This is a genomic window from Micromonospora sp. DT15 (assembly GCF_049841475.1).
Taxonomy (GTDB): Bacteria; Actinomycetota; Actinomycetes; order Mycobacteriales; family Micromonosporaceae; genus Micromonospora.
The window spans coordinates 233,754-347,189 of the sequence record NZ_JBNCKJ010000005.1; the positions used below are offsets into that span (position 1 = coordinate 233,754).

The window sequence follows — 113,436 nt, forward strand, 5'->3', positions numbered from 1 at the left end:
GACCCGCTGCTGTCGGAGCGTGATCTTGGCCTTGTCGAGCTCACTCTTGAGCGCCGTCGCGCCCTCCTGGCCGTAGTCGTCGTCGCTGACCAGCATCCCCACCTTGCGGATGTTGTTGCGGCGCAGTTCGGTGGTCAGTGCGGCGGCGCTGTCCGGGGCGTTGGGGCCCAGCTTGAACACGTAGCGCCGTTCAGCGGCCGGCGCGGCGATCGCGCCGGAAGCGGCTAGCGCAATGGTGGGAATCCGCTTCTCGTTGATGGTCCCGACGGCTCCGACCGCGCATTCGTTGCAGCCGCCCATGATGATGGCGCTGACCTTCGAATCGCTGCTGAAGTCGACGATGTTGCGAAGTGACTCGGCCGAGTCGGAACGGTTGTCCTTCACCTTCAGGTCGATCCTCCGGCCGTTCAGTGCTCCGGAGGCGTTCAACTGATCGACCTTGAGTTCGAGGGCGCGCTGGTATGTCCGGCCAACTGTGGCGGCGGCGCCGGACAGTTCGAGATCGGCGGCGATCACGATCGGACTCGTGTCCTTCTCCGCCTCACCAAACTGGCAGCCGGTGAGCGTGGTGGCCACTACGGCCGATGCGAGCGCCGCGATGGTCGCGGAGCGGATGGGGCTCAACTCAGTCCTCCAGGTGCGGGCGCGGGCGCTGCCCGGTCACCGCCGCTAATCCGTCCTCAGTGGAGGACGGGATCTCCTCTGCCGTACGGTGTGCGCGAAGCCTGCAAAACCTTGCCAATGGCCGGCGCTGTGGTCAAGCGCGGACCCCGGCAGCATTTTCGGGACGGCCATCCCACATGCTGGGGTAACGCAATGTTTGCAAAAGCTCACTTTGCATGCACGCGTGACCACTCTGGAGTTACATGCCCTGTTCAGGGGCTTGCGGAAATGAAGGTATCAGTTGCCCGGATCACGGGATGCGCTCCGTCCGACCGTTTCCTACCTCACTGCGGCTTCCCAAACACGATCATCTCTGATGAAATCGCGGCCGTGCCGCGCGTGGTCCCCTCCGCTTACGGCATGGCTCGGCGGCTCAGGCGGGGAAGAAACGACGGAGGCGATGTCGTGAGCACCGGACCGACGACCCTGCCCGCGCTCGGCGATAGCGGTCGGCCTGCGCGCCGACGGATGCCGAGACTGCGTGACGCCCGGATCCGGTCCAAGTTGGCGTTGATTCTGGTCGTCCCGGTGGCGGCGGTGATCGCGCTGGCCACGGTCCGCCTGATCTCCGTCGGCGAGGGCGCGTTCGACGCCACCCAAGCCCGGTCACTGACGGCCCTCTCCGTCGACGTCAGCGCCCTCACCCAGGACCTCCAGTCCGAACGGATGGCGGCGGCCGCCTACCTCGCCGCTCCGCAGCAGCCGGCTGACGCGTACAACCTGCGGGTCCGCCAGACGCAGCAGCGGGTGGACGAGTACCGCGCCGAGCGGGGCCGGATCGGCGACGTGCCGGCCGCCCTGCGGGACCGGCTGGCCGCCATCGACGACCACCTGGCCACCTTGGACGGCACCCGTCAGGAGGTGTTGGACCGCCGGCAGATGGCAGTCGCCGAGGCGGTGCTCCGCTACGGAGTCATCCTCACCGACCTGGTCTCGTACGGTGACGGTCTGGCCCAGCTGCCCGGCTCGGAGAGCCTGGCGGACAGCCGCCGCGCGGTCGCCGCCTTCGCCCGCGCCAAGGCCTCCGTCGCCGAGGAAGAGGCCGTCGCCTTCACCGCGCTGACGGCCGGCCAGCTCGACTCGGAGCAGTTCTCCTCCTTCGTGGCAACGTTGACCGGTCAGCAGGAGGCCCTGGTCGCCTTCTCGCTGGCCGCCGACCCGGTGCAGCGCGCCCTGGTCGACAGCACCGTGTCCGGCGACGCCGTCGGCCTGGCCGACCGGGTGGCCACCGACATCACCCGCTCGGTCGGGCAGCGCTCACTGGTCACCGCCCAGGACGCCACCGCGGCGATCGGCGCCGTGAACGACCTGATGCGCTGGGCTGAGGTCCAACTGCAGGACCGACTGCTCCAGCAGGCCGACCAGGCCCGCTCGGACGTCATCCGGCAGGCAGTGGTCGAGTCGATCCTGGTGCTGTTGACCCTGATCATCGCCGTGTCGCTGGCCGTGGTGCTGGCCCGCTCGCTCAACCACTCGCTGCGCCGACTGCGCGAGGGCGCGCTTTCGGTGGCCAACCACGACCTGCCCGACGCCGTGCAGCGGTTGCAGAACATGGGCAGCGTGGGTGACGGCGGGGTGGACGAGATCGTCCGCCAGGTCCGGGACCCGATCCAGTTGAACAGCCGCGACGAGGTCGGTCAGGTGGCGCTGGCCTTCAACGTCGTACACCGGGAGGCGGTGCGGGTCGCCGCCGAGCAGGCGGCACTGCGTACCAGCGTCTCGGCGATGTTCCTCAACCTGGCCCGCCGCAGTCAGACCCTGGTCGACCGGATGATCGGCGAGCTGGACGCGATCGAGCGCGGCGAGGAGGACCCGAAGCGGCTCGCGCAGCTCTTCGAACTGGACCACCTGGCCACTCGAATGCGCCGCAACGACGAGAACCTGCTCGTCCTGGCCGGTGCCGACTCCGCCGCACCGCGTCACGACGACGCGCTGGTGGTGGACGTGCTGCGCGCCGCCCAGTCCGAGGTCGAGCTCTACAACCGCATCGAGTTCGGCACCGTGGACACCGACATCTCGGTGGCCGCGCACGCGGTGAACGACGTGGTACGCCTCGTCGCCGAGCTGCTCGACAACGCCACCCGGTTCTCACCGCCGAACACCACTGTGGTCGCCGACGGTCGCCGGATCCGTGACTACGTGCTGATCCAGATCGAGGACCGCGGGCTCGGCCTCACCGACGACCAGCTCGACTCGCTCAACCGGCGGCTCGCCGCCCCGCCGAGCGTGGACGTCGCCGCGTTCCGACTGATGGGTCTGGCCGTGGTGAGCCGGCTCGCCTCCCGCTACGGCATCCGGGTGGAGTTGCGCCGTAACGTCGAGGGCGGCACCGTCGCCCAGGTGACGTTGCCCGCCGCCACCGTGGTGCTGCCCAGCAACAGGGGCCGCGAGCAGGTGCTTACCCGGCCGCGTCAGCCGATGGCAGTGGAGCAGGCCCCGCTCTCCTCGGCCGGCCACGCCGAGCAGTTCGCCGGTGCTGCCACGACGGCGGCGACGCTGCCCGACCAGTGGCGGACCAGCTCGCCGGCGCCCGCCCAGTGGCAGTCGCCGCTGGATTCGCGGGACACCACCCCGGCCGTGCAGGCCGGTGGCTACACCGGTCCGCGCTCGACGATGCCGCCGGCACCCGCGGCCCCGGCACCCGCCGCCCCGGCACCCGCCGCCCCGCTGCCGCCGGCCCGGCCGGCCTACAGCAGCGGTGCGGGCGCCTCGCTGGGCAGCCCGACAGTGGCGTACCCGACGGTCGACCCACTGCCTCGGCGTGGCTCCGCCCCGGACACCGCGGATGGGCGTGGCGCCCAGGGCCTCCCGGTCGGGCCGGTCGCCGGGCCGGGCGCGGTGGCACCGCCAGCCGTTCCGTCGGTGCCCGCCGCGCCGGTCAGCACCCGGCCGGACTTCCCGGCCGAGGCTCCGATCTTCCGGGAGATGGAGGCGGTCTGGTTCCGGTCGCACGGCGACGACGCCACCGCGATCTTCACCCGGCCCAACTTCGACGAGCCGCCCGCGCCCGCCACCACCGCAACGGCCGACACCGGCCTGCGCACCGGCAACGGCGGCCAGCCGAGCGCCGCGACGGTGCCGGCCGCGTCGCCGGCCCGACCGAAACTGCCGACCCGTACCCCGGGCGGCACCGACGGCACAGCCAGCCTGGGCGACGGCCCCGGCGCCACAATGGACGGCTTCGCGGCGCGACCGTCGGCGCCGCCGACGTACGCCCCGCCCCCGGCCGCCCCGACGGCTCCGCCCGCGCCCGCCCCCGACCCGGCAGCATGGCGTACGGCGGCCGACGAGGGCTGGTCCCGGGCCAGCCGGGCTGCCGAGCCGGCTCCCGCCGGCACCACCCGCTCCGGCTTGCCCAAGCGGGTGCCGCAGCAACAGCTCGTGCCGGGTGGCATCGAACCGAAGAGCGGCCGGGACCGCAGCCGGCGGACCCCGGACGAAGTACGTGGTCTGCTGTCGGCCTACCACCGCGGTGTGCAGCGCGGTCGGACGGCCGGAACGGACCTGAACAGCACCTCGACCAAGGAGAGCCGATGAACAGGCCAGCTGCCATGCAGGACATGGGTTGGCTGCTCACCAACTTCGCCGACAGCGTGGCGGGCATCGCCCACGTGGTGGCGGTGTCCGCAGACGGGCTGTTGCTCGCGTCCTCCCGGGATCTGCCGGGGGACCGGGCCGACCAGCTCGCCGCGATCACCTCCGGGGTGGTGAGCCTGACCGAGGGCGCGGCCCGGATGTTCAGCGCGGGCGGGGTGTTGCAGACAGTCATCGAGATGGACAGCGGGTATCTCTTCCTGATGTCGATCAGCGACGGGTCCTCGATGGCCGTGCTGGCCGCGCGCAGCTGCGACGTGGGCCAGGTGGGCTACGAGATGGCGCTGCTGGTCGAGCGGGTGGGTGCCGCGCTGGTGCCGCTGCCGCGCGACGCGGTGCGCTCTTAGCACCGGAAGGCGGCGCTCGTTCCGAGCGCCGGACCAGGGACGAGAGGCGGCACAGTCCGGCTCAGCAGGGGACGAGGAGGTGATCGGGAATGGACCAACGACGCGCTGACCCGCGTGGCGCGCTGGTGCGTCCGTACGCGGTCACCCGTGGTCGTACCGAGCCCCGGCAGGACATCGCCCTCGAGGCCGTCCTGACCGCCTCTCCGACCCAGGTCGCCGAGTCCCGCTTCGCCGGGCACGACAAGCACCGCATCGCCACGGTCTGTGAGGGCCGAGCACAGTCGCTGGCGGAGATCGCCGCGTATACCCGGATGCCGCTGGGCGTCGCCCGGGTGTTGGTCGCCGACATGGTGGCCGAGAGCCTGCTGACGTTACACACTGCTGCTCCCGCCGAGGGGTTCGAGGAGCGGATGGAACTGCTTGGAAGGGTGCTAAGTGGACTTCGCAGGCTATGACCCCGCAGGGGGGCGGCCGGGCCGGGGAATCGTCTCCGCGAAGATCGTCGTCGCGGGCGGATTCGGCGTCGGTAAGACGACACTGGTCGGGGCGATCTCCGAGATCACACCGCTGACCACCGAGGCGTTGATGACAGCGGCGGGTGTCGGCATCGACGACCCGTCCAAGGTGCCGGGCAAGGAGACCACAACGGTCGCCATGGACTTCGGCCGGATCACAATGGCCCAGGACCTGATCCTGTACCTCTTCGGTACACCGGGTCAGACTCGGTTCTGGTTCATGTGGGACGAGATCATCCGTGGGGCGGTGGGTGCCGCCGTGCTGGTGGACACCCGCCGGATCACCGACGCCTTCGCCCCGCTGGACTACTTCGAGAACCGCAACCTGCCGTACGTGGTGGCGCTGAACAAGTTCGACGGCGCACCGCAGTACGAGGCCGAGGAGGTCCGCGAAGCGCTGGCCATCTCGCCGCAGGTGCCGCTGGTGATGACCGACGCCCGGCAGCGGGACTCGGTCAAGCAGGTGCTGGTGACGGTGGTCGAGCACGCCATGCTCCGGCTCCAGTCCGAGCACGGGCGGGGCTTCCCGACGCCGGTGGGCTGAAACGTCGCGTCACGGCCGGCACGCTACGGGCCGGCCGTGACGTGTTCAGGGCGTGTGGCAGTGCCCTCGGCCCGACCGGGGACTCCGCACGTCCTAGTCGACCCGCAGCCGGTAGCCGCGCTTCACCACTGTCTGCACCACGCGGGGCGCGCGCAGCCCGGCCCGGAGCCGGGCGACGGCCATCTCGACGGCGTGCTCGTCCGCGCCCCGGGGCAGGGTCCTCAGCAACGCCGTGCGGGACAACACCCGACCCGGGGTCTGGGCCAGGGCCCGCAGCACCGCCATCGGCGCGGGCGCGAGCGGCCGCAGCTCGCCGTCGATCACCGCGGCGTGCCCGCGCAACGTGAGCAGGTGCCCGCCGGCCTTGAACGTCACGGTCCGGCGGGGCAGCTCGTCGACGATGGTCCGCACCAGTGCGCCCAACCGGGCCCGGCCCGGCGCGCTCACCGGCACCCCGTGCCGCAGCAGCGGCTCGGCGGTCACCGCCCCGACGCAGCTGGCCAGCACGTCGCCGCGCAACGCCGACAGCACCGCGTCGGTACGGTCGCCGGCGGCCCGCAGCAACGCCTCGGCCGCCGGTGCCGAGGTGAACGTCACCGCGTCCACCAGCCGACCGGCGATCAGGTCGATCAGCCGGTGCAGCGGCGCCGGATCGGTCGGCGGCGCCCAGCGGTAGACCGGCACCTCGATGACAGTGGCGCCCGCCGCCTCCAGCGCGAGCGTGCACTCGGGCTGCCGCTCGCCGTGCAGCTGCATGGCGATGACCTGCCCGGCGACGCCACGCCGGCGCAGGTGCTCGACCACCTCGTCGCAGCTCTCCGAGGCGGGTGACCACTGGTCGTGCAGCCCGGCCGCCCGGATCGCGCCGCGTGCCTTCGGGCCGCGCGCCACCACGTACGAGCTGGCCAGCACGGAGCGCAGTGGCTCGGCCAGCCCCCAGCCCTCGGCCGCCTCCAACCAGCCGCGCATGCCGATGCCGGTGTTGGCCATCAGGATGTCCGGTGGTTGGTCGAGGCAGGCGCGGGTCGCCTCGCGCAGCTCGGTGTCGTCGGACAGCGGCACTATCCGCAGCGCCGGGGCGAGCACCACCCGGGCGCCCCGTCGTTCGAGCAGCGCGGCCAACTCGTCGCGCCGCCGGTCGGCGGTCACCCCGATGGTGAAGCCCGCCAGTTCTTCGCGCATCAACCCTCCTGTCGCAGCCGCACCTCGACCAGCCCGTCGCGGCACCGTGCGTCGTGCCGAGCCACCGCCACCCCGGGCAGGTCGAGGCAGTCCCCGCTGCGCAGGTCGTACACCTGCTTGTGCAGCGGTGACGCGACGGTCGGCACTCCGCCGCGACTGCCGACGATGCCCCGGGACAGCACGTACGCGCCGGAGACCGGATCGCGGTTGTCGATCGCGAACAGCTCGTCGGCGGTCCGGAAAAGAGCGATCTGCACCCCGTCGACCAGGGCGGCGACGCCCCGGTCCGGTTCCAACCGGTCGAGCAGGCAGACGGTGGTCCAGGTCAGCGTGAGTGTCTGGGTCATCGCCGTACCTCCGGTAGGCCGAGGGTGACCGGTTGCCGACGGTGACCATTGGTCGCCTCGGATCCGGTCGGAGACTGGTCGCGTACGGGAACCGGCTGGCCGCGTTCCCGGATGAAGGTGATCGACGGGTCGGGTACGTCGGGGGCGTTGACGAAGGAGGTGTAGCGGCGCAGCCGATCCGGGTCGTCCAGGACGTCGCGCCACTCGTCGGAGTACGACGAGACGTGTCGGGCCATCGCCGCGTCGAGGTCCTCGCAGAGCCCGAGCGAGTCGTCCACGATCACCGAGCGCAGGTGGTCCAGGCCACCGTCCATCGCCTCGATCCAGCCGGCGGTGCGTTGCAGCCGGTCGGCGGTGCGGATGTAGTAGATGAGGAACCTGTCGATCAGCCTGATCAGGGCGTCAGTGGTCAGGTCGGTGGCGAACAGGTCGGCGTGCCGGGGTCGGAAACCGCCGTTGCCGCCGACGTAGAGATTCCAGCCGGTCTCGGTGGCGATGATGCCGAAGTCCTTGCTGCGCGCCTCCGCGCACTCCCGAGCGCAACCGGAGACCGCCGACTTCAGCTTGTGCGGAGCACGCAGCCCGCGATAGCGCAGCTCCAGCGCGACGGCCAGCCCCACCGAGTCCTGCACCCCGTACCGGCACCAGGTCTCGCCCACGCACGACTTCACAGTGCGCAGCGCCTTGCCGTACGCGTGCCCGGACTCGAAGCCGGCGTCGACCAGCCGCCGCCAGATCTGCGGCAGCTGCTCGACCCGCGCCCCGAACAGGTCGATCCGCTGCCCGCCGGTGATCTTCGTGTAGAGCTGGAAGTCCCGGGCGACCTCGCCGATCACGATCAGCTTCTCCGGGGTGATCTCGCCGCCCGGTATCCGGGGCACCACCGAGTAGCTGCCGTCGCGTTGCAGGTTGGCCAGGAAGTGGTCGTTGGTGTCCTGCAACGACGCCTGTTCGCCGTCGAGCACGTGCCCGCTGCCCAGCGAGGCGAGGATGGACGCCACCACCGGCTTGCAGATGTCGCAGCCGCGGCCCCGACCGTGCTCGGCGACCAGCCGGGAGAAGGTGCGGATGCCGCGGACGCGGACGATCTCGAACAGCTCCCGCCGGCTGACGTCGAAGTGCTCGCAGAGCGCGCTGGACTGCGCCACCCCGGCCGCGTCCAGGAGCTGCTTCAGCATCGGCACGCAGGAGCCGCAGCTGGTGCCGGCCCGGGTGCACGCCTTCAACGCCGGTACGTCCGCGCAACCGTCGGCGATGGCGGCGTCCACGTCGCCCCGGGTCACCGCGTTGCAGGAGCAGACCTGCGAGGCGGCGGGCAGCGCCCCGGCGTCCGCGCCGCCGCCGTCCGGGGCGAGCAGCGCCAACGGCGCGGCCGGCAGCGGGCCGCCCACGCTGGCCCGCAGCGTCGGGTACGCGCTGGCGTCACCCACCAGCACCCCGCCGAGCAGTGTGTGCGCGTCGTCGGAGAGGACGAGCTTCGCGTAGACCCGGGTGGCCGGGTCGGTGAACGTGACGTCCAGGCAGCCCTCGGTCGCGCCGTGGGCGTCGCCGAACGAGGCCACGTCGACCCCGAGCAGCTTGAGCTTGGTGGCGGTGTCCGCGCCGGGGAAGGTCGCCGCGCCGCCGACCAGCCGATCGGCCACCACCTCGGCCGTCGCATACCCCGGCGCGACCAGACCGTGGCAGGTGCCGTCGACCGCCGCGCACTCTCCGACGGCCCAGATCCGCTCGTCGGCGGTACGACAGGTCTCGTCGACAAGCACCCCGCCGCGCGGGCCCAGCGGCAGACCGGCGTCCCGGGCCAACTGGTCCCGGGGCCGGATGCCGGCGGCCACCACCACCAGCTCGGCGTCGAGGGCGGTGCCGTCGGACAGTTCCAGGGCCGCGACGCCGCCGTCCGGGCCGGGCCGGATCGCTGTGGTCGCCACCCCGAGATGGGTCCGTACGCCCAGGTCGTCGACGTAGCGGCGGAGCATCGCGCCGCCGGCCTGGTCCACCTGCACCGGCATCAGCCGGGGCGCGAACTCGACCACGTCGGTGCTCAGGCCGAGCAGCCGCAGGGCATTGGCGGCCTCCAGGCCGAGCAGCCCACCACCGATGACCGCGCCGACCCGTCGACCCCGCGCGTACGCCCGAATCGCCGTCAGGTCGTCCAGGGTCCGGTAGACGAAGACCCCGGGCAGCTCCGTGCCGGCCACCGGCGGCACGAACGCGTACGACCCGGTGGCGAGCACCAGCGCGTCGTAGCGGTATTCGCCGACGGCGGTGGTCACCACCTGGCGGTCCCGGTCGACGGCGGTGGCCGGCTCGCCGAGGCGCAGCCGCACCCCGTCGTGTGGGGTGTGCAGGTTGAGCTCGCTCTCACTGACCCCGTCGAAGTACGCCGAGAGCCGCACCCGGTCGTACGCCGGGCGTCCCTCCTCGGCCAGCACCGTCACCCGCCAGTCGCCCTGTGGGTCACGGGCGCGCAGCGCGTCCACGAAACGCTGCCCGACCATGCCGTTGCCGATGACGATCAGTTCGCCGCCGCTCATCGCGTCACCTCCACCGATTCCGCCTGGCTCAGCCAGTCGACGATGCCGCTCACCGCGTCCCGGCATCCGCCGCACCCGGTGCCGGCCCGGGTCGCGGCCACCACCGCATCGACGGTCCGGGCGCCGGAGCGCCAGCTTCTGACCAGTGCGCCCTTGCTCACCGTGTTGCACTGACAGACCGTGGCCGCGTCCGGCATCAGCGCCGGTGAGGCGGCCGGCGTCGCGCCGACCGTGCCGAGTGCCCGGCCGAGCAGCAGCGCCCGGCGGTCACTCGGCACCGGCTGGGCGCGGTCGAAGAGTTGGATCACCGTGCCGACCGCCGGGTTGTCGCCGAGCAGGATCGCGCCGATCAGCCGCTCGTCCCGGATCCGCAACCGGGCGTAGGTGCCCCGGGTCGGGTCGGCGAACGTCAACTCCTCGCCCGGTCCGCCACTGGCCGCGTCACCCATCGAGGCCAGGTCGATCCCGGCGGCCTTCAGCCGGGTCACCACCGGCCGGGGCCGGTACCGGGCCAGTGGGTCCGTGCCGCTCAGCACGTCCGCGAGCACCTGGGCCTGGGCCCAGGCGGGCGCGACCAGCCCGGTGAGCACGCCGTCGTGCTCGGCGCAGTCGCCGATCGCCGAGATGGACCGGTCGCTGGTGCGCAGCCGGTCGTCCACCACCACGCCGCGCCGCACGTTCAGGCCGGCGGCCTGCGCGAGTGTGGTGTCCGGGCGTACGCCACAGGAGAGCACCAGCAGGTCGGCGCGGAGCGTCCGGCCGTCGGCGAGGTCGAGGCGGACGCCGCTGGCGTCCGCGACCACGCCGGTCGCCGAAACCCCCAGTTGGACGGTGACGCCGAAACCGGCGAGCGTGCCCGCGAGCACCGCCCCGGCGGTAGGGTCCAGTTGCCGTTCCATCAGGTGTTCTCGCGGGTGCACGACAGTGGTGGCCAGCCCTCTGGTGGCCAGCCCTCGGGCCGCTTCCAGGCCGAGCAACCCGCCGCCGAGCACCAGCGCGCTGCGGGCGCCGTCCGCCGCGGCGAGGATCCGCCGGCAGTCGTCCAGGGTCCGGAAGGGCACCACCCGCTCCGGCAGGTTCGCCGGGTCGAGGCCGGGCAGTGGCGGCACCACCGCACGGGCGCCGGTGGCGAGCACCAGGTGGTCGTATCCGATGCGTTCGCCGTCGTCGGTGCGGACCTCCCGGGCGGACCTGTCGACGGCGGTCACCGGTACGCCGCTGCGCAGGTCGACGCCGTGCCCGGCGGCTTCGGTCAGCTCCACGTCCGGCTCGTCGATCCGGCCGGCCAGCAGGGTGGAGAGCAGGATCCGGTTGTACGCGCGGTGCGGCTCGGCCCCGAGCACTGTGACCTTCCGGTCTCCCTCCCGGGCGTGCAGCTCACCGGCGAGGCGTGCGCCCGCCATCCCGTTGCCGACGATGACCACCCGCGCGGTCATGCCTTCTCCACCCGGACCGCGCAGATCTTGAACTCGGGCATCCCGGAGATCGGGTCCACCGCGTCGTTCGTCACCGAGTTGGCGCGTCCCGCCCCCGCGTAGTGGAACGGGGCGAACACGGTGTCGGGTCGGATCCCGGCGCTGAGCCGGGCCGGCGCGCGGAACTCACCCCGTCGTGAGGTGACCCGCACCGGGTCGCCGTCGTCGATGCCCAGCCGGGTGGCCAGGTCGGGGTGCAGTTCGACGAACGCCTCCGGGGCGGCGCGGCGGAGCGCCGCAACCCGTCGGGTCTGGGTGCCCGACTGGTACTGCGCCAGCACCCGACCGGTGGTGAAGTGCAGCGGGTACGTGGCGCAGACCTCCTCGGCGGCCGGCCGATGGTCGACGGGGTGGAAGCGGGCCCGGCCGTCCGGGGTGGCGAACCTCTTGGCGAAGAGTCGGGGCGTGTCCTGCCCTTCTTCGGTCGGGCAGGGCCAGTAGACCCCGTCGTCGGCGTCGATCCGGTCCCAGCTGATGCCGGCGTAGTCGGCGGCCCCGCCGGCGGAGGCGCGGCGCAGCTCGGCGAAGACGACAGCCGGGTCGGCCGGGAACCGAGCCGCCGCCACGGCTTCCGGTCGCGTCTCGGCGGCTGCCAGCCGCACCGCCAGGTCGGAGATGATGGCGAGGTCGGTGCGGACGCCCGGCGGGGGCGGCCGTAGCGCGCGCCGACGTAGCACCCGACCTTCCAGGTTGGTCATGGTGCCGTCCTCCTCGGCCCACTGCGCGGTGGGCAGCACCACGTCCGCCAGCGCGGCCGTCTCGGAGAGCAGAAGGTCCGCGACGACAAGCAGGTCGAGGTCGCGCAGCCGGCCCTCGATGCGGGCCGCCCGGGGTGCCGAGACCACCGGGTTCGACCCGAACACCAGCAACGCGCGCGGGCCACCAGGGGTGCCGAGCGAGTCGAGCAGTTTGTAGGCGGGCACTCCCGGGCCGGGCAGTTCGTCGGCCCGCACGCCCCAGACCCCGGCCACGTGCTCGCGGGCCGCCGGGTCGTCGATCCGCCGGTAGCCGGGGAGCTGGTCAGCCTTCTGCCCGTGCTCCCGCCCGCCCTGGCCGTTGCCCTGGCCGGTGAGGCAGCCGTACCCCGAACCGTCGCGGCCGGGCAGACCGAGGGCGAGAGCGAGATTGACGTACGCGGTGACGGTGTCCACCCCCTTGGCGTGCTGCTCGGCGCCGCGCGCAGTCAGGATGATCACGCGACCGCCGGTGCCCAGCGCTCGGGCGGTCGCCTCCAGGTCGGCCACCGGCACCCCGGAGAGCTGTTCCGCGCGGGCCGGCCACCAGGCGGCGACGCCTCGGCGGACCGCGTCGAATCCGGTGGTGCGGTCGGCCACGTAGGCCCGGTCGACCCAACCTTCGGTGAGAGCGATGTGCAGCAGCGCGTTGGCCACCGCGAGGTCGGTGCCGGGCAGCGGTTGCAGGTGCAGGTCTGCCTGGCGGGCGGTGGCGGTGACCCGGGGGTCGACGACGATCAGTTTCCCGCCGTTGCGGCGCTGCTCGGTGAGCCAGCGCACCAGCGGCGGCATGGTCTCCGCCGGGTTCGCTCCGACCAGCAGCAGGGTGTCGGCCCGACCCAGGTCGGCGAGGGGGAACGGCAGCCCGCGGTCGATGCCGAAGGCCCGCATCCCGGCGGCCGCCGCCGAGGACATGCAGAACCGTCCGTTGTAGTCGATGTGCCTGGTGCGCAGCCCGATCCGGGCGAACTTCCCCAAGGCGTACGCCTTCTCGTTGGTCAGGCCACCACCGCCGAAGACGGCGACCGCGTCCCGGCCGGCGTCGTTTTGAACGGCGCGGATGCCGGCGACCACCCGGTCGAGTGCGGTGTCCCAGCTCGCCGGGTGCAGTTCGCCGGTGGCCGCGTCGCGCACCAGCGGAGTGGTCAGCCGATCCGGGTGATCGAGTAGTTCGGCGGCGGTCCACCCCTTCTGGCAGAGCCCGCCCCGGTTGGTGGGGAACTGGCGCGGGTGGACCGTCACACCGGTGTCGTCAGCGCGCAGTGTCATCCCGCACTGCAGTGCGCAGTACGGGCAGTGCGTCGCCACTTCCCGGGGCGTCAGCCCCGGTGGAGTCGCCGACCGTGCACCGTCTGTCATGTCGGGAAAGCGTGCCGCCGGGCGGTTTCCGGTCCGGGTCCCTTCTGTTTCGGTCCTGTCAAGTGGGGCTCACACCGCACAGGGGCAGCGAGCGCGTTGGAGGGTGCGGGTCGGAGGGTGCGAGTCGGAGCCTGTGGAGCTGAATCGCTGACGACATCGGCGGTCGATTCGTTTGCGACATCAGCTCCACAGCGACAGCGCACCTCACCCCGCGGAGCCGTCAACGCAGGTCGGCGCGGTGTGGTCGCCGGGTCACTGGCAGCCAGCCCAGGAACCGGGCGTGAAGTGCTCGTGGGTCCGGGCGAACGCCCAGGGAGTACAGGTCGTCGAACGCGTCTTGCATGTTCGCTGCCAGGTAGAGCGCCAGGGCGATCGAGTGACCGTAGAACTCGGTCGTGAGGTGAAGCTGAGCCGGCGCACACGGCCAGGCAGCCGCGCAGTTACGGCAGAGCCACGCCGGGCGCATCGGCTGGTGCGGGCGAGGTCGGCGGCTCATCCGACCCTCACCGGACCGCGCCTGACGGGCGTGCGGGTGGTCGGGCGACGGGTCGGCGGGGCGGGCGAGCCCGGCCAGATCAGGCCCGCGGACATCACGAACAGCGACCGGCGCGCGACCGCGTCACCATTCGCGGCCAGCTCGTAACCGTCGATCCACAGCCACCCGTCGTACGTCGGCCAGTCGAGAACGCGAATCACGCGGACGAAGATCGGACGCGAGAACTGCACACTCGCGGCGCGGGTCAGGTGCAGGACCTCACCCGTGTGCGGCTTCCGCCGTGTGGGCCTCGGCGTGGGTCTCCGATCCGGCGGCTCGTCCAGCACGATGCTCTCCCCTTGGTCGTCACTGTGGGAAGGGGCCGCCCCGTGGTGCTCACCCGTCGAGATCTTGGACAGTTTCCGTCACGTCATGACGGAAACTGTCCAAGATCTGCGGCAGGCCGAGGGGCGGCCCCACACGAACGCGCCCGCCGGGTCTCAGGTCCCTACCAGCCGCGCCGTCTGCCGGTTACATTGCCGAGAGCGATGGGATCAGTACACGACGTAGCTCTATTCCCAGGGACGTTCGGGATGTTCCTCTTGGAGGCAGGATGAACCATGCACTTCAAGTGGCCATGGCCGAAGCTGGCGAGACAGCCGAAAGCCTGGCAGCTCAGACTGGCGTTGATCCGAAAACGGCAGCGCGGTGGATAAGCCCGGGACGCGTGCCGCAGCCCCGTCGGCGCGCGAAGTTGGCCGCGCTCCTCGGAAGGGACGTTGGGGACCTCTGGCCGGATGTCCTCAAACGGCGCGAGCCGCAATGGCTGCGCGAGTGGGTTGACTGGGAACGCGAAGCCCTCGCGATTCGTTGGTTCGAGCACACCTGGGTGCCCGGCCTTTTGCAGACGGACGCGTACGCGCGGGCGACACTGGCAGGCGAAGCGTTGACGCTGGGCGAAGTTGACGACGTGGTCGCCTCCCGCATCGATCGACAGGCCGTCCTTCGCCGTGAACGTCCACCCCTTCTGGTCGCAGTCGTCCACGAACTGGTCCTGTATCAATCGGCGTATGGCGACCGATCATTGATGCGTGAGCAGGTCGCACACCTTGCGCAGTGCGCGGCACTGCCCGCCGTGCAGGTGCTCGTGGTGCCGCAGGACGTCGGGATGTATCCGGGCCTTGGCGGGGGGTTCATCGTGGCCGAGTTGCCCGACGGCGGCCAGGTCGCACATATCGACAGCCAGGTGCGGGCGCAGATCCTTAATGGAGCTGCGGACGTTGCTACGCTCAATCGCAGGTGGGAACGCATCAGAAGCGAAGCTCTTTCCCGTCAACAGTCCCTCGACCTGATCAGGAAAGCAGCAGAATCATGGACCTGACCGGCGCGCAGTGGCGTAAGAGCACGAAGAGCGGAAACAACGGAGGCTCGTGCGTCGAGGTTGCTGACAACCTTCCCGGCGTCGTCCTCGTCCGCGATACCAAAGACCGCGATGGCGGGATGTTGACCTTCGGACCGGCGGCGTGGACCGGTTTCCTGCACCTGGCGAAGGCCATCGGCCCCGTCGGCTGACCAACGCAGCACCAACTGCCCCCGGCGTCCTGGACATCACGGAACCGGGGGCCATTCGTGTGTCCAGGATGAGGTCCGCTCACCCCCGCGGTGCTTATAATGTGGGAAAATCGTCTCGCATGATGGGAGACCGCGATGAGCGTGACGGACGTCTTCGACGCCGTGGCCGGCACGTACGACGAGGCGCGCAGGCGGCTGGTGCCGTGCTTCGACAGCTTCTACGGCACCGCCGTCCAGGTGGCCGCGCCGCCGTTGCGGGCCGCGCTCGCCGCCGGGCGTACCCCCCAGGTTCTGGACCTGGGCGCGGGCACCGGCCTGCTCTCGTTGCTGCTCGCCGCGGCGGTGCCCGGAGTCCGGCTGACCCTGGTGGACGGAGCGCCGGCGATGCTCGCCCGCGCCACCGACCAGTTGGACGCACGGTCCGTGCCACACCGAACGGTCCACGCCGACCTGGCCGACGAACTGCCGCCGGCCCGGTACGACGCGGTGGTCAGCGCGCTGGCGATCCACCACCTGGACGACGCCGGCAAGCGCGCGCTCTACCGGCGGGCCGCCGCCGCGTTGGCACCGGGTGGGGTGTTCGTCAACGCCGAGCAGGTGGCCGGCCCGACGCCGGAACTGGACCGGCGCTACGACGAGGTGTGGATGCAACGGATCACCGAGCTGGGTGCGTCCCCCGACGAGATCGCTGCTTCCCGGGAGCGGATGCGCCACGACCGCCCGGCGACAGTGGCCGACCAGTGTCGGTGGCTCGCCGAGGCGGGCCTGGTCGACGTCGACTGCTACTTCAAGGAGTGGCGCTTCGCGGTGTTCGGCGGCCGGGCCGGGTGAGCCCGGCGGAATGTGCGTTTCGCCGCCCGGGGACGAGCCGGTGAGCGCGGGGATGACTGTCGGTCATACCTCTGGGTAATCTGCTCGGCATGACTGCCAAGGTGACTCTCTCGTTCACGGACGAGACCATCGAGGAGGCGCGGCGGTTCGCCAAGCGCGAAGGGCTGTCGCTCTCCGCATGGATGGACCAGGCCGCCCGGGAGAAGGCGCTGCGCGAGGTCTTCACCGCGCACGCCGCCGCCGTGGGCCGCGCCAGCCTGGATCTGGAGTCTGCCGCGCTCGCCGACGCCCGCGAGGTCGGCATGGTCAACGACCTGTTCTCCGGCGGACGGCCGCGTGCTGCGTAGGGGTGAGATCTGGCGCATCGAAGGCGCCCGGGAACGCCTCGGCCTCGTGATCAGCTCGGACGTCTACAACTCCACCGACGTGCCCATCGTGATCGTGGTCGAGGTGGTCGAGGAATCACTCCTGCGGGACTCGCCGCTCGCCGTGTCGATGGGCCGGTACGTGGTGATGCCCGACCGGATCTCCTCGCCCATGAAGAAGTGGTTCACCGCGTGCGTGGACGTCGCCGACACCGACACCATGCTCCGGGTCGGTCGGGCGCTGCGCATCCTCCAACAGCTCTGATCGGAAGGGCAGCCCTGCGCACGCCGCCCCCGGTGGCGTGCTCACCATCGCCGCCGGCCCGTGGTGCGATCCCCGTTTCCGGCCCGACCCGCGACGGGCACTGCCAGGTAACCGGCCGTTCCTAGCGTTTCTGCTCGTCACACCGACGAGGAGGAGCCGCCGTGAGCACGCTCACCAGCACCGTAGTCACCGCCGAGCCGCCCGCCGTCACCGGTCGTCGGCAGCCGCTGCACGACTGGCGCCCCGAGGACCCGGACTTCTGGCAGGCCACCGGCGCGCCGATCGCCCGGCGCAACCTCTGGGTCTCCATCTTCGCGGAGCACGTCGGCTTCTCGGTGTGGAGTCTCTGGTCGGTCACGGTGCTCTTCCTCGGCCCCGCGTACGGCATCGATCCGGCCGGGAAATTCCTGCTCACCGCCGTGCCGGCCGCCCTGGGCGCGGTGCTGCGGCTGCCGTACACGCTGGCGGTGGCCCGCTTCGGCGGACGACGCTGGACGATCATCAGCGCACTGCTGTTGCTGGTGCCCGCGGTCCCGATGACGGTGCTGCTGGAACCCGGCGTGTCTTACACCACCCTGATGGTGCTCGCCTGCCTCACCGGGGTCGGCGGGGGCAACTTCGCCTCCTCGATGGCGAACATCAACCTGTTCTACCCACAGCGGCTCAAGGGGCGGGCGCTCGGGCTCAACGCCGGTGGCGGCAACCTGGGCGTACCCGCCGTGCAGCTCGTCGGCCTGGCCGTCCTCGCCACCGCTGGTGCCGCGTACCCCCGGTTGGTGCCGGCGGTCTACCTGCCGCTGATCGTGCTGGCCGCGCTGGCGGCGGCCCGCTGGTTGGACACCGTGCCCGGGGCGCGCAACGAGCCGGGCGCGTTGCGGGAGGCGGCCCGCGACCCGCACACGTGGGTGATGTCGCTGCTCTACATCGGCACCTTCGGCTCGTTCATCGGCTTCGGTTTCGCCTTCGGGCAGGTGCTCCAGCTCCAGTTCGCCGAGCGGTTCCCGACCCCGGTCGACGCCGCCTGGCTGACGTTCCTGGGCCCGCTGGTCGGCTCGCTGATCCGGCCGCTGGGTGGGCACCTCGCCGACCGGTTGGGCGGGGCACGGGTGACCTTCTGGAACTTCGTGGCGATGGCGGCCGGCGCGAGCACAGTGCTGTACGCGGCCCGGGAGCGTTCGTTCGGGCTCTACCTCGCGGGGTTCCTCGCCCTCTTCGTCTTCTCCGGCGTCGGCAACGGCTCCACGTACAAGATGATTCCGGCGATCTTCCGGGCCCGGTCGGCGGACTCGGTGGCCACGGGTCAGCGTGATCCGGAGGCCGCCGCGCGGTGGGCGCGGCGGATGACCGGCGCGTTGATCGGCATCGCGGGTGCGATCGGCGCCTTCGGCGGGGTGCTGGTCAACATCGCGTTCCGCCAGTCGTTCCTCAGCTCGGGCAATGCCGACGCCGCCTACCTGGCCTTCATCAGCTGGTACGCGTTGTGCTTCGCGGTCACCTGGGTGGTCTACCGCCGTCCGAGGGCCGGTCGACTCACCAACGTGTGAGCTGAGACACCCTCGGCGCGTCGCCGCGCGGGACCGCACCCCCGTTTTGACCTGCGGACCGGGCGCCGGGTATCGTTGCCTGCTGTTGTACGACATCCAGAGGCGTGCCCCTTCAGGTACGCTTGGTCGTTCGTGCGCGCTGGTCCGGCCTGCTAGATCTGGTCACCTCGGCGCGCGACCCCAGACCGACGACGAGACAAGGTAGACCTGTGCGTACGTACAGCCCGAAGCCGGGTGAGATCGAGCGTCAGTGGCACGTCATCGACGCCTCTGATGTCGTGCTGGGCCGCCTGGCCACCCACGCCGCCACGTTGCTGCGTGGTAAGCACAAGCCGACTTTCGCGCCGCACGTCGACACGGGCGACTTTGTCGTCATCGTGAACGCGGGCAAGGTTGCGTTGACCGGCAACAAGCGCCAGACCAAGGTCGCTTACCGCCACTCCGGTTACCCGGGTGGTCTGAAGCAGATCGGCTACGACGAGCTGCTGACCAAGCGTCCCGAGCGGGCCATCGAGCTGGCTGTGAAGGGGATGCTCCCGCACAACAAGCTCGGCCGTCAGCTGATCAAGAAGCTGAAGGTCTACGCCGGTGCCGAGCACCCGCACCTCGCGCAGCAGCCGGTGCCGTTCGAGATCAAGCAGATCGCGCAGTGAGCGCGGGCGAAGGAAGCAGCATGACCGACATCATCGAGACCGAGGTCGCCCCGGAAGCCCCCGAGGCCACCGAGGCGCCGGCGCCCGTCGCCCGCGCGCCTCGTGGTGACCGGCCGATCCAGACCGTGGGCCGCCGCAAGGAGGCCATCGTCCGGGTCCGCATCGTCCCGGGCACCGGCAAGATCACCTGCAACGGCCAGGACCTCGAGGCCTACTTCCCGAGCAAGGTGCACCAGCAGCTCATCAAGGACCCGCTGGTCACCGCCGAGAAGCTCGAGCAGTTCGACGTGATCGCCAACCTGCGTGGCGGCGGCACCACCGGCCAGGCCGGTGCGCTCCGGCTGGGCATCGCCCGCGCGTTGATCATCAACGAGCCGGACGACCGCCCGGCCCTCAAGAAGGCCGGCTTCCTCACCCGTGACGCCCGGGTCAAGGAGAGCAAGAAGTACGGCCTCAAGAAGGCCCGTAAGGCTCCCCAGTACTCGAAGCGCTGATCTTTCCCAGCGCGTTGTACTTCTGACGGACGGCCGGTCCGCCTCCCCCTTGTCGGGGGGAGGTGGGTCGGCCGTTCCGCTTTCTCCTCACTGGCAGTGCACTTTCGGAGGTTGGCGGGTATGGGTCGGTTGTTCGGCACGGACGGCGTACGCGGGCGGGCGAACGCGGATCTCACCCCGGAATTGGCGCTGGCGCTCGCGGTGGCCGCCGCGCACACACTCGCCGAGACGGACCGCAGCCATCCGCCGCTCGCCGTCGTCGGTCGCGACACCCGCGCCAGCGGCGAGATGCTGGAGGCCGCCGTGGTCGCCGGGCTGACCAGCGCCGGTGCCAACGTTGTGCGGGTCGGCGTGCTGCCCACCCCGGCGGTGGCGTTCCTCACCGCCGAGGCCAAGGCCGACCTGGGTGTGATGCTTTCCGCGTCGCACAACCCGATGCCGGACAACGGCATCAAGCTCTTCGCCGCCGGCGGGCACAAGTTGCCCGACGAGATCGAGCTGCAGATCGAGGCGGCCGTCGAGACGAACGCCACCACCGCCTGGGACCGGCCGATCGGTGCCGGCGTCGGCCGTGTGCACGACCTGCTCGACGGTGCCGACCACTACGTCCAGCACCTGGTGGGCACCGTTCCGCACCGGCTGGAGGGGATCAAGGTCGTGGTCGACTGCGCCAACGGCGCAGCCGCCGAGGTCGCCCCCGTCGCCTACCGGGAGGCCGGCGCGGAGGTCATCGCCATCCACGCGGAGCCCGACGGGCTGAACATCAACGACGACTGTGGCTCCAACCACATCGAGGCGCTGCGCGCCGCAGTGGTCGAGCACGGCGCTCACCTGGGCATCGCCCACGACGGCGACGCCGACCGCTGCCTGGCGGTCACCGCCGACGGCGACGAGGTGGACGGCGACCAGGTCATGGCGATCCTCGCGCTGGCCATGCGGGACGCCGGCACGCTCACCCAGGACACCCTGGTGGCCACCGTGATGAGCAACCTCGGGCTGCGGCTCGCGATGTCCGCGCAGGGCATCCGCCTGATCGAGACCAAGGTCGGTGACCGGTACGTGCTGGAGGAGCTGCGCGCCTCCGGGCTGGCGCTCGGCGGTGAGCAGAGCGGCCACATCGTGATGCCCGCGCACGCCACCACCGGCGACGGGGTGCTGACCGGTCTGCACCTGATGGCTCGGATGGCGGCCACCGGCCAGTCCCTCGCCGAGTTGGCCTCGGTGGTCACCAAGCTGCCCCAGGTGCTGATCAACGTGCCGGTCGGCGACCGGACCGTCGGCGCCGCCGCACCCGCGGTACGCGCCGAGGTCGAGCGGGCCGAGGCGGAGCTGGGGGAGACCGGCCGGGTGCTGCTGCGCCCGTCGGGCACCGAACTGCTGGTCCGGGTGATGGTCGAAGCGGCCACCGAGGCGACCGCCCGTGAGGTCGCCGAGCGGATCGCCGAGTTGGTCCGCACCGCGAGCCCGGTCGACTGAGGCCACCTCGGGCGGCGTCACAACCGCAGTCGGGCCGCCCGCTCGTACGTGTCGGCGGGGTCCTCGCCGTCGGTGAGGTCGAGGTCCTCGGTGACGCGTCCGTCGGTCAGTCGGACCAGTCGGTCGCAGCGGGCAGCGATGGCCTGTTCGTGGGTGGCGAGCAGGATGGTCATGCCGTGCCGGTCACGGAGGTCGAGCAGCAGGTCGAGGATCTGCCCGCCGGTGGTGGAGTCGAGGTTGCCGGTGGGCTCGTCGGCCAGCAGCAGGCCCGGCGCCCCCATCAGGGCGCGGGCGATGGCGACCCGTTGCTGCTGACCACCGGAGAGCTGCGCGGGCAGGGCGCGCTCCCGCCCGGCCAGGCCGACCGCGTCGAGCAACTCGCGGGCTCGGGTCGCGTGGTCGGCCCGGCCCCGCCGGGGAAGGACCGGCGCGATCACGTTGTCCAGCACGCTGAGTGCGGGCAGCAGGTGGTAGCGCTGGAACACGAACCCGACCCGTTGCCGGTAGCGGGCCAGTGCGGCCCGGCGCAGGTCGCTGACCACCACGTCGTCGACGGTCACGGTGCCCTCGTCGGGCTGCTCGATCGCGCCGATGAGATGCAGCAGCGTCGACTTGCCCGACCCGCTCGGCCCGGTCAACGCCACCACCGAACCGGCCGCGACGGACACTGACACGTCGTCGACAGCGGTCAGCTGGTCCGCCCCGGTGCCGAATCGTCGGGTCAGGTGGTCGACCGAGATCGCGCTACCGATCTGCTCGCTCATGACTGCTACTCCTCTGCCAGAAGTCGGGCGGGTCGTAGGCGCGGCAACAGGGCGGCGGGCACCAGCGCGGCGACGGCGCTCACCAGCGTGCCCGCCAGCGCGACCAGTGCGGCCACCAGGACCAGCGCGCCGGGAAGGGCGCCGATCAGCCAGCCCGCGCTGACCAGGCCGATCACCGCGCCGGTCGTCGAACCGACGAGCCCCAGCGCCAGCCCTTCGTAGCCGACCAGCCGGCCGAGTGCGGCGTCGGTCCAGCCGATCGCCCGCAGGGTGGCCAACTCGGCGGCCCGGTCGCGGATGTTCAGGTAGAGCACGTCCCCCACCGCAGCGGCACCGAGCAGCACGGTGGCCGCAGCGGCCGCGGTGTCCGCGCCGCGCACGCTCAGCGAGACCACGTCGCCGAGCACGCTGCCGACGATCGCGCCCCGGAACGCCCACGCGGCGGCGGTGACCAGCGTCAGCGCGGCCACCCCGATGGCCAGCGCGCCGGCGCCGAGGAACGTGCGCCCGGGGGTGCGGGCCAGATTCACCAGCGCCAAGCCGAAGAGGGTGCGTGGCCGGCGTACCCAGCGGGCCGGAGCGACGATCGGGCGGAGGGCGGCGGCCGGGTGGGTGCGCGCGGCCCGCAGCGCCGGCACCAGGCCCGCGGCCACCGCGAGCAGCAGGGCCACGGGTACGGCCAGGGCGGACCGCCGCCAGTCGACGTCGATGCCGAGCGCGATTCCGAGCGGGATCGCGAGGATCAGCGAGAGCAGACCCGCGATGAGCCCGAGCAGGGCGACCTCGCCCAGGATCAGCGCCGCGATGCGGCGGACCGGCCAGCCGAGACAGGACAGCACCGCCAACTCGGAACGCCGGTCCCGGACGGCGGCGCTGACCGCGTTGCCGAGGAAGAGCACGCAGACCACCAGCACCAGCACGAAGAGCACCAGGCTCTTACGGTCCACCGCCTGGGTGATGATCGAGGCCACACCGAGCGCCGACCAGTTTTCGGTCAGCCGCAGCATCGGCCGGCCGAACGAGCCGGCGGGTAGCTCCACTGTCTGCGGCGCCCCCGACGAGCCGAGGGTGATGTCGACGTCCAGCCCGGTGCGTGCCGCGATCTGCTCGGCGACCAGTCGGACCCGCTCGGCCGACCGCTCGCTGTAGCCGTCCACGTCGGCCACCCGTACCCGGACAGCGCTGATCGGGGCCTTGGCCTGTGGCCCGCCGCCACCCTCCAGGATCTTCGGCACGCTGCCGAGGTTGGTGAGCAGCAGCGGCGGCGCGGAGAGATAGCCGGCGGGATTGCCGCTGGGTGCCAGCGGTTGACCGCCCAGCGCTGCCCGGCTGCGGTCGTCGGCACCCTCTGCCGTCGGTGCCTGGTAGGTCTCCAGCGGCAGTTGGCCGAGGTCACTGAACCCGGCCAGCCGGCCCGGGTCGAAGACACCGACAGCCCGCCAGAAACGGTTGGCGGTGTTCGCGCTCACAGCTAGCGGCAGCGCCCGTATCGATCGGGATCCGGTGTCGTCGGCGAGCCAGGGCCGGGGCAGCGGGTTGTACGTCTCCAACTTGCCGTACACCTCGGGGTCGCCGGGCGGTTGCTGACGGGCCCGCAGGCTGCCGTCGGGTAGCGGGTCGTACTGCACCTCGGTCGACTGCACGACCGTCTGGAGTTGACCGTGGCAGCACCCGGCCATGGAGAGTTCCTCGGTGAGCATCGCCTGGTGCCCGGCGGTGAGGTCGTACCGAGCGGACCCGGCGGGAGTCCCCCCGGGGCGGCTCAGGGTCTTCTCCAGGTCGATCGCCTCCACCCCGGCGGGGCTGATCGCGAGCCGGGTGAACCTGGCCGCCAGCGACTCGTCGATGAAGGGTCGGTTGGTGACGAGGACCGGGACCTCGTGGTTGTCCGCCGAGCCCCGGCGGTTGACGGCGACCTTGTCGTCCGTGCGGACGGCTCGACCGGTGACCACTGCATCGTCGAGCCCGACGAGTTGTTCCTCGGCCGCCGGGTCCACAGCGGCCAGAAGGAACGGCACTGTCAGGTCGTACGCCATCACCAGCCGGTCGGTGGGTGTGGCGGAGCCGTCCCGGTCGGTGGCGAGGACGTAGGCGTCGGCTTGGAACCGGCCGTCGGGCAGCAGTTGGACGGCATGCAGGGACCAGTCCTCGCGCTCGGAGTAGGTGCCCGGGTTGCCCAGCAGCGCGTATCCCGGATCGCAGACGGGAAGGCTGCGCCCGTCCGGCTGCACCTCGCGGGGGACCGGCCCGCAGGTGTCCGACCAGGGGTAGGACCGCCCATCGGAGTACGGCACGGCGTCACCGAGGGTCTCCCAGTCGATCCGGGGGTAGATCAACGGCTTCGTGGTCACGTACACATACCGGGGTTTGCCCGGCGCGCTGGAGAGACCACGTTCGGCGTGGAAGGTCGGGTCGACCCGGATGAGCTGCTGGTCCAGCGAGCGGTCGACGGCACCGGTGAGGTCGATCGGCGTCGGTAGCAGGGTGGTGGAATAACCGAGCATCGCGATCGGGGCCGCCACCTCGATGCCGGGGACCGTCGTCACCTGCTCGTACTGCTCGGTGGTAATGCCACCGAAGAGCCCGGAGAGATAGTTGGGGCGGACCAGCCCGCGCTCGGCTTCGAGCGGCGTGCGGGTCCCCTTGGGACGGACGAGGATGTCGTAGGCGACCTGGGTGTTGCGCTCGACCGTGCCGGTGACGTCCAGACGAGAGGTGGTGGTGGCGCCGGTCAGGACCACGAAGCCGGTGGTGGCCACCAGCACGCCGACCAGCAGCGCCACCGACCGCCCCGCACGGCCGCGCAGCTGTCTCCAGATGAAGCCGAGCATCGCGCCTCCCCGTGTGCTGACTCCCACTCTGCGCGATACATTGTGACAATGCAAGACCCGTACCGGAGGTGACATGGCGATCCAGCACGCTGTCCTCGCCCTGCTCGCTGGTGGCCCGAGCCACGGCTACCAGCTCAAGGGCGCGTTCGAAGCCGCCGTCGGCCCGCAGTGGGGGCCGCTGAACATCGGCCACCTCTACCAGATCCTCGACCGGCTCTCCCGGGACGACCTGGTCGTCGCCGAACGGCAACCGCAACCGATCAAGCCGGATCGGGTCGTCTACGAGATCACCCCTGCCGGCCGCGCGGAGCTGGCGCGGTGGCTGACGGAGCCGAGCCCGCGCAGCGGCGGATTCCGGGACGACTTCTTCCTCAAGGTCACCGCCGCCGCCCGGTCCGGCTCCGCGGCCACGGTTCGCGCGGTGCTGAGCAACCAGCGTGGCCACCTGCTGCGCGAGCTGCGCAATCTGGACGGCCTACGGCGGGCCGCCGAGGACCCGGTGGTCGGGTTGCTGCTCACCGCGGCCAGCCGGCACGTGAGCGCGGACCTGTCGTTCGTGGACGACGCCGAGGCGGTGCTGCTCGGTGACGACGGTCAACTGCTCACCCGACTCGCGACGTCGACAGCCGATCAGTCGGCGACCGACCCGGGACCGACCGGCTCCGGGCGGGTCAGCGGCTCGGGGCGGGTCAGCGGCTCCGGCCCAGAGCGTGCAGCCGGCTGACCGCCTCGGTCAGCACCTCCGGGCGCTTGCAGAAGGCGAACCTGACCAGCCGCCGGCCCGCGTCGACGTCGTCGTAGAAGACCTGGGTGGGCACCGCCACCACACCGCAGCGCTCCGGCAACGAGCGGCAGAACTCCACCCCGTCCCGGCCGCCGAGGGCGGTGATGTCGGCGGTGACGAAGTACGTCCCCTCCGAGTCGAGCACCTCGAAACCGGCGTCGGTCAGACCACCGACGAGCTGGTCCCGCCGCTGCTGGAGACCGTCCCGGAAGCCGGTGTAGTAGGCGTCCGGCAGGGCCAGCGCCACTGCCACCGCCGGTTGCAGCGGCGCGGCGTTGACATAGGTGAGGAACTGCTTCACCCGGAGCAGCGCCGAGACCAGCGCCGCCGGGCCGCTCGCCCAGCCGACCTTCCACCCCGTGCAGGAGAACGTCTTGCCGGCCGACGAGATGCGCAGCGTCCGCTCCCGCATCCCGGGCAGGCTGGCCAGCGGCACGTGCGGGCTGGACGCGTCGGTGAAGACCAGGTGCTCGTACACCTCGTCGGTGACCGCGTACGCGCCGAACTCCTGACACAAGTCGGCGACCTGCGCCAACTCGGCCGGGGTGAAGACCTTGCCGGTCGGGTTGTGCGGCGAGTTCAGCAGCACCAGCCGGGTGCGCGGGCCGAACGCCGCACGCAGCGCCGCCGGGTCGAAGGCGTACCGGCCGTCGGCCGAGGGGCGCAACGTCACCGGCCGGCGGACCGCGCCGGCCAACGCGATCGAGGCGGCGTACGAGTCGTAGTACGGCTCGAAGCACACCACCTCGTCGCCCGGTTCGCAGAGCGCGAGGATGCTCGCCGCGACCGCCTCGGTCGCACCCGCCGTGATCACGATCTCGCTGTCCGGGTCGTACGCCAGGTCGTAGAACCGCCGCTGATGCGCCGTTACGGCCGCGCGCAGGGCGGGGATCCCCGGGCCGGGCGGGTACTGGTTCTGCCCGTTGCGCAGCGCCTCGGCGGCGGCGGCCAGCATCTCCGGCGGGCCGTCGGTGTCGGGAAACCCCTGGCCGAGGTTGACCGCGCCGGTGCGTACGGCGAGGGCGGACATCTCGGCGAAGATCGTCGTGCCGAACGGCCGCATCCGGGCCACCAGCGGGTCGACATCGGTGCTCGTCGTCACCTGCGCCAGCCTACGGCCATACCCGGCTCGGACCCCAGCCTCACTCGGGCGTGCAACTGGTCGCCCAGTACCCGCGGATCTTCTTGACGACCGGCTTGCCGGCGCCGGTGACCGTGACGGTGCAGTCGAGTGGTCTCTCACCCTCGTCGTCGGCCCATCTGGCCTCCACCATCACCCTGGTCTTGCCGTTGGTACGGATGGTGGTGCTCCAGGGCAGTTTCTGGCCGTCGACGTGGATGAGATCGCTCTCGGCGTCGAAGTACGCCAGGTCGACGACACCCGACCCGCTGAGCTGGTAGACCACCGTCACGGGTGCCGGTCCTGAGGTCGGTCGGGTGACCGGCTTCTTGCTGGGGGTGGGGGACATGGTGGGCGGCTGCGGGGCGGTGGGTCGCTCCGGAATGATCGGCCCGGTGGTGGGCTCCGTCCAGCCGTCGTCGTCGGGGACGACCCACGGCTCCTCGGCGACCGGGTCCGGGTCTGTCTGGTCGAGCCACAGGCCAGCCACGCAGAGACAGCCACACACCAGCAGGACGAGTGCCACGACGGCCGCGACGACGATCCCGACGATCCGCCCGCTGCTCGTGGTCGTCTTGCCGGGGCCCTGCGGATACCCGGGGTAGGCGTAGGGCGGCGGATAACCGGGCGGCGGCCAGCCGGTGCCGGGGGGCGGATAGCCGGGCGGCGGATAGCCGGTGCCGGGCGGCGGCCAGCCAGCGGTCTGCGGCTGCCCGTCGGGCGTGGGCCACCCCGCCGGCGGTGGCGATCCGGCCGACGGCGGGCCTGCGGGGTCGGGCGACCACGGGGGTGTCTGCGGGTCGGGCGACCACGGCGTCGCGGACGGTTGTGGCGTCCACTGGGCGGCGGGCGGCGACGGCGTCCACGGTGCGGCCGGCGGGGGTGGCTCCCAGGGGGCCTGCGGGGCCCACGGTTGGCCCGGCGCCAGCGGGTCGGGGGCCGGAGACGAAGCCGTGGACGGCGGCGCCGTCGGGTCCGGCGGAAGTGCCTGGGAAGCCGGGTCCGGAGCGGACGAGGGGGTCGGGTCGGGCGGCGGCGCGTCGGACATGGCTGCTCCGGGCGGGAGTGGGTATGGGACGAACGGGCCGTGGACGGGAGCGCCAAACCCGCCGAGAGACTTCCGCACCCGAAGGCGTGTCGCAACCCCGCCCTGCGGAGCGGGGCGCGAGGGGCCTGTGACGCTCGTCCCGTTGCGGCCGCGTAGGCACTGATCGCTCAGATTCCGTGATTGATAACCCGACTTTCGAGCACCCAACGTGAGTGAAACTGGGTTAGGCTGCGGGCCATGTGTGGAATCGTGGGATACGCGGGCGCGCGCCCCGCACTCGGCATCGTCCTCGACGGGCTGCGGCGGCTGGAATACCGTGGCTACGACTCGGCAGGCGTCGCGATCGTCTGTGACGATCAGCTGCTGACCGAGAAGAAGGCTGGCAAGCTGGCCAACCTGGAGAAGGTGCTGTCCGAGCGGGCCGCCGACGACCCGACCTCCTGCGCGGCCAGCCCGATCGGCATCGGTGACGGCACCACCGGCATCGGGCACACCCGGTGGGCCACCCACGGCGGCCCGACCGACCGCAACGCCCACCCACACGTCGCCCCCGACGGGCGGGTCGCGGTGATCCACAACGGCATCATCGAGAACTTCGCCAAGCTCCGCGCCGAGCTGGAGGCCGACGGCGTCCAGTTCACCAGCGACACCGACACCGAGTGCGCCGCGCACCTGCTCGCCGCCGCGCTGGCCGACCTGCGCGCCGCCGGCCAGCCGGACAGCCCGCAACTGCTCGCCGCCGGCATGCGCGTGGTCTGCCAGCGCCTGGAGGGCGCGTTCACACTGCTCGCCGTGGACGCCTCCGTGCCCGGTGCGGTCGTCGGCGCCCGGCGCAACTCGCCGCTGGTGGTCGGCCGAGGCGACGGGGAAAACTACCTGGCCAGCGACGTGGCCGCGTTCATCGAGCACACCCGGGAAGCGGTCGAGCTGGGCCAGGACCAGATCGTGCTGATCACCGGTGACAGCATCGAGATCACCGACTTCGAGGGCCAGCCCGCCGCCGGCCAGGATTTCCACATCGACTGGGACTCCTCGGCCGCGGAGAAGGGCGGTTACGACTGGTTCATGCTCAAGGAGATCGAGGAGCAGCCGCAGGCCATCGCCGACACGCTGCTGGGCCGGCTCACCGAGAGCGGTGAGATCGCCCTCGACGAGGTCCGCCTCAGCGACCAGGATCTGCGCGACGTCGACAAGATCTTCATCGTGGCCTGCGGCACCGCGTACCACGCCGGCATGGTCGCCAAGTACGCCATCGAGCACTGGACCCGGATCCCGTGCGAGGTGGAGCTGGCCAGCGAGTTCCGCTACCGCGACCCGGTGCTCGACCGGTCCACGCTCATCGTGGTCATCTCGCAGTCCGGCGAGACCATGGACACCCTGATGGCGCTGCGCCACGCCAAGGAGCAGAAGGCCCGGGTGCTGGCGATCTGCAACACCAACGGCTCGACCATCCCCCGCGAGTCCGACGCTGTCCTCTACACCCACGGTGGGCCGGAGATCGCCGTCGCCTCCACCAAGGCGTTCCTCACCCAGGTCGTCGCCTGCTATCTCATCGGCCTGCACCTGGCCCAGGTGCGCGGCATCAAGTTCGCTGACGAGGTGGGCGCGGTGGTCGCGCAGTTGCAGGAGATCCCCGGCAAGCTGCGTGAGCTGCTCGACCGGATCGAGCCCGTCCGCGACCTGGCCCGGGAGCTGAAGTCCGAGCCGACGGTGCTGTTCATCGGCCGGCACGTCGGCTACCCGGTGGCCCTGGAGGGCGCGCTGAAGCTCAAGGAGTTGGCGTACATGCACGCCGAGGGCTTCGCCGCCGGTGAGCTGAAGCACGGCCCGATCGCCCTGATCGACAAGGGCACCCCGGTCATCTGCGTGGTGCCCTCGCCGGTGGGCCGGGGCATGCTGCACGACAAGGTCGTCTCCAACATCCAGGAGGTACGGGCGCGGGGCGCGCGGACCATCGTGATCGCGGAGGAGGGTGACGAGGCGGTCGTCCGGTACGCCGACCACCTGATCTACGTGCCGCGTACGCCCACCCTGCTGGCCCCGCTCGTCACCACTGTCCCGTTGCAGGTGCTCGCCGCCGAGATCGCCGCCGCCCGGGGACACGACGTGGACCAGCCCCGCAACCTGGCCAAGTCGGTCACCGTCGAGTAGGCACCCCGCACCTCCGGAACCCCGGTCGCCGCGCCCCGCGGCGGCCGGGGTTTCGTCGTCACCGGCCCAGCACGACACGGGCCATCCCGTCCAGCGCCGGGTTTCCCGCCTCCCAGTAGCCGGTGTGCCCGCCGCGGCCGCTGGGGAGCACCCGCCCGCCGAAGCCGGGATCGGCCGGGTCGTGACCGAACCACAGCTCGTGCCCCGTCCGGCCGGGCCAGCCCAGCACGGCGGCGAGTGGTGCCGCGCCGAACAGGGCCCGCCGGCCCAGCTCGTCGGGTGACCGGGCCGCCCGGATCACGTCGTCGGGGGCGCTGCTCGCCCAGACCTCGCCGGGCGGCACGCCCAGCTCGGTGGCGTGCGACGCGCCGACACCGGGGGAGCCGACGAAGACCAGCGCGTCGGCGGCCAGGCCGTGCTCCCGGGCGGCAACACCCACCACCAGCGACCCGTAGCTGTGCCCGAGCACCGTCTGCCGGGCCGGCGGCCCGTCGTGGCTGACACGCAGCCCCTCCTGGAAGCGGTGCAACGCCGGGCCGGCGTCCCGGGCCTGACCCGCCGAGGCGGCCTCGGTCAGCAGATCCGGAGCGTCGTAGTCCAACCAGAGCACCGCCGCGCTGCGCTCATCCGGGGCGAGCGCGGCGCACCGCTCCAGCACTCGGGCCGCCCTGCCCAGCTCGCCGGAGGCGTCGTCCAGGCCGGCCGTCATCCCCGGCACGTAGGTCAGCACCCGGTCGGCGTGGTCCGGGTCGCCGAGCGCCACCACCGCCCGGCCCTCACCCGCCGGATCCAACCCGAGCAGGTACGCCCGCGGCGCCTCGCCGGCCGCCAGCCGGCCGACCAGCGCGTCCAGACCGGCCAACCGTCCGGCTACCCCGCGCAACCGGATCAACTGGAGCGGCCCCGACGGCACCTGGGACAGCAGCCGTCGCCGCTCGGCCAGCAACTCCGTACGCCAGGCGTCGAGCCGTAACCGGTTGGCCTGGTCCCGGGCGGCCACCGGCAGCCCGTCCAACCGGCCCACCAGGGCCGGCTCGCGAACGATCAGCCACCGTCGCTGCGCCGGCGTCAACCCGGCCCACCAGGCGCCGACCAGCGTGGGCGCGGCACCGAGGGCCGGTCGGCCCGGCGGGGGCGGGGACGCCCAACCGGTGCCGGCGGCCCTGGCCAGCTCATCCAACCGGTCCGCGGCGACCCGGTCCGCAGCGGCTGCCCCGTCGAGCGCGGCCCGCAGGGCCGCGGCCACTCCAGCCGCGGCGACCCCGGCCCGCTCGGTAGGTCGATACCGGGCCGGATCGACCCGCACCGCACCCGAGCGGTCCACCAGCAGGCCCGCCGCATCGGCCTGGGCGACCGCCTGGGAGAGCCGCGCCTTCGCCACCGCCAGCCCACCGGACAACTCCGCCAGCACCTGGTCGACCTCGATCAGCGCTGGTGCGATCGAGGCCAGCTCGTCACGCAGGCCGTTGAGGCGAGTGTCCGCCGCCGTGGCTGCCGTACCCGACCAACCGTCCCGCAACCGCCCGGTGGCCGCCCGCAGCTCGCCGAGGCGCCGATCGAGTGGCCTCGCCAACCCCGCCCACGCCACCCCGGCGGCCCTCCACGCACCAGGATCGACAGCCCACAGCTGTCGGTAACCGACGCTGCTCACCGAGGTAGGGAGGCGAACCGGCCGGCGGCCCGGTCGTCTACCGTCTCGTACGCGTCGGCCGACGCCCGGACGTCGCCGGAGGTCGCCGCGACCCGGTCACCCAGCCGGCAGAACCAGGCGTGCACGGCCGCCTCCAACCCGGCCAGCGCCGCGCCGGCTCGCCATTCGGGCGCCGCCACCACCAGCCCGGGCAACCCCGCGAGGCCCAACGCCAACCGGTGCGCCTCGTCGTCGAGCAGGCCGGCGACCGCCCGCAACTCCTCCGGCTGAACGGCGAACGGCTCGTCGGTCATGACCACACCCCCGTGGACGATCGGCATCGACGCGCTCACGCTAGGCACGTGCCGGAGCCCGCGCGGTGCCCTGTGGACAGCCGACGTCGAGGCGTACCCCGGGGTGTCCACAGGCGTTGCCCAGCGCGAGCCCGACGGCTAATCTGCGGCCTCGACCGCCGGTAGGGTGGTGTGGTGATCGTCGCTGTCGGCATCGACGTGGTCCTGGTCGACCGGTTCGCCCGGGCCCTGGCACGGACGCCGCTGCTCGCCGACCGGCTCTTCACCAAGGCCGAGCGGCACACCCGCTCCGGCAGCCCGCGCTCGCCCGAGTCGCTCGCCGCCCGGTTCGCCGCCAAGGAGGCGGTGGCCAAGGCCCTCGGCGCCCCGGCCGGGCTCAACTGGCACGACTGCGAGATCGTGCCCGACCCGGCCGGCCGCCCCTGGCTGGCCGTCTCCGGCACTGTCGCGGCGGTGGCCGACGCGCGCGGGGTCAACCACTGGCATCTCTCGTTGTCGCACGACGGCGGGATCGCGTCGGCGATGGTGGTCGCGGAACGATGACGTCGGCCGGGAGGGCCGGTCAGGTCCGCCCGCTAACTGAATGGGACACGGTGGCATGAGAGCGGTGTGGCGGGTGGCCGACGTACGGGCGGCCGAGGCGGGGTTGATGGGCACGCTGCCGGAGGGGACGCTGATGCAGCGGGCCGCCGCCGGCCTGGCCCGCCGGGCCGCGCTCCTGCTCGCCGAGCGGGGCGGAGTCTACGGGGGCCGGGTGCTGCTGCTGGTCGGCTCCGGTGACAACGGCGGCGACGCGCTGTACGCGGGGGAGCGGTTGGCCCGGCGAGGTGTCCACGTGTCCGCCCTGCTGCTCACCCCCGGGCGGGCGCACGCCGCCGGCCTGGCCGCGCTGCGAGCCGCTGGCGGTCGGCTGGTCCGAGACCCGGCCGGCCCGATCGACCTGGTCGTCGACGGCATCGTCGGCATCGGTGGCACCGGTGGGCTACGGGCGAACGCGGACGAGGTGGTCCAGCGCCTCGGCGAGCTGCGCGGACGCGACGGGGGACGGGCCACGGTGCTGGCGGTCGACGTGCCCAGCGGGGTCGCGGTCGACACCGGCCACGTGCCGCTGTCCGCGTCCGGCCGGCCCACAGCGGTCCGCGCCGACGTGACGGTGGCCTTCGGCGCGCTGAAGCCCGCCCTGGTGGTCGGCCCGGCCGCCGCGCTGGCCGGGCAGGTCGAGCTGGTCGACATCGGGCTGCGGCCGTGGCTGCGCGGCACCCCGGCGCTGCGGGTCACCGAATGGTCCGACCTGGTCGACTGGTGGCCTCAGCTGGGCGCGGCGTCGGAGAAGTACACCCGGGGCGTGGTGGGGGTGTCGACCGGTTCGGCGACCTACCCCGGTGCGGCGGTGCTCTCCGTGGGCGGCGCCCTGGCCGGGCCCACCGGCCTGGTCCGCTACGCCGGCAGCGCCCGAGCCGAGGTGCTGCACCAGCACCCTTCAGTGATCGCCAGCGGGCGGGTCGCCGACGCGGGCCGGGTGCAGGCCTGGGTCTGCGGCTCCGGGCTGGGCACCGGCACCGACGCGGCGGCCGAGCTGCGCGCCGTACTGGCCGCCCCGGTGCCGGTGGTGCTCGACGCCGACGCTCTGACCCTGCTGGTGGACGGCTCGCTCGCCGACCGGCTGCGGGGTCGGGACGCACCCATCGTGGTCACCCCGCACGACCGCGAGTTCACCCGTCTCTGCGGGGAGGAGCCGGGCGCCGACCGGGTCGGCGCCGCGCTGCGGCTGGCCGCCTGGATGAACGCGGTGGTGCTGCTCAAGGGCGATCGCACGGTGATCGGCACGCCGGACGGTCGGGCGTACGTCAACCCGACCGGCACCCCGGCGCTGGCCACCGGCGGCACCGGCGACGTGTTGGCCGGGCTGCTCGGCTCGCTGCTGGCGGCCGGGGTACCCGCCGATCGGGCCGCCGCCTCGGCCGCGTACCTGCATGGGCTCGCCGGGCGGGAGGCGGCCCGGGGTGGCCCGGTGACCGCGCCCGACGTGGCGACCGCGCTGCGTCCGGTGCTGGCCCGGCTGGGCTGAACGGGGCGGTTCCGGGCGCGCTGACCGGATCGCCGCGTCGGGACGTGCGTCGCCGCCCGCGGTGATCACGGCGGAAAGTAGGCTGGGTGCATGTGGCAGGCCGAGGTACGCGTCGATCTTGACGCCATCCGCGAGAACGTGAGCAGGCTCCGATCCGGCACCACCGCCGAGTTAATGGCAGTGGTCAAGGCCGACGGGTACGGCCACGGCATGCTTCCGGCCGCCCGCGCGGCGCTCGACGCCGGCGCTGACTGGCTCGGCGTCTGCACCCTCGACGAGGCCCTCACCCTGCGGCGGGCCGGGGTGACAGTGCCGGTGCTGGCCTGGCTGCTCGCCCCCGGGTTGCCGCTGCACGAGGGGGTCAGTGCCGGGGTGGACCTGGGCGCGGCCAGCCTGACGCAACTGGACGAGATGATCGAGGCGAGTCGCCTCGCCGGGCGTCCCGCCCGCCTGCACCTCAAGATCGATACAGGGCTGTCCCGGGGCGGTGCGACAGTCGCCGACTGGCCCGCGCTGCTGGACGCCGCGGCGAAGGCGCAGGCCGACGGCCTGGTCGAGGTGGTCGGCGTGTGGAGCCACTTCGTGTACGCGGACTCGCCCGGCCACCCCACCACCGACCGCCAACTGGCCGTCTTCCACGAAGCGCTGGCCATGGTCGAGCGGGCCGGGCTGCGACCGCGCTGGCGGCACCTCGCCAACTCGGCCGCCACCCTCACCCGCCCGGACACCCACTTCGACCTGGTCCGGCCCGGCCTGGCCATCTACGGCCTGTCACCGGTGGCCGGCGAGACGTACGGGTTGCGGCCGGCGATGACCGCCCGCGCCCGGGTGATGCTCACCAAGCGGGTGCCCGCCGGCAGCGGTATCTCCTACGGGCACGCCTACACCACGCAGGCCGACGCGAACCTGGCCGTGGTGCCGCTCGGGTACGCCGACGGGGTTCCCCGACACGCTTCCAACACCGGCCCGGTCCAGCTCGGCGGCGTACGCCGGACGATATCGGGCCGGGTCTGCATGGACCAGTTCGTGCTCGACTGCGGGGACGACCCGGTGGCCGACGGCGACGTGGCGACGCTCTTCGGCAGCGGCGTCGACGGCGAACCGACGGCGGACGACTGGGCCGAGGCGGTCGGCACGATCAACTACGAGATCGTGACGCGGTTCGGCGGCACGCGGGTGCCCCGGGTCTACGACGGCGAGAAACCATGAGTTATCGCATTCCGCGTCCGCGGACGGCTGCGGGCCGGGTAGCGGGGATCGTCGGCGCGGCGGTCGGGGTGGCCGCGGCAGGCCTGGCGGCCGGCGTCGCGACCGAGCGGACCCTGGTCCGTCGGCTCAAGGCCGATCCGGCCGACCGCTACGCGCACGAGACGTTCGACAAGCAGCGGTACGACGAGGCGTTCCGCCTGGAGTTGCCGGACGGCACCGACATCCACGTCGAGGTGGTCGAGCCCACCCGGCCGGTGCCGGGGCACCCGACTGTGGTGCTGGTGCACGGTTTCTGCCTGGACATGGGGACGTTCCACTTCCAGCGCCAGATGCTCGCCGCCCGCGGTGACTACCGGATCGTGGCGTACGACCAGCCCGGTCACGGCCGGTCCGGACGGCTGGAGACCGGGGAGTACGACCTCGCCGTGCTCGGCCGAACGCTGCGTCAGGTGATCGACCGAACCGCCCCGGACGGGCCGCTGGTGCTGGTCGGCCACTCGATGGGCGGCATGACGATCATGGCGTTCGCCGAGTTGTTCGGAGAGCTGTTCGGTGACCGGGTGGTGGGCACCGTTCTGATGGCCACGTCGGGCGGGCTCATCGCGGAGACCAAGCTGGTCGCGCCCGCGCTGCTCGGCCGGGTCGGCGGTCCGATGCTCTACATGGTCAGCAACGCCACCCGGTACGGCGGGCCGGTGATCGACAAGGCCCGCAAGTCGACGTCGAACGTGGCCTGGTTACTGACCCGCAAGTACGGCTTCGGCACCCGCAAGCCCAGCCCGTCGCTGGTGTCCTACGTGGAGACGATGAACTCCCGGACGTCGGCCGACACGGTGACCCGCTACCTGCGGACCCTGGCCACCCACTCGCGCTTCCCGGCGCTGGCGGCGCTGGCGGCGACTCCGGTGCTCGTGGTGGTCGGCGACAAGGACATGATCACGCCGGTGACCCACTCCGAGGAGATCGTCCGCCGGTTGCCGCACGCCGAGTTCGTGAAGATCAAGGACAGCGGTCACGTGGTGATGTTGGAGCACGCGGACGAGGTCAACGCCGCCCTGGCGCGGTTCCTGGAGTCATTGCAGAGCGTGGAGGAACGGTGAGTCACGTCGTCAAGCTGCCGACCGTCGAAGACACTCGGGACTTCGGCCGGCGGCTGGCCGGGCTGCTGCGCGCCGGCGACCTGGTGCTGTTGACCGGCCCGTTGGGTGCCGGCAAGACCGCGCTCACCCAGGGCGTCGGGGCCGGGCTCGGTGTCCTCGGGGACATCACCTCGCCGACCTTCGTGATCGCCCGGGTGCACCGCCCCGATCCGGCCCGGGGCGGCCGGGTGGCGCTCGTGCACGCCGACGCGTACCGGTTGGGTGACGCCACCGACCCGCGCGCCGAGATCGACGACCTGGACCTCGACGCCTCGGTGGACGACTCGGTGACAGTGGTGGAGTGGGGCGAGGGCCTGGTGGAGCAGTTGGTGGACGCGCACCTACGGGTTCGCATCGACCGCCGCGACGACGACACCCGCGTCGTCGAGCTGGACCCGATCGGCGGTGACTGGGCCCGGCGGCTCGCCGACCTGGGCTAGGTCGGTGGCTGTCGTACCCGATGCCTAGAGTGCGGGGGACCGACCCGCGCTGTGAGAGGTTCCCGATGCCCGACGACGCCCCCGCCCTGGATCTGCTGGCCCTGCTGCCGGAGCAGTGGCGCACAGTGCTCACCCCGCACCTCGACCCGGCACGCACCGCAGCGCTCGGCGAGTTCGTCGCCCGGGAATACGCGACGCAGACGGTCTTTCCGCCGCAGGAGGATCTGTTCTCGGCATACCGGCTGTGCCCGCCGCAGGGCACCCGGGTGCTCATCCTCGGGCAGGATCCCTACCACCGGGCCGGGCAGGCTCATGGGTTGAGCTTCAGCGTCCGCGACGGTGTGACGGTGCCGCCGTCGTTGCGCAATGTCTTCAAGGAGCTGGGCGAGGACGTGGGCGTCCCCAAGCCGCGCAGCGGCAACCTCGACGGGTGGGCCGCCCAGGGGGTTCTGCTGCTCAACGCGGTGCTGACCGTCCGGCAGGCCACCCCGGGCTCGCACGCCAACGCCGGCTGGGAAGAGTTCACCGACGCGACGATCCGGGCACTGGACGCGGCACCGGACCGGGTGGTCTTCCTGCTCTGGGGCGGCTACGCCCGCAAGAAGGCCGCGCTGGTCACCAACCCGCAGCACGTGGTGCTGGAGGCGGGTCACCCCAGCCCGATGAACCCGCGCGGCTTCCTCGGCAGCCGCCCGTTCAGCGCCGCCAACAAGGCACTCGCCGACGCCGGCCTGCCCACCATCGATTGGGAGCGCACCGCCGGCTGAGCCGCTCGTCGACGTTGCACCGCCGGGCCGGCAGCTGACTCAGCTGTCGCTGGCCAACTGCCGGTTGCGGTAGCGGCGTAACAGTCCGGCGGCGCGCGGCTCGCTGAGTTCCAGCTCGACGAGCGGCACCACCTGGTAGATCCTTTCGCCGTGGCGCACCTCGATCGTCTCGGGCAGCTCGTCGCACATCGTGGCCCTGATCTCCCCGTACCGGGTCGACCACCGGTGTTCGCCCGGCTCCTCGGGCTCCAACCACACCCCGCCGAACTCACCCCAGCGGTCGTTCCACCGCTGCCCGTAGTTCGTTTCCAGCCAGCGGGTGAACGGTTTGGAGTCCTGCCAGCGCAGGGCGATCTCCAGCGCGTCGACCGGCACCGGCGCGCCCTGTAGCAACGCCGCTGTGCAACCGGTGATCACCTGTGGGAAGTCGGTGAGCCGGTCCAGCAGCCGATCCAGCCCCAACCCGTCGATCCGTTCGGCGATCGGCCGGGCGGCCAAGCCGTCGATCTGGGCGTCGAGGTGCGCGTCCAACGGCTCGACTCCGACGACCAACTGCACGTCCATCGCGGCAAACAGCCGTTCCAGCACCGGGATGGTCGGCGCTCGCTCACCACGTTCGAACCGGGCCACCGCGGCCTGGTCGACCTCGGCCAACGCGGCCAACTGACGTTGGCTCAGGTCGCGCAGCTGTCGTTGCTGCCGCGCGGCAGCACCGAGCAGGGCGACAAGGCGAGTCGATGACATCCCGGCATCGTGGACCACGGGTGAGATGCCCGCGATCCCGCTGCGGCAGGTCGGCGGCTTGCGGCGCGATCCGCGCGCCCTGATACGCCGAGCGCATGACCTGGCGGGCCTCACTCCGATGAGCGTGATGTCTGTGAGTCATCACGATGACTCACAGACATCAGGCTGATTAGCGGGTGTGGTTCCAGCCCTCATCCCTGGCTAGCCGTTGGGCCGGCGGCCAACGGCGGCAGGGCGGTCCGCGGCGGGGCGGTCCGCGGCGGGGCGGCAGGGGCGGCGCGAGGCGGGGCGGGGTGAGGCGGAGTGGGGCGCGAGGCGGCCTGGGGCGGCGTGGGGCGGTGTGGGGCGACGTGAGACGAAGGGCGAACGCGGGTGGCCGGGGGCAAGGTCCGGGCGAGAGCGGGCGAGAGCGGCCGAGAGCGGGGGGAGGGGCGAAGGCGGGTGGCGGGGCGTGACCGGGAGGGCTGGGCGGGGCGGCTAGGCTGGCTTACCGTGCTCGTACTCGTGGTGGACAGCTCGACCCCCGCGGTCACCGCGGCGCTGGTGGAGATCTCGGCAGACGGCGTGGCGTCGCGGGCGCACCGGTGCACGGTCGATGCTCGCGCGCACGGTGAGCTGCTCGCGCCCCAGGTGGATGCGGTCCTCGCCGACGCTGACGCGCGCCCGCGTGACCTGGCGGCCATCGTCGCCGGGCTCGGCCCGGGTCCGTTCACCGGGCTACGGGTCGGCCTGGTCACCGCCGCGACAATGGGTCAGGTGCTGGGGATCCCCACGTACGGTGTCTGTTCGCTGGACGCCATCGGTTACCCGGCGGCGTCCGGCACGCCGGTCCTGGCCGCCAGCGACGCCCGGCGCAAGGAGCTCTACTGGGCCGTCTACGACGGCGCCGGCCAGCGGATCGTCGGGCCCGAGGTGTCCGCGCCGGCGGTCGCCGCCGCGCGGGCCCGCGAACTGGGCGCGACGATCGCGGTCGGTGACGGGGCGCACCGGTACGCAGACGTCCTGGACCTGCCCGTCCGGGTCGAACCGCGCTATCCGGACGCGACAGTGCTGGCGTTGCTCGCCGCCGAGCGGATCCGGGCGGGGGCGTCCAGTGAGCGGCTCACTCCGCTCTACCTGCGACGCCCCGACGCGGTGGCGGCGACCGGCCGCAAACCGGTCCTGCCATGACCGCGGTACGGCTCGAACCGTTCCGCTGGTGGCACATCGACGACGTGCTGCCGATCGAGGCGGACCTCTTCGGCGCTGAGAAGTGGTCGCCCGCCATGTTCTGGAGCGAGCTCGCCAACGGGCACCACTACCGGGTCGCCGTCGACGCGGACGGTTCAGTGCTCGGCTACGCCGGGCTCGCCGGCGTTCCGCCGGACGAGGTGTGGGTACAGAACATCGCCGTCCGCCGGGACGCCCAGCGGCGCGGCGTAGGCCGTGCCCTGCTGGAGGAGTTGCTCGCCGAGGCGGTCCGGCGCGACGCCAGCAGCACCCTGCTGGAGGTCGCCGTGGACAACGCCGCAGCTCAGCGGCTCTACGCGACGTACGGTTTCGAGCCGATCGGGGTGCGGCGCGGCTACTACCAACCGAGCAACACAGACGCGCTGGTCATGCGGCGCGACGCCGAGCCGACCGGGAACGGACCACACGACAATGGCTGACGAACCACTGATCCTGGGTATCGAGACCTCCTGCGACGAGACCGGTGTCGGCATCGTGCGGGGGCACACCCTGCTGGCCGACGCGCTCGCCTCCAGCGTCGAGGAACACGCCCGGTTCGGAGGTGTGGTACCGGAGGTGGCCAGCCGGGCCCACCTGGAGGCCATCGTGCCGACCATGGACCGGGCCCTGACCGAGGCCGGCGTCACGCTGGCCGACATCGACGCGATCGCTGTCACCTCGGGGCCGGGGCTGGCCGGTGCGTTGCTGGTCGGCGTCGCTGCCGCCAAGGGGTACGCGGTCGCCGCCGAGAAGCCCATCTACGGCGTCAACCACCTCGCCGCCCACGTCGCGGTGGACACCCTTGAGCACGGCCCACTGCCCGAACCCGCCATCGCGCTCCTGGTGTCCGGCGGCCACTCGTCCCTCCTGCTCGTGGACGACCTGGCCCGGGGTGTCACCCCGCTCGGCGCCACCATCGACGACGCGGCCGGGGAAGCGTTCGACAAGGTCGCCCGGCTGCTCGGGTTGCCGTTCCCGGGAGGTCCGCCCATCGACAGGGAGGCCCGGGCCGGCGATGCCGCCTCGATCGCCTTCCCCCGCGGTCTGACCGCCGCGAAGGATCTCGCCGCCCACCGGTACGACTTCTCGTTCTCGGGCCTGAAGACGGCTGTGGCCCGGTGGGTCGAGGCCCGCCAGCGTGCCGGTGAGCCGGTTCCGGTGGCCGACGTGGCCGCGTCCTTCCAGGAGGCGGTCTGTGACGTCCTGACCAGCAAGGCGCTCGCCGCCTGCCGGGCGCAGGGCATCGAGACCCTGGTCATCGGCGGGGGAGTGGCGGCGAACTCGCGGCTGCGGGCGATGGCCGAGCAGCGAGCCGAGAAGTACGGCATCCGGGTCCGGGTACCCCGGCCGAAGCTGTGCACCGACAACGGCGCGATGGTGGCCGCGCTCGGTTCGCACCTGGTCGCCGCCGGGGTCGCTCCGAGCCGACTGGACCTGCCAGCCGATTCGGCGCTGCCGTTGACCACGGTCAGCGTGTGACGGGGGCGGCGGACATGATCGTGCGGATGTGGGAGGCGCGCGCCGAGGCGTACGGAGTCGCCGACCTGATCACCTGGGTGTGCGACACCGCCCTGCCCGAGTTGGAGCACGACCCGCTCCACGTCTCCAGCGAGGTCTTCTCCTCCACCGACCACCGGGTGGTGGTGATCTCCAAGTGGCGCAGCAGCCCCCGCCCGCTGCCGGACCCGCCAGCCCTGCTGGTGGCCCGCGCCCCGCACTCCTGGGACTTCACCCAGGTGGACCGGTAACGCGAGCCACCATCCAGGCAGCTGGCTGATCGGTCAGCTGCGGCGCAACATCCGGTAGGTGGCGATTCCGCCGGTGCCCAGCGCGGCGAGGAAGACCAGCCAGACGACGGTGCTGCTGACACCGACCTGCGGGCCGGAGTTGGCCGAGGCGGCGGCCAGGAGCCCGTCCTCGCCCGGGGCGGGCAGCGCGGCCGGCGGCAGCTCCGGCCACCGAACCAGTCCGGTTGACTCCAGCATCTGCATGTGATGCGTGACGAAGGCGGTGGCGTCCTCGCAGAGCTTGCGGACGGTGGCGTCCCGGGTGCTGGCCCGTACTGCGCTGATCACCGGGAGAATGCCGCCGTGAGCGACCCGGAGGCGGGTCACGAAGATCTGGTCGAACCGGGCGCCGGAGGCGTTCTTCATCTCCGTCAGCCAGCCCTTTTGTTGGGCCGTCGGCTCGCTCGGGATGGTCGCGCCCAGCTTGTTGGCCGCCTCGACCACGAGTTCATCGAGCTTCTGGTGCTCGCCGGCGATGCCGGCGCCGATCTCCCGTACCTTGGCCGACTGTCCCTTCTCGGCGGCCATCTGGCCGGCCGGCATCTCCCACAGCCCGGCCAACCGCACCCCGTTGAGCAGCGTCATGTCGGCGGCGTTGAGCTGTCGCCCGCCGGCGGGGGCGGCGATGGCCGCGCCGGGCAGGACACCGACCCCCGCGATGATCGCGATGAGCAGCATCGCCGCTCGGTGGGTCCGGGTGCCCAGTCGGCGATGGGCGGATCTGAGCGGTGCCATGTCTGTGGTGCCTCCTCGGTCCGGACCGAACGCGTCTGGACCGGGCAGCCGCGCCTTGCCGGTTGCCCGTCCGCCCACTGGTACGGGCTGATCGCGCGATCAGTTCATCGCTGAGCGACCCGGATCCGCGGGTCACAGCGAGCAACTCCAGATCCACGCCGGACAGCGTACGGATCAGCCCACGTCGAGGGGGTCGGCGAGGAGTCGTTCGAAGGCCAGCTCGGCGGCGCCGATCAGGGGCGCGTCCGTACCCAGTTTCGGCGTACGCAGCCGGACGTGCTCCAGGCAGGCGCCGAGCGCGTTGGAGTTGAGCCGGCTGCGGATCTGCGCCGCCGCCGCGAGGTAGAGGTCACGCATGGTGCCGCCGAAGATGACCATCTCGGGGTTGAAGACGTTCACCAGGTTGGCCACCCCGAAGCCGAGCCAGTCGCCGGCCTGGCGGACCGCCGTCTGGGCCCGGGCGTCCCCGCGGTCGGCCGCGTCGAAGACCTCCAGCAGCGCGTCGCGGCCCCGGGCGTCGGAGCGTCCGGCGGCACGCAACAGGCCGTGCTCGCCGATCTCGGTCTCCCAGCAACCCCGGGACCCGCACTCACAGGGTTTGCCGTCGCGGACCACCTTCATGTGGCCGACCTCGCCGCCGTACCCGCCGTGCCCGGTCAGCCGGCGCCCACCGGCGATGATGCCGGCACCCACGCCGACGTCGCCGTACAGGTAGAGAACGTTGTCACAGCCCGCAGCCACACCTCGTGCGTGCTCGGCGAACGCGGCGACGTCGGCCACGTTGCCCACTGTGACCGGTACGTCGATGCCCAACTCGTCGGCGAGGGCAGCGCCGATCGGCTCGTCCACCCAACCGGTGGTGGGGCCGAGTCGGACCAGGCCGTCGTCCCGGCGGACCATGCCGCAGACCGCGACGCCGGCGCCGACGCAGATCGCGTCCGCCGGCACCAGTTGCTGCATCTCCTTGACCGCGCCGGCCAGCAGCGGCGCGGCCTCCGCGGCCAGCAGCCCGCGCGGCCGGTCCAGATCCCGGCGGTCCAGGACCGCGCCACCCAACCCGATCCGGGCGGCGCGCAGCCGGTCCACCTCCACCGAGTACGCGTACGCGTAGACCCGGGTCGACTCGGGCCGGACGACCAGTGACGGTCGTCCGGCCCGGCCGGTTTCCTTCGGTGCGCCTTCGCTGACCAGCCCCACCGCGGACAGGTCGGCGGTGAGCGCGCCGATGGTGCTGCGGTTGAGGCCCAGCGTGGTGGTCAGCTCGGCACGCGTGGTCGCCCCGTTGACGTGCACGTGCCGCAGCAGGGCCCCGAGGTTCTGCCGTCGGACGTCATCCTGGCTCGGTCCTGGGCGCATGCTGGTGCTACCTCCCGCGCGGTCAGCGGGTGCCGGTGGCTGCCGCGCGGCGGCGGGAGAGCGCGTCGACGCTGGCGGCGAGCAGCAGCACGACGCCCGTGACCACGTACTTGACTCCCGCGTCGTACCCCATCAGGCCCATTCCGTTTTCGATGACCGCGACCACCGCGCCGCCGAGTACGGCGTCGAGGACGCGGCCCTTGCCACCGAAGAGGCTGGTGCCACCGATCACCGCTGCGCCGACCGCGTAGAGCAGTACGTTACTGCCCCCGGTGTTCGGGTCGACCGAGTTGGCCCGGCTGGCCGCCACGATGCCACCGATGGCGGCCATCGAGGAGCAGATCACGAAGACCGAGACCCGGATCCGGTCGACGCCGATGCCGGCCCGGCGGGCAGCTTCGCGGTTGCCGCCCACGGCGTAGATGTGCCGGCCGTAGCTGGTGCGTTGGAGCACGAAGGTCCAGATGATCAGCAGCACCGCGATGATCGGCACCACGATCGGCACGCCCTTGAGTGAGCTGATCAGGACGTTGCGGCTGCGCTCCAGGTTGAGCACGTACACCGCGGTGCCGAGGATGACGGCGAGCCCGCCGATCCGCAGCGCCACCACCGCGAGCGGGTCGGTGATCAGGCCGCGGGCCACCCGGGTGCGGTGGCGCAGCAGTTGCACCGCCGCGTAGCCGATGACCGCGAGGGCGGTCAGCCCCCAGCCCAGCGTGGGGGCGAGGTTGCGGTTGGCGATGGCGACCAGCACGTCGTCGCGGACGGAGATGTTGGTGCCCTCTTTGACGAGCAGCAGCACGACGCCCTGGAAGGCGAGGAAGCCGGCGAGGGTGACCACGAAGGACGGAATGCCGATCTTCGCCACGAGCATGCCGAGCGTGGTGCCGATGACCACACCGGTGGCGACGGCGGCGAGCACGGCGACCCACCAGGGGTAGCCGAGCACTGTGACCACATTGGCCAGCACCGCAGCGCAGACGCCGCTGGCGAAGCCGGCGGAGAGGTCGATCTCGCCGAGCAGCAGCACGAAGACCAGGCCCATCGCGATCAGCGTTACCGCCGCGCCCTGGGTGAAGAGGTTGGCGAAGTTGCCGGCCGACAGGAACGACGACGGCCGCATGATCGCGAAGACCGTGCAGAGCACGATCAGGCCGAGGACGGCTGGTAGCGCGCCGACGTCGCCACCGCGTACCCGGCTCAGGTAGTTGCGGAAGTGACGGCCGATGGTCGGCGTCGGTGTGACGGCGGCGGGGCCGTCCTTCCGCACGGCGGTGGTGGTCATCGGGCGCCTCCTGAGATCGAGTCGGCCGCCTGCGGGCCGTCGCCGTTGCTGCCCGGGTCGGTGGCGAGGCCGAGCCCGCCCGAGCGCCCGGCGGTGATCAGCTCGACCACCTGGGCGTGGGTGATGTCGGTGGTCTTCACCTGGGCGACCATCTGGCCGAGGTACAGCGCGGCGATCCGGTCGGAGACGGCGAAGACGTCGTTCATGTTGTGCGAGATGAGCACCACGGCCAGGCCGTTGTCGGCGAGGCGTCGGACCAGTTCGAGCACCTGGGCGGTCTGTGCCACGCCGAGCGCCGCGGTCGGCTCGTCCAGGATGACGAGCTTGCTGTTCCAGAGCACCGCCTTGGCGATGGCAACGGTCTGTCGTTGACCGCCGGAGAGGCTGGACACGTGCTGCCGGAGTGAGGTGACGGTGCGGATGGAGAGCCCCGCCAGGGTTTCGGCGGCGAGCTGTTCCATGGTCGGCTCGTCGAGGACGATGCCGCTGCGCTTCTCCCGGCCGAGGAACATGTTCTGCACGATGTCCAGGTTGTCGCAGAGCGCGAGGTCCTGGTAGACGACCTCGATGCCGAGCGTGGCAGCGTCGCGGGGGCTGCCGATGTGCACCGGTTCACCGTTGAACAGGAACTCTCCGGCGTCGGTGGGGTGGATGCCGCTGATGCACTTCACCAGGGTCGACTTGCCGGCGCCGTTGTCGCCGACCAGTGCGGTCACTTCACCCGGGTGGACGGTCAGGGCGACGTCGCGGAGCACCTGGACGGGACCGAAGCTCTTGTCGATCCCGCGGAGTTCCAGCAGGGGGGTCGCGGACACGGGGGTCTCCTTCTTAAGGGAGGGTCGGGGCCCGTCCGGCGGGCGCCGCCCGGCACGGGAGGGGTGCTCCCGTGCCGGGCGGCGATGGTCGTTCCGGCGGGTACTGCGGCGTCGGTCAGCTGATGCCGGCTTCGGCGCAGAACTTGGTGTACGCCGCGGTGCAGACCTCTTCCTTGGTCACGTAGCCGTCGGCGATGACGTCCTTGACGCTCTCCTTGTAGATGGCCTTCGGGGTGAGCAGCACCGAGGGCACGTCCCGGTCACCGTCCTTGACCGTCTGGCCGGTGTCCTTCTTCTCACCCTTGGCGAGGGCGATGGCCAGGTCGGAGGCCGCCTTGGCCTCTTCCCGGACCGCCTTGTAGACGGTCATGCACTGGTCACCGGCGAGGATGTTCTGCAGGCCCTCGGTGCTGGCGTCCTGCCCGGTCACCGGCACCTTGCCGTTGAGCTTGTTCTTCTTCAGGATCGAGATGGCCGCGTTGCCGAGACCGTCGTTGGCGGCCAGCACACCGTCGATCTTGCCGTTGGCCGTCGTGAGCTGCTGCTCGAAGATCGTCGCGGCCTGCGCGTTGTCCCACGCCGGCACCGCGTCCTCAGGGCCCTTGACGTATTCCTTGGAGTCGAACTTCGGCTTGAGCACCGAGTCGTAGCCAGCCTTGAACAGGGTGGCGTTGTTGTCGGTGGGGGAGCCGTTCAGGTACGCCACGACGGGGTTCTTGGCGCCCTTCTCGGTCAGGCACTTCGACAGACCCTCGCCCTGGAGCTTGCCGACGGTCTCGTTGTCGAAGCTGACGTAGTACTGGGCGGAGCCGCCGAGGGTGAGCCGGTCGTAGTCGATGGTGGCGACGCCCTGCGACTTGGCCTTGTCGAGCACTGCCTTGCCGGTGCCGGAGTCCAGGTTGACGATCATCAGAGCGGTCACGCCGCTGGTGATCATCTGGTCGGCGATGGTCTGGAAGGCGGTCTTGTCGTTCTGGGCGTTCTGGATGTCGTACTGGACGCCGGCGGCCTTGAACGCCTCCTCCAGGAACCGGCGGTCCGCGGTCTCCCAGCGGGCCGAGGACTTGCTGTCCGGGAGGATCACGCCGATCTTGGGGGTCTTGGCGGAGGCGGCCTTGTCGCCGGAGTCGTCGCCACAGGCGGTCAAGCCGCCGGTCGTGAGCAGGCCCACGGCGGCGATGGTGAGGATCCCCTTACGCATGTGCAGGGTCCTTTCGGAGGTGGGGGAGGTGTTGTTTTGTTGTGTCCGGCAACGTATTTCGCGTCACACCGGCTCCACAAGACCGCGCAGGTGCATAGTTTGTTGGGAGCGATAACAATTCAGCAACGCGACTGTTACTCCGCGGGTATCCCACGGGGGTGTCGACGTAACGACTGTCGTCAGTGGGTCTGCAACGGCGCGCTACGGGCGTCGGTCAGCGCCACCAGATCCGCCGCGGCCAGTTCGAGTTGCAGACCACGCCGACCAGCCGAGACGTAGATCGTCGGGAGATCCAGCGCGGATTCGTCCAGCACTGTGGGCAACCGTCGACGCTGCCCGAGCGGGCTGATCCCACCGCGTACGTAGCCGGTGGCCCGCTCGGCGACCGCCCGGTCGGCCAACGCCGCCCGCTTGCCGCCGACCGCAGCCGCGAGAGCCTTCAGATCCAACTCGCCGGTGACCGGAACGACCGCCACGGTGAGCGCGCCGTCGACGTCGGTCACCAGAGTCTTGAACACGCGCTCCGGTGCCACGCCGAGCGCCACCGCCACCAACGCGCCGTAGTTCGGGGCGTCCGGCGCCACCCGGTACGGATGGGTGCGATGCGCGATGCCCCGCTTGACCAAGAGTGCCGTTGCCGGCGTGCCCTGTCCCGCCACAGCGAAGACGCTAGTCGAGACGGCGCTAGTCGACCGGCCGGCCGATCAGCACCGTCGGTGCGCCGCCGACCCGGGTGAGCACCAGACTCGCCGCCGCGTCCCCGGCCAGCCGCAGGTCCCGCCGGAGCTGCTCCGGGGTGAGCGCCGAACCCCGCTTCAGGATCTCCACCCGGCCCACCCGGCGCTCCCGCAGCAGCGCCCGCAGGCGCTTGAGCGAGAACGGCAACACGTCGGTGATCTCCAGGCAGCGCGCGTACGGGGTGCGGACCGGCTGGTCGGCGTAGAGGTAGGCGATGCTCGGATCGCCCAGGTTGGCGTCCAGTTCGCTGGCCAGTTCGGCCACGAGGTGCGCGCGCACCACCGCCGGGTCCGGGTCGTACAGGTAGCGACGCGGCGGCCCGACCGGCGCCTCGGCGGCACCCGAGCCGGTGAGCTGGTGGCTGCGGGCCTCGGCGCCCCGTTGGCGGTAGAGGGTGGCGCGACGGGGCACCTCCGCCAGCTCACCGCACCAGAGCGCGGCCTCGACCAGGTCGCCGTCCACGCTGACCCACTCGGCCTCCGCCCCGGCCGGGATGAGCGCGTGGTCCAGGCCCGGCGCGACCTTCACCACAGTGCGCGGCACCCGCTCGGCCAACCCGGTGACGAAGTCCCACGGTGGCGAGTAGGCGCGCGGGTCGAAGATCCGCCGCCCGGTGCCGGTGGCGCGGCGGGCCGGGTCGCAGAAGACCCCGTCGACCCTTGCCACGTCGAACCCGGTCGCGTCGCCGCACTCGACGGTGAACAGCTCGGCCAGGCCGGCCGCCTCGGCGTTGGCGGCGGCCATCGCCGCGGTCACCGGGTCAGCCTCCACCCCGTACACCCGGATGCCGGCGCGGGCGGCGGCCAGCGCGTCGGCCCCGAGCCCGCACCCGAGATCGGCCAGGGTCCGCACGCCGGCCGCGTGCAACCGGGCGGCTCGACGGTCGGCGACCACCCGGCGGGTGGCCTGCTCCAGGCCGGGGCGGGTGAGGAACATCCCAGCGGCGGCCGAGCCGAACTTGCCCACCGCCCGGTGGCGCAGCTCGGCCTGGGTCAACGCCGCCGCGGCCAACGTCGGCGGCACCCCGGTCGCGCGCAGGGCCGACGCCGCGACCAGTGGATCACCGCCGGCCAGGTCGGCCGCCGCGGTGAGCGCGGCCGACCCCTCAGGGGTACGTAGCGCCGCCAACTGATCGAGATCCACCCGGCCATTGTCCCGTCCGACTCGGAAAACTTGGCTGGCGGGGCGCGACGCGCTGGCACTCTCCTTGACGGAGTGCTAGCCACGGAATAACCTGCGATTAGCACTCTCACCCTGAGGGTGCCAGCTTCCGGGTCTCGCGACCCGGGTGCGCACGCCAGGCGGACCGGCACCCGCGACGACGGCACCGCCCGGTGGCATGAGGCAGATTGACGCTGGTCAGCCCCGCTGGCCAGCAACGAAACCAGTACCCCAGGAGGGTATGCCCGTGACTACCGCGACCAAGGTTGCGATCAAGCCGCTCGAGGACCGCATCGTGGTCCAGGCGAACGAGGCTGAGACCACCACGGCGTCGGGCATCGTGATCCCCGACACCGCCAAGGAGAAGCCGCAGGAGGGCACCGTCCTCGCTGTGGGCCCGGGGCGCGTCGACGACAACGGCAACCGGGTTCCGGTTGACGTGCAGGTCGGCGACACCGTCCTTTACTCGAAGTACGGCGGCACCGAGGTCAAGTACGCCGGCGAGGAGTACCTGGTGCTCTCCGCCCGCGACGTCCTCGCGGTCATCGAGAAGTAAGCAACCGATCAGTGCCACTGCCCCGGTCCGGCTCGCCGGGCCGGGGCAATGGCGCTTCGAAGGGACATTAATGGCGAAGATCCTGAGCTTCTCGGACGACGCCCGGCACCTGCTGGAGCACGGTGTCAACGCCCTCGCGGACGCGGTCAAGGTCACCCTCGGCCCGCGCGGGCGCAACGTCGTCCTGGACAAGAAATTCGGTGCGCCGACGATCACCAACGATGGTGTGACCATCGCCAAGGAGATCGAGCTCACCAACCCGTACGAGAACCTTGGCGCGCAGCTGGTCAAGGAGGTGGCGACCAAGACCAACGACGTCGCCGGCGACGGCACCACCACCGCGACCGTGCTGGCCCAGGCGATGGTTCGCGAGGGTCTGCGCAACGTGACCGCCGGGACCAACCCGGCCGGTCTCAAGCGGGGCATCGACGCGGCGGCCATGAAGGTCTCCGAGGCGCTGCTCGGCAAGGCCGCCGAGGTCACCAGCAAGGAGTCGATCGCGAACGTGGCGACGATCTCCGCGCAGGACTCCACGATCGGCGATCTGATCGCCGAGGCGATGGAGCGCGTCGGCCGCGACGGTGTCATCACCGTCGAGGAAGGCTCGATGCTCACCACCGAACTGGACGTGACCGAAGGTCTCCAGTTCGACAAGGGCTTCATCTCGCCGAACTTCGTCACCGACCTGGAGGGTCAGGAGTCCGTCCTTGAGGACGCGTACATCCTGGTCACCACCCAGAAGATCTCGGCGATCGAGGAGCTGCTGCCGCTGCTGGAGAAGGTCCTGCAGAACAGCAAGCCCCTGCTGATCATCGCCGAGGACGTGGACGGCCAGGCGCTCTCCACCCTGGTGGTCAACTCGCTGCGTAAGACCCTCAAGGTCTGCGCGGTCAAGGCCCCCGGCTTCGGTGACCGGCGCAAGGCAATGCTCCAGGACATCGCGATCTCCACGGGCGCCGAGCTGGTCGCCCCGGAGCTGGGCTACAAGCTCGACCAGGTCGGCCTGGAGGTGCTTGGCACCGCCCGGCGCGTCGTGGTCGACAAGGAGAACACCACGATCGTCGACGGCGGTGGCCAGAAGGCCGACGTCACCGACCGGGTCTCCCAGATCCGCAAGGAGATCGAGGCCTCCGACTCCGACTGGGACCGGGAGAAGCTGGCCGAGCGGCTGGCGAAGCTCTCCGGTGGCATCGCCGTCATCAAGGCCGGCGCGGCGACCGAGGTCGAGATGAAGGAGCGCAAGCACCGCATCGAGGACGCCATCGCGGCGACCAAGGCTGCGGTCGAGGAGGGCACCGTGCCCGGCGGCGGCGCCGCCCTGGTGCAGATCCTCTCGGTGCTCGACGACGACCTGGGCTTCACCGGTGACGAGAAGGTCGGCGTCTCGGTCGTGCGCAAGGCGCTCGTCGAGCCCCTGCGCTGGATCGCCCAGAACGCCGGTCACGACGGCTACGTCGTGACGCAGAAGGTCGCCGACCTCACGTGGGGCAACGGCCTCGACGCCGCCAAGGGCGAGTACGTCGACCTGGTCAAGGCCGGCATCATCGACCCGGTGAAGGTGACCCGCAACGCGGTCACCAACGCCGCCTCGATCGCCGGTCTGCTGCTCACCACGGAGAGCCTCGTGGTGGACAAGCCGGAGCAGGCCGAGCCGGCCGCCGCCGGCGGGCACGGCCACGGCCACCAGCACGGCCCGGGCTTCTGATCCGGTAGCGACACCCGTTCCGGGGCGCACCGCCGTCAGGCGATGCGCCCCGGCTCGTTCCTGTGGGCTGCCAGGTCATTACCGAACGCTGACGTTGTTGGCGACCGGGCGAGATGATCGCGCACACTGGGCCGATGAGCACCACGTCACGGCGGTACGCCGCGTTGGCCGGAATAACCGCCGCCGCCGTCGCGATCGGGATCGCCGAACCGGTCGCGGTGTTGACCGGCCCCCGGTCGGCGCCCCTGGTCGCGGTCGGCGGGGTCGTCGTCGACGCCGTCCCCGAATCGCTGAAGCAACTCGCCATCGACCTCTTCGGCACCGCCGACAAGATCGCGCTGCTGGTCGGCACGGCCGTGTTGCTGGGAGGCTTCGCCGCCGTCTTCGGCGTACTGGCGGTCCGCCGACTGGCGTTCGGCCTGGCCGGCATCGCCGCGTTCGGCGCCATCGGCGTGGCAGCCGCGTTGACCCGCTCCGGTGCTGACCTCGCCGACGCGCTGCCATCCCTGGTCGGCGCCGGTCTCGGTGCCCTGGTGCTCTGGCTGTTCATCGGCGGACCGTTCGAGCTGGACCCCTGGTCCTGGTCACCACCCACGCCGCCCGCTGGTCCGGTGTCGCAGGCTGGTCCGGTGTCGTCCGCTGGTCCCGGGTCGCAGGCTGGCCCGGGGTTGTCTGCGGGTCTCGGGGCGGGGGCTGGTTCGGGGTCGGGGTCGCCCGGAGAGTCGGTGCCGGTGTCCCCGGCAGGGCCGGTGCCGGTGACCCCCGCCGGGCCGACGACGGCGGTCGAAGCGGTCGGGCCTGCCGAAGTGGACCCGGAGTCGCGGCGACGGTTCCTCACCGGCAGCGGAGTGCTACTAGGCACGGCCGTGGTGGCCGGCCTCGGTGGGCGGTGGCTGGCAGGGCGGCGCGGCGTGTCCGCAGCCCGCGACGCGATCCGCCTGCCCGCGCCGGTCGCCCCCGCACCGGCCGTACCGGTGGGCGCGGACCTCTCACTGACGCAGCTCGCGCCATACGTCACCCCGAACTTCGGGTTCTACCGGATCGACACCGCGCTGGTGGTGCCCCAGGTCGACCCGGACACCTGGCGGCTGCGGATCCACGGACGGGTCGGCAGGGAACGCACCTACAGCTACGCGGATCTGCTGGCCCGACCACTGGTCGAGCGGTATGTCACGTTGGCCTGCGTCTCCAACGAGGTGGGCGGGGACCTGATCGGCAATGCCCTGTGGCTCGGCGTACCCCTGCGGGAACTGCTGGACGAGGTCGAGCCGGACGACGACGCCGACCAGGTCGTCGGCAGGTCGGTCGACGGCTGGACCTGCGGCACCCCCACCGCCGCGCTGCGCGACGGACGGGACGCGCTGCTGGCCGTCGGGATGAACGGCGAGCCACTGCCGGTCGAGCACGGCTTCCCGGTCCGAGTGGTGGTGCCGGGCCTCTACGGCTACGTGTCGGCCTGCAAATGGGTGACCGAACTGGAGCTGACCCGGTTCGCCGACTTCGACGCGTACTGGGTGCCGCGCGGCTGGTCCCCCCAGGGGCCGATCAAGACCCAGTCCCGGATCGACACGCCCAGGGGACGTAACCGGCTGACCGCCGGCCCGGTGACCGTCGCCGGGGTGGCCTGGGCGCAGCACCGGGGCATCCGCCGAGTCGAGGTACGCGTCGACGACGGCCCGTGGCAGGAAGCCGCGCTGGCCCCCACCGTGTCGGTGGACACCTGGGTGCAATGGTCCTGGCGCTGGGACGCCACACCTGGCGAGCACCGACTCCAGGTCCGCGCGACCGACGCGACAGGCGAAACCCAGACCGAACGTACGCAGGACGTCGTCCCGGATGGTGCCACCGGCTGGCACACGGTCACCGTCACCGTCCGCTGATCCCGGCACGACGTCGCCCGCGCGGGTGCGCCACCGAATCGGCGGGCTGTGTTGGCGGCGTGTGCTGTGCGGTCGGCGGGCTGCGTCCGTGTTCTGGCCTGCGGGTTGGTGGGCTGTGTCTGCGGCCTGCACTGCGCGTCGGTGGCTGTGTCTGCGGTCTGGCCTGCGGGTCGGTGGCTGTGTCCGCGGCCTGGCCTACGGGTCGGCGGGCTGTGTCTGCGGCCTGCGCTGCGCGTCGGTGGCTGTGTCCGCGGCTGCCTGCCGGCTCCCGAGACTGCCCATGGGCCGGCGGGCCCGCCGACTGACCGGTCATACCCGGAAGCGCGTGCAGATCTTGGACAGTTTCCGTCAGCACGGAACGGAAAGTGTCCAAGATCTGCGGGGCCAAGTCGGTTGGTCGACGCCAGTTGTCTCCGTGGGGCCAGTTCGGCACTCTCCGGCCCCGGCCCCTGACCGGGCTTCCTCAGCCGCCTGCGGCGGCTTCCTCAGAGGCAGCGGCCTGCGGCCGGCGCTCCTGGCGGCTGCACCCATCGCCGGGGGCCGGTGGTTTGGGTATGGCGGTCAGCGTCAGCGTCAGCGTCAGCGGCCGCAGGGCGGTGGTCGGCGGCCGTGGGGTGGCGGTCGGCGATCGGTGACAGCAGGAAGGCCGCTGGCCGGCACCCCGGGTTGCGGGTGCCGGCCAGCGGTCGGTGTGGTGCTGTTCTGCGGTGGTGCGGGTCAGCTGTTCCAGTGCTGGGCGACCAGGTCGGTGGCCTGCTGCTCCCACTGGGCGTAGGCGTCCGGGTAAGCCGACACCTGCACCGTCTGCGCCGCGTCGGTCAGCGGCATGTCCTGCCACCCGTCAACCTGCTTGAGACCCTTCAGGAACGCCGTCGTGGAGTACTCGGGGTTGGTGATCTGCTCGGGTGTGCCCCAACCGCTGGTCGGGCGCTGCTGGAACAGGCCCAGCGAGTCGTGGTCATTCTTCTCGCCGAGGTGGCCCAGGTTCTCCAGCTTGGACTCCTGCAGGCTCGTCGCGATCGAGATGACCGCGGCCCGCTCGGGCAGACCGGCCTTCTTCGTGGCGGCGATGATCGCCTTCACGTTGGCGGTCTGCTCGTCGTTGAGGGCGATCCGGGACTGGTCGCCCTGCGGCTTCGGCGCCGACGACTGCACGGCCACCGCGACGGGCTTGGCGTCGACCGGGTTGGCGTGGGCGGCGATCGGACCGGCGAACACACCACCGGCGAACGCGAGACCAGCAACAGACAACATGCTCTTACGAATGATCGTGTTCATGGGGGTAGCTCCTTCGGGGGTAGAACACCCACACCGTCAAAGGGGGGACGGCGGTGAGGGTGTGAGCACCTCGTCCGGCGCTGCACTTCACAAAGGGGGAAAGTCTGGGGGGTGACGCCTGGTTGGGCGTCGGGGTCGGCGGCCTGGCGAGCGGGGGCTCGTGGCGCCGGGTCCATGTGTAACGACCGGGGGGCCGGGGTCATTCCGGGGTTGGCCCATCCATCGGCACCCTCATTGAGGCGGTGCTCGTTCGGTCGTTCGTGGGAACTGTAACGACCGGGCGGAGGTCGGCATTCCAACCTGCGCGACCTGCATCCCACACCCCTGAGGGTCAGGCGGCTGGTCGGTGGTGCTGCGATCGTCAGGGTGTGTAACGACCCCGGCCCAGCCATGATTCCGCCCCACGAGTGTGCCCCGTCACAGCACAGAGGTCGCATAACTCGCAGAAGCCCACGCCCCGCGTCAAGCCCCGAATGCCCCGGACCGGGCAAACCTCCCAGGCTGGCCGTCTCGGCTAGCCCTTTGGGCCGCGCACTCCGCTTGATCCACTCGGCATCGTCGAAAACGCGGTGTCCAGCTAGGCAGGATGCCCCGACATCAAGGAACCCGTGTTGATCAACACGGCCGTCACTCCGAACCCCTGCCGCAGCCGCGATGGCAGGGCGCAGGGGCAGGGCGGGACCCTGACCACGCGAAACCGCGGAAACCGCCTGAAACGCGCGAACCGCGCCTCCGGGACGGAGGCGCGGTTCGCGGATGTCGGGGACGTGTGCCGGGTCAGGCGACGTTGCGTTGGGCCGGGACGGTCGACTTGTGCGGGCGACCCAGGCGGGCCTCCAGTCGTGCGACGTCGACCCGAGCGTGCCGGCGGTCTGCCAGGTCCTCCCAGCCGACGGCGAGCAGTCGCAGGCGCTCCGACTCGCTGAAGCCGCCCCACACGCCGTACGGCTCTCGTACCGACAGGGCGTGAGCGGCGCACTCGGCGCGTACCGGGCAGGCGCGGCAGACCGACTTGGCAGTGGACTCGCGACGCAGCCGGGAAGAACCACGCTCACCGTCGGGGTGGAAGAACTGGGCGCTGTCGCGCCCTCGGCAGGCACCGAGTCGCTGCCAGTCCCAGAGATCGACGATGGGTCCGGGCAGTCTACGTACGTTCGACATCAGCACCCCTCCTCCCGCGCGGCTCCGCGAGAATCCTTATGGCCGGCATCCGGGCGGCGGGCCGCGCAGGCGCACCGTTCCCGGCCTGGATCTCCCGGTACCCGGGCTGTCGTCAACTCACACGTGTGTGATCGAAAACGTCCGAGAAATTGCGGCTTTTGCCCCATCTGTCGGAAAAGTTCGAAGGATTGCCGGGAACCCCCTCCCCAGCCGACCGCGTCATGGTCTGCTCGTTGGCGGAGAGGAGACCACAGTGCGTACCGTTCTTGTGTGCGTTCGGACACCACTCGCGGCCCAGCACCTTACTTCTGCTGCCGCGCGGCTGGGGTTGTCCGCGATCGTTCGTACCGCCGTCTCTGATCCCGAGGTGATGCTGCGGCTGGCCGAGCGACCGGCCGACGTGGTGCTGGCCGACACGGCCCTCACCCGGCCGGACAGCGCCGGCTTCGTCCGCCGGGTGTTGGCGCGTGCGCCGCAGGCGGCGGTGCTGCTGCTCGGCACCGAGGAGTCCGAGGCCGCGGCGGCCACCATCAGCGCCGGCGCCCGAGGGCTCATCCAGAATGTCGATCATGATCTGACCAGCGCGGTGGCGAAGGCGCTCCTGCTGCTCACCGCGCCTGGCCGAGCCTCCCGGCAGCGGATCACCGATCCGGCCCGCGACGCGGCGGCGGTGGGTGGTTCCGGCCGCTCCGGGCCGTCGCCGCGCGGTTCCGGCGAGCCCGGCTGGACGGCCACAGCAGCCGACGGGCCGGCCGGGGTGGCGTCGGTGCCGGTGCAGCGGGGCGACGACGAGGCGGAGGCGGGGACCGGCGAGTCGCCGGCGCAGACCGACCCGGGCCGTCCCGCCCCGAACGCCCGACCCAGTCGGGCGTCGATCGGCCTCACCGAGCGTGAGCTTCAGGTGCTGCTGGGCATGGCCGAGGGCAAGAGCAACGCGGAGATCGGCCGGGAACTGTTCGTCTCGGAGGACACCGTCAAGACGCACGCCCGCCGGCTGTTCCGCAAGCTTGGCGCCCGGGACCGGGCGCACGCGGTGGCGGCGGGCTTCCGCGCCGGTCTGGTGGCCTGACACCCGGGCAACGCCGCCGCACGGCACGCCGCGCAAAAGCGAGCACGCCGCACGGCACCCAATGCAGCCGGGGCACGCCGCGCAGTCGGGGCACGCCACGCGGCAGCGGAGCATCCGGCGGGTCGGCGGGCCGGCGGGAGGCAGCCCACGCGACAGCAGGGGTACGCCGCGCAGCCGCCCGGCGGGGCTACTTGGTGGCGGTCGGGGTGTCCGGCTCGTCCTCGGTGCCCTCGGACAGGGTGTCGTGCACCCCGTCCGCGTACCCCCGGGCGTAGTCCCAGGTCACGTAGTGGTCCGGGTCGGGGTCGTAGGCGGGTTCGTGCACCCGGGGCCGACCCGAGTTGAGCAGGTGCCGCAGGTTGCCGCGGAGCAGGTCCCAGTCGAAGTAGTGCGGTTCGCGACAGTCCTCGCATTCGATCACCAGCCCGCGAACCCCGATCGGGGCCAGCAGGGCCTGGTAGATCTCCAGGTCAGCGAGGTCTTCCAGCACATCCTGCCGCTCGACGTCGGTCAGTGGATCCGGCGTCGCGTCATCGCCCGGGTCATCCAGACCCGCAGTCGGATCGGCCGGGTCGCCGTTGAACGGGTCGATGGGCTCGTCGTGCACCCCCTCACCGTAGACCCAACGCGGCGCGAACGTCCGCCCCCCGGTCTCCGCGCCGGCCCGGCCTGCCACGGACGGGTCGCCCAGCTCACTGGGTACGATGAAGCGACGTGCCGGCTTCGTGGTGCGCTCCGGTGCCCGCCCGCGCCACCTCGCTGAAGCCCATCCGAGCAGCTCAGGGGAGCAATCGTGGAAAATTCGCCCAGCACCGATCTTCCGGCCGGCGGCGAGCACGCCGACCTGGGCGGCCACCTGCCCGAGCTGCCGGCCGGCTCCGCCCGGGTGGTTCCGCTCGGCCTCACCTTCGATGACGTGCTGCTTCAGCCGGGCGAGTCGGACGTGGTGCCCAGCCGTGTGAATACCCGGACGAAGCTCACCCGCAACATCGAGTTGTCCATTCCGCTGCTGTCCAGCGCGATGGACACGGTGACCGAGGCCCGGATGGCGATCGCCATGGCCCGCCAGGGCGGCATCGGCGTGTTGCACCGCAACCTCTCGCTGGAGGACCAGGCACACCAGGTCGACCTGGTGAAGCGCTCGGAGTCCGGCATGATCACCAACCCGGTGACCGCGAGCCCGGACGACACGCTGCGCGAGGTCGACGAGCTGTGCGGGCGTTACCGCATCTCCGGTGTTCCGGTGGTGGACGGCGACGGCCAGCTGGTCGGCATCGTCACCAACCGGGACATGCGTTTCGTCTCCGAGCCGAACACTCCGGTTCGCGAGATCATGACCCACACCCCGCTGGTCACCGCGCGGGTCGGGGTGAGCAAGGACGAGGCGCTGGCGCTGCTGCGTCAGCACAAGGTCGAGAAGCTGCCGATCGTCGACGACTCGGGCCGGCTGCGTGGCCTGATCACCGTCAAGGACTTCACCAAGAGCGAGCAGTACCCGGACGCCAGCAAGGACGACGCCGGCCGGCTGCGGGTCGCCGCCGCCATCGGTGTGGGCGAGGACGCGTACAAGCGGGCCCGTGCACTTGTCGACGCGGGCGTCGACGTGCTGATCGTGGACACCGCGCACGGTCACCAGCGGGCCGTGCTGGACATGGTCCGCCGGCTGAAGGCCGACGTGACGGTTGACATCATGGGCGGCAACGTGGCCACGTACGCGGGTGCGAAGGCGCTTGTCGACGCCGGCGCCGACGGCGTCAAGGTGGGCGTGGGGCCGGGCGCGATCTGCACCACCCGCATCGTCGCCGGGGTCGGCGTGCCGCAGGTGACCGCGATCATGGAGGCGGCCCGGGCCGCCCGCCCGGCCGGTGTGCCGGTGATCGGCGACGGCGGCATCCAGTATTCCGGCGACATCGCCAAGGCCCTGGTGGCCGGCGCGGACACGGTGATGCTCGGCAGCCTGCTGGCCGGTTGCGAGGAGAGCCCCGGCGAGCTGATCTTCGTCAACGGTAAGCAGTTCAAGACGTACCGCGGGATGGGGTCGCTCGGCGCGATGCAGTCCCGGGGTCAGGCCAAGTCGTACAGCAAGGACCGTTACTTCCAGCAGGACGTGCTCAGCGACGACAAGCTGGTTCCCGAGGGCGTGGAGGGCCAGGTGCCCTACCGGGGGCCGCTGTCCCGGGTCGCCCACCAGCTGGTCGGCGGGCTGCGGCTGGCGATGGGGTACGCCGGTGCGGAGAACATCCCCGATCTGCACCGCCGGGGCCAGCTCATCCGGATCACCGCGGCTGGTCTGAAGGAGAGCCACCCGCACGACATCCAGATGACCGTCGAGGCGCCCAACTACCACACCCGCTGATCCAACACCCCCAACCACCTGGAGTCCCCCATGCGTGACGTGGTCGAGATCGGGCTGGGCAAGACCGCGCAGCGCGGCTACCACCTGGACGACATCGCCATCGTGCCGAGCCGCCGTACCCGGGACGTCGACGACGTCTCGACGTCGTGGCAGCTCGACGCGTACCCGTTCGGCATTCCGTGCGTCGGCCACCCCTCCGACGCCACCATGAGCCCGGCCTCCGCGGTGCGGCTCGGCCAGCTCGGCGGCCTCGGCGTGCTCAACGTCGAGGGGCTCTGGACCCGCTACGAGAACCCGACCAAGGTGCTGGACGAGCTGGCCGGCCTCGACGAGGAGGCCCGCGCCACCAAGCGGCTCCAGGAGGTGTACGCCGAGCCGATCCGCCCGGACCTGATCGCCGAGCGGGTTCGCGAGCTGCGCGCCGGTGGCGGCACCGTGGCGGTGCGGGTCTCCCCGCAGCACACCCTCGCGCTGGCGCCGGTGATCCTGGACGCCGGGGTGGACATCCTCGTCATCCAGGGCACCATCGTCTCGGCCGAGCACGTGTCGACCACTGATGAGCCGCTGAACCTCAAGGAGTTCATCGCCGACCTCGATCTGCCGGTGATCGTCGGTGGCTGCACGGACTACAAGACGGCGCTGCACCTGATGCGTACCGGCGCGGCCGGCGTGATCGTGGGCATCGGTGGCGACGAGTGGTCGACCACCGAGTCGGTGCTGGGCATCCGGGTGCCGATGGCCACCGCGATCGCCGATGCCGCGGCGGCCCGCCGCGACTACCTGGACGAGACCGGCGGCCGGTACGTGCACCTGATCGCCGACGGTGACATCCAGACCTCGGGCGACATCGCCAAGGCGCTCGGCTGCGGCGCGGACGCGGTGATGCTCGGTGAGCCGCTGTCGCTCTGCGACGAGGCCCCTGCCGGTGGTGCCTGGTGGCACTCGGCGGCGAGTCACCCGTCGCTGCCCCGGGGTGCCTTCGAGGTTTCCGGTGAGCCGCTCGGGTCGATGGAGCAGTTGCTCTTCGGGCCGGCGGACGAGGCCGACGGGCAGCTCAACCTGTTCGGTGGGCTGCGTCGGGCGATGGCCAAGTGCGGTTACCGCGACCTGAAGGAGTTCCAGAAGGTCGGCCTGGTCCTCGACCGCTGACCCGTCCAAGACCACGAACGAAGGCCGGCCCGCGCACGGGCCGGCCTTCGTCGCGTTCAGCGGGGAGTCACTTCTCCACGTAGATCGTCAGGTCGGACATGTTGCGGTAGCTGGTCGCCGCGAAGTCGAGCGACTGGCCCTTGTTGTCCGCGCCGCCGGGGGCGGTGTCCATCTCCCAGTTGGCGTGGTGGAAGTTGCGCTCGCCGATGGTCTGGAAGAACTGCTGGAAGTTGAGGTCGCCGTCGCCCAGCGGGGTCATCTGGTACCCGTTGGGCGCGCTGGTGTCCCGGTCGCCGTCCTTGGCGTGGAAGAGCGGGAACCGGGTGGTCCGGTCGGCCACGGTGAGGATCGGGTCGAACAGGTCGGTCACCTCCTGGCCGGCCGGGTTGACGTACTTCTGGTGCTTGTAACGGGCCACGTAGGCCCAGTAGATGTCCAGCTCGAAGAAGACGTACCTCGGGTCGGTGATCTCGAAGAAGTACTCCAGTCGGCGGATGCCGGAGGACCGGGTCTGCCGGCCCTGCTCGTCGCGTGGGCCCCGGTCGATCAGGAAGTTGTACGCGGCGTCGTGGTTGTGCGTGTAGAGCCGCATGCCCCGGGCCTTGGCCTGCCGGCCCAGCTCGTTCCAGATGTCCGCGGCGGCGTCCCACTCTGCCTTGTACGCGCTGCTGGTCGGGTCGCTGCCGGTGCCGATGTTCTTCATGCCGAGTTCCTCGGCGATGTCCAGCTGTTGCTGGAAGGTGGCCGGCTGGATCGAGGCGTGGGTGCCGTTGGCCACCAGGCCGTTGTCGTCGAGGATCTTGCGAATCTCGGCGGGGGTGATCTGCCGGCCCAGGATCTCGGTGCTCTGGGTGTAGCCGGCGAACTCGATCTCCTTGTAGCCGATCTCGGCGAGTCGGGCGAGGACGCGCTCGAAGCCGTACGGCACCCCGCTGTCGTCGGGCGCGGCGGTGATCCGGTCGCGGACGCTGTACAGGATGATGCCGCGGTTGCGGGCCGGGATCAGCGGCTCCACCCGTAGCTTGCTCGCCTTGCCGGGGTTGGCGAGCGCGGGGGTGCCGGTGGCGAGGACGGGTAGGCCGGCCGCGCCGATCGCGGCGGCGGCGCCGGCGGAGGCGGCGAGCAGGGATCGGCGGCTGAGCCGGCCGGTGGGGGTGGCGTCGGGGGCGGTGTGGTCTGGCATGGTTCCACCTTTCGCGACGGTGGTCGGAGACAGACACTAACGTCGGTCTAAGTCGAAAGATAGGTTCGATCGACGGCAGCTTTTGTTTGATTCAACGAAAGTTACTGATGATCGTCGATACCGGCCGCGCGGCCCGCGATGCTGACTACGCTCGTCCTGACCGCACCGCGCAGGAGGCGAGAGGCGCAGGAGGCCGCAACGCCGCAGGAGGAGTGGGCATGGTCCGGACCGGACGCAGACTGCGCATCGCCGCGCTGACCTGCGCGATCGGGCTGGCTGTCACCGGTTGTACCGGCGACGACCGCGACGGCTTCCGGCCCGGTGCCGCCGACGTCAGCGACCCGTACGTGCCGGGGCACGGCAACGGCGGTTACGACGTCGGGCACTACGGCCTCGACGTGCGCTACGACCCGTCGACCGACCGGCTGACCGGTCGAGCCGTCATCACGGCCACCGCCACCCAGGACCTGTCCCGGTTCAACCTGGATCTGGTCGGCCTGGAGGTCCGCGCGGTCAGCGTGGGTGACGTGGCGGCTGAGCACCGGCGCGACGACGGCGAGTTGGTGGTGACACCCCGCGACGGACTGCCGCGCGGCCGGCAGTTCACAGTGACTGTCGAGTACGCGGGCGTCCCCACGGCCGTCGACGACGGGGCGTTGGGCAGCGGGGGTTTCCTGCACACCGCCGACGGCGCGGTGGCGCTCGGCCAACCCGACTCGGCCGCCACCTGGTTCCCGGTCAACGACCACCCGTCGGACAAGGCCACCTACGACCTGGCGGTGACCGTTCCGGACGGCCTGGCCGCGCTGAGCAACGGCGTACCCGGGCCGAAGAGCAGCGCCGACGGTTGGACCACCTGGCGCTGGTCGGAGCGCGCCCCGATGGCCAGCTATCTCAGCACGCTCGTGATCGGCGACTACCGGGTGGTGACCGGCACGCACGCGGGTCGGCCGATGGTCACGGCGGTGGCCGCGAGCCTGCCGGAGACCGGCGGCGCGGCCACCTCGCTGGCCCGCACCGGCGCGATCGTCGACTTCCTGGCCAGCCGCTTCGGCCCGTACCCGTTCGACTCGTACGGGGGGATCGTGATCGCCGACGACCGGATCGGGTACGCGCTGGAGACCCAGTCCCGGCCGGTCTACGGGCCTGGCTTCTTCGCGGACGACAAGCCGAACCCGGGCGTCGTCGCGCACGAACTGGCGCACCAGTGGTTCGGCGACAGCGTGTCGCTGACCAGGTGGAGCGACATCTGGCTCAACGAGGGCTTCGCCAGCTACGCCGAGTGGTTGTGGGAGGAGCACGACGGCGGCCGGACCGCCCAGCGCAACTTTGAGATCCAGTACGCGGCGACCGACTGGACGCAGCCGTCGGTCGAGCCGGGCCGGGAGCAGATGTTCGGCACTGCCGTCTACAAGCGCGGGGCGCTCGCCGTGCACGCGTTGCGCCGTACCGTCGGTGACGACCTCTTCTTCCGCATCCTGCGTACCTGGACCACCGAGCGGGCGGCGGGCAACGCGACCACGGCGGACCTCGTCGCGCTGGCCGAGCGGGTCGCCGGGAGGCAACTGCGTCCGCTCTTCGACGCCTGGTTGGTGGGCGGGTCGGCTCCCACACTGCCGTGATCCGGCCCCGCCGCCCGGTCGATATGCTGCCGCCTGCGAACGGCGGGTAGGCGCCCGTTCGCGCGGAACTGCGGAGGCCGTGACCGGCCACCGTGCGGAAAGGGTGTGGGATGCGCGGGACGCGGCACAGACTGCGAGTGGCTGCCGGCCTGCTGGTGACCGGTGCGCTCGCACTGTCCGGATGCGACTCGGCGGGCCCGGAGGCGGCCCCGTCACCGAACGCGTCCCCCACTCCGGCGCGGACGTTCGCCGCGGGCGCCGACGGGGTCGGTGACGCCTACTTCCCGACCTACGGCAACGGCGGCTACGACGTCGGGCGGTACACGGTGAAGGTGCGCTACGACCCGGCCAAGGACCAGTTGACGGGTACGACAACGGTGCGGGCCACCGCGACCACCGACCTGTCGTCGTTCAACCTCGACCTGGCCGGCCTGACCGTCAGCGCGGTCACTGTGGACGGCGCACCGGCGACCCACAGCCGCAAGCGGAACGAGCTGGTGATCAAGCCGGCTTCCGGGCTGATCAACGGCAACGGGTTCGTCGCCGAGGTCACCTACGCGGGCAAGCCGAAGCCGCTGAAGAACGAGGCGCTCGGTGACGGTGGCTTCCTGCACACCGCCGACGGTGCCATCGCGCTGGGTCAGCCCGAGTCGGCCAGCACCTGGTTCCCGGTCAACGACCACCCGTCGGACAAGGCGGCCTACGACTTCGAGGTCACCGTTCCGGACGGCCTCACCGCGATCAGCAACGGCGTTCCCGGCGGGAAGACCAGCACGGGCGGTTGGACCACCTGGAAGTGGTCGGAGAAGTCGCCGATGGCCAGCTATCTGAGCACGCTGGTGATCGGCAAGTTCCGGATCACCACCGGTGAGCACAAGGGCCGCCCGGTCTACAACGCGGTCACCACCACCGAGCCCAAGGGGAACGCGGACGCGTCGATAGCGCAGACCGTCGCGGTGGCTGACTACCTGGAGAGTGTGTTCGGGCCGTACCCGTTCGACGCGTACGGCGGTGTGGTGATCTCCGACAGCCGGATCTCGTACGCCCTGGAGACGCAGAGCCGACCGGTGTACGCGGCGAGCTTCTTCCGGCAGGGCGAGAACACCGAGGTCGTCGCGCACGAGCTGGCCCACCAGTGGTTCGGCGACAGCGTCGCGTTGGCCAGGTGGGAGGACATCTGGCTCAACGAGGGCTTCGCGACGTACGCGGAGTGGCTCTGGGCCGAGCACACCGAGGCGTACACCGCCAAGGAGGCGTTCGACAACCGGTACGCCAGCATGTCCGCGCGGGTGTGGCAGACACCGCCGGGCAAGCCGGGCGCGGAGAAGCTGTTCAGCGAGTCGGTGTACCAGCGCGGCGGCATGACACTGCACGCCCTGCGGGTGGCCGTCGGCGACAAGGCGTTCTTCGAGATCATCAAGACCTGGGCGGCGGAGAAGCGCGACGGCACCGCCACCACTGCCGAGTTCGTGGCCCTGGCCGAGCGGATCTCCGGCAAGCAGCTCGACGCGCTCTTCGACGCCTGGCTCTACGGCACGAAGAAGCCCGCCCAGCCCAAGCGGCTCTGAGCTGCGGTCAGTTCTTCACGACAAGTTTGGGGTGGGCGGCCAGGTAGGCGTCGGCGCGGCCGGCGCGGAGTTCGGTGAGGAAATTCCGGCCCTCGGTGGTGAGCTGTTCACCCCGGTAGGCGCTGCCCTTGCCGACGCCGGAACCGGGTAGCCCGACCAGCGTGAAACGGTTCTCCGGCAGGCCACTGAGGGCGTACGCGATGTCGACGATCCGGCGTCCGCCCACGTAGACGAGCGTGTCGCCCAGCGCGGAGACCACCTGGTCGACGCGCTCGGGTTGCTTGGCCAGGCCCTCGTCCAGGATCTTGCGGGTCATCGCCCGGATCAGCTGCTGCTGGTGGCGCTGCCGGGCGTAGTCACCGCCGGTGATGTAGCGCTGCCGCGCGTAGTCCAGCGCCTGCCAGCCGTTGAGGTGCATCTCGCCCTTCTCGTAGACCTGCTGCGGCCCCTTGTAGCCGCCTGGCGCGCTCTCCCGGTACTTGCCGTCCGGTCGGCGGTGCAGCGACTCGACCCGCTGGTCGATGTAGATGTCCACCCCACCCAGGGCGTTGACCAGCCGGTCGAACCCGTTGAAGGTGAGCACCGCGCCGGCGTCGATGCGCAGCCCGGTGTAGCCGCTGACAGTGCTGCGCAGCAGCTCGTACCCCTGGGCAGTGCTGGGTTGTTTGGGTTTGCCCGGCACCCGGCTGCCGAAGCTCATGGCGTGCGTGAGTTTGGTCTTGCCGCCCTTGTAGCCGGCCTTCGGGAACGCCGGGATGTCCACCAGCAGGTCGCGGGGGAGCGAGAAGAGGTACGCACGATTCAACCCCTTGGGTACGTGCAGCACCAGCACGGCGTCCGAGTGCGGCTCCCATCCGGGCACGCTGACCCGGGTGTCCACACCGACCAGCAGCAGGTTGAGCGGGCCGGTGATGTCCGCGCCCGGCGGTGGGCCGCTGGGGCTCGGGGTCGGCGTGCCGACGGGTGACGGGGTCGGTGAGCCGGCCACCGGAGCGCCGCCCGGCTTGTTGTCGCCGGTCAGACGGGTGATCACCACGGTGCCGGCCGCGATCAGCGCGACGACGGCGAGGGCCGCCAACCCCAGCAGCAGCCACCGTCGGCGCGGCGCCATCGACCCGAGAACCATCCTGGATTCCTCCCACCCGTCTGGTGAACAACGCTCCGACGGGTGCTCCGGGTTGCGGCCGGGAGGCGCCGGGTCGGTCGGCCGGAGCATGATCGCGCAAAAACGGGCGCTGGCGCGAGCGCTACTGGCGAGTAATGATGCACCCATGCGGTACGACGTGCTCGTCATCGGGTCCGGCTTCGGTGGCAGCGTCACCGCGCTCAGACTGGCCGAGAAGGGCTACTCGGTCGCGGTGCTGGAAGCCGGCCGCCGCTTCGCCGACGACGAGTTCCCGCAGACGTCCTGGCGGCTCCGCCGGTTCCTCTGGGCACCGAAGCTGGGTTGCTACGGCATCCAACGGCTCACCCTGCTCCGCCCGGCCGGTCGACGATCCGGCGGTGGGGTGCTGGTGCTCTCCGGCGCCGGGGTGGGCGGCGGTTCGCTGGTCTACGCGAACACCCTCTACGAACCGCTGCCGGCCTTCTACGACGACCCGCAGTGGCGGGACATCACGGACTGGCGCGACGAGTTGGCCCACCACTACGACCAGGCGAAACGAATGCTCGGCGTCACCACGTACCCGGTGGACACCGGCGCGGACCGCGCCATGCGCGCGGTGGCCGAGCGGATGGGGGTGGGGCACACCTTCCACGCCACCCCGGTGGGCGTGCACATCGGCCGGCCCGGCCAGCGGATCGCCGACCCGTACTTCGGCGGTGCCGGCCCGGAACGCACCGGCTGCCTGCACTGCGGTTCGTGCATGACCGGCTGCCGGCACGGGGCGAAGAACACCCTCGTCAAGAACTACCTCTGGCTCGCCGAACGGCTCGGGGTCACGGTCCGTCAGTTGACCACGGTGACCGCCGTCCGGCCCGCCGACGGCGGCGGGTACGAGGTGCACACCGAACGCACCGGCGCCTGGCTGCGCAAGGCTCGACAGGTCATCCACGCCGATCAGGTGGTCTTCGCCGCCGGGGCGCTCGGCACCCAGCGGCTGCTGCACGGGATGCGGGCCGACGGTGCGCTACCCGGGCTTTCGGCCCGCCTCGGCGAGCTGACCCGGACCAACTCGGAGGCGATCCTCGGCGCCTCGGTGCCACGCCAACGGGCCCGGTCCGAGCGGTTGGACTACACCGAGGGGGTGGCCATCACCAGCTCGTTCCACCCCGACCCGCAGACACACATCGAGCCGGTCCGCTACGGGCGGGGCTCCAACGCGATGGGGCTGCTCCAGTCGCTGCTGGTCGACGGCGGCCCGCACCGGGTCCGCCGCTGGCTGGGCAGCATCGTGCGGCAGCCCCGGTTGGCGGCGCGGATGCTGTCGGTACGCGGCTGGTCGGAACGGACGGTGATCGCCCTGGTCATGCAGTCCGTGGACAACTCGCTGACCACCCGGTGGCGGCGTGGCCCGCTCGGCAGCAGGTTGGTCACCGGCCCGGGCCACGGCGCGCCCAGCCCCACCTGGATCCCCGCTGGCAACACCGCCGCCCGAATGCTCGCCGACGAGATCGGCGGCACCCCCGGCGGCTCCCTCACCGAACCGTTCGACATCCCGATGACCGCGCACATCCTGGGCGGGGCGGTCATCGGCGCCACCCCGGCCGACGGGGTGATCGACCCCTGGCACCGGGTGTACGGGCACGTCGGGCTGCACGTGGTCGACGGCGCGGCCGTCTCGGCCAACCTGGGCGTGAACCCGTCCCTGACGATCACCGCACAGGCGGAACGGGCGATGTCCTTCTGGCCCAACAAGGGCGACGAGGATTTCCGCCCACCGCTCGGCTCCCCGTACCGCCGCCTCGCACCCGTACCCCCGCAAAACCCGGCGGTCCCGCCGAACGCCCCGGGCGCGCTGCGACAGTGACCCGCCGCCACCTCCGCGATCTTGCACTTTCGGATGTCGTTACGTGGCATTCGTGGCCTTTGTCGGGACAGAAAGTGCAAGATCGCCGGGAGAGTGGATTGCCGGCGAGCCGGTGCCGGCAGCGGCCGTGACTGTCGGTAGGCTTCGTGCACATGAGCCTGCCTCGCCCAGTCCTCGTGGTGGACTTCGGAGCCCAGTACGCCCAGCTCATCGCCCGCCGGGTCCGTGAGGCGAAGGTCTACTCCGAGATCGTGCCGCACTCGATGCCGATCGCCGAGATGCTGGCGAAGAACCCGGCCGCGATCATCCTGTCCGGCGGCCCGTCCAGCGTCTACGCCCCGGACGCGCCGCAGATCGACGCGGGCGTGTTCAGCGCCGACGTGCCGGTCTTCGGCATCTGCTACGGCTTCCAGGCGATGGCCCAGGCGCTCGGCGGCACCGTCACCAGGACCGGCAACCGTGAGTACGGGGGCACCCCGCTGCGCCCCCGCCTCCTCGACCCCGGTGTGCTGCTGCGTGACCTGCCGGCGGACCTGCCGGTCTGGATGAGCCACGGCGACTGCGTCACCGAGGCGCCCGAGGGCTTCACGGTGACCGCCGAGTCGGCGGGCGCGCCGGTCGCCGCCTTCGAGGACCTGGCCGGTCGACGGGCCGGCGTGCAGTTCCACCCGGAGGTCGGCCACACCGCGCACGGCCAGGAGATGCTGACCCGCTTCCTCTACGACATCGCCGGCATCGAGCCGACCTGGACTCCCGAGAACATCATCGACGAGCAGGTCGCCCGGATCCGCGCCCAGATCGGCGACAAGGAGGTCATCTGCGGCCTCTCCGGCGGAGTCGACTCGGCGGTCGCCGCGGCGCTCGTGCACAAGGCCGTCGGTGACCAGCTCACCTGCGTCTTCGTCGATCACGGCCTGCTGCGCGCCGGCGAGGCCGAGCAGGTCGAGAAGGACTACGTCAGTGCCACCGGCATCAAGCTGAAGGTGGTCGACGCCACCGACCGGTTCCTCGGCGCGCTCGCCGGGGTGACCGACCCGGAGCAGAAGCGCAAGATCATCGGTCGGGAGTTCATCCGGGTCTTCGAGGCCGCGGCCCGCGAGATCGCCGCACACGGCGACGTCGAGTTCCTCGTCCAGGGCACCCTCTACCCCGACGTGGTGGAGTCCGGCGGCGGCACCGGCACTGCCAACATCAAGAGCCACCACAACGTGGGCGGCCTCCCGGAAGACCTGAAGTTTGCGCTGGTCGAGCCGCTGCGCACCCTGTTCAAGGACGAGGTCCGCACGCTCGGCCTCCAGTTGGGCCTGCCCGAGGCGATGGTCTGGCGGCACCCGTTCCCCGGCCCCGGTCTGGCCATCCGGATCATCGGCGCGGTCGACCAGGAGCGGCTCGACCTGCTCCGCCAGGCCGACCTGATCGCCCGCGAGGAGCTGACCGCCGCCGGCCTCGACCGGGGTGTCTGGCAGTTCCCCGTGGTGCTGCTCGCCGACGTGCGCAGCGTCGGTGTACAGGGAGACGGGCGCAGCTACGGGCACCCCGTGGTGCTGCGCCCGGTCTCCAGCGAGGACGCGATGACCGCCGACTGGTCCCGGCTGCCCTACGACATCGTGGCCCGGATCTCCACCCGGATCACCAACGAGGTCGCCGAGGTCAACCGGGTGGTCCTGGACGTCACCAGCAAGCCGCCGGGCACCATCGAGTGGGAGTGAGCGCCGCTCAGGCCGCCGTCGGCGGGCTGGACGGGGTCGTCGGCGGGCTGGACGGCGTCGTCGGCGGGTAGAGCGGGGTCGTCGGCGGGTAGGGCGGCGTCGAGGCGTACCCCTGCGGTGGTCCGCCGGGCGCGGGCCCGGCGGTGGGCGGCGGGCCGTTCTGCGGCGCGACGCCCGCGGCGTGCGGCCAAGCCGGCGCGCCGCTGGGCTCCTCCGGCATCAGGAACCACATGATCGGGTACGCGAACAGCGCGAGCCCGCCGGTGAGCAGTCCGGTGACCGCGAAGATCACCCGGACCAGTGTGGGATCGACGGCGAAGTAGCGGCCGACGCCGCTGGCCACCCCGGCGACCATGCGGTCGGTGGTGGGTCGCCGGAGCTGCTTGTACGGGGCGTGGGGAGCGGTGGTCGATGTCATACCCCCACAGTCCGCGCTGGCGCCCGGCCCGCCCTCGGTGACCGCCCGGATCCTTACCCTGACCAATCCCTGACCGGGGCCAGATAGTCAGGAATCCGACTCTTTTCCGTTCCGGTAACCCGGCCCGGGGAGAATTTGCTCCCGTGACCACCTTGCTCAAGCCGCTCCGCAGGATCGCGGCATACGCAGTTTGTGCTGATTCAAGCGGCCGAGTCCTGCTGGTCCGCGCATCGGAGCGCTCCGGCACCCCCGGCACGTGGTCGCTGCCCGGAGGGGCGGTCGACCACGGCGAAGACCCGAACCACACGGTCGTCCGCGAGACCGCCGCCGAAACCGGCCTCTCCGTCGCCGTGTCCGGCCTGGCCGACGTGCTCGCCGACATGCGGGCACTTCCCGACCGCGGCATCACCATCCACACCGACCGGCTGATCTACCGGGTTGCCGTGCGCGGTGGCACCCTTGCCGACCGGGTCGGCGAGCGCCCCACCGACCTGGCCCGGTGGTACACCCTCGACGAGGCGCGCGAGCTGCCGCTGCGCTCGTTCACCGCACGCGCCCTCGGGCTGCCCGCCTCCTCGGCCGACGTGGTGCCCGACGAGGCACCCGAGTTTCCCTCCTTCTACGCCGTGCCCGGCCCCGACGGGCTGCACCGGGCCCAGCGCTTCGCCGCGTACGCGGTCTGCACCGACCCCGCCGGCCGAGTGCTGCTCACCCGCATCTCCGACGGCTACCCCGGCGCCGGCTGCTGGCACCTACCCGGAGGCGGCACCGACTACGGCGAACAGCCCGGCGCGGCACTCATCCGGGAGCTGATCGAGGAAACCGGCCAGGCCGGCCGCCTCGTCGAGCTGCTCGGTGTCGCGAGTCACCGCGACGCCGCCTCACTCGGCCCCGAGGGTTACCCGATCGACTGGCACGGCGTACGCGCCTTCTACCGGGTCGTCGTCGACCAGCCCAACCCGCTGACCGTGGCCGACGTGGGCGGCTCCACCTGCGAGGCCCGCTGGTTCGGCCGCGAGGAGTTGGGCGCCCTCCCCACCGACCGCCTCACCGAGGTGACCGCCGAAGCAGTCCAGGCCGCCCAACTCACCTGACCCCGACCCCGAGGGGTCGTCCGGCTTCGGTAGGTCCATGCCCAGCCTGTGATCCACTCGGGTTTCTTGAAAACGCGGTATCCCGGGCGCTGGAATGCCGCGCCTTCCGTGAACCCGAGTGGATCACCGTCAATCTCGGGCTTCCCGTGCACTACCGCGCATTGATCATGAAGTTATCGTCGGAACGCGAGTTGGACGACGGTAACTTGATGATCAACAGTTGTGGGTGCGGAAGCGGGGGCGAGCGAAGGTGCAATTCGCGCGGCGAGTCGGGGCTTATGGACTTTTGCGGGACGCGGGCCGGGTCCTGGTGGTTCGGGACGGGGTGGAGGGCGAGTTTCCCGGGGTCTGGCGGTTGCCCGGCGGTGCCGTCAGGCATGCCGAGGACCCGGAGCGCGCCGTGATCCGCCAAGTCGACGAGCAGGTCGGGTTGACGGTTGCGGTGACGCGACTACTCGCGGTGGTTGCCGATGTGGCCACCTCTTCGGAGGACAAGGCTTCGCTGCACACCGACCGGCTGCTGTTCGACCTCAGCACGCCCCACGACGCGCTGCCTCACGGCGCGGAGCGTGAGAGTGCGCGGCCCGAGGGCGGGTCGCGCGGCGCCGGGGCTGGTCTGGTCGATCAGGCTTCCTGGCTTCCGCTGGCGGAGGTGGCGCAGTTGCCGCTGACCCCGTTCACCGCCGAGGCGCTCGGCCTGCCAGTCTCCCCACTCCCGCCGGCAGCGCACCGGTCGCGGGACCTGTTGCCGCCGCAGCACCCCGACCGTCGGCTGCGCTTCGGGGCGTACGGGCTGGTCACCGACCCCGCTGGGCGGATCCTGCTCACTCAGATCGCGGAGGGCTACCCGGGAGCCGGTCTGTGGCACCTGCCTGGCGGGGGCACCGATCACGGCGAGCAGCCGACCACCGGGTTGCTACGGGAGTTGGTCGAGGAGGGTGGGCAGGTGGGCCGGGTCGTGGAGCTTCTCGGCGTCAACAATCTGCACAATCCCGCCGCGCTGGGCCCGGAGGGTCGACCTCTGGACTGGCATGGCGTACGGGTGATCTATCGGGTGCTGGTGGACGTACCTACCGACGCGGTGGTCACCGAGTCCGCCGGGGGGTCGACGGCGCGGGCGGGGTGGTTCACCCGCGAGGAGGCGACTGACCTGCCGTTGAGCGACATCGCTGCCGCGGCAATCGGACAGAGTGGTCGATAGCACACCGCTCGACGAGCCGAGTTGGTGACCCTCCGGTACAGTCAAAGGCGGGAATGATGGAGGAAAAGGGCGATGAGGCCCGGGATGGGAACACACGAGCGGTTCGAGCGGTTTAAGCCAGATACAAGTACCGCCGGCAGCTATCGCCAAGCCATGTTCCCCTATGCGATGGTGTACTCCGCAAAACGGCTGCCGGGCCATGCAAGGTCCGGCACGAGACAGCCGGACACCCGCCACTTGGCGGTCAGCAGATCCGGTGATGGAGGAAACGTGCCGAGAGCCCCATGGCGCCGGCGTCGTACTACTGACAGTCCGCGCCCCGCAGGGCGTCGCTGGGCGGGCCGGTTGCGCCGCAGCAGCACGTTCGCCCGCCAGGTGCTGTTGGTCCGGGTCGGCCGCCGCGACGGCGACCTGCACCCGACCGACCTGGCCCCGACCGAGCACCGGTACGCCGATCGGCAGCGCCGCCGCTACGGCCTGGACCGGCTCAGCCGGCCGACACTGGGCGTGGACCCGACACTGGGCCTGGACCGAGCCGACGTCGAGGCGGTCATGCCGGTCAGCCCGGCGATGCCACCGATGACGCAGACCGACGAGGCCCACACGATCCCGCTGCTTCCCGGCGAGCGCACCATGGCGCGCCGGATGAAGTTCGGCCTGGTCAACGCCTGCACGCTGGCCAGCCTGATGCTCGGCATGCTGGCCATCTTCCTGGCCATGCAGGGCGAGGTGCGCATGGCGGCGCTCTGCCTGATCGCGTGCGTCGGCTTCGACGGTCTGGACGGCGCGCTGGCCCGACGGCTCGGGGTGGCGAGCCCGTTCGGCGCGCAGATGGACTCACTGGCCGACATGTGCTCGTTCGGTCTCGCCGCGCCGGTAGTGGTCTACGCCTCGCTCGCCGGTTCCGTCTCCACGGCGGCGGCGGCGGTGGCGTGCGCCCTGGTCGCGGCGTGCGCCGCGATCCGACTGGCCCGCTTCAACGTCTCGCCGAAGGACGGCAGGTTCTTCTGCGGGGTGCCCACCACCATGGCGGCCGCGGTCCTCGCCGTGACAGTGGCGATCGGCCTGCCGGTGCCCGGTGCCGTGCTGGTCGCCGGTGTGGCGCTGCTGGCCTTCGCGATGGTGTCGAGCTTCCCGTACGCCAAGCTCGCCCGCCTGGTGAAGCTGCCGCCGTGGCTCTGGCTGGCCCCGGTGATCGGCGCGCTGGTCGACATCCGGCTCACGTTCGCCCTGATCGTGGTGGGCTACCTGGTCAGCGGGCCGGTTCTCTGGCTGCGGCAACGTCGTACCGCCTGATTCGAACAGACAGAACGGGGCGCCGCGGTCAGCGGCGCCCCGTTCTTCGTCTGCTGGTCAGCGCCAGCGGGCGATGACCGTGGACCCGCCGACCACCTTGTCGCCCGGCCCGACCAGCGGGTCGGCGGCCTCGGCGGGCAGGTAGACGTCGGTCCGGGAGCCGAACCGGATCAGCCCGAAGCGCTCGCCCTTGGCCAGCAGCGCGCCGATCGGCGCGCGCTGCACGATCCGGCGGGCGATCAGCCCGGTCCGCTGCGCGACCACCACGGTGCCGCGAGCGGTGTCCAGCACGGTGTACGCGGCGACGTTGTGCTCGGCGTCCGGCTTCATCGCGTTGACGAAGCCGCCGTCGGCGACGAAGTAGTCCACCACCTTGCCGGCGACCGGAGCGCGGTTGACGTGCACGTCCAGCACCGACAGGAAGACCGCGATCCGTAGCCACTCGCCGTCGCCGAAGCGCTCGTCGTGCAGCCGCTGCACCGACAGGACCTTCCCGTCCGCGCTGGCGACCACGGCGCTCGGGTCCTCCGGCACGTCCCGTTCGGGGTCCCGGAAGAACGCGGCGACCGGCCCGGCGGCCAGGGCCGGCAGCAGCCACAGCTTGGACGACGGGCGCGCCACCCGGGCCAGCGCCGCGAGGCCCAGCGCGATGCCCGCCGCCGCCACCCCGTTGGAGTCGATGTGCATGCCCCGGGTCACCGGCACGCTCGACGGCCGGTACGCGGGGGCCAGGCTGTCGGCAGCGGCCGGGCTGGCCGGGGTGAAGCGCAGTCGGTAGACCCGCACCGGTGGCGAGTTGCGCAACACCAGATCGGCACCGACGCCGTAGAGGGCGTCCTGTCGGGCCAGCTCGGCGGCGGCACCCTCGGTCCGTCCGGGGGTGGCGACGGTCGCCACGCTCAGCACCGCCCCGTCGGTCAGGTACTTGACCAATCCCTCGACGCCGCTGCGGGTGGCCTCGGCGGTGCCGGTGAACGCCTCAGCAGCGATGACGACCTCGGCGGCCTCGGCCTCGGCCAGCGAGTCGACGACGCTCACCCGGTCGGCCACCCAGCGACCCTGGGCTGTGACGTGCTCGCTGAGCGCGGCAGCGCCGAACGGCTCGGCGGGCACCACGGTGAGCCGGTCACCGGGGAGCAGCGCATCGACCGCCGCGGCCAGCACCGCGGAGTCCGGGGTCACCCCGACCAGCAGGGCGGCCTTGGGGTCGTTGATCCGGGCCAGCTCGGCGACGAGGGTACGGGCGGCTCGCTCGCCGATGCGGACCGGACCGGACCGGCCGGTGGTACGCACGGCGGGGGACTGGGTCATGTCGGGCGGGCTCCTGACGGGGGTAGAGACGGGAATCGCGGCGGGACCGCCATGGGCGGGACGGGCCGGCCGGCAGAGGCGAGATCTCCACCAGCCAGCATATGCGTCCGTCCGCGCCGGCCGCACCGCCGTGGGGATGCGGTGGACCGACGCGGACGGCCGTCCGAGGTCAGGCTTGCCTGCGCGGACCCTCGTGCTCGTCACCCGGCTGGTCGCCGGTGGCCCTGACCGGTTGGTCGGAGCGGGTCGGCTCGTCCCCCTCGGACGAGGCCGGGCGGGCGGGGTTCCCGGTGGTCGGCTCGTCGTCTCCGTTGTCGGGTCGGCCGGGGATGGGCTCGGTCGACGGCTCCGACGGCGAATGTGCCAGCCAGGCCGGGTGGATCACGTCGGCGCCCGGCACGTCCTGCGCCCGCACCTCGGTCGTCGGCGTCTCCAACATCGGGTCCGAGATGAGCGTCGGGTCGGAGGAGGGAGAGTCCCAGGTGGACCGTTCGGCTTCCCAGACCGGCAGGGCCGCGCCGGACGTCGACGTGGCGGCACCAGAGACGGGTGCGCCGGAGACGGGTCCGCCGAAGACGGACGTGCCGGAGACGGGTGTCCCGGAGACGGGCGCGACCGCCTCGGCTGCGCCGGCCTCGGCAATCGGTTCCGGCTGGTTCGGTCGACTCGAGCGCAGCGCGCCGACCAACCCGAAGACCCCGATCAGGATGAGCGCGCCGGCCAGGAACCAGCCGACCGGCGGCAGGGCGAGCCCGAGCAGTTGGGCGAGCAGCCACCAGGCCGACAGCGCCAGGAACACGAGCCCGAAGGCGAACGACACCAGATCCGTGCGGTGAGCCTTCACCGGGTCACCTCCAGGTTGCCGGCATTGACATGGATGTAGAGACGCAGGGTCCCGCCGCCGGGCCCGTCCGCGCCGACGTCGGTGGATTCCCGCAGGCGGCCGTCCAGCCCGCCGGAGCGGTTGCCGAAGATGTTGGCGTCGCCCGCGTTGACGTCGGCCACTGTGGTGACGTCCACGTTCGGCGGCACGACCACCGTCGCCTGGCCGAAGTTGACGGCCACCGTCACCTGGCTGTCCCGTTTCGCGAAGTTGATCCCGCGTAGGTCGAGCACGGCGTCACCGAAGCTGTTCTCGTACCGGTCCGCCAGGTCGCGGTGGTCGGTGGGCGCCCAGGTCACCGCGCCGTCGACCCCCCGGATCCGGTCGTAGGACTCGGCGACGGTCGCCGTGCCCAGCGCCGCCGCGGTCACCAGACCGAGTGCGATGAGCCAGCGCGCCCGTCCGAACCACGTGCCGACCAGCAGGCCCAGCGCGATCGTGGCCAGCGCGGCAGCGAAGTACGCCGAGGCGCTGACGGCGAAGACGTCCAGCAGGTCGAGCAGGGCGACCAGACCGAGTACCAGGAAGATCAGCGAGAAGGTCACCGCACCGAGCGGCGATCGCTCCTTGGGGCGCTTCGGCGGCTTCGGTGGCTTGGGCGGACGAGGCGCGGGCGGGGTCGGCGAAGCGTACGGGCCGTGCGGCGCGAACGGAGGGCGGTAACCGGAGGGCGGCGGGGCGGTCGGATAGCCGGCCGGGGCAGCGGGTGTGCTGCTCACCGGCGCCGACGGCCAGCCGGCGCTGGGCATGGCGGTACTCGGCCAGCCGGGCTGGGCAGCCGTCGTGCCGGCCGGTTGCCCGGACGTCGGGCCGACCCCGGACACCGGCTGTGTCGCGCTGGTCGGCGGCGCGTCGTACGCCGGAGCGGTGGCTGTGTTCGCCGCCCCCGTCGTCGCGGTGGCGTACCCCGGACCGGTGCCGAACATCGGCGGTGTCGCCGCTGGGCCGGTCGACGGCGCCGGGCCATACGACGGCGCGGGCCAGGTCACCGGTGGGACGACCGGACCGGCCGGGTTGCCGGACGGTGCGGCGGGCGGCGGACCACCGGGCGTGCCGGGCCGTGGGTTGCGGCCGTCCCGGTTGAGCAGGAGCGCGCCGGCGACCAGGATGGCCGCGCCGAGCAGCACCGCGCGGAAGGCGTCGGTGACGATGTACGCGAAGCTGGCCGCGACCAGGATGCCCAGGACGATCACCGTCACCGGGGACATGCTGGAGCGACCACGACCGAGCATGGACTCGACGGGGGACGCGGTGTCGCCCTCGTTCGGGATGATCAGCCAGGCGGCGACGTACACCAGGATGCCGATGCCCCCGAAGAACCCGAGCACCGCGAGCAGCACCCGCCAAAGCACCGGATCGGTGTTGGTGGCGCGTCCGATCGCCGCGCAGACGCCGGCCAGGTACCGCCCCTCGCGCGGGCGGACCAGCCCGTACCGCGAGGTGAAGCCGGTGCCGCCCAACGGCGGTGGCGGTGCGGACGGACCGGGACCACCCGGCCCTGGCGGCGTGCCGCCCTGGCCGTAGCCGGTGCCCGCCGCGAACCCCGGGCCTGGGCCGTGGCCCGCCGTGGGCGGCGCGTAGCCGTCGGCCGGTTCGCCGGGCACGGTGCCGGCTGTCGCGTCGGTGCCAGCGTGCGGACCGAACGTGATGGGCTCGGTCCATTCGGCGGGCGTGGTGGTGGGCGGGGGCGGTGCTGAACCGCCCGGCTGTGCCGACCCCGGTCGGGGTGGCGGGGCAGCTTCCTCGGTCATGCTTCGATCCTGCTGCCCGGTCCACCCGAACGACCTCAGGACCCGACCCTGACCCCACCCTGAGATCCGGCGGCCGGAATGTCGGGGGCGTCCCCGTGGTCGCGGACGCCGCAGCGTGTGACGATCGAGTCACCGACCTCGACCTGTCCGCCACCGTGACCAGGGAGCCTCCGATCAGCACCGTGACCTCGCCCCCGCGCCTGTACCGCGCCCCGGAGCACCGGATGGCCGCCGGCGTCGCCGCCGGTATCGCCGACCATCTCGGCATCTCGGTGCTGCGGGTGCGCGTCGCGTTCATGGTCCTGCTCGGGCTGAGCGGGCTCGGCCTGCTGCTCTACGCGGCCTTCTGGGCGGTGGTGCCGCTGCGTCCCGGTGACACCGCGGTGCCGCCCCGGCGGGACGTCGCCCAACTCCTGCCGTTCGTGGGGATCGGGCTCGGTGTCCTGTTGATCCAGGTGATGGTCTTCGACTCGGTCGGCGCGGCGGGCACCGCCGGTTGGTTGGTGGCCATCATCGCGGTCGGCGCCGGGGTCATCTGGCACCAGTCCGCGCCCGAGCGGCGGCGACAGTGGGGCGACGCGATGCCGGTGCCCTGGCTCGGCGCGGTCGTCGAGGAGAGCGACCGGCGGGCCTTCGTGCTGCGGTTCATCGGCGGGGGAGTGCTGGTCGCGGTCGGCATCATCGGCGTCGCGGCCGTCTACTCCCCGGCACAGAACTTCGACGCGGTGATCAATGGCGTCATCTTCGCGTTGGTCGGGTTGGCGGGCGTCGGCGTGGTCGCCGCGCCGGTGCTCTGGCGGACGTACAGCCAGCTCCGCTCGGAGCGCGAGGGGCGCATCCGCGAGCAGGAGCGGGCCGAGTTGGCCGCGATGGTGCACGACCAGGTGCTGCACACGTTGGCCCTGATCCAGCGCAACGCAGCTGACGTCAAAACGGTGCAGCGGCTGGCCCGAGGGCAGGAGCGTTCGCTGCGCAACTGGCTCTACAAGCCGACCGCCTCGCCGAGCGAGCGCTTCGCCGCCGCCCTGGAGCAGGCCGCGGCCGAGGTCGAGGACACCTTCGCGATCAGCGTGGAGACGGTGGTGGTGGGGGACCGGGAGACCGACGAGAAGGTCGGGGCGCTGGTCGCGGCCGCGCGGGAGGCGTTGGTGAACGCCGCCCGGCACGCCGGTGTGCAGACCGTGTCGCTCTACGCGGAGGTGGAGCCGGATCAGGTAAGCGTCTTCGTCCGGGACCGTGGCAAGGGCTTCGACCCCGATACGGTGGAGGACCACCGGCACGGCGTCAGCGGCTCGATCATCGGGCGAATGAAGCGGCACGGCGGACGGGCCGAGATCCGGTCCGGCCCGGGGGAGGGGACCGAGGTCCGGTTGATCCTGCCGATCTCCCGGGACTCGTCCGCAGCGGAGAGGAACAGATGACCATGGCCGAGCAGTCGACCGAGCACCTCGACCCGGCGGATGCCCGCCCCGAGCGGCTGCGGGTGTTCCTGGTGGACGACCACGCCATGTTCCGTGCCGGGGTGCGCGCGGAGTTGGGCGCTCACGTCGAGGTGGTCGGCGAGGCGAGCACGGTGGCCGAGGCCGTCACCCGGATCGCCGCCGTCGGCCCGGACGTGGTGCTGCTCGACGTGCACATGCCCGACGGCGGCGGTCGCGCGGTGCTGGAGGCGATGCGGCGTACGCACCCGCAGGTCAAGTTCCTCGCGTTGAGCGTCTCCGACGCGGCGGAGGACGTGATCGGGCTGATCCGTGCCGGTGCCCGCGGGTACGTCACCAAGACCATCTCCCCGGACGAGCTGGCTGCCGCGATCCGGCGCGTGGCCGACGGGGACGCGGTGTTCAGCCCACGGCTGGCCGGGTTCGTGCTGGACGCCTTCGCGGCCCGCCCGGACGCGCCGGTGGCCGACCCGGAGCTGGACCAGCTCACCAACCGTGAGCGGGAGGTGCTGCGGCTGCTGGCCCGGGGGTACGCGTACAAGGAGATCGCCAAGGAGCTGTTCATCTCCATCAAGACAGTGGAGACGCACGTGTCGAACGTGTTGCGCAAGCTTCAGATGTCGAATCGCTACGAGCTCTCCCGCTGGGCGGCGGACCGCCGGCTCGTGTGACGGCGCGTCGACACCGGCGAGGATCAGAGAAACCGCCGGCGCGCCCTCGTACGCCCAGCCGATGATCGTGTCCGGGTAGCCGTAGGGGCCCTCATCCGGATGGCTCGAAACATGAGTGGTGACGCACGTCCCATCGGGCTGGGTGGTCCTGGGGCGCGCGCACCGGCTCAGGCCGGGTTACCGGGTGGGCGCAACGTATTTCCTGCTCAGTGCCGCCTGCGTCGACCGTTTTATGATCATTTTTCAAGTATCGGCAACGTGGCGGGCAACTAACGGCTTGATAACGGCACCTTCACGGAAGAGGCCAGTGGGTGTCACAGTGGCAGCACCTCACCATCGGTGTGTGGCACTCCGTACGCCCCACGACCACGATTTCGCCGATCTCGGCGGCCCGTGGCTGTGTCGATTGCGTCGTGTCACGCCTCGTTGGTGGGGGAGCCCGGCGGATCGGAACATCAGGGTGTCCCCAACTTCCCTGTGGTCCCGGCGACCCGCGCCCCGGGGTGGTCGGGCGGTGTCACCCCCAAACGTGCGTGAAACCCACGACGGAACCTGGTTAGAAAGAGGAGGCCCCTCGGAATGAGAGTCTCGAAGCGGGCGACGAGCGCCATCGCGCTCAGCGCGGCTGCCGCGCTTGTCGCGAGCGGTTGCTCGAGCGGCGGCAGTGACGACACTGCCGCCAGCACGGATGGCTCGATCGTTGTGCACGGCGTCCAGCCGGAGAACCCGCTGGTCCCGTCGAACACCACGGAGACCGGTGGCGGCAAGATCATCGACTGGCTCTTCACCGGCCTCGTCGAGTACCCGAACGACGGTGGGGCCCCGCGGAACGCGCTTGCGGAGTCCATCAACACCACGGACTCCAAGGTCTTCACGATCAAGATCAAGGCCGGTACCAAGTTCCACGACGGTACCGAGGTCAAGGCGAAGAACTTCGTCGACGCCTGGAACTGGGCCGCCTACTCGCCGAACGGTGCGCAGAACGGCACCTTCTTCGCGGACATCGCGGGCTTCGAGCAGACCTACACCACGGACCCGGACGGCGCGGACGGCCCGAAGAAGGCCCCGACTCCGACGGCCGACAAGCTGTCCGGCCTGAAGGTCATCGACGACCAGACCTTCGAGGTCACCCTGGCGGCGCCGACCGCGGTCTTCCCGACCAAGCTCGGCTACAGCGCCTTCATGCCGCTGCCGGACGTCTTCTTCACCATGAAGCCGGAAGAGTTCGGCAAGACGAAGCCGATCGGCAACGGCCCGGTGAAGTTCGTGTCCTGGGAGGACAACTCCCTCATCAAGCTGACGCGCTTCGACGACTACAATCTTCGCGACAAGATGAAGATCAAGGACGTCGACGTCAAGCTGTACCAGGACGACAACGCCGCCTACGCCGATCTGCTGGCCAACAACCTCGACTTCATGGAGGTTGTCCCCACTTCGGCGCTCGCCGGTGACAAGTGGAAGACCGACCTCGTTGACCGGGGCCGCTCGACCGTCACGCCGTCGACCGCGTTCATCGCGTTCCCGATCTACGACAAGCGCTTCGCGAACCCGAAGCTGCGTCGTGCGGTGTCGCTGGCGGTCAACCGGCAGGAGATCTCGGACAAGATCTTCTTCGGTACCCGCAAGCCGGCCGACAGCTGGGCGAACCCGCTGACCCCGGGCGCCAAGCCGGGTAACTGCACCGCCTGCAAGTTCGACCCGGAGACGGCCAAGACGCTGCTCGCCGAGGCCGGTGGCTTCACTGGCGAGATGGTCTTCTACTACAACGCGGACTCCGCCCACAAGGACTGGATGGACGCCGTCGCGCAGCAGGTCAAGACCAACCTCAACATCAACGCCCGGGCCGAGGGTGTGCCGACCTTCGCGGTGTTCCGTCAGAACATCAACGCCCACAAGATGAGCGGCCCGTACCGTGCCGCGTGGCAGCAGGACTACCCGGACGTCGAGAACTGGGTCAACCCGCTGTTCGTCACCAACGGCTCCTCGAACGACGGCCTCTACAGCAACCCCGAGGTCGACACCCTTGCCAAGCAGGCCAGCGGCGCTCCGAGCCTGGAGGCCTCGCACGAGGCGTTCGCCAAGGCGGTCGAGAAGGTCGACCAGGACGTTCCGAGCATCCCGGTCTACTTCTACGGTCAGCAGTCCGGCCACTCGGAGAAGATCAAGAAGCTCGAGCTGAACAACGTCGGCGAGATCGACATCACCTCGGTCGAGCTCTGATCCGAACGGTCTGACCCCGGGTCGGGCTCGCCACATCCGGTGAGCCCGACCCGGGGCCGTTCCGCGATTGGGTGTTACAACACTCCACTCGCACGTTGTCACCACCGTGTCGGCCGTCCGACGCGCCCCCTGTCTGGAGGACCACCCCATGGGCCGTTATCTGTTGAGACGGCTGCTCCAACTCGTGCCGGTCTTCATCGGTACGACGTTCCTGATCTACTGGCTCGTCTGGGCCGTTCCGGGCGATCCGTTCGCCGGTAAGTGCGGCGAGCGTCGCTGCCCGGACCAGTACATCGCCTTCATGACCGAGAAGTACCACCTCGACCAGAACGTCTTCGTGCAGTACGCGAACTACATGAAGAACCTGCTCCAGGGCGACTTCGGTCAGACGTTCTCGCAGCGCGAGATCAGCGACATCATCATGACTTCGTACCCGAACACCCTGAAGCTGGCCGTGGTGGCGCTCGCCATCGAGGCGATCATCGGCCTCGGTGCCGGCGTGCTGAGCGGTCTGCGGCGTAACGGCTTCCTGGACAACCTGGTCCTGGTCTCCACCCTGTTCCTGATCGCGCTGCCGGTCTTCGTGGTCGGCTTCGTGCTGCAGTGGCTGCTGGGTGTGCAGTGGGGCATCATCAAGCCGACCGTCTCCTCCGAGATGCGGTGGTCCGAGTTGATCGTGCCGGGCTTCGTGCTGGGCAGCGCATCAGTGGCGTACATCGCCCGGGTCGCGAGAACGAGCATCGCCGAGAACCGTCGCGCGGACTACGTGCGTACCGCCATCGCCAAGGGCCTTCCCATGCGCCGGGTGGTCGGCGTGCACCTGCTGCGCAACTCGCTCATCCCGGTGGTGACCCTGCTCGGCACCGACCTCGGTGCCCTGATGGGTGGCGCGATCGTCACCGAGGGAATCTTCGGCATCAACGGAATCGGCCGTCAGGTCTTCCGAGCGATCATCACCAAGGAAAGCGCCACGGTGGTAGGCATCGTGGTCGTCCTGGTGCTGGTCTATCTCGTGATGAACCTGCTGGTTGACCTGCTCTACGCCGCCCTGGACCCGAGGATCCGTTATGAGTGACCCGAGTACCGCATCGATCGTCAGTACCCCTGGCGCACACCCCACCGACTCCGCCGCACCCGCCACCGCGGGCCAGCCGCAGAGCAACGATAAGCCGCGTGGCCTGCTCGGCGACGCCTGGCGGGATCTGCGGCGCAAGCCGCTGTTCTGGATCTCGGCCACGCTGATCGTGATCTTCCTGTTGATGGCGGCCTTCCCGGCGCTGTTCGCACCGGGCGACGCGGTCAACGGCTCGCTGTCGCGCAGCCTCGACAAGCCGTCCGCCAATGGCTGGTTCGGCTACGACGTGCAGGGTCGCGACGTCTACGCCCGGGTCATCTACGGCGCACGGGCCTCCATCGTGGTCGCCGTGCTCTCCGTGATGGGCACCCTGCTCATCGGCGGAACCATGGGCATCATCTCCGGTTACCGCGGAGGCTGGGTGGACGCGCTGCTCAGCCGGATCGCCGACGTCTTCTTCGGTCTGCCGTTCGTGCTCGGCGCGATCGTCATCCTGACCACCTTCAACGGGTCGGGCTCCGGCAACAGCAAGGCCCAGATCATGGGCCTGGTGACCGCGTCACTGATCGTGCTGAGCTGGCCGGTCGTGATGCGGCTGATGCGTTCCTCGGTGCTCGCCACCAAGGAGGCCGACTACATCGTGGCGGCCCGCGCGCTGGGTGCCGGCACCGGCCGGATCATCCTCAAGCACCTGCTGCCGAACTGCCTGGCCCCGCTGCTGGTCTACGGCACGATCATGGTCGGCTCGTTCATCGGCGCCGAGGCCACCCTGTCGTTCCTGGGCGTCGGTCTGAAGTCGCCGGTGGTGTCCTGGGGCATCATGATCAGTGATGGGCAGAATTTTGTCCGGGTCGCGCCAGGGCTGGTGTTCTTCCCCGCCGCGTTCCTCGTCACCGCAGTGCTGAGCTTCGTGATGCTCGGTGAGTCGGTCCGCGAGGCCCTCGATCCGAAACTCCGCTAGGGGAGATCCAGTGTCCGACATTCTCGTGTCCGAGCAGTCAGCGCCGGGATCCGGCGGGTCCGGGCGTCCCTCCGGCCGACTGCTCGAGGTCGACGACCTGCGGGTGGAATTCCGTACCCGGGACGGCGTCGCAAAGGTCATCAACGGGGTCACGTACCACGTCGACGCGGGGGAGACCCTCGCCGTGCTCGGCGAGTCCGGCTCCGGTAAGAGCGTCACCGCGCAGACCATCATGGGCATCCTCGACACGCCGCCCGGCTTCGTCACCGGTGGGCAGGTCCGCTTCCACGGCAAGGACATGCTCCGCATGTCCGAAGAGGAGCGCCGCCGCATCCGCGGCGAGGGCATCGCGATGATCTTCCAGGACGCGCTCTCCGCGCTGAACCCCGTCTTCACCGTCGGGTTCCAGATCGCCGAGCAGTTCCGGGTCCGGCGAGGCATGGGCCGCGCGGAGGCCAAGAAGCGCGCGATCGACATGCTCGACCAGGTCAAGATCCCGAACGCCAAGGGCCGGTTCAACAACTACCCGCACCAGTTCTCCGGTGGTATGCGGCAGCGCGCGATGATCGCGATGTCGCTGGCGCTCGACCCCGAGGTGCTGATCGCGGACGAGCCGACCACTGCCCTCGACGTGACAGTGCAGGCCCAGATCATGGACCTGCTGGCCGAGCTCCAGCGCGAGCGGCAGATGGGCATGATCCTGATCACCCACGACCTCGGCGTGGTCGCCGACGTCGCGGACCGGATCGCGGTCATGTACGCGGGCCGGATCGTCGAGGAAGCCGACGTGTACGAGCTGTACGCCAAGCCGGCGCACCCGTACACGCTGGGTCTGATCGACTCGATCCCGCGCCTCGACGAGAAGGGGCAGCAGCTCCGGACGATCAAGGGCCTCCCGCCGAACCTGATGAACATCCCGCCGGGCTGCCCGTTCAACCCGCGGTGCCCGATGGCTCAGCCGGTGTGTCGGGAGAAGGTCCCGCCGCTGCTGCAGGTCGGCCCCGCCCGGGCCAGCGCCTGCCACTTCGCCGAGGAGCTGGTGAACCGTGTCTGAGAACATCCTCGAGGTCAATGACCTGGTCAAGCACTACCCCGTCACGCAGGGTGTGGTGTTCAAGAAGACCGTCGGTCAGGTCAAGGCGGTCGACGGGGTCTCGTTCGGTCTGCGCGCCGGCGAGACGCTCGGTGTGGTCGGCGAGTCGGGCTGCGGCAAGTCGACGCTCGCCCGGGTGCTGATGAACCTGGAGAAGCCGACCGCGGGCAACGTGGTCTACAAGGGCCAGGACATCTCCAAGCTGTCCGGCGGCGCGCTGCGGCGTCTGCGCCGGCAGATCCAGCTGGTCATGCAGGACCCGTACACCTCGCTGAACCCGCGGATGACCGTCGGTGACCTGCTCGGTGAGCCGTTCGAGATCCACCCGGAGGTGGCGCCGAAGGGTAGCCGCCGGGCCAAGGTCCGCGAGCTGCTCGACCTGGTCGGGCTCAACCCGGAGCACATCAACCGGTACCCGCACCAGTTCTCCGGCGGTCAGCGTCAGCGCATCGGCATCGCCCGCGCGCTCGCGCTGCGGCCCGAGATCATCGTCTGCGACGAGCCGGTGTCGGCGCTGGACGTCTCCATCCAGGCCCAGGTCATGAACCTGCTGGAGCAGTTGCAGGGCGAGTTCGGCCTCTCGTACGTCTTCATCGCGCACGACCTGTCGGTGGTCCGCCACCTGTCGGACCGGGTCGCGGTGATGTACCTCGGCAAGATCGTCGAGATCGGCACCGAGGACGAGATCTACGAGCGACCGACCCACCCGTACACCCAGGCGCTGCTCTCCGCGGTGCCGGTGCCGGACCCGACCCAGCGGCACAACAAGACGATCATCCGGCTCTCGGGTGACGTGCCGTCGCCGATCAGCCCGCCCTCGGGCTGCCGGTTCCGGACCCGCTGTTGGAAGGCGCAGGACGTCTGCGCCGAGCAGGTGCCGCTGCTGGAGATCCGCCGGGGCTCGGACCACCCGAGCGCCTGCCACTTCGCGGAGAAGCGCGAGATCGTCGCCACCCACGAGGTGTGAGTCACCGAAACCGCCTGCCGCGTCCCCACCACGACGACGGCAGGCGGTTTCGTCTGTTCAGGTGATGACCGGACCGGTCACGCGGCGTCGGACAGCGGCGTCAGCGAACCGCTTGTTGCCCAGGACGGGCGGCCCAGGTAGCCCTGGCCCGGTTCGGCCCGGGCTGAGGAGGCTCACAGAGGGCCGCGGCCCGCGCGGAGCAGCAGCAGGGCCAGCTGGGTGCCGTCGGCACCGAGCGCGACCCGGAACCGCTCCAGGATCTCCCGTTCCCGGGAGAGCACCAGGCGGGTGCCGCCGGACGCCATCCGGGTCACACCGACCTCCTGGGACAACGCGGCCCGTTCCTGCCACAGCGTGATCAACGCGTTGTCGATCTCGTCGATGCGTTCCCTGATCTGCACGATCCGCGCCGAGGCGGACGGCTCCTCGGTGCCGGTCTGCTGCTCGGCCGGCTCGGCGTCCGCACCTGCCGGTGGTGTGGCCACCGCCGGCTCGGCCTCCTGCGCGACGGGCTGCCCCGGTCGGATCGGGCTGCCGCTCTGCTCCATCACGTCTGTCATCATCGGGTACCTCTCGCACTGTGGTGCCCGGTGCCCGGAACCTGGGACGGATAAAGCCCCGGACTCCAGGAGCCGGGGCTTTAGCAGGTCTGAACGATCAGGCGCGACCTACGGCAGCCGGACTCCCGGTGCCATAGTAAAAGTAGAAGCGCGCAGCGATCACGCCGTCGAGTATGCCCACGTCGTTGCCGGGTGCGCAAGCATTCCTCATCGCGGAGGGCGCATGTCCCGCCGGTGGCGGTGCCGGGCGGTGGTGCGTGCCGTCGGGCACGAGCTGCTGAGCGCCAGCGGCGCAGTGTCCGGCCCGCGGCATAGACTTGTCGGGCGATGCATCCTCTCTTCGACATCCCCGCGTCCCCGCCTGCGCCGGAGTCCGCGCCGGCCCGCCCGCACCGACCCGGGGCGGCCGCCGCGCGTCTCGATCCGCAGCAGCTGCTCGCCGGGCTGAACGGGCCGCAGCGCGACGCCGTCAGCCATGCCGGCTCGCCGCTGCTGATCGTGGCCGGCGCCGGGTCCGGCAAGACCCGGGTGCTCGCGCACCGGATCGCCTATCTGCTCGCCGCTCGGGACGTGCACCCCGGCGAGATCATCGCGATCACCTTCACCAACAAGGCCGCCGGCGAGATGAAGGAGCGCGTCGCCGCGCTGGTGGGCCCCCGGGCCCGCCTGATGTGGGTGTCGACGTTCCACTCGGCCTGCGTGCGGATCCTGCGCGCCGAGCACGAGCACGCCGGCCTCAAGTCGACGTTCTCGATCTACGACGCGGACGACTCCCGCCGGTTGATGCAGCTGGTCACCCGCGAGCTGGATCTCGACCCGAAGCGCTACCCGGCGCGTGGTCTGGCCGCCCAGGTCTCTAACCTCAAGAACGAGCTGGTCGACCCGGAGCAGTTCGCGGCGCGGGCCAGCGGCCCCAACGAGCGGGCGCTGGCCGAGGCGTACACGCTCTACCAGCGTCGGCTTCGTGAGGCGCACGCACTGGACTTCGACGACCTGATCATGACCACGGTGCACCTGCTCCAGTCCCACCCGCACGTCGCGGAGAGCTACCGCCGGCGGTTCCGGCACGTGCTGGTGGACGAGTACCAGGACACCAACCACGCCCAGTACGTCCTGATCAAGGAGCTGGTCTCCGGCACCGACGGGCTGGAGCCCGCCGAGCTGTGCGTGGTCGGCGACGCCGACCAGTCGATCTACGCGTTCCGGGGTGCGACGATCCGCAACATCCTGGAGTTCGAACGGGACTTCACCGACGCGCGGACGATCCTGCTGGAGCAGAACTACCGCTCCACCCAGACCATCCTCAACGCGGCCAACGCGGTGATCGACCGCAACACCTCCCGCAAACCCAAGCGACTGTGGAGCGAGGCCGGCGCCGGCGAGCAGATCGTCGGCTACGTCGCCGACACCGAGCACGCCGAGGCCGACTGGGTGGCCCGGGAGATCGACCGGCTGGTCGACGCCGACGAGACACGCCCCGGCGACGTCGCCGTCTTCTATCGCACCAACGCCCAGTCCCGCGTCTTCGAGGAAGTGTTCATCCGGGTCGGCCTCCCCTACAAGGTGGTCGGCGGGGTGCGCTTCTACGAGCGCAAGGAGGTCCGCGACGCCCTGGCGTACCTGCGGTCGGTGGTCAACGACGACGACACGGTGAGCCTGCGGCGAGTGCTCAACACCCCGCGCCGAGGCATCGGCGATCGCGCGGAGGCGTGTGTCGAGGCGCTCTCCAGCCGCGACCGGATCTCCTTCGGCGCGGCGCTGCGCCGGGCCCGGGAGGCGCCGGGCATCTCCAGCCGGGCGGCCAACGGCATCGCGGACTTCGTGGCGCTGCTCGACGGCGCCCGCGAGCTGGCCGAGACCGGCACCCCGGAGGAGGTGCTGGAGGCCCTGCTGACCCGTTCCGGCTACCTCACCGAGCTGGAGGAGAGCCTGGACCCGCAGGACGCCGGCCGGGTGGACAACCTCCAGGAGCTGGTCAGCGTCGCCCGCGAGTACACCGAGCGGATCGAGGCGCTGGGCGAGGAGGGGGAGCGGGCCACCCTGGCCGGCTTCCTGGAGCAGGTGGCGCTGGTCGCCGACGCTGATCAGATCCCCTCCGACGACCCCGACCACCAGGGCGTGGTCACCCTGATGACGCTGCACACCGCCAAGGGGTTGGAATTCCCGGTGGTCTTCCTGACCGGGCTGGAGGACGGCGTCTTCCCGCACCTGCGTTCGCTGGGCGACACCCGCGAGTTGGAGGAGGAGCGCCGACTGGCGTACGTCGGCATCACCCGCGCCCGACAGCGGCTCTACCTGTCCCGGGCGGTGACCCGCTCGGCCTGGGGGCAGCCGTCCTACAACCCGCCGTCGCGCTTCCTGGAGGAGCTGCCCACCGAGTTGGTGCACTGGGAGCGCACCGAGGGGTCGTACACCTCGTGGGCTGGCGGGGGCGGCGGCGTCGGTGGCCGCGCGGACCGCGCGCCCGGCGCGCGTGGCAACTTCACGGGGGGTACGCCGAAGGCGGCGCAGCTGGCCCAGCGGCTCGGGGTGGACGCGAGCCGGCTGACCACTGCCAGCGAGCTGCCGCAGGGGCCGAAGGTGTCCGCGGGTGACCGGGTCAACCATCAGCGGTACGGGTTGGGGCGGGTGCTCGCCGTCGAGGGGCACGGCCCGGGCGCCCGTGCGCAGATCGACTTCGGCGACCAGACCATGTGGCTGGTGCTCCGGCACGCCCCGGTCGACAAGCTCTGACCCGTCGCCCCAGGGTCGCGCCAGATCAAGGAAAGAGTGGCCTCACGTACCGCTGAGGCCACTCTTTCCGTGTTGTTCCGCGCAGGGGTGTCGCCTCAGCAGCCCAGGTCGACGCCGTGGGCCCGCATGAACGGGGCCGGGTCGATCTGGTTCCACATGCCCTGGTGCACCTCGAAGTGCAGGTGCGGGCCTGTGGCATCGCCGGTGGCGCCCTCGTAGCCGATGACCTGGCCGGCCTTGACCTTCTGGCCGACGGTGACCGCGATGCGGCTCTGGTGGGCGTAGTGGGTCAGGTAGCTGTTGCCGTGGTCGATGAAGACTGAGTTGCCGTACCCGTCGGAGGCGTCGCCGGCCTGGGTCACGGTGCCGGCGGCCGCTGCGTGGATCGGCGTACCGGAGGGCAGCGCCAGGTCGATACCGGCGTGCAGGGTGCCCCAGCGCTGCCCGTAGCAGGACGTGACGGCTGCGCCCGGCATCGGGTCGACCCAGGCGGGTGTGGGCCTGGTGGTCTTCTTCGGCTTCGGCTTCGGCTTGGCCTTCGCGGCGGCTGTCTTCGTGGGGGTCGGGCTGGCGCTGACCGCCGACGGGCTGGGCGTCGGGCTGAGCGAGGGGTCGACCGGGGTGCTCGATTCACGGACCGAGCGGTCGGCCCGGCTCGCGGCCTCGGCCCGGGCCTGGGCGTCGAGGGAGACGGCGGCGGGTGCCGGGTGGTCGGTGTCGCTGGTGGCGACGGCGACACCTCCGAGGCCGAGGGCTACCAGGGCGGCGGCCGCGAGCACGATGAGGCGGTTGCGTCGGCCGGTGCGCTGCGACGGCGCGGTCTGGTCGGTGTCGGGGGTGTTCTCGTTCTGGACGGGGCTGTCTTCCTGCACGGCGGACCTTCACAGTCGAGGGGCACTTGACCTCGAAATACTGGTGTCGGGCCGAGGTGAGGCAGGCGGGGGGGACCGGCCCTCGGACGGAGAGCGGATGGTCGGCTGCCCGGATATGACCCGCTGTGCGGCGCTACATCCGGAAAAGTGATCATGCGGGTGGGTGCCATCGGTCACATCCGGCACTGTGACCCGGGATACATGCGTCAGGACCGCGTCATGAAAAACCGCCCGGATCGACAGATCCGGGCGGTCAACGATCGTTACGCGCTGTCAGGAGGCGGCTACCTCGCTGTAGATTGCCTCGACTTGCAGCTTGATGTCCACTCCGCGCTCCTGAAGGAACGGCACCGGGTCTTCCGGCTGCCCCTTGACATGGATCTCCAGGTGCAGGTGCGTGCCGTACGCGTGACCGGTCTGGCCCACGAGGCCGAGCTGGTCGCCCGCCTTGACCTGCTGGCCTTCCTTGACGCTGACCGCGGAGGAGTGGCCGTAGATGGCCTCGCTGCCGTCGGCGTGCTGGATGATCACGGCGTTGCCGTACCCACCGAACCAGCCGGCCTTGGTGACCAGCCCGTCGTGGATCGCCACGTAGGGCGTGCCCTCGGGGGCGACCAGGTCCACGCCGGTGTGCATCTTGCCCCAGCGGACGCCGTACGGGGAGTTGAAGTCGTAGCCCTGCAGCGGCAGCAGCCAGACCTCTTTCTCGGCGCTGTCCTCGCTGCGGCTGTCCCGGGAGGCGCGGTCGGCGTTGTCCGCACGGGCCGCTGCGTCCTGGCTGGTGACCGACGCCTGCTTGAGCTCGTCGAGGACCGTCGGGCTGACGTCCTTGGCGTCCGGCAGGGCGCTAGCGCCGAGGGCCACGATGCCGGCACCGACGAACGCGGTGGTGACGACAGCGGCGTAACGGCTGCGGGGTGGGGTGGGTACGCGGCGGCGACCGCGATATCGATCGGGCTCAGACGACAGGCGCTGGCGCACGCACACCCTCCGTTGTCGGGGTTCCGAAGCGGCCGGTAGGCGTCCCCTGAGACTCCAGTGAGACGTCCGCTGACCGCGTCGTCACCCGTCCATGGACCTGATGACAACCGTGGACACGTTAGCCAACCGCCAGGCGAGTCACAAGCTAGACCGAAAAATTGGCGTGTCGATCTGTCCGTTTGCGTCCATTATTGTCATGCATCGCGCCGCTGAACGGTGCCCCTGTCGCTGCCCGTTCGTCGCCGAGCGTGACCGTTCCGGCGGAGTCGTCCGGCTTGACTCCGGACGGCGCCGGGATGGTGTCCCGGTCCTGCCAGCGGCGTGGCTCTGGCGAAGCCGGGTCGGGCGCCTCCGGGTTGCGCGGTGGATCCGTCGGGTAACGGCCGGTGACGGAGCCCGGATTTCCCGGGCCGGGCCCGCCGGGTTACCGTTCGTTAAGGTGAAGGCGGTCAAGCCGGTGAAAGGTGTGCGCTGATGAGCTCTCGGATTCGGGTCGTCGTCGCGAAGCCCGGCCTGGACGGCCACGATCGGGGCGCGAAGGTCGTCGCGCGCGCCCTGCGGGACGCCGGGATGGAGGTCGTCTACACCGGCCTGCACCAGACTCCCGAGCAGATCGTGGAGACCGCCATCCAGGAGGACGCCGACGCGGTCGGACTGTCCGTGCTCTCCGGCGCGCACATGACGCTCTTCCGGCGGGTGTTGGAACTGCTCGGTGAGCGGGACGCACGCGACATCGTCGTGTTCGGTGGCGGCATCATTCCGAACGGCGACATTCCCGAGTTGGAGAAGCTGGGCGTCGCGAAGATCTTCACACCGGGCGCTACCACCCAGGCGATTGTCGAGTGGGTCCGAGAGAACGTGGCCCAGCCGGTTTCCTGAGGAACGCCGAACTGCTGCCCCACCGATTTTGGGCACGGGGGAGGGGCCGGACGCACCCCTCACACGTCCGGCCCCTCTATGCACGATGCCCCGCCGCCACCCCTCGACCGACAGGGCATCGGCCGTATCCCGTCTTTGCGCTGTTCAGCGCTCCGACATCTGACTCAACGACGCCCCCACGGCAGGGTTACGCAAGCCGGACAACATCGCCCGGACGGTGGATGCCACCGGAGTTGTGGCCGGAAACCGGCCACACCTGATGTTCGGTTGTGCATTACCGCACACCGTGCACCCGCTCGGTTGCCGGTGGTGCCGACCTCGCTAGGCTGCGGCCAATGGCCTGTTTCAACTGATGACAGGCGTCAAGCTGTTTTCTGAACGCTGGTGGCGGCGCGACGGCGCGCCGCGGAGACGGGACGGGACGCGCAATCGTGGACCTGTACGAGTACCAGGGGCGGGACCTGTTCGAGCGGCACGGCTTGCCCGTGCTGGCCGGCGGCGTCGCCACTACCCCGGAAGAGGCCCGCGCGATCGCCGAACGCCTTGGCGGCCGTGTGGTCGTCAAGGCGCAGGTAAAGGTCGGCGGCCGAGGTAAGGCCGGCGGCGTCAAGCTGGCCGAGGGCCCGGATGAGGCGGTGGCTCGGGCCACCGACATCCTCGGCATGGACATCAAGGGTCACACCGTCCACAAGGTCATGATCACGGTGACCGCGGACGTGGCCGAGGAGTACTACTTCTCGTACCTGCTCGACCGGGCGAACCGCACCTTCCTCTGCATCGCCAGCGTCGCCGGCGGCATGGACATCGAGCAGGTCGCCGCCGAGACCCCCGACAAGGTCGTGAAGGCCCCGATCGACGCCGTCAAGGGCGTGGACGAGGCCAAGGCCCGCGAGATCGTGACCGCCGCCGGCTTCCCGGCCGAGGTCGCCGACCAGGTGGTCGAGATCGCCGTCGGCCTGTGGCAGGCGTTCGTCGCCGAGGACGCCACCCTGGTCGAGGTCAACCCGCTCGCCAAGAACGGCGACGGCCGGATGCTGCTGCTCGACGCCAAGATCAGCCTTGACGAGAACGCGGCGTTCCGGCACCCGGACCACGAGGCGCTCGTCGACCAGGCCGCTGTGGACCCGCTGGAGCAGGCCGCCAAGGCCAAGGACCTCAACTACGTCAAGCTCGACGGCGAGGTCGGCATCATCGGCAACGGCGCGGGTCTGGTCATGTCGACCCTCGACGTGGTCGCGTACGCCGGTGAGCGGCACGGCAACGTCAAGCCCGCCAACTTCCTCGACATCGGCGGCGGCGCGAGCGCCGCGGTGATGGCGAACGGGCTGGAGATCGTGCTCTCCGACCCGGCCGTGAAGAGCGTCTTCGTCAACGTCTTCGGCGGCATCACCGCCTGCGACGAGGTCGCCAACGGCATCATCCAGGCGCTGGCCCTGCTGGAGCAGCGCGGCGAGCAGGTCACCAAGCCGCTCGTCGTCCGTCTCGACGGCAACAACGCCGAGGCTGGCCGGGCGATCCTGGACAGCGCGAACAACCCGCTCGTGCAGCGGGTGGACACCATGGACGGTGCGGCCGAGCGGGCCGCCGAGCTGGCAGCTGCGGGGGTCTGATCATGGCTATCTGGCTGACCAAGGACTCGAAGGTCATCGTCCAGGGGATGACCGGTTCCGAGGGTTCCAAGCACACCCGGCGGATGCTGGCCGCCGGCACCAACGTCGTCGGTGGCGTCAACCCGCGTAAGGCGGGTCAGACTGTCGACTTCGACGGCACCGAGCTGCCGGTCTTCGCGTCCGTAGCGGACGCGATGGCGCAGACCGGGGCCGACGTCACTGTCATCTTCGTGCCGCCGCAGTTCACCAAGGCCGCCGTGGTCGAGGCGATCGACGCCGCGATCGACCTGGCCGTGGTGATCACCGAGGGCGTCCCGGTGCACGACACCGCGTCGTTCTGGGCGTACAACGTCTCGCAGGGCGAGCGGACCCGGATCATCGGGCCGAACTGCCCGGGCATCGCCTCGCCGGGCGCGTCCAACGCCGGCATCATCCCGGCCGACATCACCGGCTCCGGCCGGATCGGCCTGGTAAGCAAGAGCGGCACGCTGACCTACCAGATGATGTACGAGCTGCGCGACATCGGCTTCTCCACCTGCGTCGGCATCGGCGGTGACCCGATCATCGGGACCACCCACATCGACGCCCTCGCGGCGTTCGAGGCCGACCCGGAGACCGACGCCATCGTCATGATCGGTGAGATCGGTGGCGACGCCGAGGAGCGGGCCGCCGAGTTCATCAAGGCGAACGTCACCAAGCCGGTGGTCGGCTACATCGCCGGCTTCACCGCTCCGCCCGGCAAGACCATGGGTCACGCCGGGGCGATCATCTCCGGCTCCGCCGGCACCGCCGAGGCGAAGCAGGCCGCGCTGGAGGCCGTCGGCGTCAAGGTCGGCAAGACGCCGACCGAGACCGCGAAGCTGATGCGGGAGATCATGTCCGGCAACTGAGCCGGTCAGGCAGCACAGAGGGGGTCGACCGGTCACGGTCGACCCCCTCTGCCGTACGCGTCAGTCGTTGTTCCAGAACGGGTAGTTGCCGGTCGAGCGCAGGATCGCCCCGCCGATGATGTTGATCACGCCGAACGCGATGGCGAGGTAACCGAGCAGCGGCGACTGCCCGTACCGCCGGGCGTCGCGGATGGACAGGTAGCCGAAGATGATGCCGAAGATGCCGCAGCAGATCAGCCCCAGCACGATGCCCAGCACGCCCCACAGGGTGGTTCGGTCGCGTCCCTGGGCCGGTGGTGGTGGGGGAGGCGGGTATGGCGTCGTCACAGCTTCCTCCGAGCGGTCATGGGCGACGTGCCGGCCCGGACCGCGGCCGGCGGGCCCGTCCCGGGTGGCGGCGACTCGCGCCCCCTCAGGGCCGAGGCTAGACCGGCCCCGGTGGGCAGGACGTCGGTTCGGTGAACTCGCCGACCTTAGGAGGGGTTAACGGACTGCCACCGCCCGCGCGACGTGCCAGAGTAGAGCGGATGTCCCCCGTCACCCCTGACCGTCCCAGCCGTCCCGGCGGTGTGAGCGCCGACGACCGGCCGGTCGACCGTGCCGCACCGGCCCGGCGGGTGCCCGCGCCTCGCGCTGGTGGGTCGCCGCGCGGGCGGGCGCCACTGCCCGTCGCCGCCGGGGTGGCCGCCTGCTGGGCCGCCGTCACCTCGTACCTGCCGGTCGCCATTGTGCTCGGCCTGGTGCAGCTCGGCGCGGATGGCACCACAGTGACCGGCACCCTGCGCACCGCGCTGGCCGGCTGGCTGCTCGGGCACGGCGTGCCGTTGCACACCGAGACCGGGCCGCTCGGGCTCGCCCCGCTGGCGCTGACAGTGCTCGCGCTCTGGCGGCTGAGCCGCGCCGGCGTGCACGTGAGCCGCGCGATCGGTGCCCGCGACACCCGCTCACCGCGCCGGGCACTGCTCGCCGCGGTCGCTGTCGGCATTGCGTACGCGCTGCTCGGCGCGCTCGCGGCGGTGCTGGTCGGCACCGGCGGGCCGAGTGTGTCGCTGATCCGGGCGGGCGCCACGTTCGCTGCGGTCGGCACGCTCGCCGCGCTGGTCGGCGCGGTCCGGATCACCGCCGTGACCCGGCTGCTCGTCTCCCGGCTCCCGAGCCCGGTGCGCGACGGCGTTCGCACCGGCCTGGTGGCCGGGCTGCTGCTGCTCGGCGCGGGCGCCGGAGCGGCCGGCCTGGCGGTGGCCACCGGTGGCGGCGACGCGGCCGACATGATCGGGGCGTACCGGACCGGAGTCGCCGGGCAGGCCGGCATCACCCTGGTCAGCGTCGCGTACGCGCCCAACGCGGCGGTCTGGTCGACCAGTTACCTGCTCGGGCCGGGGTTCGCTGTCGGAACTGACACAGCGGTCCGCACCAGCGAGGTGTCGGTCGGCGCGCTGCCGGCCGTGCCGCTGCTCGCTGGCCTGCCGCGCGGCCCGGTGGACGGCTTCGGTGCCCTGCTGCTCGCGGTGCCGGTTCTCGCCGGGATGGTCGCCGGTTGGCTGCTCGCCCGGCGGGTGGCTCGACTCGCCGGGCCGGAGCGGGCTGCGCAGCGCTGGGCCGTGTTGCTGACGCCGGCGGTGCTGGCCGGGCCGGTGGCCGGTGTGGTGCTCGGTGCGGCAGCGGCGGTCTCCGGTGGGCCGCTCGGCGCCGGCCGGCTGTCCCAGGTCGGCCCGGTGGGTTGGCAGGTCGGGGCGGTGGCGGCCGGTGTCATAGCGGTCGGCGCGCTGGTCGGCGCTGCCGCCACCCGGGCGCTGACCCGCGGGCCCGCGCAGTAGACGAGCGCGGGGCGCCCCGAGTGAAACCGGAGCGCCCCGTCGAATCCGAACCCGTCAGGGCTGGGTGGGCAGGTTGACCTGCGCCACCACGCTCAGGATGAGCAGCAGGATGCCCAGCCCGACGCCGACCGCGCCGCAGATCAGACCGGCCTTGGCCTGGCCGGCGTTGTTGGCCTGACCCTGGGCCACCTTCTGCTTGGCGAGGTAGCCGGTCACGATGCCGGCGATGCCGACCGGGATGCCCAGGTACAGGCAGCAGACCAGCGGGATCGACGCGATACCGAGGATCATCGACACCAGGCCGAGGGTGTTGTTCTGCCCCTGCGCCTGCGGGTACCCGGCGTTCGGGTAGGTCGGCCCGGCGCCGTACGGGGGCTGCTGCTGCGCGTACGGGTCGTTCGGCTGCTGACCGTACGGCTGGCCCGAGGTGGGCTGCTGGCCGTACGGGGCCTGCGGCGCGGCGTACGGGTCGTTCGGCTGCTGACCGTACGGCTGGCCCGAGGTGGGCTGCTGGCCGTACGGGGCGGCCGGCGGCTGGGGAGCGGTCGGGTCCTGGTTGGGCTGCTGGCCGTACGGGTCCTGACCGGGGTTACCGGGCTGCATTCGAGAAGCTCCTTGGACTGGTTCCGTCAGTTGGTGCTCTTATTTCCATCCATGATCGCGGTCAGTCCTCCCAAAGCCCAGTACAGCAACAGGACGACATGTCTCCCAAAGCGGGCGAAAAGCTCCTAGTCGACCGCTTCGCGTGCCGGATCAGGGGCGGTGTGTGGGCCGGTGCGGCGTTCGGCCCGAGCGAGCGGCAGCGTACCGGGTCGACGCACGTCGGCACTGTCGAAGATCGGCGTGCCGCCCAGTCGAAGGGCGTCCCTGACCTGCCCGATAGGGTGGCCCGGTGACCGAGCCCGCGCCTGTCGCCCGCATCGTCGTCCTCATCTCCGGCTCCGGGAGCAACCTTCAGTCGCTGCTGGATGCCGCCGCCGACCCCGCGTACGGCGCACAGGTCGTCGCGGTCGGCGCGGACCGCGACGGCATCGCGGGCCTGGACCGGGCCGACGCGGCGGGGGTGCCCACCTTCGTCGAGCGGGTCCGCGACCACGACACCCGGGAGGACTGGGACCGCGTGCTCACCGCGCACGTCGCGAAGCACCAACCCGACCTGGTCATCTCCGCCGGTTTCCTCAAGCTGGTCGGCCCGCACTTCCTCGCCGCCTTCGGCGACCGCTACCTGAACACCCACAACACGCTGCTGCCGGCGTTTCCCGGCATCCACGGCCCGCGTGACGCTCTCGCCTACGGCGTGAAGCTCACCGGAGCCACCCTCTTCTTCGTCGACGCCGGCATGGACACCGGGCCGATCGTCGCGCAGGTCGCGGTGCCGGTGCTGGACGACGACGACGTCGACACGCTCACCGAGCGCATCAAGGAAGCCGAGCGTCGCCAGCTCGTCGAGCAGGTCGGTCGGCTGGTCCGCGAAGGCTGGACCATCACCGGAAGGAAGGTCACGGTTCCGTGAGTCCCACTCAGGACGGGCGCCGCCCGATCAGGCGGGCGCTGGTGAGCGTCTACGACAAGACCGGGCTGGCCGAGCTGGCTCAGGCCCTGCACGCGGCCGGTGTGGAGATCGTGTCCACCGGCAGCACGGCGGGCACCATCGCCGCCGCCGGGGTGCCGGTGACGCCGGTGGAGACGGTGACCGGGTTCCCCGAGGTGCTCGACGGCCGGGTGAAGACCCTGCACCCGAAGGTGCACGCGGGTCTCCTCGCGGACCTGCGGAAGGACACCCACGTGGCGCAGCTCGACGAGCTGGGCGTGGCGGCGTTCGACCTGCTGGTCTCCAACCTGTACCCGTTCCAGGCGACCGTCGCCTCCGGCGCCGACGTCGAGGAGTGCGTGGAGCAGATCGACATCGGCGGCCCGGCCATGGTGCGCGCCGCCGCCAAGAACCACGCCTCGGTCGCCGTGGTCACCGACCCGGCCGCTTACCCGGCGCTGCTCGGCGCGCTCGCCGAGGGTGGCTTCACAGTGGCCCAGCGCCGCGCGCTGGCCGCCCGGGCGTTCGCCGACATCGCCGAGTACGACGTGGCGGTGGCCCAATGGTTCGCGCAGGAACTGGCACCCGCCGACGACTCGTGGCCGCAGTTCGCGGGGCTGGCGCTGCGCAAGTCGACAGCGCTGCGCTACGGCGAGAACCCGCACCAGCCCGCCGCGCTCTACACCGATCCGGACGCCCCGGCCGGGCTGGCCCAGGCCGAGCAGCTGCACGGCAAGGAGATGTCGTACAACAACTACGTCGACGCCGACGCCGCCTGGCGGGCCGCGAACGACTTCGCCGACCAGCCGGCGGTGGCGATCATCAAGCACGCGAACCCGTGCGGCATCGCGATCGGCGCGGACGTCGCCGAGGCGCACCGCAGGGCGCACGCCTGCGACCCGGTGTCGGCGTTCGGCGGTGTCATCGCGGTCAACCGGCCGGTCTCGGTCGAGATGGCTAAGCAGGTCGCCGAGATCTTCACCGAGGTGGTGGTCGCCCCCGGCTTCGACGAGGGCGCGGTCGAGGTGTTGCAGGGCAAGAAGAACATCCGACTGCTGCGGGCACCGGCCTGGAAGCCGGCGCGCGTGGAGTTGCGCCCGGTGACCGGCGGCGTGCTGGCCCAGGTCGCCGACCGGGTGGACGCCCCCGGCGACGACCCGGCCAGTTGGCAGTTGGCGACCGGCGAGGCCGCCGACGAGGAGCTGCTGCGGGACCTCGCGTTCGCCTGGCGGGCGGTCCGCGCGGTGAAGAGCAACGCGATCCTGCTCGCCAAGGACGGCGCCACCGTCGGTGTCGGCATGGGTCAGGTCAACCGGGTCGACTCGGCGCAGCTCGCTGTCACCCGCGCCGGCGCCGACCGGGCCCGCGGCTCGGTCGCCGCCTCGGACGCGTTCTTCCCGTTCGCCGACGGCCCGCAGATCCTCATCGACGCCGGCGTCCGCGCCATCGTGCAGCCCGGCGGCTCCATCCGCGACGAGGAAGTCATCGAAGCGGCCAAGAAGGCAAACGTGACGATGTACCTGACCGGAACCCGCCACTTCTTCCACTGACCCCGAGGGCTCCGACCCCGAGGGCTCCGACCTCGTCGATCATGAAGTTATTGCCCCGACACGCCGATGTGCAGGGCAATAACTTCATGATCAACGGTTGAGGTCGGGTTGGAGTCAGGCTGTGGTGGTGGGGCGGAGTTCGGCGAAGTGGCAGGCGGACGGGTGGGGGTCCGCTGCTCTCGGGACGGTCGCCGGGTCCTGGGTGGCGCAGATGTCCTGGGCCTTCCAGCAGCGGGTCCGGAAGTGGCACCCGCTGGGCGGGTCGGCCGGGCTGGGCACGTCGCCGACCAGCCGGATCATGTTGCGCTGGTCGCGGGCCTCCGGGTCCGGCACCGGCACCGCGGAGAGCAGAGCCTGGGTGTACGGGTGGGTGGCCCGCTCGTAGATCTCGTCCTCGGTGCCGATCTCGACGATCCGACCGAGGTACATCACCGCGACGCGGTCGGCGATGTGCCGCACCACCGACAGGTCGTGCGCGATGAAGATGTACGAGAGCCCCAGCTCGCCCTGCAGTTGCTTGAGCAGGTTGATCACCTGGGCCTGGATGGAGACGTCGAGCGCCGACACCGGCTCGTCGCAGACGATCACCTCGGGCTTCAGCGCGAGGGCGCGGGCGATGCCGATGCGCTGACGCTGACCGCCGGAGAACTGGTGCGGGTACCTGTTGATGTGCTCCGGGTTGAGCCCGACCAGGTCCAAAAGCTCCTGGACCCGCTTGGCCCTGCTGCCCTTCGGCGCGGCATCCGGGTGGATCTCGAACGGCTCGCCGATGATGTCGCCGACGGTCATCCGCGGGTTCAGCGAGGTGTACGGGTCCTGCATCACCATCTGCATGTTGCGGCGCAGCCGGCGCAGCTCACCGCCGGAAGCCTTGAACAGGTCCTTGCCCTCCAGGGTGGCGCGCCCGGAGGTGGGCGTCTCCAACCGCATCAGGAGCCGGGCGAGGGTGGACTTGCCGCAGCCGGACTCGCCGACGACGCCGAGCGTCTCGCCCCGACGCAGCTCGAAGCTCACCCCGTCGACGGCCTTCACCGCCCCGATCTGCCGCTGGAACAGCACGCCCTGGGTGATCGGGAAGTGCTTCACCAGGTTGTCGACGGAGAGAATGGTCTCGCCGCGGACCTTCGTGGGGTTAGCGGGCGACGCTGTCATCACGGACCTCCTGCGCGAAGTGGCAAGCGCTGGTCCGGCCGTCGCCGAGGACCAGGTCGTGCGGCACCTCGTCCACGCAGACCTGCTGGACGTACGGGCACCGGGGGTGGAACGGGCAGCCGGACGGGATGCGCATCAGGTTCGGCGGCAACCCCTTGATCGTCGACAGTTCCTGGCCGCGAACGTCCAGGCGCGGGATCGACTCCAACAAACCCTTTGTGTACGGGTGGGCGGGCGCCTTGTAGAGCGAGCGGACGTCGGCGTGTTCGACGATCCGGCCGGCGTACATGACAGCGATCCGGTCCGCGACACCGGCGACCACACCCAGGTCGTGGGTGATCAGGATCATCGCCATGTTGAGTTCCCGGCGGAGGTCGGCCAGCAGGTCCATGATCTGGGCCTGCACTGTCACGTCGAGGGCCGTGGTGGGCTCGTCGGCGATCAGCACCTTCGGGTCCAGCGCCAACGCCATGGCGATCATGACGCGCTGCCGCATACCGCCGGAGAACTGGTGCGGGTAGTCGCCGATCCGCTTGGCGGCGCCCGGGATCTTGACCAGATCCATCAGCTCGACGGCACGACGTCGAGCGTCGGCTCGGGACATGCCGGCGCGCTGGCGCAGCGTCTCACCGATCTGCCAGCCGACGGGGAAGACCGGGTTGAGGGCGGAGAGCGCGTCCTGGAAGATCATTGCGATCTCCTTGCCGCGTACCTGCCGGCGCTGCTCCTCGGAGCGGGTGAGCAGGTCCTCACCCTGGTAGAGGATCTGGCCGGAGCGGACGAACGCGGGCGGGGTGTCCAGGATGCCCATGATCGCCTGGGCGGTGACCGACTTCCCCGAGCCGGATTCGCCGAGCACGGCAAGGGTCTCGCCGGCGTCCAGGTGGTACGACACCCCGTTGATCACCCGGGCGACACCCTCGTTGGTGCGGAACTCGACGTGCAGGTCCCGCAACTCCAGCAGGTGCCCGCCCTCGGGAGTGGCAGAGGCGGGAGTGGGATTGACGGTCATGATGTTCTCACCGCAGCTTCGGGTCGAAGGCGTCACGGATCGCGTCGCCGAGCATGATGAACGCCAGCACGGTCAGTGCCAGGAAGGCCGACGGGACGATCAACGGGGTCGCCGCCTCCCGCATGTGGATCCGGCCGGTGTCGATGTCCTGCCCCCACGAAATGGTGGGCGCCTTCAGGCCGATGCCGAGGAAGGAGAGCGTCGCCTCGGCCGCGATGAACGAGCCGAGCGCGATGGTCAGCACGACGATCGCCGGGGCCAGCGAGTTCGGCAGAATGTGCCGCCACATGATCCGGCTGTTGCCGGCGCCGAGCATCCGGGCCGCCGCGACGTAGTCCTGCTCCTTCGCGGTGATCACCGAGGACCGGACCACGCGGGCGGCGGTGGTCCATCCGAGGAGGGCCAACACAAAGACGACAGCGCCGATCCGAGCCCACTGGTTGTCACTGGACACCCGCTTGAGCAGCACGATCGCGGCCAGCAGCAGCGGGATGCCGAGCACCACGTCGATCACCCGGGAGAGCACAGCGTCGACCCAGCGGCCGAAGTAACCGGCCAGCATGCCGACCACCAGCGCGATGATGCCGGTGCCGAGCGCGGCGAGCGCGCCGACCAGCAGCGACGCCCGGGTGCCGTAGACCGCCCGGGAGTACGTGTCGCAGCCCTGGAAGTCGTACCCGAAGATGGCCCCGCCGGACGGCCCGGCGTGCTGCCGGGAGAGCAGGCAGTCGTTCGGGTTGTTGGCAGTGAAGACCCCGGGGAGCAGCGCCATCAGGGTGAAGATGACGACCAACGCCAGCGAGATCCAGAAGATCGGGTTGCGGCGCAGGTCGCGCCAGGCGTCCCCGGCCAGGCTGCGGGGCTTGTTCGCGGCGCCGACCTGGTTGGGCGTGCCCGGCTCTCCCGAGGGGCCACGTCGCGCGGCCTGGTTCTCGGTGGCCGCCACAGTCTCAAAATCACTCATAGCGGATCCTCGGGTCGAGTACGGCGTACAGGACGTCCACCACCAGGTTCGAGACCAGGTAGACCACGACGAGCACGCTGACGATGCCCACCACCAGGGGGCCGTCCTCGGTGCGGATGCCGCGGAAGAGGTTGAAGCCCACGCCGGGGATGTTGAAGACGCCCTCGGTGATGATCGCGCCGCTCATCAGGTTGCCCAGTTCCACACCGAGGAAGGTGACCACCGGGATCAGCGAGTTGCGCAGCACGTGGACGATGACGATGCGCCGCTTGACCAGGCCCTTGGACCGGGCGGTCCGGACGTAGTCCGCGCGCAGGTTCTCCGCCACCGAGGCCCGGGTGAGTCGTAGGGCGGTGGCCAGCGACAGCGAGCCGAGCACGATGCCCGGCAGCAGGAGCGCGTAGAACGTCGGGTCGGAGCCGGCGGTGGGTGGGAAGAGCTGCCACTTGACGCCCAGGAAGTACTGCGCCAGCGGTGCCAGCACGATCGTCGGGATGCCCAGCACCAGCAGGGTCAGCACCAGCGTCGAGTTGTCGAAGATGCTGGCCCGGCGGATGCCGGCGAGAACCCCGGCGGTGACACCGAAGATGATCGCCACGGCGAGCGCGATGAGCGCGAGCCGCACGGTGACCGGCCAGGCCTGCTGGAGGATGTCACCGATGCTCCGACCCGTGAGCGACTCGCCCAGGTTGCCCTGGAGCAGGTCCTTCACGTAGTCGAAGTAGCGGTAGAAGAAGCCACCGACGCCCGTCTGATCCAGGTTGTACTTCTCGGTGAGGTAGGCCCGCTGCGCTGGCGTCACCGGCCGTTCGCCGGCGAGCGCCTGGATCGGGTCGCCCTGCCCGGCGAATGTCAGCGCGTAGACGATCAAGGTGGTCCCGAAGAACGCCAGGACCATCTGCAGTAGGCGCCGCAGGATGTAGCGGAACATGCTTAGCAGTCTCTCCGGAAATGTGCGAAAGGGTCGCAGGACGGCATCTCTGGTCGTACCCGAAATATCCGAGACGTTCCGTCCGGCCCGGGGGAGCCGGCGCCACCGACGCCGGGTCCGCTGCTGCGGCCCGGCCCCGGTGGCGCGGTCGGGGCCACCCGGGCATCGTCGCCCGGGTGGCCCGCACCATGGTCAGCTCAGCTGGCTGCTTCGATCTTGACGAGGTTGACCCGCTGGAACAGGTCCATCTCGACGTTCTTGACCTTGGACGAGTGGCCGAACACGTTCTCGCCGAAGCGGAGCGGGATCACCGGCATGTCCTTGGCCAGGATGTCCTCCGCCTGCTGGTACTTGGCGATCGCCTCGTCCTGCGTCTTGGCGGCGGAACCCTCCTTGACCAGCTTGTCGAACTCCGGGTTGCTGTAGCCGTAGTAGTTCGACGAGCCGTTCGTGCTGTACAGCGGGCCGAGGTAGTCCTCCATGGTCGGGTAGTCCATGACCCAACCCATCCGGAACGCACCCACCGGCGTCTTCTTCTCGACCTTGGTCAGCAGGTCGGCGAACTTCGGCTCGACCGAGCCGACCGCGTCCACGCCCAGGTTGGTCTTGAGCTGGTTGACCGTGGCGTCGACCCAGTCCTTGTGCCCGCCGTCGCCGTTGTACGAGATGACGATCTTCGACGGACCGCCGGCGGCCTGGTAGAGCTTCTTGGCCTCGGTCGGGTTGAACTCGGCGGCCTTGCCGGCGGTGTCCTCCCGGTAGCCCGGCAGGACCGGCGCGACGAAGGAGCGCGCCGACGTCTGCGAGCCCTTGAAGACCGACTTGGTGATCTCGTCACGGTCGATCGCCATCGAGATGGCCTTGCGCACGTCCGGGTTGCTGTAGTCCTTGTCGAACGTCGGGAACGCGAGGAACTGGAACGACGACATCGGGCTGGTCTTGTACCGGTCGCCCAGGTCGCTCGGCGCGGTGCTCAGGCTCTCGGTCGGGATCGTGGGCAGCACGTCCAGGTTGTCCGCCAGGACGTCCGCGTAGGCCGCGGTGAGCTGCTGGTAGATCCGGAACTCGATGTTCTTGACCTTGGGCTTCTCGCCCGGGTACGCGTCGTAGCGCTCGACGTCGATCTTGCTGTCGTGCTGCCAGGTGCCCTTCATCTTGAAGGGGCCCTGCCCGATCGGCGCCTGCTCGTAGGAGTCCTTGAGCACGCCCGGAGCCGAGAACGCGGCGTCCGGCATCGGGAAGAACGCGTTGTAGCCCAGCGTCGTCTTGAAGTCGATGTACGGATCGGACAGCGTCACGGTGAAGGTGAGGTCGTCGACCTTCTTCAGGCCGGACATCTCCTTGGCCTTCGGCGCCTTGTCCTGCAGGTCGGCGTAACCAGCGATCTTCTCGAAGAAGGGGTTGGTGTCCTGACCGTTCGGGGCGTACGCGCCGTAGTTCCAGGCGTTGATGTAGTTCTGGGACGTGACCTTCTCACCGTTGTGGAAGGTGAAGCCGTCCTTGATCTTGATCGTCCAGACCTTGTTGTCGGACGAGGTGATCGACTGAGCGGCGACCTCGTACGGCTTGTTCTGGGCGTCGTAGTCGACGAGCGGGCTGAACAGGCCGGCGATCACCTGCGACCCGGACGTCTCGGTGGTGTTTGTGGGAACCAGGTGCTTCGGCTCGGCGATCTGGATGCTGACCACCGAACTGTCGCTGCCACCGGATCCACCGTCTCCGCCGCTGCCGCAGGCCGCGAGGCCCAGCGTCACCGCGAGCGGGAGGGCGGTCCAGGCGGCGAGTCTACGAACTCGCATTGAGCCTCCTCATCTCCTCACGCTGCGCAGTCAGGCCCGACGCTGGGTTTACGCTGCGCAACAAGCGGTAACGGTAGGTCGGTGACCGGCCTTCGACAACGACGCGGTTGCGGGTGGGTAACGGTCCGGGGTTGATTCAGTTGTCGAAGGCGAGTGAATCTGCTACCCCAAACCGGAATCATCGACTTGGCCTGCTGGAATGGCGACGTTTGACGTTGCGTTCGTACCCTCCCGGTCGGGTCGACGCCGCCTGGGGTAGCCGTCCCCTCTCCGTGAATCAGGCCCCTCCTGTCTGGTTCGACAGTGATTGAATCCACAGATTGTCACTGAAAGTGACTAGCAACACCTCACGCAGGGTTACTCCAGCGGCGGTCACTCCGACGTGACCCGGCCCGTCCGATGGCCGCCCCGCCACAGTGGGGCGGCGGACGGCCCGGAGCGAGGTCGTCTGATCCGCGGGCGGTGGCCGTGAGACGATCTGGTCGTGACGGCGACGCTTCTGGACGGCAAGGCAACCGCAGCGGAGATCAAGGACGAGCTGCGCATCCGGGTGAAGGCACTGGCGGAACGCGGCATCACCCCCGGGCTCGGCACGGTCCTGGTCGGGGCGGATCCGGGCAGCCAGGCGTACGTCAACGGCAAGCACCGCGACTGCGCCGAGGTGGGCATCGCCTCGATCCGCCGCGAACTGCCGGCCGACGCCACCCAACAGCAGGTCGACGACGTACTGGCCGAGCTGAACGCCGACCCGGCGTGCCACGGCTACATCGTCCAGCTGCCGCTGCCGGCCCACCTCGACACCCAGCGGGTGCTGGAGTTGATCGACCCGGACAAGGACGCCGACGGCCTGCACCCGGTCAACCTGGGTCGGCTCGTGCTCGGCTACGACGGTCCGCTGCCGTGCACGCCGCGCGGCATCGTCGAGCTGCTCCGCCGGCACGACGTGGCGCTGCGCGGGGCCACCGTCGCAGTGGTCGGTCGCGGCAACACGGTTGGCCGACCGCTCGGCCTGCTGCTCACCAGGCGCAGCGAGAACGCCACAGTCACCCTCTGCCACACCGGCACCCTCGACCTCGCCTCGCACACGCGCGCCGCCGACATCGTCATCGTCGCGGCCGGCGTACCGGGTCTGCTCACCGCCGACATGATCAACCCGGGCGCGGTGGTGGTGGACGTCGGCATCACCCGCGTCATCGGAGCGGACGGCAAGGGCCGCTACACCGGTGACGTGGACCCGGAGGTGGCCGAGACGGCCGGCGCGCTGGTCCCCATGCCCGGCGGCGTGGGCCCGATGACCCGGGCCATGCTGCTCACCAACGTCGTCGAGCGCGCCGAGCGCGGCTGAACCGGACGCCGGCGACGCCGGTGACGTTCGACCCATCCCGGCGACGGCCGCCGCCCCTGCCCTGTTCGGTGCCAGGATGACTGATACGGTCCGGAAAACCGACTGGTATCAGGGAGTGGGACGACCATGGGTAAGAAGGTCACTGTCGTCGGGGCTGGCTTCTACGGCTCCACCACCGCACAGCGCCTGGCCGAGTACGACGTCTTCGACACCGTAGTGATCACCGACATCGTGGAGGGCAAGCCCGCGGGCCTCGCGCTCGACCTCAACCAGTCCCGGGCCATCGAAGGCTTCGAGACCAAGGTGGTCGGCGTGACCACCGGCCCCAACGGTGAGGGCTACGAGAGCATCGAGGGCTCCGACGTCGTCGTGATCACCGCTGGTCTGCCGCGCAAGCCCGGCATGAGCCGGATGGACCTGCTGGAGACCAACGCCAAGATCGTCCGGCAGGTCGCCGAGAACGTCGCCAAGTACGCCCCGAACGCCGTCGTCATCGTGGTCTCCAACCCGCTGGACGAGATGACCGCGCTGGCCCAGCTCGCCACCCAGTTCCCGAAGAACCGGGTGCTCGGCCAGGCCGGCATGCTCGACACCGCCCGGTTCAGCAACTTCGTCGCCGAGGCGCTGAACGTGCCGGTGGCCTCCGTACGCACCCTGACCCTGGGCTCGCACGGAGACACCATGGTCCCGGTGCCGTCGAAGAGCACCGTCAACGGCAAGCCGCTGCGCGACGCCATGCCGGCCGAGCAGATCGAGGAGCTGGTCGTCAAGACCCGCAACGGTGGCGCCGAGGTGGTCGCCCTGCTCAAGACCGGTTCGGCCTACTACGCCCCGTCCGCCGCCGCGGCGCGGATGGCGAAGGCCGTCGCGGAGGACTCCGGCGAGGTCATGCCGGTCTGCGCCTGGGTCGACGGCGAGTACGGCATCTCCGGTGTCTACCTGGGTGTCGAGGCCGAGATCGGCGCCGAGGGCGTCAAGCGGGTCGTCGAGACCGACCTGGACGCCGACGAGCGCGCCAGCCTCCTGGAGGCTGCCGAAGCCGTCCGCGCCAAGCAGGGCGACATCTCCAGCATGTAGTTCCCCCGAACCACAGCATCAGCGAAGGGCGCGCCGGCAAAAGCCGGCGCGCCCTTCGCCGTCCACCCCACCGAGCCCAGTCCACCCCACCGAGCCCAGTCCACCCCACCGAGCCCAGGTCCGGCTGCGCTTGATCAAGAGGTTTGCGTCAGGGATCGCGCCCGTGGTGACGCAAACCTCTTGATCAACGAGGAGGGGGCGGCGGTGGCGAACGCCGCGGCCAGGCGGGTGGGGTGGGGCGGACGTCGGGTGCGGCGCACGCAACTTCGGGGATGTTGCTGCCTTGCGGGCACTGGAGGCAGCACCTTCGCTGTTGTTGCGCGGATCTTGAGTCGAGATCGTGCTCGATCCTCGTTGTAGTGGTCTCCCGGGGCTCGCGTCACCCCTCGATCCAGGATCGAGGGCCCTGCTCGACCGCTCCGATGGGTGACCCCTGCGCGGCACCCCGTCGATCATGAAGTTGTTGCCCTCCGGCTCGGCGTGTCGTGGCAATAACTTCATGATCAATCGGGCGTGAGGGGGCGCGGCGGGTGATCAGGAAGGGCTGGTGAAGGGGGTTCCGAGGTGGGGGGTGGCCAGGACGGTGGGGGAGTGGGTCTGCAGGGCGGTCAGCCGGGAGGTGCGGGCGAGTTCCGGGTCTTCCTCGTGGGCGTACGCCAGCTCGGGGTCGACGAGTTGCACCATGTGCACCAGCAGGTCCCCGGTGAACAGCATCCGTTCGTCGGCCGAGGTCAGGAGCACCGACTGGTGACCGGGCGTGTGGCCGGGGGTGGGCAGCAGACGTACCGCTGGGGTGAGGGCGGTCTCGCCGTCGACCACCCGGAGCTGGCCGGCGGCGCGCAGGGGCGCGATGAGGCCAGCCGGCAGCCCGGGGTTGAGCGTCTCCGCCGCGTCGATCTCGGCGCGCTGGACCAGGTAGCTCGCGTTCGGGAAGTACGGCTGCCCCGGCGTGCCGGTGACCGCCCAGCCGATGTGGTCGCTGTGTAGGTGGGTCAGGACGACAGTGTCGACATCGGCGGGGTCGATGCCTGCCGCAGCCAACTCGGCGGGCATCCGCCCCGGCACTGGCGCCCAGCTCGCGGCGGGTGCGTCGGCTGGGCCGATCCCGGCGTCGACGAGCGTGACCGGCCCGTCTCCGGCGCGGATCGCGAAGCTGCGGAACGGCAGCCACCATTGCCCGTCGGCGGTCACCGAGCCGGGGTCGCGCCGGTCGGCCTCCGCCCAGTGCGCCGCTGTGGCCTGCGGAAACGCCTCTGCGCGGGGCTGGAAGAAGGCACCCTCACCGTCGGTGAGCGCGGTGACCGTGATAGACCCGAGTGTGCGGCTCAGTGGCATCGGACGATGATTCCAGGGCATTCCTGTTCCGCGCAGCCCGGTTTCGCCGGCCGGTCGAGGCCGGCTGGGGGCTGTCCGCCCAATTGCAGTACGCTCGTACTGCTTGAGCACGTGTCCCCCGAGAGGAGCGCCGGCCGATGGCGAAGATCAAGGTAAACAACCCGGTCGTAGAACTCGACGGCGACGAGATGACCCGGATCATCTGGAAGCAGATCCGGGAGCAGCTGATCCTGCCCTACCTCGACGTCGACCTGCACTACTACGACCTGTCGATCCAGCACCGCGACGAGACCGACGACCAGGTCACCATCGACGCCGCCAACGCCATCAAGGAGCACGGCGTCGGCGTCAAGTGCGCGACCATCACCCCGGACGAGGCCCGGGTCGAGGAGTTCGGCCTGAAGAAGATGTGGCGGTCGCCCAACGGCACCATCCGCAACATCCTCGGCGGCGTCGTCTTCCGTGAGCCGATCATCATGTCCAACGTGCCGCGGCTGGTCCCCGGCTGGACCAAGCCGATCATCATCGGCCGGCACGCCCACGGTGACCAGTACAAGGCCACCGACTTCGTCGTCCCCGGCCCGGGCACGGTGACCATCACCTACACCCCGGCCGACGGCGGCGCGCCGATGGAGATGGAGGTCGCCAACTTCCCCGGCGGCGGCATCGCCATGGGCATGTACAACTACGACGAGTCGATCCGGGACTTCGCCCGGGCGTCGTTCCGGTACGGACTGGACCGCAACTACCCGGTCTACCTGTCCACCAAGAACACCATTCTCAAGGCGTACGACGGTCGGTTCAAGGACCTCTTCGCCGAGGTGTTCGAGGCCGAGTTCAAGGACGAGTTCGCCGCCGCCGGCATCACCTACGAGCACCGGCTGATCGACGACATGGTCGCCGCCGCGCTCAAGTGGGAGGGCGGCTACGTCTGGGCCTGCAAGAACTACGACGGTGACGTGCAGTCCGACACCGTCGCGCAGGGCTTCGGCTCGCTGGGTCTGATGACCTCCGTCCTGCTCTCCCCGGACGGTCGTACCGTCGAGGCCGAGGCCGCCCACGGCACTGTCACCCGGCACTACCGGCAGTACCAGAAGGGTGAGAAGACGTCGACCAACCCGATCGCGTCGATCTACGCCTGGACCCGGGGCCTGGCCCACCGGGGCAAGCTGGACGGCACCCCGGCGGTCACCGAGTTCGCCAACACCCTGGAGCAGGTCATCGTCGACACCGTCGAAGGCGGCCAGATGACCAAGGACCTCTCGCTGCTCATCTCGCGGGACGCCCCGTGGCTGACCACCGACGAGTTCATGAACGCGCTCGACGAGAACCTGGCCCGCAAGATCGCTGCCTGATCCAGGCGTACCGCGTCATCGGAGCCCGCCGGCGTCTCAGCCGGCGGGCTTCGGCGTGTCCAGCGTTGCCGCGCCGGTCGGCGTCACTGCCCCCGGCGCGCCTCGTTGACCAGGATGGACGAGATGCCAGTCGCGTCCAGGAAGGTTGACCACGGTCGACCCGCGGCACCCGTGCGCCGATCAGCCAGCCTTCCCGGCTGTGCCGTGCACAGCCAGCCGTCCCTTCCCTGCGGGGGGCCCTGTCCCGGGCCCCCCGCGCCCTGTTTCCCGCCAAGCCAACGCCGCACAGCACAGCGCCGAACAGCACAGCGCCGAGCTGCGCCGCGCCGCGCTCAGGCCCCGCGCAGCAGGTCGGCGGCGCGTTCCGGAGCGATGTCGTTGATGAAGACGCCCATCCCGGATTCGGAGCCGGCCAGGTATTTCAGCTTGTCCGTGGCCCGCCGGATGCTGAACAGCTGCAGGTGCAGGTGGCCCAGCTCGCGGTCGACCCGTACGGGAGCCTGGTGCCAGGCCGAGATGTACGGCATCGGCATGTCGAACAGGCCGTCGAAGCGGCGCAGGAGATCCAGGTAGAGCGGCCCGAAGGCTTCCCGCTCGCTGTCGCTGAGCGCCGGGATGTCCGGCACCACGCGGTGCGGCGCGACGTGCACCTCGAACGGCCAGCGGGCTGCCGCCGGGACGAACGCCGTCCAGTGTTCGTTCTCAGTGACCACCCGGTCACCGGTGGCGCGCTCGACGGCCAGCACGTCCGCGTACAGGTTGCCCCCGCCGGTTCGCTCGGCGTGCCGGCGTGCCGCGGCCAGCAGCGCGCGGGTGCGCGGCGTCACGAAGGGGTACGCGTAGATCTGGCCGTGCGGATGGTGCAGCGTGACGCCGATTTCAACGCCCCGGTTCTCGAAGCAGAAGATCTGCTCGACGCCGGGCAGTGCGCCGAGCGCCTCGGTGCGGTCGGCGAGGGCGTCCAGCACGGTGCGGACCCGGCGCGGGGGCAGGCTGGCGAAGGAGGCGTTGTGGTCCGACGTGAAGCAGACCACCTCGCACCGGCCGAGGCCCGGCCGGACCGGTGTGAACGGGGTGATCTCGCCGGGCTCCTCGGCCACCCGACCGCTCAGCGACGGGAACCGGTTCTCGAAGACCACCACGTCGTAGTCGGGTGCGGGGATCTCGGTCAGCCGGTCGCCCACCGACGGGTCGAGAGGGCACTCGTTCGCCGGCGGGAGGAAGGTGCGGGTCTGCCGGTGCACGGCGACCGCCACCCACTCGTCGGTCAACGGGTCGTAGCGCAGCTGCGACGCGGGGGGAGGCGGCGGCAGGTCCCGGCGGTCCGGCTGGTCGCGGACCGCGTCGTCGCGCTCGTCGAAGTAGATCAGCTCCCGGCCGTCGGCCAGGTCGATCGCGGTGCGCTTCACGGCGCCGTCCCCTCAGTTGTCGGCGTGCGCGTCACTCGGCCCGCCCCTGTCGCCTTGACCATGATCAATTCGCCCACCTGTTCGCCGAGTACCCGTCGTGCGGGTGGAGGCAACCGGTCGTCGCTGACCAGTACGTGGGCCGCCGTCAACCCGACGATCGAGGAGATGCCGACGGTGCCCCACTTGGTGTGGTCGGCGAGCACCACCAGCTGGTCCGCCGCCGCCACGAGCGCGCGATCGGTCTCCGCCTCCATCAGGTTCGGTGTGGTGAAGCCGGCCCGCTCGGTGATGCCGTGGACGCCCAGGAAGAGCAGATCCAGGTGCAGTGAGCGGACGGCCCCGACCGCGAGCGGACCGACCAGCGCGTCCGACGGTGTGCGTACGCCGCCGGTGAGCACCACCGTCTGGTCCGGGCGGCCACCGGCGTGCATGATCTCGGCCACCGGCAGCGAGTTGGTCACCACTGTCAGCTCGGGCACGTCCAGCAGCCGGCGGGCCAGTTCGGCGGTGGTGGTGCCGGCGGAGAGCGCGACCGCCGCTCCCGGCCGGACCAGTTGGGCCGCCCGGTCGGCGATGGCGGCCTTCTCCGGCAGTTGGCGGACCGACTTGGCGCGGAAGCCCGGCTCGTCGGTCGAGCTTGGCCCGGTCGTGGTGGCGCCGCCGTGCACCTTGGCCAGCAGGCCGCGCTCGTGCAGCGCGTCGAGGTCACGCCGGATGGTCATGTCGGAGACGCCGAACTCGCCTGCCAACTCGCTGACCCGGACGCCGCCGGTCGTGCGCACCCGCTCCAGGATGGCCGCCTGCCGCTGCTGAGCGAGCATCAGCCGTGCCTCCCCGAGCGTCCACGTACCCTCACGCGGTCAAACGTGTTCCAACAAAGATGAACACTAGCGCGTGCCGCTCAGCGGTGAAAGAAACGGGTACGGCGGTGCCTCAGGCGGTGGCGATCTTCAGCTCCACCCAGCCGGTCTCGGTCAGATGATGCAGCACGGCCTGCACCGCGTCCGCCACGCTCAGGTCGGTGGTGTCGAGCACCAGATCGGCGTCGGTCGGCTCCTCGTACGGGTCGTCGATGCCCGTCATCCCGGTGAGCAGGCCAGCCCGCGCCCGCGCGTACAGGCCCTTGCGGTCCCGCTGCTCGCACACCTCCAGCGGAGTGGCCACGTGCACCAGCACGAAACCCGATCCGGCGGCAAGAGCCATCTCCCGGGCGGTGGCCCGAGCCGCCGCGTACGGGGCGATCGGACAGCAGATGCCCACCCCACGGTGTCGGGCGATCTCGGCGGCCACCCAGCCGATCCGCCGGACGTTGAGATCCCGGTCGGTCTTGCTGAAGCCCAGCCCGGCGGAGAGTTCCCGACGCACCACGTCCCCGTCGAGCAGGGTCACAGTGCGGTCGCCGCTCTCCCGTAACGCGTCCGCCAACCCTCGGGCGATCGTCGACTTGCCCGAGCCGGAGAGACCGGTCAGGAAGACCACCAGCCCTCGCTGCCGACGCGGCGGCCGGGCCCGGGCCAACTCCCGCGCCACGGCGGGCGGCGTGTGCCACTCCGGTAGCGGGAAGCCCCGGTCGAGCAGGTCGTCGATCTCCGGCTGGGTCAGCGCGAGCCGGCGGTTGCGCGGCGGGATGTCCTCCCGCCAACGCCACTGCCCGTCGCGGTTGTCGTAGGCGAGTTCGCGCGGCACCAGCACCCGCAGCCCGGCGCCGGAGAGCATCTCCCCGGTGGAGAGCAGGTGGGTGACCCCGTACGCGGCCGAGACCCGGGCGCGCAGCAACGCGTCGCTGATCTCCTCGCGTCGGTGCGACAGTGGCACCGCGATCAGGGTGGCGGGCGGCATCCGGTCCCGCGCGGCGAAGATCGAACGGACCAGCGCCTCCGGTGGGAGCCCGTCTGCGCCACCCTCGCCGACCGGGATCATCACGAGCAGATGAGCGGCCAGGGTGCGGGCGGCGTGAGCGATCTGGGCGAGCTGTGGACGATGCAGCGGCCGATCGGCGATCACACCGAGCACCCGGCCCGGGGGCAGCAGCGCACGGACCTCCTCCGGGTTGCGCCGCAATCGCTGGAACGGACCGTGCCCGCCGTCGCCCAGCCGTCGAACCTGGCCGCCCACTCCCGACACGCCGTCGCGGACCGGCCAGACGTCGGCCACGTCCAGGGCGGCCGCCGGGGCGCCCTCCCCGTCGGTCAGCACGAGCGCCCGCCGGGCCGGGTCGCGCGGATCGAAGCTCTGCGCCAGGGCGGCCGGCACCTGGAGAACGACCGCGACCTGCCACGGTGTGCCGTCCGCCAGTCGGGAGCGTCGGCTGACCGAGACCAGGTCGGCGCGGGTCATGAAGCCGGTCAGCGGGGCGTACGCGCCGGTCAGCAGCAGCTCCAGATCCGCGAGCTCACCGGGACGTGGCGTGTACGCCGGTGCGTCACGCAGCACCTCGTCGGGCAGCACCCAGCCGTTGCTCATCCACACCCCCCACTCGCTGACCGGCACACAGTTTCGCAGCCGACCGCCCATCGGTCGAGGGCGCCACTCCAAGACCCACGCGGGCGGATCAGCGCTTGATCCGCCGGCCTACCGCCGACCGCAGCCGGTTCCACACCTTCCGCTGGTCGCGGATCCGGGGTCGCGAGCCGTCGGCCCGGCAGATGAACACCAGCGGCAGTCGCGCGTCCTCGGTCCATCCCACGTTCGTGATCCGGGCCTTGAGCTGCCAGCTGCCTCTGGTCCGGCCCCCGTTGAGGGCGGCGAAGTCGATCGTGGCGGTGGCCCGGTGCACCAGGTGGA

Annotated in this window: 99 protein-coding genes and 2 pseudogenes (2 of these 101 running past the window's edge); 55 read left to right on the forward strand and 46 right to left on the reverse strand. The window is 71.0% G+C overall.

Annotation, left to right across the window (positions count from 1 at the left end; all coding sequences use genetic code 11):
* Positions 1-624: the 5' portion of an ABC transporter substrate-binding protein gene (locus ACLQ3F_RS13575; protein ID WP_357199054.1), read on the reverse strand. 555 nt of this gene lie to the left of the window's left edge; the window shows 624 of its 1,179 coding nt (coding positions 1-624); it begins with the start codon at positions 622-624; its stop codon lies beyond the left edge, outside the window.
* Between the two features lie 444 nt (positions 625-1,068).
* Here ACLQ3F_RS13575 and ACLQ3F_RS13580 point away from each other — a divergent pair, with 444 nt between their 5' ends.
* From ACLQ3F_RS13580 to ACLQ3F_RS13595, 4 genes are all read left to right on the forward strand, one after another.
* Entirely contained in the window at positions 1,069-4,200 is a 3,132-nt protein-coding gene (locus tag ACLQ3F_RS13580; protein ID WP_425848985.1) for a nitrate- and nitrite sensing domain-containing protein, read from the forward strand.
* Positions 4,197-4,604 (forward strand): roadblock/LC7 domain-containing protein, encoded by a 408-nt coding sequence (locus ACLQ3F_RS13585; RefSeq protein ID WP_007465177.1) that lies wholly within the window; start codon positions 4,197-4,199, stop codon positions 4,602-4,604. Before ACLQ3F_RS13580 ends, ACLQ3F_RS13585 begins: the two co-directional genes overlap by 4 nt.
* An 89-nt stretch (positions 4,605-4,693) precedes the next feature.
* Positions 4,694-5,059, forward strand: a complete 366-nt coding sequence (locus ACLQ3F_RS13590; RefSeq protein ID WP_007465174.1) for a DUF742 domain-containing protein — start codon at positions 4,694-4,696, stop codon at positions 5,057-5,059.
* Positions 5,040-5,663, forward strand: coding sequence for a GTP-binding protein (locus tag ACLQ3F_RS13595; protein WP_030329978.1), 624 nt, complete (start codon positions 5,040-5,042; stop codon positions 5,661-5,663). Before ACLQ3F_RS13590 ends, ACLQ3F_RS13595 begins: the two co-directional genes overlap by 20 nt.
* Before the next feature lie 93 nt (positions 5,664-5,756).
* Here ACLQ3F_RS13595 and ACLQ3F_RS13600 read toward each other — a convergent pair whose 3' ends face one another.
* The 7 genes from ACLQ3F_RS13600 to ACLQ3F_RS13630 all read right to left on the reverse strand — a co-directional run bounded on the left by ACLQ3F_RS13600 (position 5,757) and on the right by ACLQ3F_RS13630 (position 14,113).
* Complete coding sequence (locus ACLQ3F_RS13600) at positions 5,757-6,845, reverse strand: uroporphyrinogen-III synthase (RefSeq protein WP_355009632.1); 1,089 nt, start codon at positions 6,843-6,845, stop codon at positions 5,757-5,759.
* A complete protein-coding gene (gene nirD / locus ACLQ3F_RS13605; RefSeq protein WP_425848987.1) occupies positions 6,845-7,192 on the reverse strand; it encodes a nitrite reductase small subunit NirD in 348 nt (115 codons plus the stop codon). The genes ACLQ3F_RS13600 and nirD overlap by 1 nt, the downstream gene beginning before the upstream one ends.
* Positions 7,189-9,726 carry a nitrite reductase large subunit NirB gene (gene nirB / locus ACLQ3F_RS13610; protein ID WP_425848989.1) on the reverse strand — a complete coding sequence of 846 codons (2,538 nt, stop codon included), beginning with the start codon at positions 9,724-9,726 and terminating at the stop codon, positions 7,189-7,191. Before nirB ends, nirD begins: the two co-directional genes overlap by 4 nt.
* Positions 9,723-11,162 (reverse strand): FAD-dependent oxidoreductase, encoded by a 1,440-nt coding sequence (locus ACLQ3F_RS13615; protein WP_425848992.1) that lies wholly within the window; start codon positions 11,160-11,162, stop codon positions 9,723-9,725. Before ACLQ3F_RS13615 ends, nirB begins: the two co-directional genes overlap by 4 nt.
* On the reverse strand, positions 11,159-13,294 hold the full coding sequence (locus ACLQ3F_RS13620; RefSeq protein ID WP_425848994.1) for a molybdopterin oxidoreductase family protein: 2,136 nt from the start codon (positions 13,292-13,294) through the stop codon (positions 11,159-11,161). Before ACLQ3F_RS13620 ends, ACLQ3F_RS13615 begins: the two co-directional genes overlap by 4 nt.
* A gap of 220 nt (positions 13,295-13,514) precedes the next feature.
* Positions 13,515-13,790 carry a hypothetical protein gene (locus ACLQ3F_RS13625; protein ID WP_425848997.1) on the reverse strand — a complete coding sequence of 92 codons (276 nt, stop codon included), beginning with the start codon at positions 13,788-13,790 and terminating at the stop codon, positions 13,515-13,517.
* Positions 13,787-14,113, reverse strand: coding sequence for a hypothetical protein (locus ACLQ3F_RS13630; RefSeq protein WP_425849296.1), 327 nt, complete (start codon positions 14,111-14,113; stop codon positions 13,787-13,789). Before ACLQ3F_RS13630 ends, ACLQ3F_RS13625 begins: the two co-directional genes overlap by 4 nt.
* A gap of 269 nt (positions 14,114-14,382) precedes the next feature.
* Here ACLQ3F_RS13630 and ACLQ3F_RS13635 point away from each other — a divergent pair, with 269 nt between their 5' ends.
* From ACLQ3F_RS13635 to glmM, 9 genes are all read left to right on the forward strand, one after another.
* Positions 14,383-15,150 (forward strand): DUF5753 domain-containing protein, encoded by a 768-nt coding sequence (locus ACLQ3F_RS13635; RefSeq protein ID WP_425848998.1) that lies wholly within the window; start codon positions 14,383-14,385, stop codon positions 15,148-15,150.
* Positions 15,141-15,341: a DUF397 domain-containing protein gene (locus ACLQ3F_RS13640; protein ID WP_425849000.1), complete on the forward strand. Its 201-nt coding sequence runs from the start codon at positions 15,141-15,143 to the stop codon at positions 15,339-15,341. Before ACLQ3F_RS13635 ends, ACLQ3F_RS13640 begins: the two co-directional genes overlap by 10 nt.
* A 135-nt stretch (positions 15,342-15,476) precedes the next feature.
* Positions 15,477-16,172 (forward strand): class I SAM-dependent methyltransferase, encoded by a 696-nt coding sequence (locus tag ACLQ3F_RS13645; RefSeq protein ID WP_425849002.1) that lies wholly within the window; start codon positions 15,477-15,479, stop codon positions 16,170-16,172.
* Between the two features lie 89 nt (positions 16,173-16,261).
* Positions 16,262-16,519 (forward strand): DUF6364 family protein, encoded by a 258-nt coding sequence (locus tag ACLQ3F_RS13650; protein ID WP_091403518.1) that lies wholly within the window; start codon positions 16,262-16,264, stop codon positions 16,517-16,519.
* Positions 16,509-16,802: a hypothetical protein gene (locus tag ACLQ3F_RS13655; RefSeq protein ID WP_091402325.1), complete on the forward strand. Its 294-nt coding sequence runs from the start codon at positions 16,509-16,511 to the stop codon at positions 16,800-16,802. The genes ACLQ3F_RS13650 and ACLQ3F_RS13655 overlap by 11 nt, the downstream gene beginning before the upstream one ends.
* Before the next feature lie 161 nt (positions 16,803-16,963).
* Positions 16,964-18,346, forward strand: coding sequence for a nitrate/nitrite transporter (locus tag ACLQ3F_RS13660; protein ID WP_425849005.1), 1,383 nt, complete (start codon positions 16,964-16,966; stop codon positions 18,344-18,346).
* 209 nt (positions 18,347-18,555) lie between these two features.
* Positions 18,556-18,999, forward strand: coding sequence for a 50S ribosomal protein L13 (rplM, locus tag ACLQ3F_RS13665; protein WP_053653864.1), 444 nt, complete (start codon positions 18,556-18,558; stop codon positions 18,997-18,999).
* A gap of 20 nt (positions 19,000-19,019) precedes the next feature.
* Positions 19,020-19,493: a 30S ribosomal protein S9 gene (gene rpsI, locus ACLQ3F_RS13670; protein ID WP_112626216.1), complete on the forward strand. Its 474-nt coding sequence runs from the start codon at positions 19,020-19,022 to the stop codon at positions 19,491-19,493.
* Between the two features lie 120 nt (positions 19,494-19,613).
* Positions 19,614-20,969 (forward strand): phosphoglucosamine mutase, encoded by a 1,356-nt coding sequence (gene glmM, locus ACLQ3F_RS13675; RefSeq protein WP_425849008.1) that lies wholly within the window; start codon positions 19,614-19,616, stop codon positions 20,967-20,969.
* 17 nt (positions 20,970-20,986) lie between these two features.
* Here the strand turns inward: glmM and ACLQ3F_RS13680 are convergent, their stop codons facing one another.
* Both ACLQ3F_RS13680 and ACLQ3F_RS13685 read right to left on the reverse strand, forming a co-directional pair.
* Positions 20,987-21,733, reverse strand: a complete 747-nt coding sequence (locus tag ACLQ3F_RS13680) for an ABC transporter ATP-binding protein (protein WP_355009644.1) — start codon at positions 21,731-21,733, stop codon at positions 20,987-20,989.
* Positions 21,734-21,738: 5 nt separating this feature from the next.
* The gene (locus tag ACLQ3F_RS13685; protein WP_425849012.1) at positions 21,739-24,564 is read right to left on the reverse strand and encodes an FtsX-like permease family protein; all 2,826 of its coding nucleotides are present in this window, start codon (positions 24,562-24,564) and stop codon (positions 21,739-21,741) included.
* Positions 24,565-24,637: 73 nt separating this feature from the next.
* Between ACLQ3F_RS13685 and ACLQ3F_RS13690 the strand changes: the two genes are divergently transcribed.
* Complete coding sequence (locus ACLQ3F_RS13690) at positions 24,638-25,288, forward strand: PadR family transcriptional regulator (RefSeq protein ID WP_425849015.1); 651 nt, start codon at positions 24,638-24,640, stop codon at positions 25,286-25,288.
* Here the strand turns inward: ACLQ3F_RS13690 and ACLQ3F_RS13695 are convergent.
* Complete coding sequence (locus ACLQ3F_RS13695) at positions 25,254-26,411, reverse strand: pyridoxal phosphate-dependent aminotransferase (RefSeq protein ID WP_425849299.1); 1,158 nt, start codon at positions 26,409-26,411, stop codon at positions 25,254-25,256. The two genes, ACLQ3F_RS13690 and ACLQ3F_RS13695, sit on opposite strands and share 35 nt — an antisense overlap.
* A 79-nt stretch (positions 26,412-26,490) precedes the next feature.
* Entirely contained in the window at positions 26,491-27,516 is a 1,026-nt protein-coding gene (locus ACLQ3F_RS13700) for an MmpS family transport accessory protein (protein WP_425849017.1), read from the reverse strand.
* 237 nt (positions 27,517-27,753) lie between these two features.
* Here ACLQ3F_RS13700 and glmS point away from each other — a divergent pair, with 237 nt between their 5' ends.
* A complete protein-coding gene (gene glmS, locus ACLQ3F_RS13705) occupies positions 27,754-29,667 on the forward strand; it encodes a glutamine--fructose-6-phosphate transaminase (isomerizing) (RefSeq protein ID WP_425849018.1) in 1,914 nt (637 codons plus the stop codon).
* A 58-nt stretch (positions 29,668-29,725) separates the two neighbouring features.
* Here the strand turns inward: glmS and ACLQ3F_RS13710 are convergent, their stop codons facing one another.
* Both ACLQ3F_RS13710 and ACLQ3F_RS13715 read right to left on the reverse strand, forming a co-directional pair.
* On the reverse strand, positions 29,726-31,318 hold the full coding sequence (locus ACLQ3F_RS13710) for an alpha/beta hydrolase (RefSeq protein ID WP_425849020.1): 1,593 nt from the start codon (positions 31,316-31,318) through the stop codon (positions 29,726-29,728).
* The gene (locus ACLQ3F_RS13715; RefSeq protein WP_425849021.1) at positions 31,315-31,611 is read right to left on the reverse strand and encodes a hypothetical protein; all 297 of its coding nucleotides are present in this window, start codon (positions 31,609-31,611) and stop codon (positions 31,315-31,317) included. Before ACLQ3F_RS13715 ends, ACLQ3F_RS13710 begins: the two co-directional genes overlap by 4 nt.
* A gap of 174 nt (positions 31,612-31,785) precedes the next feature.
* Between ACLQ3F_RS13715 and ACLQ3F_RS13720 the strand changes: the two genes are divergently transcribed.
* The 6 genes from ACLQ3F_RS13720 (at position 31,786) to ung (ending at position 37,234) form a co-directional block, all read left to right on the forward strand.
* Positions 31,786-32,154, forward strand: a complete 369-nt coding sequence (locus tag ACLQ3F_RS13720) for a holo-ACP synthase (protein ID WP_357199104.1) — start codon at positions 31,786-31,788, stop codon at positions 32,152-32,154.
* Positions 32,155-32,209: 55 nt separating this feature from the next.
* Positions 32,210-33,679 (forward strand): NAD(P)H-hydrate dehydratase, encoded by a 1,470-nt coding sequence (locus ACLQ3F_RS13725; RefSeq protein ID WP_425849024.1) that lies wholly within the window; start codon positions 32,210-32,212, stop codon positions 33,677-33,679.
* Positions 33,680-33,769: 90 nt separating this feature from the next.
* Positions 33,770-34,888: an alanine racemase gene (gene alr, locus ACLQ3F_RS13730; protein WP_425849026.1), complete on the forward strand. Its 1,119-nt coding sequence runs from the start codon at positions 33,770-33,772 to the stop codon at positions 34,886-34,888.
* Positions 34,885-35,988 (forward strand): alpha/beta fold hydrolase, encoded by a 1,104-nt coding sequence (locus ACLQ3F_RS13735; RefSeq protein ID WP_357199113.1) that lies wholly within the window; start codon positions 34,885-34,887, stop codon positions 35,986-35,988. Before alr ends, ACLQ3F_RS13735 begins: the two co-directional genes overlap by 4 nt.
* Positions 35,985-36,467: a tRNA (adenosine(37)-N6)-threonylcarbamoyltransferase complex ATPase subunit type 1 TsaE gene (tsaE, locus tag ACLQ3F_RS13740; protein WP_357261185.1), complete on the forward strand. Its 483-nt coding sequence runs from the start codon at positions 35,985-35,987 to the stop codon at positions 36,465-36,467. The genes ACLQ3F_RS13735 and tsaE overlap by 4 nt, the downstream gene beginning before the upstream one ends.
* Positions 36,468-36,532: 65 nt before the next feature.
* A complete protein-coding gene (gene ung, locus ACLQ3F_RS13745; RefSeq protein ID WP_357199115.1) occupies positions 36,533-37,234 on the forward strand; it encodes a uracil-DNA glycosylase in 702 nt (233 codons plus the stop codon).
* 39 nt (positions 37,235-37,273) lie between these two features.
* Here the strand turns inward: ung and ACLQ3F_RS13750 are convergent, their stop codons facing one another.
* Complete coding sequence (locus ACLQ3F_RS13750) at positions 37,274-37,978, reverse strand: helix-turn-helix domain-containing protein (protein WP_357199118.1); 705 nt, start codon at positions 37,976-37,978, stop codon at positions 37,274-37,276.
* Positions 37,979-38,470: 492 nt separating this feature from the next.
* Between ACLQ3F_RS13750 and tsaB the strand changes: the two genes are divergently transcribed.
* From tsaB to ACLQ3F_RS13770, 4 genes are read left to right on the forward strand one after another with little or no spacing between them, the layout of a single operon-like run.
* Complete coding sequence (tsaB, locus tag ACLQ3F_RS13755; RefSeq protein ID WP_387352370.1) at positions 38,471-39,148, forward strand: tRNA (adenosine(37)-N6)-threonylcarbamoyltransferase complex dimerization subunit type 1 TsaB; 678 nt, start codon at positions 38,471-38,473, stop codon at positions 39,146-39,148.
* Complete coding sequence (gene rimI / locus ACLQ3F_RS13760) at positions 39,145-39,627, forward strand: ribosomal protein S18-alanine N-acetyltransferase (RefSeq protein WP_357261188.1); 483 nt, start codon at positions 39,145-39,147, stop codon at positions 39,625-39,627. Before tsaB ends, rimI begins: the two co-directional genes overlap by 4 nt.
* A complete protein-coding gene (gene tsaD, locus ACLQ3F_RS13765) occupies positions 39,620-40,666 on the forward strand; it encodes a tRNA (adenosine(37)-N6)-threonylcarbamoyltransferase complex transferase subunit TsaD (protein WP_091402289.1) in 1,047 nt (348 codons plus the stop codon). The genes rimI and tsaD overlap by 8 nt, the downstream gene beginning before the upstream one ends.
* A gap of 14 nt (positions 40,667-40,680) precedes the next feature.
* The gene (locus ACLQ3F_RS13770; RefSeq protein WP_039906914.1) at positions 40,681-40,935 is read left to right on the forward strand and encodes a hypothetical protein; all 255 of its coding nucleotides are present in this window, start codon (positions 40,681-40,683) and stop codon (positions 40,933-40,935) included.
* Positions 40,936-40,968: 33 nt separating this feature from the next.
* On the opposite strand, the gene ACLQ3F_RS13775 is transcribed toward ACLQ3F_RS13770, so the two are convergent.
* The 7 genes from ACLQ3F_RS13775 to ACLQ3F_RS13805 form a co-directional block, all read right to left on the reverse strand.
* Positions 40,969-41,709 (reverse strand): DUF4142 domain-containing protein, encoded by a 741-nt coding sequence (locus ACLQ3F_RS13775; protein WP_425849032.1) that lies wholly within the window; start codon positions 41,707-41,709, stop codon positions 40,969-40,971.
* Positions 41,710-41,883: 174 nt separating this feature from the next.
* A complete protein-coding gene (locus ACLQ3F_RS13780; RefSeq protein ID WP_357206744.1) occupies positions 41,884-43,065 on the reverse strand; it encodes an ROK family protein in 1,182 nt (393 codons plus the stop codon).
* 22 nt (positions 43,066-43,087) lie between these two features.
* Positions 43,088-44,350: a sugar ABC transporter permease gene (locus ACLQ3F_RS13785; protein WP_396792451.1), complete on the reverse strand. Its 1,263-nt coding sequence runs from the start codon at positions 44,348-44,350 to the stop codon at positions 43,088-43,090.
* Positions 44,347-45,165 (reverse strand): ATP-binding cassette domain-containing protein, encoded by an 819-nt coding sequence (locus ACLQ3F_RS13790; RefSeq protein ID WP_357206748.1) that lies wholly within the window; start codon positions 45,163-45,165, stop codon positions 44,347-44,349. The genes ACLQ3F_RS13785 and ACLQ3F_RS13790 overlap by 4 nt, the downstream gene beginning before the upstream one ends.
* A 115-nt stretch (positions 45,166-45,280) precedes the next feature.
* Positions 45,281-46,366 carry a sugar ABC transporter substrate-binding protein gene (locus ACLQ3F_RS13795; protein ID WP_357206750.1) on the reverse strand — a complete coding sequence of 362 codons (1,086 nt, stop codon included), beginning with the start codon at positions 46,364-46,366 and terminating at the stop codon, positions 45,281-45,283.
* Positions 46,367-46,545: 179 nt separating this feature from the next.
* Positions 46,546-47,025 carry a Cys-tRNA(Pro) deacylase gene (ybaK, locus tag ACLQ3F_RS13800; protein ID WP_425849037.1) on the reverse strand — a complete coding sequence of 160 codons (480 nt, stop codon included), beginning with the start codon at positions 47,023-47,025 and terminating at the stop codon, positions 46,546-46,548.
* A gap of 25 nt (positions 47,026-47,050) precedes the next feature.
* Positions 47,051-48,247, reverse strand: a complete 1,197-nt coding sequence (locus tag ACLQ3F_RS13805; RefSeq protein WP_357206754.1) for a THUMP-like domain-containing protein — start codon at positions 48,245-48,247, stop codon at positions 47,051-47,053.
* Between the two features lie 259 nt (positions 48,248-48,506).
* On the opposite strand from ACLQ3F_RS13805, the gene groES reads away from it, so the two are divergent.
* From groES to ACLQ3F_RS13820, 3 genes are all read left to right on the forward strand, one after another.
* Positions 48,507-48,821, forward strand: coding sequence for a co-chaperone GroES (gene groES, locus ACLQ3F_RS13810; RefSeq protein WP_030330046.1), 315 nt, complete (start codon positions 48,507-48,509; stop codon positions 48,819-48,821).
* A 70-nt stretch (positions 48,822-48,891) separates the two neighbouring features.
* Positions 48,892-50,526, forward strand: coding sequence for a chaperonin GroEL (gene groL, locus ACLQ3F_RS13815; protein ID WP_393220003.1), 1,635 nt, complete (start codon positions 48,892-48,894; stop codon positions 50,524-50,526).
* A 134-nt stretch (positions 50,527-50,660) separates the two neighbouring features.
* The gene (locus ACLQ3F_RS13820; RefSeq protein ID WP_425849040.1) at positions 50,661-52,406 is read left to right on the forward strand and encodes a molybdopterin-dependent oxidoreductase; all 1,746 of its coding nucleotides are present in this window, start codon (positions 50,661-50,663) and stop codon (positions 52,404-52,406) included.
* Between the two features lie 717 nt (positions 52,407-53,123).
* On the opposite strand, the gene ACLQ3F_RS13825 is transcribed toward ACLQ3F_RS13820, so the two are convergent.
* A complete protein-coding gene (locus tag ACLQ3F_RS13825; RefSeq protein WP_425849043.1) occupies positions 53,124-53,684 on the reverse strand; it encodes a hypothetical protein in 561 nt (186 codons plus the stop codon).
* Positions 53,685-54,461: 777 nt separating this feature from the next.
* Positions 54,462-54,845, reverse strand: a complete 384-nt coding sequence (locus ACLQ3F_RS13830; RefSeq protein WP_355010075.1) for a WhiB family transcriptional regulator — start codon at positions 54,843-54,845, stop codon at positions 54,462-54,464.
* A 253-nt stretch (positions 54,846-55,098) separates the two neighbouring features.
* Here ACLQ3F_RS13830 and ACLQ3F_RS13835 point away from each other — a divergent pair, with 253 nt between their 5' ends.
* On the forward strand, positions 55,099-55,914 hold the full coding sequence (locus ACLQ3F_RS13835; protein WP_355010074.1) for a helix-turn-helix transcriptional regulator: 816 nt from the start codon (positions 55,099-55,101) through the stop codon (positions 55,912-55,914).
* 187 nt (positions 55,915-56,101) lie between these two features.
* On the opposite strand, the gene ACLQ3F_RS13840 is transcribed toward ACLQ3F_RS13835, so the two are convergent.
* Complete coding sequence (locus tag ACLQ3F_RS13840) at positions 56,102-56,521, reverse strand: DUF5319 domain-containing protein (RefSeq protein ID WP_355010073.1); 420 nt, start codon at positions 56,519-56,521, stop codon at positions 56,102-56,104.
* Between the two features lie 186 nt (positions 56,522-56,707).
* Between ACLQ3F_RS13840 and guaB the strand changes: the two genes are divergently transcribed.
* Both guaB and ACLQ3F_RS13850 read left to right on the forward strand, forming a co-directional pair.
* Positions 56,708-58,270, forward strand: a complete 1,563-nt coding sequence (gene guaB / locus ACLQ3F_RS13845; RefSeq protein WP_357197765.1) for an IMP dehydrogenase — start codon at positions 56,708-56,710, stop codon at positions 58,268-58,270.
* Positions 58,271-58,300: 30 nt separating this feature from the next.
* On the forward strand, positions 58,301-59,419 hold the full coding sequence (locus ACLQ3F_RS13850; RefSeq protein WP_091406427.1) for a GuaB3 family IMP dehydrogenase-related protein: 1,119 nt from the start codon (positions 58,301-58,303) through the stop codon (positions 59,417-59,419).
* A 67-nt stretch (positions 59,420-59,486) separates the two neighbouring features.
* Here ACLQ3F_RS13850 and ACLQ3F_RS13855 read toward each other — a convergent pair whose 3' ends face one another.
* On the reverse strand, positions 59,487-60,602 hold the full coding sequence (locus tag ACLQ3F_RS13855; RefSeq protein ID WP_425849046.1) for a sugar phosphate isomerase/epimerase family protein: 1,116 nt from the start codon (positions 60,600-60,602) through the stop codon (positions 59,487-59,489).
* A gap of 218 nt (positions 60,603-60,820) precedes the next feature.
* On the opposite strand from ACLQ3F_RS13855, the gene ACLQ3F_RS13860 reads away from it, so the two are divergent.
* Both ACLQ3F_RS13860 and ACLQ3F_RS13865 read left to right on the forward strand, forming a co-directional pair.
* Positions 60,821-62,224 carry a M1 family metallopeptidase gene (locus ACLQ3F_RS13860; RefSeq protein WP_425849047.1) on the forward strand — a complete coding sequence of 468 codons (1,404 nt, stop codon included), beginning with the start codon at positions 60,821-60,823 and terminating at the stop codon, positions 62,222-62,224.
* Positions 62,225-62,334: 110 nt separating this feature from the next.
* The gene (locus tag ACLQ3F_RS13865) at positions 62,335-63,792 is read left to right on the forward strand and encodes a M1 family metallopeptidase (protein WP_425849050.1); all 1,458 of its coding nucleotides are present in this window, start codon (positions 62,335-62,337) and stop codon (positions 63,790-63,792) included.
* Positions 63,793-63,799: 7 nt separating this feature from the next.
* Here the strand turns inward: ACLQ3F_RS13865 and ACLQ3F_RS13870 are convergent, their stop codons facing one another.
* Positions 63,800-64,918: an LCP family protein gene (locus tag ACLQ3F_RS13870; RefSeq protein ID WP_425849053.1), complete on the reverse strand. Its 1,119-nt coding sequence runs from the start codon at positions 64,916-64,918 to the stop codon at positions 63,800-63,802.
* Between the two features lie 145 nt (positions 64,919-65,063).
* Between ACLQ3F_RS13870 and ACLQ3F_RS13875 the strand changes: the two genes are divergently transcribed.
* Both ACLQ3F_RS13875 and guaA read left to right on the forward strand, forming a co-directional pair.
* Entirely contained in the window at positions 65,064-66,761 is a 1,698-nt protein-coding gene (locus ACLQ3F_RS13875) for an FAD-dependent oxidoreductase (protein ID WP_425849056.1), read from the forward strand.
* A 152-nt stretch (positions 66,762-66,913) separates the two neighbouring features.
* Positions 66,914-68,470, forward strand: coding sequence for a glutamine-hydrolyzing GMP synthase (gene guaA, locus ACLQ3F_RS13880; protein ID WP_355010065.1), 1,557 nt, complete (start codon positions 66,914-66,916; stop codon positions 68,468-68,470).
* 109 nt (positions 68,471-68,579) lie between these two features.
* Here guaA and ACLQ3F_RS13885 read toward each other — a convergent pair.
* A pseudogene (locus tag ACLQ3F_RS13885) lies at positions 68,580-68,888 on the reverse strand (PspC domain-containing protein); the annotation flags it as partial.
* Between the two features lie 143 nt (positions 68,889-69,031).
* On the opposite strand from ACLQ3F_RS13885, the gene ACLQ3F_RS13890 reads away from it, so the two are divergent.
* From ACLQ3F_RS13890 to ACLQ3F_RS13900, 3 genes are all read left to right on the forward strand, one after another.
* Complete coding sequence (locus ACLQ3F_RS13890) at positions 69,032-69,982, forward strand: NUDIX hydrolase (RefSeq protein ID WP_124856350.1); 951 nt, start codon at positions 69,032-69,034, stop codon at positions 69,980-69,982.
* A gap of 250 nt (positions 69,983-70,232) precedes the next feature.
* The gene (locus ACLQ3F_RS13895) at positions 70,233-71,183 is read left to right on the forward strand and encodes an NUDIX hydrolase (protein WP_425849058.1); all 951 of its coding nucleotides are present in this window, start codon (positions 70,233-70,235) and stop codon (positions 71,181-71,183) included.
* Positions 71,184-71,528: 345 nt separating this feature from the next.
* Positions 71,529-72,479: a CDP-alcohol phosphatidyltransferase family protein gene (locus tag ACLQ3F_RS13900; RefSeq protein WP_425849061.1), complete on the forward strand. Its 951-nt coding sequence runs from the start codon at positions 71,529-71,531 to the stop codon at positions 72,477-72,479.
* Positions 72,480-72,536: 57 nt separating this feature from the next.
* On the opposite strand, the gene ACLQ3F_RS13905 is transcribed toward ACLQ3F_RS13900, so the two are convergent.
* From ACLQ3F_RS13905 to ACLQ3F_RS13915, 3 genes and pseudogenes are all read right to left on the reverse strand, one after another.
* Positions 72,537-73,790: a phosphatidylserine decarboxylase gene (locus ACLQ3F_RS13905; protein WP_357233141.1), complete on the reverse strand. Its 1,254-nt coding sequence runs from the start codon at positions 73,788-73,790 to the stop codon at positions 72,537-72,539.
* A 595-nt stretch (positions 73,791-74,385) separates the two neighbouring features.
* Positions 74,386-74,634, reverse strand: a pseudogene (locus tag ACLQ3F_RS13910) (hypothetical protein); the annotation flags it as partial.
* Entirely contained in the window at positions 74,631-76,424 is a 1,794-nt protein-coding gene (locus tag ACLQ3F_RS13915; RefSeq protein WP_425849063.1) for a PspC domain-containing protein, read from the reverse strand. The pseudogene ACLQ3F_RS13910 and the gene ACLQ3F_RS13915, both read right to left, overlap by 4 nt.
* Before the next feature lie 155 nt (positions 76,425-76,579).
* On the opposite strand from ACLQ3F_RS13915, the gene ACLQ3F_RS13920 reads away from it, so the two are divergent.
* From ACLQ3F_RS13920 to ACLQ3F_RS13950, 7 genes are all read left to right on the forward strand, one after another.
* A complete protein-coding gene (locus tag ACLQ3F_RS13920; protein WP_387352723.1) occupies positions 76,580-77,845 on the forward strand; it encodes a PspC domain-containing protein in 1,266 nt (421 codons plus the stop codon).
* A gap of 2 nt (positions 77,846-77,847) precedes the next feature.
* On the forward strand, positions 77,848-78,534 hold the full coding sequence (locus ACLQ3F_RS13925; protein ID WP_030337843.1) for a response regulator: 687 nt from the start codon (positions 77,848-77,850) through the stop codon (positions 78,532-78,534).
* A 579-nt stretch (positions 78,535-79,113) separates the two neighbouring features.
* Positions 79,114-80,754, forward strand: coding sequence for a peptide ABC transporter substrate-binding protein (locus ACLQ3F_RS13930; RefSeq protein ID WP_425849066.1), 1,641 nt, complete (start codon positions 79,114-79,116; stop codon positions 80,752-80,754).
* A gap of 148 nt (positions 80,755-80,902) precedes the next feature.
* A complete protein-coding gene (locus ACLQ3F_RS13935; RefSeq protein ID WP_112638660.1) occupies positions 80,903-81,829 on the forward strand; it encodes an ABC transporter permease in 927 nt (308 codons plus the stop codon).
* Positions 81,822-82,790 (forward strand): ABC transporter permease, encoded by a 969-nt coding sequence (locus tag ACLQ3F_RS13940; protein ID WP_425849068.1) that lies wholly within the window; start codon positions 81,822-81,824, stop codon positions 82,788-82,790. The genes ACLQ3F_RS13935 and ACLQ3F_RS13940 overlap by 8 nt, the downstream gene beginning before the upstream one ends.
* Positions 82,791-82,815: 25 nt before the next feature.
* Positions 82,816-83,844 carry an ABC transporter ATP-binding protein gene (locus ACLQ3F_RS13945; RefSeq protein WP_425849302.1) on the forward strand — a complete coding sequence of 343 codons (1,029 nt, stop codon included), beginning with the start codon at positions 82,816-82,818 and terminating at the stop codon, positions 83,842-83,844.
* Positions 83,837-84,850, forward strand: a complete 1,014-nt coding sequence (locus ACLQ3F_RS13950) for an ABC transporter ATP-binding protein (protein ID WP_357197721.1) — start codon at positions 83,837-83,839, stop codon at positions 84,848-84,850. The genes ACLQ3F_RS13945 and ACLQ3F_RS13950 overlap by 8 nt, the downstream gene beginning before the upstream one ends.
* 173 nt (positions 84,851-85,023) lie before the next feature.
* On the opposite strand, the gene ACLQ3F_RS13955 is transcribed toward ACLQ3F_RS13950, so the two are convergent.
* Positions 85,024-85,413, reverse strand: a complete 390-nt coding sequence (locus tag ACLQ3F_RS13955; RefSeq protein ID WP_357233231.1) for a chorismate mutase — start codon at positions 85,411-85,413, stop codon at positions 85,024-85,026.
* A 324-nt stretch (positions 85,414-85,737) separates the two neighbouring features.
* Here ACLQ3F_RS13955 and pcrA point away from each other — a divergent pair, with 324 nt between their 5' ends.
* A complete protein-coding gene (gene pcrA, locus ACLQ3F_RS13960) occupies positions 85,738-88,143 on the forward strand; it encodes a DNA helicase PcrA (RefSeq protein WP_425849072.1) in 2,406 nt (801 codons plus the stop codon).
* A gap of 95 nt (positions 88,144-88,238) precedes the next feature.
* Here pcrA and ACLQ3F_RS13965 read toward each other — a convergent pair whose 3' ends face one another.
* A complete protein-coding gene (locus ACLQ3F_RS13965; RefSeq protein WP_425849075.1) occupies positions 88,239-89,015 on the reverse strand; it encodes a M23 family metallopeptidase in 777 nt (258 codons plus the stop codon).
* A gap of 273 nt (positions 89,016-89,288) precedes the next feature.
* Positions 89,289-89,996 (reverse strand): M23 family metallopeptidase, encoded by a 708-nt coding sequence (locus tag ACLQ3F_RS13970; RefSeq protein ID WP_425849078.1) that lies wholly within the window; start codon positions 89,994-89,996, stop codon positions 89,289-89,291.
* A 474-nt stretch (positions 89,997-90,470) separates the two neighbouring features.
* Between ACLQ3F_RS13970 and ACLQ3F_RS13975 the strand changes: the two genes are divergently transcribed.
* From ACLQ3F_RS13975 to sucD, 3 genes are all read left to right on the forward strand, one after another.
* Positions 90,471-90,875: a cobalamin B12-binding domain-containing protein gene (locus ACLQ3F_RS13975; protein ID WP_088987674.1), complete on the forward strand. Its 405-nt coding sequence runs from the start codon at positions 90,471-90,473 to the stop codon at positions 90,873-90,875.
* 431 nt (positions 90,876-91,306) lie between these two features.
* Positions 91,307-92,485, forward strand: a complete 1,179-nt coding sequence (gene sucC, locus ACLQ3F_RS13980; protein ID WP_091406357.1) for an ADP-forming succinate--CoA ligase subunit beta — start codon at positions 91,307-91,309, stop codon at positions 92,483-92,485.
* 2 nt (positions 92,486-92,487) lie between these two features.
* Positions 92,488-93,375 carry a succinate--CoA ligase subunit alpha gene (sucD, locus tag ACLQ3F_RS13985; RefSeq protein WP_355010054.1) on the forward strand — a complete coding sequence of 296 codons (888 nt, stop codon included), beginning with the start codon at positions 92,488-92,490 and terminating at the stop codon, positions 93,373-93,375.
* A gap of 60 nt (positions 93,376-93,435) precedes the next feature.
* Here sucD and ACLQ3F_RS13990 read toward each other — a convergent pair whose 3' ends face one another.
* Positions 93,436-93,702, reverse strand: coding sequence for a DUF4190 domain-containing protein (locus tag ACLQ3F_RS13990; RefSeq protein ID WP_425849082.1), 267 nt, complete (start codon positions 93,700-93,702; stop codon positions 93,436-93,438).
* A gap of 200 nt (positions 93,703-93,902) precedes the next feature.
* Here ACLQ3F_RS13990 and ACLQ3F_RS13995 point away from each other — a divergent pair, with 200 nt between their 5' ends.
* A complete protein-coding gene (locus tag ACLQ3F_RS13995) occupies positions 93,903-95,192 on the forward strand; it encodes a DUF6350 family protein (protein ID WP_425849083.1) in 1,290 nt (429 codons plus the stop codon).
* Between the two features lie 54 nt (positions 95,193-95,246).
* On the opposite strand, the gene ACLQ3F_RS14000 is transcribed toward ACLQ3F_RS13995, so the two are convergent.
* Positions 95,247-95,795 (reverse strand): DUF4190 domain-containing protein, encoded by a 549-nt coding sequence (locus tag ACLQ3F_RS14000; protein ID WP_355010052.1) that lies wholly within the window; start codon positions 95,793-95,795, stop codon positions 95,247-95,249.
* Between the two features lie 289 nt (positions 95,796-96,084).
* On the opposite strand from ACLQ3F_RS14000, the gene purN reads away from it, so the two are divergent.
* Positions 96,085-96,705 (forward strand): phosphoribosylglycinamide formyltransferase, encoded by a 621-nt coding sequence (purN, locus tag ACLQ3F_RS14005; RefSeq protein WP_425849086.1) that lies wholly within the window; start codon positions 96,085-96,087, stop codon positions 96,703-96,705.
* On the forward strand, positions 96,702-98,273 hold the full coding sequence (purH, locus tag ACLQ3F_RS14010) for a bifunctional phosphoribosylaminoimidazolecarboxamide formyltransferase/IMP cyclohydrolase (RefSeq protein ID WP_425849089.1): 1,572 nt from the start codon (positions 96,702-96,704) through the stop codon (positions 98,271-98,273). The genes purN and purH overlap by 4 nt, the downstream gene beginning before the upstream one ends.
* A 114-nt stretch (positions 98,274-98,387) precedes the next feature.
* Here purH and ACLQ3F_RS14015 read toward each other — a convergent pair whose 3' ends face one another.
* The 5 genes from ACLQ3F_RS14015 to ACLQ3F_RS14035 all read right to left on the reverse strand — a co-directional run bounded on the left by ACLQ3F_RS14015 (position 98,388) and on the right by ACLQ3F_RS14035 (position 104,131).
* Positions 98,388-99,425 (reverse strand): ABC transporter ATP-binding protein, encoded by a 1,038-nt coding sequence (locus tag ACLQ3F_RS14015; RefSeq protein ID WP_425849092.1) that lies wholly within the window; start codon positions 99,423-99,425, stop codon positions 98,388-98,390.
* Positions 99,406-100,437, reverse strand: coding sequence for an ABC transporter ATP-binding protein (locus ACLQ3F_RS14020; protein ID WP_112583768.1), 1,032 nt, complete (start codon positions 100,435-100,437; stop codon positions 99,406-99,408). Before ACLQ3F_RS14020 ends, ACLQ3F_RS14015 begins: the two co-directional genes overlap by 20 nt.
* Before the next feature lie 7 nt (positions 100,438-100,444).
* Positions 100,445-101,401, reverse strand: a complete 957-nt coding sequence (locus ACLQ3F_RS14025) for an ABC transporter permease (RefSeq protein ID WP_357207420.1) — start codon at positions 101,399-101,401, stop codon at positions 100,445-100,447.
* Positions 101,394-102,332 (reverse strand): ABC transporter permease, encoded by a 939-nt coding sequence (locus tag ACLQ3F_RS14030; RefSeq protein ID WP_112583767.1) that lies wholly within the window; start codon positions 102,330-102,332, stop codon positions 101,394-101,396. The genes ACLQ3F_RS14025 and ACLQ3F_RS14030 overlap by 8 nt, the downstream gene beginning before the upstream one ends.
* Before the next feature lie 197 nt (positions 102,333-102,529).
* Positions 102,530-104,131: a peptide ABC transporter substrate-binding protein gene (locus ACLQ3F_RS14035; protein WP_357207424.1), complete on the reverse strand. Its 1,602-nt coding sequence runs from the start codon at positions 104,129-104,131 to the stop codon at positions 102,530-102,532.
* A gap of 484 nt (positions 104,132-104,615) precedes the next feature.
* Here ACLQ3F_RS14035 and ACLQ3F_RS14040 point away from each other — a divergent pair, with 484 nt between their 5' ends.
* Both ACLQ3F_RS14040 and ACLQ3F_RS14045 read left to right on the forward strand, forming a co-directional pair.
* Positions 104,616-105,476 carry a bifunctional methylenetetrahydrofolate dehydrogenase/methenyltetrahydrofolate cyclohydrolase gene (locus ACLQ3F_RS14040; RefSeq protein ID WP_088950132.1) on the forward strand — a complete coding sequence of 287 codons (861 nt, stop codon included), beginning with the start codon at positions 104,616-104,618 and terminating at the stop codon, positions 105,474-105,476.
* 126 nt (positions 105,477-105,602) lie between these two features.
* Positions 105,603-106,553 carry a malate dehydrogenase gene (locus ACLQ3F_RS14045; protein WP_112583765.1) on the forward strand — a complete coding sequence of 317 codons (951 nt, stop codon included), beginning with the start codon at positions 105,603-105,605 and terminating at the stop codon, positions 106,551-106,553.
* 534 nt (positions 106,554-107,087) lie between these two features.
* Here ACLQ3F_RS14045 and ACLQ3F_RS14050 read toward each other — a convergent pair.
* On the reverse strand, positions 107,088-107,888 hold the full coding sequence (locus ACLQ3F_RS14050; RefSeq protein ID WP_425849094.1) for an MBL fold metallo-hydrolase: 801 nt from the start codon (positions 107,886-107,888) through the stop codon (positions 107,088-107,090).
* Between the two features lie 137 nt (positions 107,889-108,025).
* Between ACLQ3F_RS14050 and ACLQ3F_RS14055 the strand changes: the two genes are divergently transcribed.
* On the forward strand, positions 108,026-109,243 hold the full coding sequence (locus ACLQ3F_RS14055; protein WP_355010184.1) for an NADP-dependent isocitrate dehydrogenase: 1,218 nt from the start codon (positions 108,026-108,028) through the stop codon (positions 109,241-109,243).
* A gap of 332 nt (positions 109,244-109,575) precedes the next feature.
* Here ACLQ3F_RS14055 and galT read toward each other — a convergent pair whose 3' ends face one another.
* The 4 genes from galT to ACLQ3F_RS14075 all read right to left on the reverse strand — a co-directional run.
* Positions 109,576-110,652: a galactose-1-phosphate uridylyltransferase gene (gene galT / locus ACLQ3F_RS14060; RefSeq protein WP_425849097.1), complete on the reverse strand. Its 1,077-nt coding sequence runs from the start codon at positions 110,650-110,652 to the stop codon at positions 109,576-109,578.
* Positions 110,649-111,473, reverse strand: a complete 825-nt coding sequence (locus ACLQ3F_RS14065; protein WP_357207882.1) for a DeoR/GlpR family DNA-binding transcription regulator — start codon at positions 111,471-111,473, stop codon at positions 110,649-110,651. The genes galT and ACLQ3F_RS14065 overlap by 4 nt, the downstream gene beginning before the upstream one ends.
* A 112-nt stretch (positions 111,474-111,585) precedes the next feature.
* On the reverse strand, positions 111,586-113,115 hold the full coding sequence (gene cysC / locus ACLQ3F_RS14070) for an adenylyl-sulfate kinase (protein WP_357262659.1): 1,530 nt from the start codon (positions 113,113-113,115) through the stop codon (positions 111,586-111,588).
* An 88-nt stretch (positions 113,116-113,203) separates the two neighbouring features.
* A protein-coding gene (locus ACLQ3F_RS14075; RefSeq protein ID WP_425849100.1) for a glycosyltransferase family 2 protein crosses the window boundary here: on the reverse strand, positions 113,204-113,436 show its 3' portion. The gene runs 1,282 nt beyond the window's last position; the window shows 233 of its 1,515 coding nt (coding positions 1,283-1,515); its start codon lies off the right edge, out of view — the gene reads right to left on this strand; its stop codon occupies positions 113,204-113,206.

What these genes read in the sequence shown, in the direction of transcription:
- ACLQ3F_RS14015 (WP_425849092.1), bottom strand. Translation starts at nt 99,425, where the DNA reads ATGACAGCGTCGCCCGCTAACCCCACGAAGGTCCGCGGCGAGACCATT.
- ung (WP_357199115.1), top strand. Translation starts at nt 36,533, where the DNA reads ATGCCCGACGACGCCCCCGCCCTGGATCTGCTGGCCCTGCTGCCGGAG.
- ACLQ3F_RS13830 (WP_355010075.1), bottom strand. Translation starts at nt 54,845, where the DNA reads ATGTCGAACGTACGTAGACTGCCCGGACCCATCGTCGATCTCTGGGAC.
- pcrA (WP_425849072.1), top strand. Translation starts at nt 85,738, where the DNA reads ATGCATCCTCTCTTCGACATCCCCGCGTCCCCGCCTGCGCCGGAGTCC.
- ACLQ3F_RS13930 (WP_425849066.1), top strand. Translation starts at nt 79,114, where the DNA reads ATGAGAGTCTCGAAGCGGGCGACGAGCGCCATCGCGCTCAGCGCGGCT.
- ACLQ3F_RS13850 (WP_091406427.1), top strand. Translation starts at nt 58,301, where the DNA reads ATGCGTGACGTGGTCGAGATCGGGCTGGGCAAGACCGCGCAGCGCGGC.
- nirB (WP_425848989.1), bottom strand. Translation starts at nt 9,726, where the DNA reads ATGAGCGGCGGCGAACTGATCGTCATCGGCAACGGCATGGTCGGGCAG.
- ACLQ3F_RS13585 (WP_007465177.1), top strand. Translation starts at nt 4,197, where the DNA reads ATGAACAGGCCAGCTGCCATGCAGGACATGGGTTGGCTGCTCACCAAC.
- ACLQ3F_RS13785 (WP_396792451.1), bottom strand. Translation starts at nt 44,350, where the DNA reads ATGACCACCACCGCCGTGCGGAAGGACGGCCCCGCCGCCGTCACACCG.
- glmM (WP_425849008.1), top strand. Translation starts at nt 19,614, where the DNA reads ATGGGTCGGTTGTTCGGCACGGACGGCGTACGCGGGCGGGCGAACGCG.
- ACLQ3F_RS14000 (WP_355010052.1), bottom strand. Translation starts at nt 95,795, where the DNA reads ATGCAGCCCGGTAACCCCGGTCAGGACCCGTACGGCCAGCAGCCCAAC.
- ACLQ3F_RS14045 (WP_112583765.1), top strand. Translation starts at nt 105,603, where the DNA reads ATGGGTAAGAAGGTCACTGTCGTCGGGGCTGGCTTCTACGGCTCCACC.
- ACLQ3F_RS13855 (WP_425849046.1), bottom strand. Translation starts at nt 60,602, where the DNA reads ATGCCAGACCACACCGCCCCCGACGCCACCCCCACCGGCCGGCTCAGC.
- sucD (WP_355010054.1), top strand. Translation starts at nt 92,488, where the DNA reads ATGGCTATCTGGCTGACCAAGGACTCGAAGGTCATCGTCCAGGGGATG.
- cysC (WP_357262659.1), bottom strand. Translation starts at nt 113,115, where the DNA reads ATGAGCAACGGCTGGGTGCTGCCCGACGAGGTGCTGCGTGACGCACCG.
- ACLQ3F_RS13645 (WP_425849002.1), top strand. Translation starts at nt 15,477, where the DNA reads ATGAGCGTGACGGACGTCTTCGACGCCGTGGCCGGCACGTACGACGAG.
- ACLQ3F_RS13600 (WP_355009632.1), bottom strand. Translation starts at nt 6,845, where the DNA reads ATGCGCGAAGAACTGGCGGGCTTCACCATCGGGGTGACCGCCGACCGG.
- ACLQ3F_RS14065 (WP_357207882.1), bottom strand. Translation starts at nt 111,473, where the DNA reads ATGCTCGCTCAGCAGCGGCAGGCGGCCATCCTGGAGCGGGTGCGCACG.
- ACLQ3F_RS14020 (WP_112583768.1), bottom strand. Translation starts at nt 100,437, where the DNA reads ATGACCGTCAATCCCACTCCCGCCTCTGCCACTCCCGAGGGCGGGCAC.
- ACLQ3F_RS13935 (WP_112638660.1), top strand. Translation starts at nt 80,903, where the DNA reads ATGGGCCGTTATCTGTTGAGACGGCTGCTCCAACTCGTGCCGGTCTTC.
- ACLQ3F_RS13715 (WP_425849021.1), bottom strand. Translation starts at nt 31,611, where the DNA reads ATGACCGACGAGCCGTTCGCCGTTCAGCCGGAGGAGTTGCGGGCGGTC.
- groL (WP_393220003.1), top strand. Translation starts at nt 48,892, where the DNA reads ATGGCGAAGATCCTGAGCTTCTCGGACGACGCCCGGCACCTGCTGGAG.
- ACLQ3F_RS13700 (WP_425849017.1), bottom strand. Translation starts at nt 27,516, where the DNA reads ATGTCCGACGCGCCGCCGCCCGACCCGACCCCCTCGTCCGCTCCGGAC.
- ACLQ3F_RS13685 (WP_425849012.1), bottom strand. Translation starts at nt 24,564, where the DNA reads ATGCTCGGCTTCATCTGGAGACAGCTGCGCGGCCGTGCGGGGCGGTCG.
- ACLQ3F_RS14025 (WP_357207420.1), bottom strand. Translation starts at nt 101,401, where the DNA reads ATGAGTGATTTTGAGACTGTGGCGGCCACCGAGAACCAGGCCGCGCGA.
- ACLQ3F_RS14055 (WP_355010184.1), top strand. Translation starts at nt 108,026, where the DNA reads ATGGCGAAGATCAAGGTAAACAACCCGGTCGTAGAACTCGACGGCGAC.
- ACLQ3F_RS13955 (WP_357233231.1), bottom strand. Translation starts at nt 85,413, where the DNA reads ATGATGACAGACGTGATGGAGCAGAGCGGCAGCCCGATCCGACCGGGG.
- ACLQ3F_RS13735 (WP_357199113.1), top strand. Translation starts at nt 34,885, where the DNA reads ATGAGTTATCGCATTCCGCGTCCGCGGACGGCTGCGGGCCGGGTAGCG.
- ACLQ3F_RS13820 (WP_425849040.1), top strand. Translation starts at nt 50,661, where the DNA reads ATGAGCACCACGTCACGGCGGTACGCCGCGTTGGCCGGAATAACCGCC.
- ACLQ3F_RS13680 (WP_355009644.1), bottom strand. Translation starts at nt 21,733, where the DNA reads ATGAGCGAGCAGATCGGTAGCGCGATCTCGGTCGACCACCTGACCCGA.
- ACLQ3F_RS14035 (WP_357207424.1), bottom strand. Translation starts at nt 104,131, where the DNA reads ATGCGAGTTCGTAGACTCGCCGCCTGGACCGCCCTCCCGCTCGCGGTG.
- ACLQ3F_RS13940 (WP_425849068.1), top strand. Translation starts at nt 81,822, where the DNA reads ATGAGTGACCCGAGTACCGCATCGATCGTCAGTACCCCTGGCGCACAC.
- glmS (WP_425849018.1), top strand. Translation starts at nt 27,754, where the DNA reads ATGTGTGGAATCGTGGGATACGCGGGCGCGCGCCCCGCACTCGGCATC.
- ACLQ3F_RS13620 (WP_425848994.1), bottom strand. Translation starts at nt 13,294, where the DNA reads ATGACAGACGGTGCACGGTCGGCGACTCCACCGGGGCTGACGCCCCGG.
- ACLQ3F_RS13750 (WP_357199118.1), bottom strand. Translation starts at nt 37,978, where the DNA reads ATGTCATCGACTCGCCTTGTCGCCCTGCTCGGTGCTGCCGCGCGGCAG.
- ACLQ3F_RS13825 (WP_425849043.1), bottom strand. Translation starts at nt 53,684, where the DNA reads ATGAACACGATCATTCGTAAGAGCATGTTGTCTGTTGCTGGTCTCGCG.
- ACLQ3F_RS13775 (WP_425849032.1), bottom strand. Translation starts at nt 41,709, where the DNA reads ATGGCACCGCTCAGATCCGCCCATCGCCGACTGGGCACCCGGACCCAC.
- tsaD (WP_091402289.1), top strand. Translation starts at nt 39,620, where the DNA reads ATGGCTGACGAACCACTGATCCTGGGTATCGAGACCTCCTGCGACGAG.
- ACLQ3F_RS13650 (WP_091403518.1), top strand. Translation starts at nt 16,262, where the DNA reads ATGACTGCCAAGGTGACTCTCTCGTTCACGGACGAGACCATCGAGGAG.
- ACLQ3F_RS13925 (WP_030337843.1), top strand. Translation starts at nt 77,848, where the DNA reads ATGGCCGAGCAGTCGACCGAGCACCTCGACCCGGCGGATGCCCGCCCC.
- ACLQ3F_RS13695 (WP_425849299.1), bottom strand. Translation starts at nt 26,411, where the DNA reads ATGCGGCCGTTCGGCACGACGATCTTCGCCGAGATGTCCGCCCTCGCC.
- ACLQ3F_RS13860 (WP_425849047.1), top strand. Translation starts at nt 60,821, where the DNA reads ATGGTCCGGACCGGACGCAGACTGCGCATCGCCGCGCTGACCTGCGCG.
- ACLQ3F_RS14050 (WP_425849094.1), bottom strand. Translation starts at nt 107,888, where the DNA reads ATGCCACTGAGCCGCACACTCGGGTCTATCACGGTCACCGCGCTCACC.
- ACLQ3F_RS13615 (WP_425848992.1), bottom strand. Translation starts at nt 11,162, where the DNA reads ATGACCGCGCGGGTGGTCATCGTCGGCAACGGGATGGCGGGCGCACGC.
- ACLQ3F_RS13995 (WP_425849083.1), top strand. Translation starts at nt 93,903, where the DNA reads ATGTCCCCCGTCACCCCTGACCGTCCCAGCCGTCCCGGCGGTGTGAGC.
- ACLQ3F_RS13780 (WP_357206744.1), bottom strand. Translation starts at nt 43,065, where the DNA reads ATGCGCCCAGGACCGAGCCAGGATGACGTCCGACGGCAGAACCTCGGG.
- ACLQ3F_RS13690 (WP_425849015.1), top strand. Translation starts at nt 24,638, where the DNA reads ATGGCGATCCAGCACGCTGTCCTCGCCCTGCTCGCTGGTGGCCCGAGC.
- ACLQ3F_RS13875 (WP_425849056.1), top strand. Translation starts at nt 65,064, where the DNA reads ATGCGGTACGACGTGCTCGTCATCGGGTCCGGCTTCGGTGGCAGCGTC.
- ACLQ3F_RS13915 (WP_425849063.1), bottom strand. Translation starts at nt 76,424, where the DNA reads ATGACCGAGGAAGCTGCCCCGCCACCCCGACCGGGGTCGGCACAGCCG.
- ACLQ3F_RS13625 (WP_425848997.1), bottom strand. Translation starts at nt 13,790, where the DNA reads ATGAGCCGCCGACCTCGCCCGCACCAGCCGATGCGCCCGGCGTGGCTC.
- ACLQ3F_RS13725 (WP_425849024.1), top strand. Translation starts at nt 32,210, where the DNA reads ATGAGAGCGGTGTGGCGGGTGGCCGACGTACGGGCGGCCGAGGCGGGG.
- guaA (WP_355010065.1), top strand. Translation starts at nt 66,914, where the DNA reads ATGAGCCTGCCTCGCCCAGTCCTCGTGGTGGACTTCGGAGCCCAGTAC.
- ACLQ3F_RS14030 (WP_112583767.1), bottom strand. Translation starts at nt 102,332, where the DNA reads ATGTTCCGCTACATCCTGCGGCGCCTACTGCAGATGGTCCTGGCGTTC.
- ACLQ3F_RS13870 (WP_425849053.1), bottom strand. Translation starts at nt 64,918, where the DNA reads ATGGTTCTCGGGTCGATGGCGCCGCGCCGACGGTGGCTGCTGCTGGGG.
- ACLQ3F_RS13640 (WP_425849000.1), top strand. Translation starts at nt 15,141, where the DNA reads ATGGACCTGACCGGCGCGCAGTGGCGTAAGAGCACGAAGAGCGGAAAC.
- ACLQ3F_RS13635 (WP_425848998.1), top strand. Translation starts at nt 14,383, where the DNA reads ATGAACCATGCACTTCAAGTGGCCATGGCCGAAGCTGGCGAGACAGCC.
- ACLQ3F_RS13590 (WP_007465174.1), top strand. Translation starts at nt 4,694, where the DNA reads ATGGACCAACGACGCGCTGACCCGCGTGGCGCGCTGGTGCGTCCGTAC.
- ACLQ3F_RS13865 (WP_425849050.1), top strand. Translation starts at nt 62,335, where the DNA reads ATGCGCGGGACGCGGCACAGACTGCGAGTGGCTGCCGGCCTGCTGGTG.
- rpsI (WP_112626216.1), top strand. Translation starts at nt 19,020, where the DNA reads ATGACCGACATCATCGAGACCGAGGTCGCCCCGGAAGCCCCCGAGGCC.
- rimI (WP_357261188.1), top strand. Translation starts at nt 39,145, where the DNA reads ATGACCGCGGTACGGCTCGAACCGTTCCGCTGGTGGCACATCGACGAC.
- ACLQ3F_RS13770 (WP_039906914.1), top strand. Translation starts at nt 40,681, where the DNA reads ATGATCGTGCGGATGTGGGAGGCGCGCGCCGAGGCGTACGGAGTCGCC.
- groES (WP_030330046.1), top strand. Translation starts at nt 48,507, where the DNA reads ATGCCCGTGACTACCGCGACCAAGGTTGCGATCAAGCCGCTCGAGGAC.
- ACLQ3F_RS13795 (WP_357206750.1), bottom strand. Translation starts at nt 46,366, where the DNA reads ATGCGTAAGGGGATCCTCACCATCGCCGCCGTGGGCCTGCTCACGACC.
- nirD (WP_425848987.1), bottom strand. Translation starts at nt 7,192, where the DNA reads ATGACCCAGACACTCACGCTGACCTGGACCACCGTCTGCCTGCTCGAC.
- alr (WP_425849026.1), top strand. Translation starts at nt 33,770, where the DNA reads ATGTGGCAGGCCGAGGTACGCGTCGATCTTGACGCCATCCGCGAGAAC.
- ACLQ3F_RS13905 (WP_357233141.1), bottom strand. Translation starts at nt 73,790, where the DNA reads ATGACCCAGTCCCCCGCCGTGCGTACCACCGGCCGGTCCGGTCCGGTC.
- ACLQ3F_RS13975 (WP_088987674.1), top strand. Translation starts at nt 90,471, where the DNA reads ATGAGCTCTCGGATTCGGGTCGTCGTCGCGAAGCCCGGCCTGGACGGC.